We start from the raw sequence: 113,464 nt of genomic DNA, 5'->3' as shown, positions 1-113,464 counted from the left end.
GGCTGGCGGCACGACTGGGCTGAGAGCGGCCGGTTCCCGGTTCTCCGTCCGGAACTTTTTGCCCCGCGACGCCATCCGGCTTCCGCCCTGGGACGTATCCCATGTGAGGCAAGTTCCAGGAGGAAACGACATGGCCATCTTCAGCAGCCTGATGCCGGCGAAGCACCGGGACCGCGACAAGGACACGTCGAGGCACGACAGCTCGCGGCACGGGCACCGTCACGGCCACCGCCATGACCACAGCGGCCACGGCCACCGCCATGACCACGGCGACCGTCACGACCACGACAAGTACTGATCGCGTACGAGGCTGAGCGGACCGGAGGCGGAGGACCCGGTCCGCTCGGCCGATCCCCGAGACGCAACGAGGAACGCATGCCATGGCGCATGTCCTGCGGCGGCTGCTCGCGACGGGCGAGACCTCCGATGCCGTGGTCGCGGCCGCGCCCCCGGTGCCCCCGCGCGAGGTGTTCCGGCGGTTCTGGCCGTACACCCGCGGCGGCCGGCGCTGGCTCGTGCCCGTCGTCCTGTTCAGCCTGACCGGTCCCGCCGTCGACGCCGCCGAACTGTGGCTCTTCAAGATCCTCGTGGACGACGTGCTCGTCCCCCGGGACCTGCACCCCTTCCTGTGGATCGCGCCGGCCTATCTGGGCCTGGTCCTCTGCTCCGGCATCCTCGGCTTCGCCGACGACGTGACCTCCACCTGGGTCGGCGAGCGCTTCCTGCTCGCTCTGCGCTCCGATGTGTTCCGGCACGTCCAGGGTCTGTCGCTCGGCTTCTTCGAGCGCCGCAGGCTCGGGGACGTGCTGTCCCGGGTCACGGGCGACGTCGACGCCGTGGAGACGTTCCTGCTCTCGGGCGTGGCGGACGCCCTCTACCACGTCATCCGTCTCGCCGTCTTCCTCGGCCTGCTGTTCTACCTGCGCTGGGACCTGACCGTGCTCGCCCTGGTCATCGTGCCCCTGTTCTGGGGCGCCGCCCGCCACTTCTCGCGGCTGCTCAAGGAGGCGTCGCGGGAGCGCAGGCGCCGCAGTGGATCGCTCAGTGCGATCGCCGAGGAGTCGCTGGGCAATGTGGTACTGGTGCAGGCGTACAACCGGCAGGGCTGGGAGGAGCGCCGGTTCGAGCGGGAGAGCCTGGGCCGGTTCCGGGCGGCGATGGCCTCGGCTCGCATCCGTGCCGTGTACGGACCCGTCGTGGAGATCATCGAGGTGGCCGGCGGCCTCGCGGTGATGGGCCTGGGCACCTGGAAGCTGGCCCAGGGCCAGCTCACACTCGGCGGACTGCTGGTCTTCCTCGCGCTGATCGGCAAGCTCTACAGCCCGGTCCGCGGCCTGTCCCACCTCGGCACCGCCTTCTACACGGCCTCCGCCTCGGCGGAACGGATCATCGAGCTGCTGGACCAGCGGCCCCAGGTGACCGAGGCCCCGGACGCCCGGCGGACCGGCCGCGCCCGGGGGGACGTGGAGTTCGACGGGGTGTGGTTCCGCTATCCGGGCGGCTCCGACTGGGCGCTGTCGGACGTGTCCTTCCATGTGGCGCCCGGGGAGACGCTGGCGCTGGTCGGTGCCAGCGGGGCGGGCAAGTCGACGATCGCCAAGCTCCAGCTGCGCTTCTACGACCCCGACCGGGGCGCGGTCCGCCTCGACGGGACCGATCTGCGCCGGCTCGGCCTGGCCGACGTGCGGGAGAGCGTGGCGGTGGTGCTCCAGGAGACGCTCGTCTTCCACGGCACCGTCCGGGACAACATCGCCTACGGGCGGCCGGGAGCCACGGACGCGGACATCGTCGCGGCGGCGCGGGCGGCGGACGCGCACGAGTTCATCGAGCTGCTCCCGCAGGGCTACGACACACCGGTCGGCCAGCGCGGCCGGACCCTCTCCGGCGGGCAGTGCCAGCGCCTGGCGATCGCCCGCGCGATGATCCGGGACGCGCCCGTACTGCTCCTGGACGAACCGACGGCCGGGCTCGACGTGCGGTCCGGCCGGCGCATCATGGACCCGCTGCGCCGGCTCATGGCCGGGCGCACGACCGTCGTCGTCTCCCACAACCTGCTGACCGTCCGCGACGCCACGCGCATCGTGGTGCTCGACCACGGCCGGATCGTCGAGCACGGCACGCACGACGACCTGCTCGGGCACGACGGCGCCTACGCCCGGCTGCACCGGCTTCATACGGGAGCGATGCTGTCATGAGCGTCACCGCAGGGGCGGGCGCCCCGCCCCTGGCCCCCGGCACGGAACCGGTCCCGGGCTACCGGGTCCTGGCGGGACTCACGCGCACCGGCTGGCTCGACGTCTACGACGCCTGGAGCGAGGAACGGCACTGCCGGTGTGTGCTCAAGACCGTGCGCCCCGACCGGCGGGGCGAACCGCGGCTGGGCGAGCGGCTGCTGCGCGAGGGACGGTGGCTGCGGGACTTCACCCATCCCCATCTGGTCCGCGCCTACGACGTCTTCAGCGCGCCCGAGCCGCTCGTCGTCCTGGAGACGCTGACCGGTGAGACGCTGTCCCACCTGCTGCACCGGCTGCGGCGCCGGCCGGCCGCCGCCGATGTGGCGCTCCTCGGGGCCCAGCTGTGCTCCGCCGCCCACTATCTGCACGGCCGGGGCCTGCTGCACCTGGACCTCAAGCCGTCGAACGTGGTGGTGGACCGCGGCCTCGCGAAGGTGCTGGACCTCAGCGTCGCGCGGCCTGCGGGGCCCGCCCCGGCGGGAGTGGGCACCTGCTGCTATCTCGCCCCGGAGCAGGCCCGCGGCGGGGTGCTCACGGCCGCCGCCGATGTCTGGGGCATCGGCGTCACCCTGTACGAGGTCGCGTGCGGTGACCTGCCCTTCGAGTGCCGCACGACGGGCGGGACGGGAGACCGGCCCTACGCCGGGGACGATCCGGACGACGGGACCGGCACCGCCGGCCCGGGCGACTGGTATCCGCAGCTGGAGCGCGCGGCGCCGCCGATCGCGTCCCGGCGGCGCCTGCCGGCCGCTCTCGCCGCCGCCGTCGACGGCTGTCTGCGCGCCGATCCGGCGGCCCGGCCCACCGTCGCCGGACTGGCCGCCGCGCTGGAGGCGGAGCTCCCCGTCCCGGGCCTCGGCGGCTGAGCGGACGGTTCACGCCTCCGGGGTCAGGACCTGGCCCTTCCGCAGCTGGGCGGTGGCGAGGACGGTGCCGTCGGGTGACGTCAGACGGGCGCGGGAGTACCGGGTGAGGTCGACGGGGGCCGCCACACCCCAGTTGGCGTGTCCGTCGCGCAGGGCGAAGTCGCCGACGCGGACGCTCGTGCCGTCGGCGCGCTCCAGGAGACAGGTGACCGTTCCGGTGTACCGGGTGCCGGGGCGGGTGAGCGCGACGGACACGAAGATCCAGCCGGGGGTGCCGGGGTGGGCGTAGACCTCGCCGACGGGCTGCCCGCCGCGCCCGGCCAGGGTCATGTCCCCGACCAGCACCGGCTCGGACTCGACGACGGGCGGCGGCGAGGCGGTGACCTGCTCGACGGCGGTGCCGATCGCCCAGCCGGCGAATCCGACGGCGACGGCGCACGTGGCACCGACCGCGGCGACCCGGACCCGGGCCCGCCGGGCGCCCTGGCGCAGGCCTCGGCGCGAGCGGCCGAAGGCGCCTGCCGGCCGCCGCCCCTCGGGCGACGTCGTCCGCTGGGCGAGGCCGCGCGCCACCCGGGTCTCGAAGCCGGGCGGCGGCTCGCGGTCCGGCAGCAGGCCGACCAGCCGGTCGCCGGCCAGGGTCAGTTGCCGGATGTACTCCCGGCAGTCCGCGCACCGGTCCAGATGGGAGACCGCCTCGGCCCGCTCCCGGCCGGGCAGCACGCCCAGCGCCAGCTCGGGGCCGATCGCCCGCAGCTTCTCGCAGTTCGCGTCACTGGACATGGTCGCCTCGTTCCGCAGAAGCGACGGAGGTGCGCAGCCTTGCCATCGCCGTCCTGATCCGCGTCTTGGCGGTACCCAGCGGGATCTGCTCCGCGTCGGCGACCTGCTGGGCCGTCATGCCGTAGATGCCGGCCATCATCAGCGCCCTGGCCTGTTCCCGTGGCAGCCGTGCCAGAGCGGCCCGGACCTGGGCGGAGGCCTCGTCGGCCAGCGCCCACCGCTCGGGTGTCTCGGTGACGGCGTCCAGCAGGTCCTCGAGGTCCTCGGGTGCCAGCGGCTGCGTCCGCCGGGCACGGGCCGCGTCGACGGCCAGGTTGTGCGCGATGGTCGTCAGCCAGGTCATGACCGAGCCGCGGCGCGAGTCGTAGATCTGGGCATGACGCCACGCGCGCTCGAACGTCTGCTGGGCGACGTCCTCGGCGAGCTGCTGGTCCCCGGTGACGGCCATGGCCACACCGAAGACCCGATGCTGGAACCTCCGTACGAAGATGGTGGCCAGCTCCGGATCTCCGGCGGCCAGCCCGGACAGCAGAGCCTCGTCCGGGAGGCGGCCGACGGGAAACCGGTTTCCCGACACACCTCTGTATACGTTCGACGGCCGCCAGCGGATTGCCCAACCCCCTGACCGCTCGCCGCGGAGGATCACACGCCCATTCTGCGTCCGCCGGCCGGGTCCCGCACGCGGTCAGTGCCCGTTCTGGGCCAGCCGCAGCAGATGGTCCGCCAGGGCCTGTCCCCCGCTGGGATCCCGGCTGATCAACAGCAGGGTGTCGTCACCGGCGATCGTCCCCAGGATGTCGTGCAGTTCCGCCTGGTCGATGGCGGAGGCCAGGAACTGCGCGGCCCCCGGAGGAGTCCGCAGGACCACCAGATTCGCCGAGGCCTCAGCGGAGATCAGCAGCTCCTGGGAGAGCCGTCGCATCCGCTCCTCCTTCGCCGACTCCCCCAGCGGAGCGCGCGGCGTACGGAAGCCGCCCTCGCTCGGCACCGCGTAGATCAGGTCGCCGTCGGTGTTGCGGATCTTCACCGCGTTCAGCTCGTCGAGATCCCGGCTGAGCGTCGCCTGCGTGACGTTCAGCCCGTCGTCGGCGAGCAGCTTCGCCAGCTGGCTCTGCGACCGCACCGGCTGCCGGTTGAGGATGTCCACGATCCGGCGGTGCCGTGCGGTGCGGGTCTGCGGCACGGCGGGGCCGGCCCCGTTCGCCGCCTCGTGGTCCTGGGCCTCGCTCATCGTCGTCTCATTCTCCGGATCGTCCGTCCCCGTCCACAGGGCTCGCCGTGTCGAGGATGCCGGGCAGCGCCCGGAGCAGCGCACCCACCTCGTCGTCGCGGAGATTCAGCGGCGGCATGAGCCGTACGACGTCAGGGGCGGGCGCGTTCACCAGGAACCCGGCCTCCTGGGCCGCCTGCTGCACCTGCGCTGCGCGCGGCCCGGTGAGCACGATACCCAGGAGCAGGCCCGCGCCCCGGACATGATCGATCAACGGGTGGTTCAGGGCCTCGACACCGTCCCGCAACCTCTCGCTCTGCCGCTTGACGTTGTCGAGCAGGCCCTCGCCCTCGATGGTGTCGAGTACGGCGAGTCCGGCGGCGCAGGCGACCGGGTTGCCGCCGAAGGTGGTCCCGTGCTGGCCGGGGCGGAGCAGTTCGGCGGCCCGGCCGAAGGCCACGGTCGCGCCGAGCGGCAGCCCGCCGCCGAGTTGCTTGGCGAGGGTGACGACGTCGGGCAGCACGCCCTCGTGGGCCTGGTACTCGAACCATGTGCCGGTCCGCCCGATGCCGGTCTGCACCTCGTCCAGGACGAGGAGTGCCCCCGTGGCGGCGGTGATCGCGCGGGCCGCCTTGAGGTAGCCGGCCGGGGGCACGACGACGCCGTTCTCGCCCTGGACCGGCTCGATGACCACCAGGGCGGTGTCCTCGGTGACCGCGGCGGCCAGCGCCTGCGCGTCGCCGTAGGGGACGTGGGTGACCTCGCCGGGCAGCGGCCGGAAGGGGTCCTGCTTGGCGGGCTGGCCGGTGAGCGCGAGGGCACCCATCGTGCGGCCGTGGAAGCCGCCGTCGGTGGCGACCATGTGGGTGCGCCCGGTGAGCCGGCCGATCTTGAAGGCGGCCTCGTTGGCCTCGGCGCCGGAGTTGCAGAAGAAGACCCGGCCCTCCCGGCCGAACAGCGTGAGCAGCCGTTCGGCGAGGGCGACGGTCGGCTCGGCCATGAAGAAGTTCGAGATGTGGCCGAGGGAGCCGATCTGCCGGCTCACGGCCTCGACGATCGCGGGGTGGGCGTGGCCGAGCGCGTTGGTGGCGATGCCGCCGACGAAGTCGAGGTACTCCCGGCCCTCGGCGTCCCACACCCTGGTGCCCTCGCCGCGGACGAGGGGCAGGCGCGGGGTGCCGTAGTTGTTCATGAGCGCGCCCTGCCAGCGCTGGGTCAGGTCCTGGTTGCCCGTCACTGCGCGTCCCCCTCAAGCTCGTCGGGCACGACCATGGTGCCGATGCCCTCGTCGGTGAAGATCTCCAGCAGGATCGAGTGCTGGACCCGGCCGTCGATGACACGGGCGGTCGTCACGCCGTTGCGTACGGCGTGCAGGCAGCCCTCCATCTTCGGCACCATGCCGGAACTCAGCTCCGGCAGCAGTTTCTCCAGTTGGGAAGCGGTGAGCCTGCTGATCACCTCGTCGGAGTGCGGCCAGTCCTCGTAGAGGCCCTCGACGTCGGTGAGGACCATGAGGGTTTCGGCGCCCAGTGCCGCAGCGAGTGCCGCAGCCGCCGTATCAGCATTGACGTTGTAGACATGTGCGTCGTCCTCGGAGCGGGCGATCGAGGAGACGACCGGGATACGGCCGTCGGCCAGCAGCGCCTCGATCGCGCCCGTGTCGAGGGCGGTGATCTCGCCGACGCGTCCGATGTCGACCGGCTCGCCGTCGATCTCGGGGGTGTGCTTGGTGGCGGTGATGGTGTGCGCGTCCTCGCCGGTCAGTCCCACGGCGAACGGTCCGTGCTGGTTGAGCATGCCGACCAGCTCGCGCTGCACCTGCCCGGCGAGCACCATCCGTACGACGTCCATGGCGTCCTCGGTGGTGACGCGCAGGCCCGCCTTGAACTCGCTGACGATGCCGTGCCTGTCGAGGGCGGCACTGATCTGCGGGCCGCCGCCGTGCACGACGACCGGCTTGAGGCCGGCGTGCCGCAGGAAGACGACGTCCTGGGCGAAGGCGGCCTTCAGCTCCTCGTTCACCATGGCGTTGCCGCCGAACTTGATGACGACGATCTTGCCGTGGTGCCGGGTCAGCCAGGGCAGCGCCTCGATGAGGATCCGGGCTTTCGGCAGTGCCGTGTGTTTCCGCGTCGTGGTCATGAGGAGTAGGCGCTGTTCTCGTGGACGTAGTCGGCGGTCAGGTCGTTGGTCCAGATGGTCGCGGTCTCGGCGCCGGCGGCCAGGTCGGCCACGATGTGGACCTCGCGGTAGCGCATGTCGACCAGCTCGCGGTCCTCGCCGACGCTGCCGTTCTTGCAGACCCAGACGCCGTTGATGGCGACGTTGAGCTGGTCCGGCTCGAAGGCGGCCCTGGTGGTGCCGATCGCGGAGAGCACGCGGCCCCAGTTGGGGTCCTCGCCGTGGATCGCGCACTTGAGGAGGTTGTTGCGGGCGATGGAGCGGCCCACCTCGACGGCGTCCTCCTCGCTCGCCGCGTTGATCACCTCGACCTTGATGTCCTTGCTGGCGCCCTCGGCGTCCCGGACGAGCTGCTGTCCGAGGTCGTCGCAGACCTGCCGTACGGCCTCGGCGAACTCCTCGTACTCCGGGGCGATGCCGGAGGCGCCCGAGGCGAGGAGCAGGACGGTGTCGTTGGTGGACATGCAACCGTCGGAGTCGACGCGGTCGAAGGTGACCTTGGTGGCCGCGCGCAGGGCCTTGTCCAGGGTCTCGTCGTCCAGGTCGGCGTCGGTGGTGAGGACGACGAGCATGGTGGCGAGGCCCGGCGCGAGCATGCCCGCGCCCTTGGCCATGCCGCCGACGGTCCAGCCGTCCTTCGTCACCACCGAGGTCTTGTGGACGGTGTCGGTGGTCTTGATGGCGATGGCGGCCTTCTCTCCGCCGTGCTCGCTCAGGGAGGCGGCGGCGGTCTCCACACCGCTCAGGAGCTTGTCCATGGGGAGCGGCACGCCGATGAGGCCGGTGGAGCAGACGGCGACCTCGATGGCGCCGCGACCGAGCACCTCGGCGACCTTCTCGGCGGTGGCGTGGGTGTCCTGGAAGCCCTGGGGGCCGGTACAGGCGTTGGCGCCGCCGGAGTTGAGGACGACCGCCGAGACCTGGCCGCTGGCCAGGACCTGCTCGGACCAGAGCACCGGCGCGGCCTTGACACGGTTGGAGGTGAAGACGCCCGCGGCGGCACGGCGGGGCCCGTTGTTGACCACGAGGGCCAGGTCGGGGTTGCCGTTCTCCTTGATCCCGGCGGCGATGCCCGCCGCCGTGAATCCCTTGGCTGCCGTGACACTCACGGTGCGACTCCGATCGTGGAAAGCCCGGTGGTCTCGTCGAGACCGAGGGCGATGTTCATGCTCTGGAGGGCACCGCCCGCGGTGCCCTTGGTCAGGTTGTCGATGGCGCTGATCGCGATGATGCGGCCCACGGCGGCGTCGTACGCGACCTGCACCTGAACGGCGTTGGAACCGTGGACGGACGCCGTCGCCGGCCACTGGCCCTCGGGGAGCAGATGGACGAAGGGCTCGTCGGCGTACGCCTTCTCGTAGGCGGCGCGGACGGAGTCCGCCGTCACCCCGCCGACGGCCTTGGCGCTGCATGTGGCGAGGATGCCGCGCGCCATCGGCGCGAGGGTCGGCGTGAAGGAGACCCGCACGGTCTCCCCGGCCACCCCGCTGAGGTTCTGGATCATCTCGGGGGTGTGCCGGTGGCCGCCGCCGACGCCGTACGGCGACATGGACCCCATGACCTCGCTGCCGAGCAGGTGCGGCTTGGGCGCCTTGCCCGCGCCGGAGGTGCCGGACGCGGCGACGATCACCGCCTCGGGCTCGGCGAGTCCGGCCGCGTAGGCCGGGTACAGGGCGAGGGAGACGGCGGTCGGGTAGCAACCGGGCACCGCGATGCGCTTGGAGCCCGTGAGCCGGGTGCGGGCGCCCGGAAGTTCGGGGAGGCCGTAGGGCCAGGTGCCGGCGTGCGGGGAGCCGTAGAACCTCTCCCAGTCGGCCGGGTCCTGGAGGCGGAAGTCGGCTCCCATGTCGATCACGAGGACGTCGGGGCCGAGCTGCTCGGCGACGGCGGCGGACTGCCCGTGCGGCAGCGCGAGGAAGACGACATCATGCCGACGGCCCTGCCCGGCGAGGGCCTCGGGCGTGGTCTCGGTCAGCACGCGGTCGGCCAGCGGCAGCAGATGCGGCTGGAGCGCGCCGAGCCGCTGTCCGGCGTTGGAGTTTGCGGTCAGGGCACCGATCTCGACCTCGGGGTGCGCGAGGAGCAGGCGCAGGACCTCTCCGCCCGCGTATCCGCTCGCTCCGGCCACCGCCGCACGTACTGCCATGTCCATCCTCCTCCTGGATGGCATGACTATACGTATCGCTGCACGTTTATGCAATCGACTTGGGCAGCATCACCCAGCGCGAGACGACGAAGGTGACCGGGATCGCCGCCGCGGAGGCGAGCAGCGGGGCGAAGCGGCTGCCGGCGTGCAGGAGGTCGACGATCACATAGACACCCGCCGTGGTGATCAGGAAATTGGTCACGTTCGTCAGCGGGAACAGCAGGAATTTCCGCCAGGTGGGCCGGGTCCGGTAGGTGAAGCGCGCGTTCAGGAAAAAGGACCCGATCATGCTGAGCAGAAAAGCCAGGATATGCGCGGCCAGATAAGGAAGAGCGGTCAGGAACAACAGGTAAAGACAGTAGTAGGTCGCCGTGTTCACGACGCCGACCGCCGCGAAGGTCATAATCTGCCGCATCAGGGGATGAGATCTTTCGTCCGTTCCACGTTGGTCGCCTTCACCAGGAAGTGCGGGCGCCCCTTCACCTCGTAGTAGATGCGGCCGGTGTACTCCCCGATGACTCCCAGCATGACCATCTGTACGCCCGCCAGGGCGGTGACGGCGGTGATGATGGTCACATAGCCGGGGGTCTGGACGCCGTGGGCGAGCGCGGCGCCCACGATCCAGGCGGTGTAGAGGCCGGCGCACAGCAGCAGCCCCACGCCGAGCCAGAGCGCGGCGCGCAGCGGGCGGTTGTTGAAGGACAGCAGGCCGTCGAGGCCGTAGTTGAGCAGGCCGCGCAGGTTCCAGGAGCTGCGGCCGGCCTCGCGCGCGGCGTTCTGGTACTCGAAGGTGGTGCTCGGGAAGCCCACCCAGGCGAACAGGCCCTTGGAGAAGCGGTTGTACTCGGTGAGGGCCAGCACCGCGTCCACCACCCGGCGCGACAGCAGCCGGAAGTCCCCGACGCCGTCGACGAGTTCGACGTCGACCAGGCGGTTGACGAGCCGGTAGTACAGCCGGGCGGTGAGAGTCCGGGTGAGCCGGTCGCCGGTGCGGGTGCGCTTGGCGATGACCTGGTCGTGGCCCTGTTCGCGCAGCTCGACCATCCGCTTGATCAGCGCCGGCGGGTGCTGGAGGTCGGCGTCCATGACGATCACCGAGTCGCCCGAGGCGTGCCGCAGGCCGGCGAGCAGCGCCGCCTCCTTGCCGAAGTTGCGGCTGAAGGAGACGTACCGCACCCGGGAGTCCAGGTCCGCCAGCTCCTTGAGGACGGCGAGCGTACCGTCCCGGCTGCCGTCGTCCACGTACACGAACTCCATGTCGTGGCCGAGGGGCAGCAGTTCCTCGGCGACCTTCTGGACCTCCACGTGGAAGCGGGCGAGGACGTCTTCCTCGTTGTAGCAGGGCGCGACGATCGATATCAGCATGAGGGGTCCCCCCTGGGCGCGGTCAGAGAGCGGTGGTCACGCGCTCGCGCGGTGATGTGGTCGTGGGCGGCGCCGGGGCGCGCCGGCGCCGGACGGCGGCGACGGCGGCGAGCAGGACGAGGGTCAGCAGCGAGGCGGCGCCCACGGTCAGGCCCAGCCGCAGGCCGGGTGGGTGGAAGGTGCAGGTCAGGCTGGTGGCGGTGCCGTCGAGGGGCACGGCGATCAGGCCGTGGAAGTCATCGGCGGGCCGCTCGGGTCCGTCGCCGGTGGCGCAGCGCCAGCCGGCGATCCGGGGGGCCGCGACGACCGCGATGCCCTTGCTCCCGGCGGGCAGCTGGGCCCGTACCGTGGCGTCGGACACGGTCACCTCGGTGGCGCCGGTCGCCTTCAGGCGGGCGGCGGCGGTGGCCAGCCGGGCCGTGTCCAGGCAGCCGACGGCGCCGGAGGGGATGCCGCCGGGCCGGTCCGGCCGCAGCTCGATGCGCAGCGCCCCTGAGGCGGGGGCGGTGCCGAGCGGCTCCATGGCGGCGCGGTTGCGCGGGAACTCGAACCGGAACCGGGCGGACTGCCCGGCGCCGACGAGCCGCGCGGTGCCGGAGAAGTGCGGGGCCCACAGGTGGACCTGGGTGCCGGCCGGGCACCGGGCGGTGATCGTCGGCCGGGCCAGGGCGTTCCCGGTGCCGACCCGGCGGGACGGGACCGGCCGCCCGCCGTCGTCGCGCACGGTGACGCGGGGCACGGTGTAGACGCGGCTGCCCAGCAGCAGTTCCTGGTTGCGGTACGGCGACGGCCCGAAGGGTTTCCTGTCGGGCGCGGCCCGGACGGTGACCAGGGGCGGTACGTCCCGCCGGGTGACGGTCACCGGGCCGGCGTGCGGGGACAGGTACTTCTGGTGCGGGTCGGGCGGGGAGTGCACCCGGGCGCCGACCGAGAGGACGACGTCCGTGACGGCGTTGTCCAGGCTCTGCACGTTCCGCCCGCGCGAGGTCCAGCCGTCGCCGAGGGCGGTGAGGGTGCGGCTGAGGACGTCCGAGGTCAGGCTGCTGTAGTACTGGGCGCCCTCGCCGCCCACCAGCAGCGGGTCGTTGCCGACGGTCTGCTCGCGGCCGGGGTCGGTGCGGTACCGGGGCCAGTCGTCGGCCCCGGCGATCGCCGCCGCCTGCGTCTCCTGCCGCTGCCCCCAGGGCGCGTAGTCGTCCAGGTGCCCCAGGCGCAGCCGGGTGTCCACGGCCGAGGTGGCGGCCGTCTCGCCCACCTGGGCGCCGAGGAGCAGGACGACGGCCAGCCCGGCGAGCCGGGTGCGCTGCCCGGCGCGGCCGAGCAGGGCCAGGCCGCCGAGGGTGCCCGCGAGGGCGAGCAGCAGCACCGCCCAGGTGTACGGCCGCATCAGCGCGCTGCGGCTCGCGACGGCGACGACCAGCGCGAGCAGCGCGGTCGCCGCGCCGAGGGCGCGCCGGTCGGGCAGGCCGTACGCCACGGCGTGCCAGGCGGCGATGACCAGCAGGCCGCACAGCACGAACGCCTGCCGGTAGGCGCTGCCCTGCGGGGTGGCGAAGGCGTGCCAGACCAGGTGGGTGGGGCCCCACTGGAGGGACAGGGCCACCGCGAGCGCCAGCGCCGTCCAGCCGGTGCGCACCGGGACCGGGACCGCGCGGTGGAAGGGCAGCGCCAGGGCGAGGAGCAGGGCGGTGATGCCGACGTAGAGGGCCGGGGAGCCGAAGCCGTAGGTCGCGGGCAGCAGCCGGGCGGCCACGTCCTCGGTGGGCACGGGGGCGAACTGGCGTACGCGGCCGGGGTAGGCGTGCTTCGTGCCGAAGTAGATGACCGTCACGAGCGGGGCGGCGAGGCCCACACCGAGGGCGGTGGTGACGGCGGCACGGCCGGCCGTGGCGAGCGCCTGCCGGCGCGGCGGGCGGGCGAGCAGCAGGCGCAGCAGCAGGACGAGGGCGGCGCCGAGGGTGGCCATGTAGGCGGTGTAGAAGTTGGCGGTCCAGGCGAGGGCGACGATCAGGACGCCGGTCAGGCGCCGGCGTCCGGTGAGCGCCCACTCGCCCACCAGGCACAGCAGCGGCAGGGCGATCAGGCCGTCGAGCCACATGGGGTTGTAGGAGGCGTCGGCCGTGCTCCAGCCGCACAGCGCGTACGCGGCGCCGAGCAGGCCCGCCGCCCACCAGCGGCCGGGGCGCAGGGTGAGCAGCAGCCAGGCCATGGCCGCGGCGGCGGAGGCGGTCTTCAGGAGGGTGACGGCGTAGACGGCGAGGTCGATCTCGTCGCGCGGGAAGAGGGCGACGAGCAGGGCGTAGGGGCTGCCGAGGTAGGTGCCGAGGTCGGGCAGGAAGCTGGAACCGTAGCCGGACTGCCAGTTGACGAGCAGGCCGCCGTGCGCCCTGCCGTGCAGCAGGTCCCACAGGTGGGCGTGGAAGGGCACGTACTGGTTGCCGAGGTCGTTGACGCTGCGGGTGCGGGGGCCGAAGGGGTAGCCGCGCGCCAGCACGTCACCGGCGCAGAATGCGGTGATCGTGACGGCCGCGGCGAGCAGGGCGGCGGCCTGCCGCGGTCGGGATATCGCTTTCACACCCTGTTCCTGTCCGGGTGTCGCGGCGAGTTCCCGTGCGCGAGGTCACTTTCGCCGGTCGGGTTACTGCGATGCATTTTCGGCGGTCCTCATCAGAATGTGTGCCCCATCGATTCGCCGACTTAGACGGAGCGTGATTCCGGATGGTTGTGCGCTCACCGAAAAGTGAGGCGGCATCCTCCGAATACGGGAAACACCGCGTGAATTTCATGTCCGGCCAGAAAACATTTGCTTTCCGGCAGGTGTTCTCAAGGTGAACCGGCCTTGCGGGCCGCGTAGGCCCGGGCCGCCCGGACCCGGTTGCCGCACTTGGTGGTGCACCAGCGGCGGGCGCCGTGGGAGCGCAGGAACCAGCGGGCGCACCCCTGGGCGGCGCACTCGGTGAGCTGGTCCGCGTCGGCGCCGGTGAGCAGGTCGGTGGCGTCCTCGGCGAGCTGGGAGAGCGCGGCGGCGGCCGGGTTGCCGGAGTCGGGGACGTCGGCGCGGCGGGGACCGTCGGCGGTCCAGGTCAGCCGGGGGGTGGCGGGGGCGGCGGCGAGGGTGGCGTTGAGGGTGTCGAGGGCATCGGCGGGCGGCTGGGTCCCGGCGGCCCGGGCGGCGAAGAGGGCGCGCAGCGCCTCGCGCAGGGCCCGCAGGCGGCCGGACTGCCTGCCGTTCAGGGGCACCCGGTCGGGCAGCAGCGCGTGCCGGACCAGCCACAGGTGCGCGGCCTCGGTGTCGTCGAGCAGGTCGACCTGGCCGTGGCTGACCGTGAACCGCGTGTTGACCAGCGCGAGCGCGGCGTAACGGTCCTCGCCGGGCACGGGGAGCTGATGCAGGTGGACGGGGGCCTCGTGATACACGCCTCTCATGGTAGTCCTTGCGGTTCTCCGTGAGGAAGGCTTAGCGTGCCTCACGGAGAACCAAGCAGGAAACCGTGAGAGGTGGGCCGTCGTGGGCTTCGACGTGGACGCGCTGCGCAAGGACTTCCCGATCCTTCGGCGGACGGTGGCGAGCGGCGCGCCGCTCGTCTATCTGGACTCCGGGGCCACCACCCAGAAGCCGCTCCAGGTCCTGGACGCCGAGCGGGACTTCTACTTCACGCACAACGCGGCCGTACACCGCGGGGCGCACCAGCTGGCGGGCGAGGCGACGGAGGCGTACGAGCAGGCCCGGCACACGGTCGCCCGGTTCATCGGCGCGGCCGACGACGAGGTGGTCTTCACCAAGAACACCACCGAGGGCATCAACCTGGTCGCCTACGCGCTGGGCAACGCCGGCCGGCTCGGCCCCGGCGACCGGATCGTTGTGACCGAGATGGAGCACCACGCGAACCTGGTCCCCTGGCAGCAGCTCGCCGAGCGGACCGGCGCGACCCTGGACTGGTTCGGCCTCACCGACGAGGGCCGCCTCGACCTGTCCCGGGCGGACGAGCTGCTGGACGAGCGCACCAGGGTGCTCGCCGTCACCCACCAGTCCAACGTCCTCGGCACGCTCAACCCGGTGCGCGCGCTCGCCGACCGCGCGCACGCCCACGGCACCCTCGTGGTCGTGGACGGCGCCCAGTCCGTCCCCCACCGCCCGGTCGACGTGGGCGAGCTGGGCGCGGACTTCCTCGCCTTCTCCGGGCACAAGATGCTGGGCCCGAACGGCGTCGGTGTGCTGTGGGGCCGTGCCGAGCTGCTCGCCGGGCTGCCGCCCTTCCTCACCGGCGGCTCGATGATCGAGATCGTGGAGATGGACCGCACCACCTTCCTGCCGCCGCCGCAGCGCTTCGAGGCGGGCGTGCCGATGACCGCGCAGGCGGTGGGGCTCGCGGCGGCGGTGGAGTACCTGGAGCGGCTGGGCATGGCGGAGGTGGCGGCGTACGAGGACACGCTCACCGCCCGCGCCCTTCAGCTGCTCGCCGAGGTGCCCGGGGTCCGGGTGGTCGGCCCCACCGACCTCACCGACCGGGGCTCGGCCGTCTCCTTCACGGTCGACGGCATCCACCCGCACGACGTCGGCCAGGTGCTGGACGAGCGGGGCGTCGCCGTCCGCGTCGGCCACCACTGCGCCCGCCCGGTCGTCCGCCGGTACGGCATCCCGGCGACCACCCGGGCGAGCTTCTACGTCTACAACACCCTGGCCGAGGTGGACGCCCTGGTGGACGGCGTCCGCGCAGCTCAGAAGTACTTCGACGGGTGACGCCCGGCCGGGCTTGACCTGGAGCGCGCTCCAGGTTCTACGGTTCTTGTCATGACCAGCGGACAGCCCCTCCCGGCGGACCGGGAGCCCTCCCTGACCATCGCCCAGGTCGCCGAGCGCACCGGTCTCTCGCACGACACGCTGCGGTACTACGAGAAGGCCGGCCTGATCGAGCGGGTCGGCCGGACCACCGGCAACCAGCGGCGCTATCAGGCGGCGGACCTGGCCTGGCTGGAGTTCCTGCTCCGGCTGCGCGAGACCGGCATGTCCATCGCGGACATGCAGCGCTTCGCCCGGCTGCGGGCAGCGGGGGACGCGACGGTCGCCGACCGGCTGGCGATGCTGCGCGAGCACCGCGCCGACCTGGCCGACCGGATCAGGGCACTGCGGCGCAACGCCGCCGCGCTGGACGACAAGATCGACCACTACGAGCAGCTGCTGCGTGAGCGGCGGCCGGGGACGGACGAGCAGACATGAGCGAGAGCACCACCCGGGACGAGCGTTTCGCCCACGGCCTCGAGGTCCTGCGGAAGGTCGACGGCGAGGCCGGGCAGCGGGTCGTCGACGCGCTCGCCGACATCAGCCCGGAACTGGGGCACCAGGTCGTCGCCTGGGCCTTCGGGGAGATCTACGACCGGCCCGGGCTCGCCCCGCGCGACCGCCAGCTGGTCACCCTGGGCATGCTCACCGCGCTGGGCGGCTGCGAGGCCCAGCTGGACGTGCACGTGAACGCGGCCCTCAACGTCGGGCTCACGCCCGAGGAGATCACGGAGGCGCTGCTGCACTCCGCCGTCTACTGCGGCATGCCGAAGGCGCTCAACGCCACCTTCGCCGCGAAGAAGGTCTTCGCCGAGCGCGGGCTGCTGCCGCTCGGACAGCAGCCCGCACCGGACACCGCTTCGGCGTGATCCGACGCTACTTCTGCTTGATCCTGAGGAAGGTGACGGAGTTCGCCGGGAAGGTGTACGTGAACCGGTCGGCGACTCCGGTGAAGGTGGAGGTCCGCGGGGCGACCGCCGTGGACGTCTCGGTGTTCACCGCGTCCGGCGCGGCGGCGAGGGTCGTCACCTTCGCCTTGGACGCCACTTCGGCGCCGCCGAGGTCGACGGCCGTACGGGCGGCGGCGGACTGGGCGTTGACGACCTTGACGATCAGCTCGCCGGTCTTCGCGTCCCGGGTGACGACCTGGCGGAACGGCTCGGCCGGCTTGTCGTCGGTGAAGCTGCCCCACTCCTCGCCGTCGAGGGAGAGGGTGACCTGGCGTCCGCGCACCTTGATGTCGACGTCGTAGGCACGGCCGGTCTCGACCGACCCGGCCTTGGAGATCAGCGTGGACTTGCCGCCGTCCACGGCCTGCTCGACCGCCGACTGGGTGTTGTTCCAGCCGCCGATGTTCCACCAGTAGTAGTTCCCGGTGTCCTTGACGCCGAAGGCGACGAGGAAGCCTTCCTTGCCGGACTTCTTGGTGGCCTTCACATGCAGGTCGTAGTCGTGCCAGGACGGGTCGCCGGCCTGGACCATGGTGTTCTCGGCGGCGTCGTCCGTCTGGACGTACTGGCCGTCCTGGACGGTCCAGCTGCCCGTGCCGGTGTGGGCCCACCGGGAGGCGTCACCGGAGAAGTCGTCGCTGAGCAGCGTGGTGCCGTCGGCGGCGGTGACCCGTACGTCGTCGTAGGCGGCGCTGGTGTTCCAGGTGGACAGGCCGACCGCGCCCGTGACGGGCCCGCTGAGGCTCGGGGTGCCGGTGGCCGTGCTCGGCACCACCCGGTCGCCCACGTTGGTCATGAACAGCTTCTGGACCTCGTAGTTCGCCGAGCCCCAGGAGGCGTGGTTGTTGAACCACACCATGTCCGGGCTCCACTGGACGTAGTCCTCGTTGGCGAACAGCGGGGCGTAGGAGGCGAGCTCGACGACGTCCGCGTTGCGCTCCAGGCCGGTCATGTACGCCGCCTCGGCGAGGCCGTTCTTGAAGGCGTTGCCCTGGGAGGCGTACTCGCCGAGGAAGACCTTCGGGCCCGAGCGGTCGTAGGAGTCGTAGCGGTCGTTGTTCCGGAGGAACCACTGCGGGCTGTTGTAGTAGTGCTCGTCGACCATGTCGACCTTGGCGTCCCGGTTGAGCTTCCAGGCCGTGTCGAAGGTCGAACCGGCGTCGTCCGGCCCGGAGTTGGAGATCACCTTCATGTACGGGTACTTCGCCTGGACGGCCGCGCGGAACTGCTGGAAGCGGGCGAAGAACTCGTTCGGCAGGTTCTCCTCGTTGCCGACCTCGATGTGGGTGAGGCGGAAGGGCTTGGGGTGGCCCATCTCGGCGCGCTTCTTTCCCCAGGTGGAGGTCACCGGGCCGTTGGCGAACTCGATGAGGTCGAGGGTGTCCTGGATGTGCCGCTTCAGCAGGGCGTCGTCGGTGACGGCCTTGTTCTGGCCGCAGCCGGTGACCAGGGCCGGCACGACGGGCAGCGGCATGGCGCCGACGTCCTCGGCGAACCGGAAGTACTCGTAGTAGCCGAGGCCGTAACTCTGGTTGTAGCCCCAGAAGTTGGCGTTGGTGGTGCGCTGCTCGACCGGGCCGATGGTGTCCTTCCACTGGTAGGAGCGCTTGCGCTGCCAGCCGGAGGCCTCGCTGTAGTCCTGCATGGAGCCGGTGTTCACCAGGCAGCCGCCGGGGAAGCGGACGAAGCCCGGGTGCAGGGCGGCGATCTTCTCGGCGAGGTCCCTGCGCAGCCCGTTGGGCTCGTGCCTGTAGGTGTCGCGCGGGAAGAGGGACACCATGTCGAGGGCGGTGCCGGCGTCGGCGGCCACGGTGAGCCGTCCGGTGCCGCTGGTGCGGGTGGCGGTGAAGGCGGCCCGGTACTGGGCCCAGCCGTTCTTCTTCACGGCGATCCGCCGGGCGGTGGCGAGCGTGCCGCCGGCGTCCTGGAGGGTCACGGTGAGCGTGCCGCCGGCCTCGGCACGGGCCCACACCGAGAAGTCGTACGTCTCGCCGTCCCGCACCGCGATGCCGGTGTTGTAGCCGGCGTTGGTGACCGACGAACCGGCGCCCAGGGAGAGGTAGGCGCGGTTGCGGTCGTTCAGGCGGCCGGAGTCGTTCAGGACCTGCGCGGTGCCGGAGACCGTCCAGGCGGTCAGCGGGGTGTACGCCTTGTTGTCGTCGGTGGAGTACTCGAAGGACCGGTTCTGGACGAGTTCTGCGTACAGGCCGCCGTCGGCGGCGCGGTTGATGTCCTCGAAGAAGACGCCGTACATCGTCCTGCCGATCGCCGGCCCGGTGGCGGAGGGGTCGACGGTGATCGAGTAGTCGGTGACGTCCTCGGCGTGGGCGGGGGCGGGGAGGGCGGCTGTGGCGAGCAGGACGGCGCTGGATCCCAGGCCGAGTCTCCAGCGGGCGGTGCGTGACATGGATACTCCGCGGCTCGTTGTTCGAAATATCAGACACTGGTCAGCACTTCGAACGCACGATAGGGAAGGGGCATGAGCGCGTCAATGGGGCGAGGCGGGGCCGCGTAGGCTCCGAGGCATGCGTGAGTTCTGGCCGGTGCCCGACGTGCTGGCCCATCTGGCCGGGCGCTGGCAAGTCGAGCGCGCCGTGCGGGACCTGGCGAGCGGGGACGAAGGGCACTTCACGGGGACGACCGTCTTCAGCGCGCTGGACGGCGGCGGACTGCTGCACGAGGAGTCCGGCACCTTCACCTGGCAGGGGGTGGCGCGGCCCGCCACCCGCATCCTGCGGTTCCTGCCGGGGCCCGGGCCGGGCCGGGCCGACGTGCGGTTCGCGGACGGGCGGCCCTTCCACGAGCTGGACCTGACCACGGGCCGGTACGTCGCCGACCACCCCTGCGCGGCCGACCTCTACCGGGGCGAGTTCACCGTCCGGGACGCCGACCACTGGCGTACGGTGTGGCGGGTCGGCGGACCGGCGAAGGACCTCCTCCTCATCACCGACTATGTGCGCGGCTCTCTGCGCGAGGCGTGAGCCGGGGTCCCGTCGAAGCGGAGGTTCCAGCGGCCGGCGCGCCCCGTGACCGTGGTCGTGGACAGCGGGCGGACGTCGATGTTCCAGTAGGTCGAGGGAGGCGCCTTCAGGGCGTAGACCAGGGCCGCCCGGATCACGGAGGGCTCGGCCACCGCGACGATCCGGCCGCCGTCGTCCGCCGGCCGGGTGTCCAGCCAGCCGCCGACCCGGGAGATGAACGCCAGCAGGGACTCGCCGCCGTGCGGCGTGGACCGCGGGTCGGCGAGCCAGGAGTCCACCGCCTGCGGCTCCCGGGCCATCGCCTCGCCCAGCGTCAGCCCGCGCCAGCGGCCCATGTCGCAGTCCCGCAGCGCGAGCTGGACCAGCGGGGCGTACCCCAGGGCGTCGCCCGTGGCCCGGCTGCGCGGGGTCGGCGAGCAGTAGCGCAGCTCGGCCGCGGCCAGCGGCAGCAGCTCCCCGGCGACGCGCTGCACCTCGTCCCAGCCGCCCTGGTCAAGCGGCCGGTCGTCCTCGAAGCGCTCCGCGAGCAGCGCGGCACCCCGCGCGGCGGCGACGAACGTCACCCTCAGTGGCATGCGGTGATGGTGAGCCCCGGCGAGCGGCAGGTCAAGAGATGTGTGCGGTCAGACGTCGACCGTCTGCCCGAAGGTGTGCACCATGTACAGCTCGGGACGGTCCAGCGGCCGGAAGCCCAGCTTCTCGTAGACCCCGTGCGCGTCCTGCGTCGCCAGCAGCAGCCGGCGCAGGCCGAGCGGCTCCAGATGCGCGCGGATGCGGGCGACGAACGCCGTGCCGACGCCCTTGCCGCGCACCGACGGGTCGACGTACACGTCGGCGAGCCAGGCGAACAGCGCCTCGTCGGTGACCACGCGCGCGTACGCCACCTGCTCCCCCGAGGCCGTGTCGTACGCCCCGAAGTTCAGCGACGACGCCATCGCCCGCTCGTGCTTCTCGCGCGGGCGGCCGATCGCCCAGTACGCGTCGGACGACAGCCAGCCGTGCACGCGGTCCACGTCGACCCGGGCGGAGTCGGCGGAGAACTCGTATCCCTCGGGGAGGTCAGGTGTATCGCTCATGCGGTGATCCTCACAGGCCCGGCTGCTGGGTGACGAGCGGATTTCGCGCGACCTCGTCGTACGCCGCCCGCAGCCGCCGCACCCCCTCCGCGATCTCCCCGGTGCCGGCGACCGCCGCGAAGCTCAGGCGGAGGTGCGCGGCGGGGGGTTCGGCGCTGAAGTAGGGGCGGCCCGGGGTGACGGCGACGCCCGCGCGGAGGGCCGCCGCGGTCAGCGCGGCCTCTGCCCCGGAGCCGACGGTACCGTCGGGCAGCCGCACCCACAGGTGGTAGCCGCCGGACGGGATGTTCGGCAGGGCGAGGTCGGGCAGATGCCGGGCGAGCGCGCTCGTCATGGCGTCGCGGCGGGTCTTCAGCTCGGCCGACAGCGCCCGCAGATGGCGCGGCCAGGCCGGGGAGCCGACGAGTTCCAGGGCGGCCTCCTGGAGCGGCCGGGGGACGAAGAAGCTGTCCACGACCTGGATGGCGCGCAGCCTTTCCAGCACCGGCCCGTGCGCGGCCAGGGCGCTCACCCGGAAGCTGGGCGAGGTGGCCTTGGTCAGCGAGCCGACGTGGACGACCACGCCGTCCGGGTCGTCGGCGGCAAGCGGCCGGGGCAGCGGGCCCGCGTCGGCGTGCACGAGCCTGCGGACGTAGTCGTCCTCGACGACGAACGCGCCGGCCTCGCGGGCGATGCGCAGCACCTCGGTGCGCCGGGCGGGAGCGAGCACGGCGCCGGTCGGGTTCTGGAACAGCGGCTGGCAGACGAGGACGCGGGCGCGGGTGGCGTGGAAGGCGTCCGCGAGCAGGTCCGGGCGCACCCCGTCGGGGTCGACGGGCACCGGGACGGGCCGCAGTCCGGCCGCGCGGGCGAGGGCCAGCATGCCCGGGTAGGTGGGCGACTCGACCAGCACCGGGGCGCCGGGCGGGGCGAGCGCGCGCAGGGCGGTGGCCAGCGCGGCCTGGCCGCCCGCCGCGATCAGCACCTCGGCCGCGGTGACGGCGCCGCCGATCCCGCGCGCGAACCACTCCCGCAGCTCCGGCAGGCCCTCCAGTGGCGGTCTCCCCCAGGCGCCGGGCCGCCGTCCGGCCCGGGCCAGGGCCGCCGCCATGGCGCGCTCCGGCTGGAGGGAGGGGTGCAGATAGCCGCCGCTCAGTTCCAGGACCCCGGGCGGCGGCGCGGCCAGCGAGACCGTGACGCCCGAGGCGTCCACCGTGCGCGGTACGAGGTCGGCGGCGCCGTCGGCGCTCAGCGCGACCTCCTGCCAGGAGGTGTCCCCGGCGGGGGTCTCGGTGCGGTGCGGCCTGGCCCGGAAGGCGCCCGCACCCGGCCGGGTGACCACCAGGCCCTCGGCGGCGAGCTGGGCGAGCGCCCGGGAGACGGTCACCGGGCTCACCCGGAACCGCTCGACCAGCGCCCGGCTCGACGGGAGCTTTCCACCGGGAGAGTAGCGGTCCAGCTCTCTCCGCAGCTGCTCTGCCAGTTCACCGACGCTGCTACGCTGTTGCATGAGAACACAGAGTAGCGCTACTACCGCGAGTCCGATAGCAGTCAGCGCTCCCCGGGAGTCCCGGGGACTCGGTACCGCCCAGGCCGCCCTCGGCGTGGTCGCCTTCTCGCTGACCTTTCCCTCGACCGCCTGGGGCCTGGAGAGCTTCGGCCCGTGGTCGCTGGTGGCGGTGCGCGGTGTCCTCGCCGCCCTCGTCGCCGGATGCTGTCTGCTCGCTCTGCGCGTGCGGCTTCCGGCCCGGCGGCATCTCGCCGGGCTGGCCGTGGTCGCCGCCGGGGTGGTGCTGGGCTTCCCGATGCTGACCACGCTCGCCCTCCAGACGTCCACCACCGCCCACGCGGCCGTCGTGGTGGGCCTGCTGCCGCTGACCACGGCCGTGTTCTCGGCCCTGCGCACCGGCGCCCGGCCCTCCCGCCGGTTCTGGCTGGCGGCCGTGGCGGGCGCGGCGGCCGTGCTCGCCTTCACCGCCGGTCAGAGCGGCGGCGCGCTCACCACGGCCGACGCCTGTCTGTTCGGGGCGCTGCTGGTGTGCGCGGCCGGGTACACCGAGGGCGGCCGGCTGGCCCGGGTCATGCCGGGCTGGCAGGTCATCGGCTGGGCGCTGGTGCTGTGTCTGCCGCTGACCGTGCCTGCCGCGGCGCTGGCGCTGTCGTACGAGCCGGTGCACCTGAACGTGCACGGCGTCGCGGGCCTGGTGTGGGTGGCGATCGGTTCGCAGTTCCTCGGGCTGCTCGTCTGGTACCGGGGGATGGCGGCCATCGGCATCCCCCGGGCCAGCCAGTTGCAGTTGGCTCAGCCCCTGCTCACACTGGTGTGGTCGGCGGTGCTGCTGGGCGAGCACTTCACGGCGGCGGCTCCCCTGACCGCCGTCGCCGTGCTCGTGTGCATCGTCGTCACTCAGCGGTCGTGAGCGTGAGGAGGGCCTGTAGATGCGCGCATCCAAGGGCGACAAGCTGGTCCAGCACGGCAGGGTGGTGGGCCAGCACGACCACGTCTCCGAAGTCGTAGAAGTGCTCGGGCAGGAGGGCAACCCGCCCTACCGCGTCCGTTTCGAGGACGGGCACGAGGCGATCATGTCCCCCGGACCCGACTGCCAGGTCAAGCACAAGGACGAGCAGCAGCAGTAGTCAGCGCGGTGGTTCCGCCGGCCCCGGGTAGTGGTCGGCGACCACCCGCGCCATCGCCCCGATCGGATCGGCCGCCAGGTCCGCCGCGGCGAAGAACACATGCCCGCGCACCTGCGGGTACCGGGCGGCGAGGGTCAGGTGCCGGGACAGCTCGACCGGGTCGCGCCAGGCCGACGGCTGCCCGGCGGCACCCGCCCGGTACAGGGCCTCGCCGATGTACAGGTGCGTCCTGGTGCCCTTGGCGACCTCCGCCCACCAGGCCACCAGCTGGGCGTAGTCGGCGTCGGTGTACCCGATGTGCCAGTAGAGCTGCGGGACGATGTAGTCGATCCAGTGGTTGCGGACCCAGGCGCGGGTGTCCGCGTACAGATCGTCGTACGTCTCCACGCCCGCCCGGGTGTCGGAGCCGCGGGCGTCGGTGGACGCGTTGCGCCACACCCCGAAGGGGCTGACCCCGAACCGGGTCCCGGGCCGGACCCGCTTGATGTCCGCGGCCATCTCCCGCACCAGTGTGTCGATGTTGTCCCGGCGCCAGGCGGCCCGGCCGGAGAAGGCGCCGCCGTGGCGGTCGTACGCCTCGTCGTCGTCGAAGGTCTGCCCCGCGACCGGATAGGGGTAGAAGTAGTCGTCGAAGTGGACGGCGTCGACCGGGTACCGGGCGACCGCGTCGAGCATCGCCTGCCGCACGAAGGCGCGGACCTGGGGCAGGCCGGGGTTGTAGTAGAGCCGGCCGCCGTACGGCACCACCCAGTCCGGGTGCCTGCGCGCCGGGTGCGAGGCGGCCAGCCGGCCGGGGTCGGTGTGCTGGGCGATCCGGTACGGGTTGAACCAGGCGTGCAGCTCCAGGCCCCGGGCGTGGGCCTCCTCGACGGCCGTGCCGAGCGGGTCCCAGCCCGGGTGCCTGCCCTGGGTGCCGGTGAGGTACTCGGACCAGGGCTCGTACGGCGACGGCCACAGCGCGTCGGCCGTGGGCCGGACCTGGAGGATCACCGTGTTGAGCCGGTCGCGGACCGCCCGGTCGAGGTGGGCGATCAGCTCCTTGCGTTGCGCGCTCGCGCTCAGGCCGGTCCGCGAGGGCCAGTCCCGGTTGACGACGGTCGCGATCCAGACGCCCCGCATCCCGGCGGCCGCGCGCGCGGTGCGGTCGGCGCGGTCCGGGGCCGGGCCGGCCTGGCCCGGTGGCGGGGGGGGGGGGGGGGGGGGGGGGGGGAGAGGGGAGGGGAGGGAGGGGGGGGGGGGGGGGGGGGGGGGGGGGGGGGGGGGGGGGGGGGGGGGGGGTGGGGGGGGGGTGGGTGGGGGGGGAGGGCTGTTCTGCCCCGTTTCGGGTTCTCCCTCCTCCCCCCCCCCCCCCCCCCCCGCCGTCGCCAGCGTGGACAGCGCGGCCAGTGCGAAGGTCCGCCGCGACATGCGCCCCATCGGCACACCCCCATACGCTCCGGATCCGCTCCGTCACGGATCGTTCCGCGCTTCAGGATGCCCCACCCCGGCGATCGATCATCGATACTTGGCGGTAACGTGCACGATCGGAGCAGGCGCCGAACCCGGAGGTCTGCCGAGCGAGCCGGAGAACTCAGCGAAGGGAACGATGTGACCGACATCGAGCGCGTCGGAGTCGTGGGCTGCGGCCAGATGGGCGCGGGCATCGCCGAGGTGTGCGCCCGCGCGGGACTGGACGTGAAGGTCGCCGAGACCACCGGCGAGGCCCTGGAGATCGGCCGTACCCGGCTGTTCCAGTCCCTGGCCAAGGCCGCCGAGCGCGGCAAGATCAGCGAGGAGGAGCGGGACGCCACGCAGGCGCGGCTGAGCTTCACCACCGACCTCGGCGAGTTCGCCGACCGTGACCTGGTGATCGAGGCCGTCGTCGAGAACGAGCAGGTGAAGACCGAGATCTTCCAGGTGCTCGACCAGGTGGTGACCCGGCCGGACGCGATCCTGGCCTCCAACACCTCCTCGATCCCGCTGGTGAAGCTGGCGGTCGCCACCTCCCGCCCGGACCACGTCGTCGGCGTCCACTTCTTCAACCCGGCCCCGGTGCAGAAGCTGGTCGAGCTGATCCCGGCGCTCACCACCTCCGAGGGCACGCTCAGCCGCGCCCAGGTCTTCGCCGAGAAGGTGCTCGGCAAGCACGCCATCCGGGCCCAGGACCGCTCCGGCTTCGTGGTGAACGCGCTGCTCGTGCCGTACCTGCTGTCCGCGATCCGGATGTTCGAGTCGGGCATCGCGAGCCGCGAGGACATCGACAACGGCATGGAGATGGGCTGTGCCCACCCGATGGGCCCGCTGAAGCTGTCCGACCTGATCGGCCTGGACACCATCGTCTCCATCGCCAACTCGATGTACACCGAGTACAAGGAGCCGCTGTACGCCGCTCCCCCGCTGCTCCAGCGCATGGTGGAGGCGGGCCGGCTCGGCCGGAAGACCGGCTCCGGCTTCTACACCTACGGCTGATTACGAAGAGCGACGCCTACGGGCCCGGCACCGGAGTTCGGTGCCGGGCCCATCTGTTTCACACACCGTGTGCGCGCCGGGCACGCATATGCCCTGCGCACACGCTCCCCACGCGCCCACCAGGAGAGTTGACTCTGCATGCGCATGCAAGGGATGCGGAACCACCCATTTCGACTACCGAAAGGAGCGGACCCGTGACCGTCGATCCGGAGCATCCCGTGGTCCATGGAGAACTCGCAGAGTTACGACGCCGCCTCGACGTGGCCTACGCCCGTGTCGAGGGAGGACTGGCGCTGCTGCGTCACCGTACCGAGGAGACCGCCAAGGAGCTGGACGAGCTGAACACCCGGATGGCCTCGCTGGAACACGCACGCTGGCCGCTGCCCTCGCTCGCCGCGCTGACCGCGCTCGGTGCGCTCGTGGTGACGATCTGGCAGGCGCTGGCGGCCCACTGACCGCCGGCTCTCTAGCCTTCGGCGAGCCTGAGGTGGTGCAGCAGGAGTAACGCGGCCGCCATGTTGGCGGCCGGGACCTCCCCACGGGCGATCAGGTCGGGGACGAGTTTGAGGGGAACCCATTCCCGCCGGTCCGACTCGAAGTCGTCCACGGGGTGCCCGACGTACTCGCCCCGGTCGGACCAGTAGACGTGGTGCCGGGCGTCGGTGAGGCCGTTGGACGGCTCCACGCTCATCAGGTGGTGCAGGCGCCCCGGCCGCCAGCCGGTCTCCTCCTCCAGCTCCCTGGCCGCCGCACTCGCGATGTCCTCGCCGTCCTCGACGACGCCCGCGGCCAGCTCCCAGCCCCAGCTGTCGGTGATGAAGCGGTGCCGCCACAGCAGCAGCACCTCGTTCGCCTCGTTGACCACCGTGGCAACGGCCACGGGCCGCAGCCGGATCAGGAAGTGGTCGAGGTGCCGGCCGTCCGGCAGCTCGACATCCGCGAGATTGACGCTGAACCAGCGGTTTTCATACACAGTTTGTTCGCTCTGTTTCGTCCACTGCACGGTTCTGCCACCTTCCGCCGAGTAAGTGGCAATATCGCAGCAGGGACGGTGCACCTACAGTGGGCCTACAGCGGTACGCGCAGTGCCCCGTCGATGAGTTCGGCGGCTTCGGCGGTGCCGGCCGAGCCGCAGCGCACCAGATGCTCGCGTACCGCGCGCAGTCTGTCGCGCAGCCGCTGGGACTCCATTCCCCGTGCCTGCTCCGCCATCTGCACGGCGGTGACCACGGCCTTGTCGGCGTTGCCCTGGCGCAGTTCGATGGTGCTGAGCATGGCCAGCCGGTGCACCCGCCCGCGGTCGTGGGCCGGGTTGTCGACGGCCGCCGCCGCGTGCTCCCGGGCGGCGGCGAGTTCCCCGAGGCTCAGCAGCGCCTCGGCCACCTGCACATTGACCAGCCCCGGCTGCACGTACCCGGTCTCGTCGGGCTCGTAGCCCCGCCGGATGCGCTCGGCCGCCGTCTCCGCCCGCCGGATGCACGACAGCGCGCTGCCGCTGTCCCCGAGGTGCGCGTACGCCTTGGCCTGCATCGCGTACAGGTCGGAGGCGAGCGCCGGGGTGATGTGCCGGCCGGCGGCGCGCAGCGCGGCCTCGGCGAAGGCGACGGCCTGCCGGTACTCCCGCATGAACAGCGACTGGTTGACCAGCAGCGCGATGACGTACGCTCCGAGTCCCCGGTCCCCGCTGGCCTTTGCCAGCCGCAGCGCCTGGTGGAAGTAGCGCTGGGCGAGCCCGTGCGCGTCGGAGTCGTAGGCGCAGATGCCCGCGATCGCCACCAACCCGCCCGTCGCGCGGTGCAGTTGACGGCCGGTGGCGTCGGTGTAGCTGCCGCGCAGCAGCGGGGCGGCCTCGGCGTTGAGGAACCCGACGATCCGCGTCCGGGTCGCGACACCGCCCGCCTTCCGGTACATCTGCTCGTAGTGCGTCCGGGCGGCGCGCAGCATCTCGATGTCGGCCGTGGTGACCCGGTGGCGGCCGCCCCGGGAGACGTCGACGTCCTCGGGCGGGTTCTCCCACTCCCACACCGGCATCACGGCCGGGGTCCCGGTGACGGCCGGGGCGCCCAGCACATGGGGCCGCTGCTGTTCGTCCGAGCGCCACAGGGCGGTGGCCCGCTCCACGAAGCCGCCCAGCGAACCGGCGTGCGGGGTGCTGGGCTCGCCGGGCACGCCGAGCCCGATGTCGTCGAGCGTGACGGGCCGTTGCAGCCGTGCCGCGAGCACCTCGCAGATCAGGTCCGGCACCTGGCCGCGGGGCCGCTGGCCCTTCAACCAGCGTGCCACGGCGGTGTGTTCGTACCGCAGCGCGAGACCGCGGGCACGGCCCGCCTGGTTGACGTGGGCGGCGAGGCCGGCGTGCGAGATCCCCGCCTCGTCCAGGATGGCGTCGAGCAGAGTGTTGGGCTGCATGGGATGCCCCCCGAGTGACCTGGTGCGGTCAGCGTAGTGGTTCCGCGTTCACACGGGGTGTGAACGGAGTGCCCGTATCCGTGGCGTACGCGCGCTGTTGCGGAGCGTGTCGATCCGGTTGACTGAGATGCCTCGCAAGAGGCCGGCCGAGCCGCCGGCTCCCCCTCGAACGACGGCGGCTCGGCCGGGGCCACGGGTGCGGCTAGCGGTGCGTTGTCGGCTGCGGGTGCGTTGTGGCCGGTCGCGCCCGTGCGGCGGAGCCGCCGATGTCACCGCCCCGCGCCCCTGGGCAGGACGGTTTGCTCCTTGTCCGACCGTTCCGCAGGACCAGGACCGCCACGTCGTCCGTCGGTCTGCCGGCCGTGTGGTGCAGGAGGGCCCTGAAGACTGTGCGCAGCACCGTCTGCGGCGACACGGACTGGTCGCCTACGGCGGCGCGCAACGCCGCTGGCAGTGAGAAGAACCGGCCGTGAGCGTCCCGTGCGTCCTCCGCCCCGTCCGTGAAGAGGACCAGCGACTCCTCCGGACGCAGTCGGCCGCAGGACAGCACCTCCAGCTCCGTCGGCAGGGGAAACGGTCCCAGCGGCGGAAGGGGGTCCTCGCAGGTCAGCTGCTCGACCCTCGGACCCCTCACCACGTACGGCCACGGATGGCCGCAGTTGAGGAGGCGCAGTTCGCCGTCCCTGCCGATCTCCAGGAGGAGAACGGTGACGAACTCCTCGGCGACCGGGTGGTCGAGGTCGACGGGGCCGTGCGCGGGATGTTCGGCGCGGGCGCGTTCGCGCAGGTGGCGGGCGAGGGCGCGGTCCAGTCTGCGCAGGACCCGGCCGAGTTCGGGCTCGTCGTGGGCGGCCTCGCGGAAGCTGCCGAGGAGGGCGGCGACGGTGCCGAGGGCGGCCAGACCGTGCCCCCGTACGTCGCCCATCACCACCCGGACCCCGTGTTCGGTGGCGACGGCCTCGTACAGATCGCCGCCGACGCTCGCACCCCGGTCGGCGGAGAGCCGGGCGGCGGCGACGTCGATGCCGTCCAGTCGTGGCGGCAGCGGACGCAGGACGACGTTCTGCGCGGCGTTCGCCGCCCGCCGGGCGAGCCGCAGCTCCCGCAGCAGGGAGCGGCGGACATGGACTATGAGGCCGGTGCCGACGGCGACGAACACGGCACTGGTGACGATGCGGGCCCCGAGCCCGTTCTGCTGGGCGAGCGGGCAGCCGAACTTGTAGCCGACCGCGACGGCTCCCCAGACCGTGGGCAGTACGGCTGCCCGCCCGGTGGGTGCCCGTGCCTTGATGCGGATCATGCCTCTGGTCCCCCATATGGGCCCTGACAGAGGAATCGGACCGACCCCGAAAGGCCGGTCCGATTCTGTCGACGGCATGACCCGGGCGGGGAGGATCACCCTCACTTCCCACCCGAATGAGTGAGAGACCCGGAGTCAACATGCATTTATGCAGGCGACAGGGGGTCAGGCGCCCCTGAGGGGCCGCGGGGAACCGCGCGACCGGCCGCCGAAGACCCGCGGCCGGCCACGCACAGGAACCCCAACGGCGACTAGCCCCTCAGCACCGCACCCGTGCGCTCGCCCGCGAGGGCGACCGCCGCGTCCCGCGCGGCCGAGGCCTCGTCCACGGTCAGCGTGCGATCGGCGGCCCGGAACCGGAGCGCGTAGGCGAGCGACTTCCGGCCCTCCCCCAACTGCTCGGCGTTCTCGTACACGTCGAACAGCCGGATGGACTCCAGCAGTTCGCCCGCACCCTCACGCAGCGCCGCCTCGACCTCCACGGCAGGCACCGGCTTGTCGACGACGAGGGCGACATCCTGCGTGGCGACCGGGAACGTGGAGATGCCCGGTGCCTGCGGGACACCGTCGCCCACCGCCTCCACGGCGTCCAGGTTCAGCTCCATCGCGCACGTGCGCTCGGGCAGACCCAGGGCCTTGAGGACCCGCGGGTGCAGTTCTCCCGCGTGGCCCACGACCTGCTCCGTGCCGTCGGCGACGACCACCAGCTCGGCGCACCGGCCGGGGTGCCACGGACCGTACTGGCCCTTGCGGACGATCAGTTCGGCACCGGCTTCCCGGGCGACCGCACGCCCCGCCTCGACCGCGTCGGCCCAGTCGGCCGGGCGGCCCCTGCCCCACCAGCCCGCCTGCTCCCGGGCACCGGCGAGGACGACGGCCACGTGCCGGGGCTGCTCGGGCAGCGCGGCGTTCAGCGCGGCGATCTCCTCGTCGGTGGGACGCCGGTCGACGGGCAGATGCGTGGCGGCCCGCTGCTCCTCGCGCGGCAGGAAGACCAGCCCGGTCTCGAACAGGGCGAGGTCGTGCGAGCCCCGGCCGTCGTTGCGCCGCAGGGCGCCGAGGAGGCCCGGCAGCAGCGTCGTACGCAGCGCGGGCTCCTCGTCGTTGAGCGGGTTGACCAGCTTCACGACGCGGCGGGCCGGGTCGTCGGCCTCCAGGCCGAGCTGGTCGAAGACCTGCTCGCTGACGAACGGGTAGTTCGGCGCCTCGACGTAGCCCGCGCCGGCCAGCGCCCGGCCGACCCGGCGGTGCAGCCGCTGGCGGTGGGTCAGGCCGCGGCCCGAGGGCAGCTTGGGCAACGTGGAGGGCAGGTTCTCGTAGCCCTCCAGGCGGATGACCTCTTCGGCCAGGTCGTTCGGGTCGACCAGGTCGGGGCGCCAGGACGGGACGGTGACGAGCAGCTCGTCCTGCCCGTACACGTCGCAGCCGACCTGCTGGAGACGGCGTACGACCGTCTCCCGGCCGTAGTCGACGCCCGCGACCGTGTCGGGGTGGCCGGCCGGGAGGGTGATGGTGTGCGGGGCCGAGGGCGCGATGATCTCGGTGACGCCGGCCTCCGCCGTGCCGCCCGCGAGGAGGACCAGCAGGTCCACCGTGCGCTGCGCGGCGGCAGCGGCGGCCTGCGGGTCGACGCCCCGCTCGAAGCGGCGGGACGCCTCGGACAGCAGCTTGTGGCGGCGGGCGGTACGGGCGACGGAGACGGCGTCGAAGTGGGCGGCCTCGATGACGACGTCGGTCGTGCCGTTGACACCGTCCTCGGTGACCTCGTGGTCGGCGATCTCGGTGTTGGCGCCGCCCATCACGCCGGCGAGGCCGATGGGGCCGCGCTCGTCGGTGATGACCAGGTCCTCGGCGTGCAGCTTGCGCTCGACGCCGTCGAGGGTGACGAGCTTCTCGCCCTCCTGCGCGCGGCGCACGCCGATCGTGCCCTGGACCAGGGACCGGTCGTAGGCGTGCAGCGGCTGGCCCAGCTCCATCATCACGTAGTTCGTGACGTCGACGGCGAGCGAGATCGGGCGCATGCCGACCTTCTGGAGCCGGCGCTGGAGCCAGATCGGGGAGCGCGCCTCGGGGCGCAGGCCGGTGACCGTGCGCGCGGTGAAGCGGTCGCAGCCGAACGGGTCGGAGACCTGGACCGGGTAGCCGTAGGCGTTCGGCGCGGGGACGTCGATCAGGGCCGGGTCGCGCAGCGGCAGGCCGTAGGCGATGGCGGTCTCGCGGGCGACACCGCGGATGGACAGGCAGTCGCCGCGGTTGGCGGTGACGGCGATGTCCAGGACCTCGTCGACCAGCTCCAGCAGCTCGATGGCGTCCTTGCCGACCTCGGTCTCCGGCGGCAGCACGATGATGCCGTGGGTGCCGTCGTCGCCCATGCCCAGCTCGTCGCTGGAGCAGATCATGCCGTGGGACGTCCTGCCGTAGGTCTTGCGGGCCGAGATCGAGAAGCCGCCGGGCAGCGTGGCGCCGGGCAGGACCACGACGACCTTGTCGCCGACGGAGAAGTTGCGGGCGCCGCAGACGATCTCCTGGGGCTCACCGGTGCCGTTGGCCTGGCCGACGTCGACGGTGCAGAAGCGGATCGGCTTCTTGAAGCCCTCCAGCTCCTCGATGGTCAGCACCTGTCCGACGACCAGGGGGCCCTTGAGGTCGGCGCCGAGCTGCTCGACCCTCTCGACCTCCAGGCCGGCCGAAATGAGCTTGGCCTGGACGTCGCGCCCGGTCTGAGTCGCCGGCAGGTCGACGTACTCCCGCAGCCAAGAAAGCGGGACCCGCATCAGATCTCCATCCCGAACGGCCGGGTGAACCGGACGTCACCCTCGACCATGTCTCGCATGTCTTCGACGTTGTGGCGGAACATCAGCATCCGCTCGATGCCGAACCCGAAGGCGAAGCCGCTGTACTTCTCCGGGTCGACGCCGCAGGCGGTGAGCACCCGCGGGTTGACCATGCCGCAGCCGCCCAGCTCGATCCAGCCCTCGCTGGAGCAGGTGCGGCAGGGCCGGTCGGGGTTGCCGACGGACTCGCCCTTGCAGACGTAGCAGAGCATGTCCATCTCGGCGCTCGGCTCGGTGAAGGGGAAGAAGTTCGGCCGCAGCCGGGTCTTCATGCCCTCGCCGAACAGCGACTGGACCATGTGGTCCAGGGTGCCCTTGAGGTCGGCCATGGTCAGGCCCTCGTCCACCGCGAGCAGCTCCACCTGGTGGAAGACGGGCGTGTGCGTGGCGTCCAGCTCGTCCGTGCGGTACACGCGGCCCGGGCAGATCACGTAGACCGGCAGCTCACGGTCGAGCAGCGAGCGGATCTGCACCGGCGAGGTGTGGGTGCGCAGCACGACACCGGACTCGGCGCCGCCGTCAGGCGCCCGCACGAAGAAGGTGTCGGCCTCGCCGCGGGCCGGGTGGTCCGGGCCGATGTTGAGGGCGTCGAAGTTGAACCACTCCGCCTCGACCTGCGGACCCTCGGCGACCTCGTAGCCCATGGCCACGAAGATGTCCTCGATGCGGTCCGAGAGCGTGGTCAGGGGGTGGCGGGCGCCCGACGGGACGCGGTCGTACGGCAGCGTGACGTCGACGTCCTCCTCGACCAGCACGCGGGCGTCCCGCTCGGCCTCCAGCTCGGTCTGGCGAGCGGCGAGGGCCTTGTTGACGGCGCCACGGGCCATGCCGACGCGCTTGCCGGCCTCCGCCTTGGCGTGCGGGGGCAGGGCGCCGATCTCGCGGTTGGCGAGGGCCAGCGGGGAGGCGGGGCCGGTGTGGGCGACCTTGGCCTCGTGGAGCGCGTCGAGGGAGTCCGCGGCGGCGAAGGCGGCGAGCGCCTCGTCCCGCATGCGCTCGATCTCTTCCGGTTTCAACGCCTCGACCTCGACAGGGTCGTACGACTTATTGGGTGCCGACATCTCTTCCCGTGCTTCCGATTCGCTGGCGGATGGTCCCCGTGACCGACTTTGCGTACTGCGCTGGCCGTGTGAAGGACACAAAGGTGCCAAAGGCCGAGTCTAACGGGGCGGAGGTGTGCGAAGAGCCCGTGGGGCGCTAGGCGAGATACGCCGGGGCCGCCACGGGCAAGGTAAATCGGAACTCGGCGCCGCCGCTCGCGGCCCGGCCGACCGTGATCGTGCCGCCGTGGGCCTCCACGATGCCCTTGACGATGTACAGCCCGAGGCCCGTGCCGCCGCGCTTGCTGCCCCGCCAGAAACGGGTGAAGACGCGGTTCATGGACTCCTCCGGGATGCCGGGCCCCTCGTCGCTCACCGTGACCGACGTGCCGGTTTCCTCGCCCTCGCGCGGGGACGGCGTGGGCGTGACGTCAATGGTGACGGTTCCCTCGCCGTGCCGCACGGCATTTTCGATGAGGTTGCTGAGCACCTGGTCGATCTTGTCGGGGTCGGCCCACAGGGCGGGCAGCGGCTGTTCGATGCGGAGCAGGAAGCGGTCGGCGGGCTGGCCCGCGGCGACGTAGGCCTGGATGTGCCGGGAGACGGCGGCGCCGATGTCGACGGGCTGGCGGCGCACCTCCAGGCGCCCGGAGTCGATCCGGGAGATGTCCAGCAGCTCGGCGATGAGGCGGGTGACGCGGTCGGCGTCGGCGTCGACGGTCTCCAGCATGAGCCGCTTCTGGTCGTCGGTGAAGCGTTCCCACTTGGCGAGCAGGGTGGCGGTGAAGCCCTTCACGGAGGTCAGCGGGGAGCGCAGCTCGTGGGCGACGGTGGCGATCAGCTCGGCGTGGCTGCGCTCGGTGCGGCGGCGGGCCTCGGTGTCCCGCAGGGAGACGACCACGCTCCGCACCGGCCCCAGCGGCTCTTCGCGCACATAGCGGGCGGAGACGAGGACCTCCCGGCCGCCGGGCAGCAGCAGGTTGCGCTCCGGCTGCCGGACCCGGATGGCGAGCCCGCCGTAGGGGTCGGTGAGCTGCCACCAGCGGCGCCCCTCCAGATCCTCCAGGGGCAGCGCCTTCTCCAGGGACTGCCCGAGGGCATCGGCCGGCCGTACCGCGGTGATCCGCGCGGCGGCGGCGTTGAAGCAGGTCACGCGGCCGTGCTCGTCGGCGACGACGAGGCCGTCGGGCAACTGGTCGGGATCGACGCCGGAGCCGGCGCACCGGGGCGCGGGCGCGCGTCGCGCGTCCCGTCCCTCCGGCGCGGTGCTCGTGCCGGCCACACTCATCCCCGTACCCCACCTCTCAGACGGCGCAGGGCCCCGCGCTGGTCACCCTACTAGCTCTCGGTGACGGAGCGGCACCCTCCGGAGGCGCGCTGTGCACGGGCCGACGCGTAGAGACATACGGCGGCGGCGGTGGCGAGGTTCAGGCTCTCGGCCTTCCCGTGGATGGGGACGCGTACGACGGCGTCAGCGAGGGCGCGGGTCTCCTCGGGCAGCCCCCAGGCCTCGTTCCCGAACACCCAGGCGGTGGGCCCGCCCATGGTGCCCTTGTCCAGCTCCTCGTCCAGGTCACGGTCGCCGGCCCCGTCGGCGGCGAGGATCCGCACCCCGGCCTCCTTCAGTCCGGCCACGGCCCGCTCGACGGGGACGCCGACGGCGACGGGCAAATGGAAGTGCGAGCCGACGGAGGCCCGGACCGCCTTGGGGTTGTACAGGTCCACGGAGGCGTCGGTGAGCACCACGGCCTCGGCACCGGCGGCGTCGGCGCAGCGCAGCACGGTGCCGGCGTTGCCGGGGTCCCGCACATGGGCGAGGACGGCGACGAGCTTGGGCCGGGCGGCGAGGATGTCCTCGAACGGGGTGTCCAGGAACCGGCAGACGCCGACCAGGCCCTGCGGGGTGACGGTGGTGGAGATGTCGGCGACGACCTCTTCGGAGGCGAGGTGGACGCGGGCACCGACGTCGCGGGCGGCGCCGACGATGTCGGCGTACCGCTCCGCGGCCTCGACGGTCGCGAACAGCTCGACGAGGGTCGCCTGCCCCCCGGCCCGGTGCCCGGCGGCCTCCCTGACGGCCTGCGGTCCCTCCGCGAGAAACAGCCGGTCCTTCCCCCGGAAGTTCCGCTTGGCCAGCCGCCGGGCGGCGCTCACGCGGGCGGACCGGGGGGAGATCAGCTCGGGGCTGACGGGGGCCATGCTCTTCTTCGCTTTCAGGAGAGTCTTCTTGTCTCGGCACCAGTGGGTGCGGCGCCCCGAAGGGGCGCGGGGGACTGCGCGATCAGCCACGACGCACCGCAGCCGAAAACGGGCGCGAAGTCCCCCAACAACAGGACCCGCAAGCCATACAGCCTGCGGGTCCTACAGTGAGTGTCGGCCTAGAGCCGGCGCGGCGTCACGCGGCCTTGGGGGCGTTCACGTCCGACGGCAGCGCCTTCTGCGCGACCTCGACGAGCGCCGCGAAGGCGTTCGCGTCGTTCACGGCCAGCTCGGCCAGGATCTTGCGGTCGACCTCGACGTTCGCGGCCTTCAGACCCTGGATGAAGCGGTTGTAGGTGATGCCGTTGGCGCGGGCAGCGGCGTTGATGCGCTGGATCCACAGCTGACGGAAGTCGCCCTTGCGCTTCTTGCGGTCGTTGTAGTTGTAGACCAGCGAGTGGGTGACCTGCTCCTTGGCCTTGCGGTACAGGCGTGAACGCTGACCGCGGTAGCCGGAGGCCTGCTCGAGGATCGCCCGGCGCTTCTTGTGGGCGTTGACTGCCCGCTTGACGCGTGCCACTTGTTAACTCCTTGTAGCGGGGTCGTGGTGGTACTCACACGACCCGGAATCGATTCGGTCCCGGTCCCGACGCACGGCGCTCAAGGCGCCGCCGCGTCACTTGCCGAGAAGCTTCTTGATCTTCGCGGCGTCGCCCGGGGCCATCTCGGCGTTGCCGGTGAGGCGACGCGTGACGCGGGACGACTTGTGCTCGAGCAGGTGGCGCTTGCCGGCGCGCTCACGGAGCACCTTGCCGGAGCCGGTGACCTTGAAGCGCTTGCTGGCACCGCTGTGCGACTTGTTCTTCGGCATAGCGCCGTTATCTCCTCGTCGGTGGCGCTCCGGTGCCCGGTCGTGAAACCGGGCACGGTGGAGCGTCGCTCTCTTCTTTCGGTTACATCCTCGGGGACGTACGGGGACGTACATCCCCCGGGATCACGCCTCGGCAGGCTCCTCGGACGGCGCCTCAGCCTCGGCAGGGTTCTGCGACTTACCGGGGTTCGCCTTCGCTTCGGCCTTGCGGGCCTCCTGCGCCTGGCGGGCCTCGGCCATCGCCTCGGTCTTCTTCTTGTGCGGACCGAGGACCATGATCATGTTTCGGCCGTCCTGCTTCGGGTTCGACTCCACGAAACCGAGGTCCTGGACGTCCTCCGCGAGCCGCTGAAGCAGTCGATAGCCCAGCTCGGGGCGGGACTGCTCGCGACCACGGAACATGATCGTGATCTTGACCTTGTCGCCCTGCTTGAGGAACCGGACGACGTGACCCTTCTTGGTGTCATAGTCGTGCGGGTCGATCTTCGGCCGGAGCTTCATCTCCTTGATGACCGTGTGCGCCTGGTTCTTGCGCGCCTCACGGGCCTTCATGGCCGACTCGTACTTGAACTTCCCGTAGTCCATGAGCTTGCACACGGGCGGACGGGCGTTCGCCGCGACCTCGACCAGGTCCAGGTCGTACTCCTGCGCAAGCTCCAGTGCCTTCGCGAGCGGCACGATGCCGACCTGCTCGCCACTGGGACCGACAAGTCGCACCTCGGGAACGCGAATCCGGTCGTTGATGCGGGGCTCGGCGCTGATGGATCCTCCTCGGTAGCACCACACGGCGGTCTGGCGGACAGCCGCGTAACGTCTCTTTTCGTTAGACCTAACCGCGCCGAAGCACAAAAAATGCCCCGGACGATCACAGGCGGGGCTCCAAGCACAACCGGAGCACCGCCGCGATGCCGCGGGGCGCGCTTTCGGGCGACTCCATCGTCCGTACGGAACGATGGTGGCCGCCTGACCGGATGACCCGCCGTCCCGGAGGGCGGTCAGGTGGGAGATCGGAGCCTCCACTTGTGGGCCGGACACATTCATGTCCAGCCGGTCGTCCTCCAGATTAGCAGGATCGCTTGACAAGGGCGAATTGAGGGGCGCCGGGTGCGACCACCTATGGTGTGGGGCATGAGTGACACCCCTGCTGAGTCCTCCGAGGCTCCCGACTTCGAGGCGATGACCCGGGACATCGCCGAGGTCCCCGCCGTCGAGGTGATCGTGACGGTCGCCGTCAACCTGATGAGCGCCGCCGCCGTGAAGCTCGGACTGAGCGAGGAGGGCGAGAAGTACAAGGACCTGGACGAGGCCCGCAAGCTGATCACCGCCCTCGCCGGTCTGCTGGACGCGGGCGCGACCGAGATCAGCTCCTTCCACGCGGCCCCGCTGCGCGACGGCCTGAAGTCGCTCCAGCTGGCGTTCCGCGAGGCGTCGATCGTCCCGGACGAGCCGGGGCAGGGGCCGGGCGAGAAGTACACCGGCCCCCTCTACAGCTGACCTGTTCCTTCAGCTGACCTGTTCCTTCGTGTACAGGGGCTCGCCCGGAGGCGTGGTCCCGGCCGGCAGCAGTGCCAGGTCGAGGCCGCGCACCAGGCGGGCCCGCAGTGTTTCGTCGGCCGCGAGCCGCTCGGCGACCGCGCGGGCGGCCTCGGCGGGCGGCGCGGCCGGGTCCAGCACGAGGGCGAGGGTGCCGTCGGCCTGCCCGGGGCCGAGGTGGGCGCGCTGCACGGCGGGCTCCGCCGCCACCGCCGCACGGACGGCCCCCACCACGGCGGGGTCGGCGAGCGGGTCGATGCTGGTGCGGCCCTCGGCGAGGGCGAGCAGCGCCGGGCCGGTCAGCTCGAACGGCACCGGTCCGGCGAGGTCGAGCACGACCGTGTCGGCCTTCTCGTGCGCGGCGGCCTGGAGCGCCTGGTGCAGGGGGACGGCGACCGGGCGGGCCGCGGGGTCCCAGCGGGCGAGGGAGTCGATGGAGGTGAAGGCGGGCAGCGCGGTCCGGCCGCCGGCCTTCAGCGTGGGTACGGCCATGTCGCTGGTCTTCTCGCGGCGCAGCCCGTTCTCGTCCTCTTCCACCTCGCCGAGCACGGCGACGACCGGGACCAGCAGACGGGCGCCCCTGAGCGCCTCCAGGACGGGCCCGAGGGCGCTGCGGTCGTCGGCCCAGGCGGCGAGCGCGGCGCTCAGCCGGGGGTCGGCGGAGCCGTCGTCGTCGGAGAAGCCGGGGTCGGGAATGTTCTTGTTCGCCACGGTCCCCGACCCTATAGGGGGGAAGCTGCTGGGCCTGTACGGGGCCGGAAACCCCGGCGTCACCGCCTTCACAGGAATCTCAGCTTTCCCTGACCCGGCTCTAACGCCCGTCCAACGCGGCGCACAGTCGGCGCCCCGAGCATCGCGGGCATGGAGTCCTCCAGAGCCCGCCGTCGCCGCCGCGCGCGCCCGCCCCGGCGCCGCACGCTCCTGTGCGCCGCGCTCGCCGTCGTCGCCGTGGGCGGGGTCACGGCCGGCGGCGCGGTGTTTGTGAAGGGCCGGACGCGCTCCGGGGCCGTGGCCGTGTCGTCGGCGGCGCCCTCGGTCACCGCCTCGGCCGGGGCGGGAGAGGAGGCATCCGTGACGGAGCCCGCGACGGTGGACCGGAAAGCGGCTCTGAGCGCGGCGATGGCGACGGTCGAGGTGCCGCCGGGCGCACGGGTGTCGGCGGCGGTGCTGGCGCCGGAGTCCGGACAGAGCGCCGTGTACGGCGACGCGGCCTTCGACACGGCGAGCGTCGTCAAGGTCGACATCCTGGCCGCGCTGCTGCTCCAGGTGCAGGACACGGGCCGGCGGCTGACGGCTCAGGAGCGGGCGTACGCCACGAAGATGATCGAGAACAGCGACAACGCGTCCGCGACGGCACTGTGGCACACGATCGGGCGGGCGGCCGGGCTGGACGCGGCGAACGAGCGCTTCGGGCTGACGGAGACCTCCGGCGGGGACGGTGAGCTGTGGGGGCTGACCCAGACCACCGCGGCGGACCAACTGCTCCTGCTCCAGCAGGTGTTCGGACAGGAATCGAAGCTGAGCGCGGCCTCGCGGACGTATCTCCAGGGGCTGATGAAGTCCGTCGAGTCCGATCAGCAGTGGGGGGTGTCGGCCGCCGCCGAGGGCAACTCCTGGGCGCTGAAGAACGGATGGCTGGCGCGCAGCACGACGGGGCTGTGGGACGTCAACAGCATCGGCCGGGTGACGGTGGACGGGACCGACTATCTGGTGGCGGTGCTGTCGAACGGCACGGCGAGCCAGGCACAGGGCATCTCCCTGGTGGAGGCGGCGGCGAAGGCGGCGGTGTCGGCGTTCGGCCACGCTGATCCGACGGGGCCGCAAGTGCCTTAGGCTGCGGGGGACTTGACGATGACCAGGCCGGAGCATGGGGTCCTCTTCGCCGATGTCCCGGGTCCGGCCACGGAAGGAGTGCTGTGCCTCCCGTACGCCTCACTCGCCGTTCCCTCATGGCCGGTGGCCTCGGAGCCGTCGCCGCCGCCGTTCCGCTGCCGACGGCCGCGCAGGCCGCGACGGCGACCGCTCTCCGGCTGGCCGGGCCGACCGGGCCAGCGCCGGTGGGCGCGGTGGAACTGCACCTGGTCGACGGGGCGCGGACCGATCCGTGGTCGGGACGGCCGCGTGAGCTGATGGCGACGGTCACCTATCCGGCCGTGGACGTCCGGGACCGCCCGCTGCTGCCGTGGCTGCCGCCGGGTGCCGAACGGGCGCTGAAGGCAGCGTACGGCGGTCTGCTGGACGCCTACGTGCTCCCGTCGACGCACGGCGTCGACCGCGCTCCGGCCCGGCCGGGCCGCCGGCCGGTGCTCCTGTACTCCCCGGGCGCGGCCGAGGACCGCACGTTCAACACCCTGGTGGTCGAGGAACTGGTGTCGTGGGGCTATGCCGTGGTCACGGTCGACCACCCCTACGACTCGGGCGAGGTGGAGTTCCCCGACGGCCGTGTGGTGCTCTCCCGTGGCGCCGAGGGCGAGGACGCCGTCGCCGCCGCGGTCGCGGTGCGCGCCGCCGACCTGCGGTTCGTGCTCGACTCCCTGGCCGTCCTGGACCGGGGCGGCAACCCGGACGCCGAGCGGCGCCGGCTCCCGCGCGGGCTGCGCGGCGCCCTGGACCTCACCCGCGTGGGGGTCTTCGGCCACTCCCGGGGCGGTGCCGCGGCGGCGGCCGTCATGGACCTGGACGAGCGGGTGCGGGCCGGTGCCGACCTGGACGGCACGGTGTCCGGGCCGGTGGTCGGGCGCGGCCTGGACCGGCCGTTCCTGCTGATGGACACGGCGGTGCACGACGGCCTGAACAAGGACCCGCACTGGCCCGAGTTCTGGCGGAACCTGCGCGGCTGGCGCCGCTGTCTGCGGCTCGCGGACGCCGGGCACCACTCCTTCACCGACCTCGTCGCCCTCGCCCCGCAGCTCCCGCCCGGGCTGCCGTTGCAGGTCGGCACGATCCCCGCCGACCGGGCGGTGGCGGCCGTACGGGCCACGGTGCGGGCCTTCTTCGACCTCCAGCTGCGCGGTCGTCCCGACACCGGGCGGCTGCTGTGGGGGGCCGCGCCGCGCTACCCGGAGATCGGGTACATCGCCGGATAGCGGCTCAGGCCGAGTATCTGCGGCTCCGCCACAGAATCACCCCGGCCACCAGCAGGACTCCGCCCGCGCCGCCCGCGAGCGGGGCCGCCCAGTCGGAGGGGCCGCTGGTCGCCCTGGGGGTGTCCGGGCCGGCGCCGAAGTACTTCTCGCCGTACGACGCGGCCTTCAGGCCCCGGGGTTCGACGCGGGCGGCCGCCTTCAGGGCCGCCGCCGGGTCGATCATGCCGAAGCCCCGGGAGTCGTCCCGGCCGCCGACCGGGGCGTCCCGCGCGGTGTCCTCCAGAAGCTGCTTGATCTGGGCCGGGGCCAGGCCGGGGTGGGCGGCCTTGATCAGGGCCGCCGCGCCGGAGACGAAGGCCGAGGCCGCGCTCGTGCCCCAGCCCGCGTAGTACTTGTGGTCGGGGTCGGCGATGACGACGTCGACGCCGGGCGCGCTGACGGCGGCGTACCAGCGGCGGGTGGAGAAGGCGGCGCGGGTGCCGTACTTGTCGACGGCGGTGGCGGCGATGACGCCCGGGTAGGCGGCCGGGTAGGAGACGTGGTCGCCCTTGTCGCCGCCGTTGCCCGCGGAGGCGACGACGACCACGCCCTTCTTCAGGGCGTACTGCACCGCCTCGTCCTCGCCGGGTTCGGGATGGGCCGAGTTCGAGTCGTCGCCGAGGGAGAGGTTGATGACGTCTGCGCCGTGGTCGGCGGCCCAGCGGATGCCGTCGGCGAGGGCGCTGCCGCGGGTGGTACGGGCCTTGGCGCGGGCCGGGTCGCCGTCCTCCAGGATCACCCGGACGGGCAGGATCTTCGCCTCGGGGGCGACGCCCATGACGCCGTCGGTGTCGCCGGGTCCGTGGCCGTGCCCGGCGATGATGCCGGCCATGGCGGTGCCGTGCCGGGCCCAGGTGCGGTCGCCGGGTCCGGAACCGAAGCCGATCATGTCCTTGGCGGGCAGGACGTTGCCGGCGAGGTCCGGATGGTCGGCCTCGACGCCGGTGTCCAGGACGGCGACGGTGACGCCCCGGCCCTTGGTGGTCCGCCAGGCCTCGTCCAGGTGGAGGGCGGTCAGGCCCCACTGCTGGGCGCGGATGCCGTCGGCATGGGCGGCGGTGGACGGCAGCAGGGCGAGGGGGCCGGCGAGCAGCAGGCTCACCACCGCCTTGGCGGCGTGCTTCATGAAGGCTTCTCCGTGGCCGTGCCGACGGTCTTGCGCAGGCGCCGTTCGATGCGGTCGGCCAGGCCCTGGGCCTCGTTGCCGAGGCCGGCCTGGGCCGGTGCCGTGGTGGCGCCGGAGCGGACGGCGTCCGCGGCGGGCTGGGGCGTGTCGACGGTACGGCCGTCGGCCCAGCCGGAGACGGCGTAGGCGACGACGGGGGCGTCGGTGAGGACGGAGATGGTCCACGAGGCCCGCTGCCGGTCGCCGAATCCGGCGGCGGCCGTGCCGTCGGCGGCGTACGGCCGGGGCATCAGGTCGGCACGGGCGTCCAGGTGTTCGTCACGGAAGCGGGCGGCGAGCGCGGACATCGCGGCGGGGTCGGCCTTGGTGAAGAGCAGGCCGACGGTGGTGACGTAGCTCTGGGTGGCGTCGGTGTAGGTGGCACGCAGCAGTCGCTGGCAGCCGACCGGGGCGAGGGCCTTGTGCAGCAGCGGGTCGAAGGCGCGGGCGCAGCCGCTGTCCCGGGCGACGGCGATCCGGGTCCAGGTGCGGTCGGCGCCGCCGGGGCCGGCGCCCGTGCCCTGGACCGTGAGCGGGAACAGTTCGTCCACGGGCACGCTGTGCCAGAGGGTCCGGGCGGTGCCGAACGCGTTCCCGGCGCCGTCCGCCCCGCCGTCCCCGGTGAGCCAACTGCCGGTCGCGGCACCGCCGATGAGCCCGAGCCCGAGCACGAGACAGGCAGCGGCGGCGACGGTGCGCGCCCCCACCCGGGGACGCACCCGCCCCCCGAACCCGTCAGGCTCCCCGAAGGACACGAGCGGCCGCCCCCCGGCACCGGCACCGGCACCGGCACCGGCACCCCAGGAGTGAACGGGGTCGGGCGCGGGACGCGCGGGATGAACGGGCTCGGACCCGGGACGCACGGGGTGAGCCGGGTCGGCCGCGGGACGCACGGGATGAGCCGGGTCCGTGCCGGGACGCACGGGATGAGCGGGAGCCATGGGACTCCATGTCCTGACCCCGGCGTGCCCGGCCCCGCCGGCACCGGACGGGGCGTGGCCAGACCCGCCTACACCGGCCGAGGCCTGACCGGCCCCGCCCACACCGGACGGGGCATGGCCAGACCCGCCCACACCGGACACGGCTTGGCCAGCCCTGCCGGTGCCGGACATGGCTTGACCAGCCCCGTTGGCACCGGACACCGTCGGACCCGAGCCGTCGACACCGGGCACCGGCACGCCACCCACACGGGGGTCCCCCGCCGCCCCCACGGAACCAGCCGCACCGGTGCCGGCGGGCGCTGCTGATGCCGAGCCGGGGGGCCGGGGGCCGGGCGCCGATGAACGCGGGGAATCCGACGGCGGCGAGGACACCGACCTACGCGAGGACGTCGGCGGAGTCGGAGACGCCGGTGGAGGCGAGGTTGCCGGGCGGATCGGGCGTAGCCGTGTCGTCGTCTCCGACGGGCTTTCGGCCGGGGCGCCCTGCCCTCGAGGCTCCCTGCCCGGGCGAAGCCGGGCCGTGCTGGTCTCCACGCCCGTCCCCGCCGGGGTTGCCGTCCCCGTCGCCGTTGTGGAAACCGCCGGCGTTGCCGAAGCCGACGGGGTTGCCGAAGCCCCCGGGGTCGCCGAGGCGGACCGGGTCTCCGAAGTCGACGCGGGTCTCGAAGTCGACGGGGTTGTCGAAGCCGTCGGAGTTGTCGGGGGCCGTGTGCCTGAGGGGCCGGTGGTCGGTGGGGTGTCGGGGAATCGGGCCGAGGCGGGTGGTGGGGGTGGGCTCACGGGGTCGGAGACCTCGGGTACGGCCGACGGGTGCGGCCGGTGGGCGCGCGGGACCGGATCGGGTGTGGGCCGTGCACCGCGCGGGGTGAAGACCGACGGCTCCTCGTCGGGGTCGTCGTCCGCACGAGGCGGCGTGGAGGGCGTCGGCGGGCGCTGGGCCGGGGGCCCCGGGGGAGCCGACGGGCGTCGCGGGATCGGGGCGTGGCGGGCTCCCGTGCTCATGCACCCCCCGTTTCCTCGTGCCCGGGCCGTCTCCTCGTACGCGGGCCGGTCTGCTCCTCGGCCGCGCCCGGTGTGGAAGCTCCTTCCGGGCACGCATACCCGTACGGCCGGACTGGCATCCCGGTTCACGTGGTGGCCGGGCGCGTTCCGCCGTACGTGCGCGTCACTCTACGGGTTGTCCGGGAGAGAAAGAGAACCAGTCCACGAGCCAGGGGCATCTGCCCGGAACGTCCCCCTACCCTGCGGTAATCCTGTCTGGCAGGCTTCCGTCATGACTGCGCGCGCCGCCGACCGGGCCCGTTACGACCGGGCCACCGCCCATCTCGACGCCCCTCTCGCGATCGTGGACCTGGACGCCTTCGACGCCAACGCGGACGACCTGGTCCGCCGCGCCGGAGGCAAGCCCGTGCGGGTCGCCAGCAAGTCGGTTCGCTGCCGGGCCCTGCTGGAACGCGTCCTGGCCAAGGACGGCTTCCGGGGCATCATGTCGTTCACCCTGAACGAGTCGCTGTGGCTCGCGCGTTCGGGCTTCGAGGACATCCTGCTGGCCTATCCGTCGGCGGACCGGGCGGGCTTCGCCGAGCTGGCCGCCGATCCCAAGCTGGCCGGTGCCGTCACCGTGATGGTCGACGACCCGGCGCACCTCGACCTCATCGACGCCGCCCGCGACGGCGGACGCGAAGTCGTGCGGGTCTGCCTGGAGTTGGACACCTCGCTGAAGCTGCTCGGCGGCCGGGTCCGGGTCGGTGCCCGCCGCTCGCCGCTGCACTCCCCCGCCCAACTCGCCGAGCTGGCACGGTCCGTGGCCCAGCGGCCGGGCTTCCGGCTGGTGGGGATCATGGCGTACGAGGGGCACGTCGCCGGGGTCGGGGACGCGGTCGCCGGGCGGCCCCTGCGCTCGCGGGCGATCCGGCTGATGCAGGCCGCCGCCCGGCGGGAGCTGGCGGAGCGGCGGGCCGCGGTCGTCCGGGCGGTCCGGGCGGTCGTCCCGGACCTGGAGTTCGTCAACGGCGGCGGCACCGGCAGTGTGCAGCACACGGCCGCCGAGGACGCGGTGACGGAGATCGCGGCCGGCTCGGGGCTGTACGTGCCGCGCCTGTTCGACAACTACACGTCCTTCACCGGCCGCCCGGCCGCCCTCTTCGCCCAGCCGGTGGTCCGGCGGCCCGGCGTGGGCGTCGTCACCGTGCTCGGCGGCGGCTACCCGGCCTCGGGCGCCGCCGGCCCCGACCGGCTGCCGGTGCCGTATCTGCCTCAGGGGTTGAGGTACGACCCGCAGGAGGGCCCCGGCGAGGTGCAGACCCCGCTGCTCGGCTCGCCCGCCGACGATCTGCTCATCGGCGACAAGGTGTGGTTCCGCCACGCCAAGGCGGGCGAGCTGTGCGAGCGGTTCGACACACTGCACCTGATCGAGGGAGACACGGTGACGGCCACCGTGCCCACCTATCGGGGTGAGGGGCGCACGTTCCTTTGAGTGATCGCGCCTTTGAGTGATCGCGCGACGGCACCGTGCCGCCGCTGGCGGCTGATGGCGCCGCGTGCCTCGAACCTCAGGGTGCCGTCCGCCTGGCGGCCCGCCCCGCTGCCGCGCCGTTGCGGGTCGCGGCGACGAGGCCGGCCGGCGTGCGTCACCCGCTCTGACACCGCCTGACGGGATCGATACAGACGGCGACCCGGCGGTGCCCCCGGGGCTGGGGCGGGCGCGGCCGGGTCCCTACAGCGGCGTGACGTAGGCGCCCGAGATCCCGCCGTCCACCAGGAAGTCGGTGGCGTTGACGAAGGAGGAGTCGTCGCTGGCCAGGAAGGCGACGGCGGCGGCGATCTCCTCCGCCTCGGCGAACCGGCCGACCGGGATGTGGACCAGGCGGCGGGCGGCGCGCTCCGGGTCCTTGGCGAACAGCTCTTGCAGGAGCGGGGTGTTGACGGGGCCGGGGCACAGCGCGTTGACCCGGATGCCCTCCCTCGCGAACTGCACGCCCAGTTCCCGGGACATGGCGAGGACGCCGCCCTTGGAGGCCGTGTAGGAGATCTGGGACGTGGCCGCGCCCATCCGCGCCACGAACGACGCGGTGTTGATGATGGAGCCCTTGCCCTGGCGGCGCATGTAGGGGATGGCCGCCTTGCAGCACAGGTAGACGGAGGTCAGGTTGACCTCCTGGACGCGCTTCCAGGCCTCCAGGCCGGTCTCCAGGATGGAGTCGTCGTCGGGCGGGGAGATGCCGGCGTTGTTGAAGGCGATGTCGACGCTGCCGTAGGTGTCGTACGCCGCCCTGAACAGCGCCTCGACCTGCTCGGGGTCGGTGACGTCGACCTTCACGAAGAGCCCGCCGACTTCGTCGGCGGCGGCCTTGCCGCGCACCTCGTCGACGTCCGCGCAGACGACGTGGGCGCCCTCGGAGGCGAGCCGGCGGGCACTGGCGAGTCCGATGCCGCTGCCGGCTCCGGTCACGACGGCGGTACGGCCGACCAGGCGGCGGCAGACACTGTTGTCGGTCACTGTGCGGGGACCTCCGTGCTGAGGAAGACGTTCTTGGTCTCGGTGAAGGCGGTCAGGGCGTCGGGGCCGAGTTCCCGGCCGAGGCCGGACTGCTTGTAGCCGCCGAACGGGGTCCAGTAGCGGAGGCTGGAATGGGAGTTGACGGACAGGTTGCCCGCGCGGACGGCCTGTGACACGCGCAGGGCGCGGCCCACGTCCCGGGTCCAGACGGAGCCGGAGAGGCCGTAGGGGGTGTCGTTGGCGAGGCGGACCGCGTCCTGCTCGTCGGTGAAGGGCAGCAGGACGGCGACCGGACCGAAGATCTCCTCGCGGGCGGCCGGGCTGTCGTGCCGCTCGCCGGTGAGCACGGTCGGCGGGAACCAGAAGCCGGGGCCGTCGGGGGCCTTGCCGCGCAGGGCCGGGGCGTCGTCGGGGACGTAGGACCGTACGCGCTCCAGCTGCCGACGGGAGATGAGCGGGCCCATCTGGGTCTTCTCGTCGGCCGGGTCGCCCACGGTCACCGCGGCCAGCGCGTCGGCGAGGAAGGCGCGGGCCTCGTCCAGCACCGTCTCCTGGACCAGGACGCGGGTGCGGGCACAGCAGTCCTGGCCGGAGTTGTCCAGGAAGGAGAAGGGGTCGAGGGCGGCCTCCAGGTCGGCGTCGGCGAAGACCACGTTGGGGCTCTTGCCGCCGAGTTCGAGGGTGACCGGTTTGACCAGGCGGGCGCAGCGCTCCATGACCTCGCGGCCGGTGCGGGTGGAACCCGTGAAGACGATCTTGGCGACGTCCGGGTGGTCGACCAGTGCGCGCCCGGCGGTGTCGCCGTAGCCGGGCAGCACCTGGAAGAGGTGCTCGGGCAGACCCGCTTCCAGGGCCAGTTCGGCGAGGCGGAGCGCGGTGAGCGGGGTCGTCTCGGCGGGCTTGAGGAGGACCGCGTTCCCGGCGGCGAGCGCCGGGAAGGAGCCCCAGGCTGCGATCGGCATGGGGAAGTTCCAGGGGGCGATGACGCCGATGACGCCCAGGGGTTCCTGGAAGGTGACGTTCCAGCCGCCGGGGACCGGGATCTGCTTGCCGAGCAGGCGCTCGGCGCCGCCGGCGGCGTAGAGGAGCAGATCGCGGGCGTTGCCGGCCTCCCAGCGGGCGCCCGCGACGGTGTGGCCGGCCTCGCGGACCTCCAGCTGGGCGAGTTCCTCGGTGTGGGCGTCGACCACGTCGGCGAAGCGGCGCAGCAGCCGGGCCCGGTCGGCGGGGGCGAGGGCGGCCCACCGGGTCTGGGCGCGGGCGGCGCGTACGACGGCGGCGTCCACGTCCTCGGCGGTGGCGGCGGGGACGGTGGCGACGACCTCTTCGGTGGCGGGGTTGAGGACGGTCAGCTCGTTCGGGTCGGACACGTGGTGACCTTTCACAGGCGTTCGAAGGAGCGGCGCAGCTCCCAGTCGGTGACCGCGGCGTCGAAGGCCTCCAGCTCGACGCGCGCCATGTTGCGGTAGTGGGCGACGACCTCGTCGCCGAACGCCGACTCGGCGATCGGGCTGTTCTCCCACAGTTCGGCGGCCTCGCGCAGGGTGGTCGGCGCCTGCGCGTAGTCGGCGGTGTAGGCGTTGCCGGGGCAGGGCTCGGGCAGCTCCAGCTTGTGCTCGATGCCGTACAGACCGGCCGCGACGAGCCCCGCGACGGCGAGATGGGGGTTCACGTCCCCGCCGGGGAGGCGGTTCTCGAAGCGCAGGGAGCGGCCGTGGCCGACGACGCGCAGGGCGCAGGTGCGGTTGTCGTGGCCCCAGGCGACGGCGGTGGGGGCGAAGGAGCCCGGCTGGAACCGCTTGTAGGAGTTGATGTTGGGGGCGTACAGCAGGGAGAAGTCGCGGAGGGCGGCGAGCTGTCCGGCGAGGAAGTGCCGCATCACCTCGGACATGCCGTCGGGTCCGGCCATCGCGTTGGTGCCGTCGGCGTCGGCGAGCGAGAGATGGATGTGGCAGGAGTTGCCCTCGCGCTCGTTGTACTTGGCCATGAAGGTGATCGAGACGCCCTCCTGGGCGGCGATCTCCTTGGCGCCGGTCTTGTAGAGGGCGTGCTGGTCGCAGGTGCGCAGGGCCTCGTCGTAGCGGAAGGCGATCTCGTGCTGGCCGGGGTTGCACTCGCCCTTGGCGGACTCGACGGTGAGGCCGGCGCCGGCCATGTCGTTGCGCAGGCGGCGCAGCAGGGGCTCGATGCGGCCGGTGCCGAGGATGGAGTAGTCGATGTTGTACTGGTTGGCCGGGGTCAGGCCCCGGTAGTTCGCGTCCCAGGCCTGCTCGTAGCTGTCCTTGAAGACGATGAACTCCAGCTCGGTGCCGACCTGGGCGGTGTAGCCGTGCTCGGCGAGCCGCTCCAGCTGGCGGCGCAGGATCTGGCGGGGCGCGGCGACGACCGGGGAGCCGTCGTTCCAGGCGAGGTCGGCGATGAGGAGCGCGGTGCCGGGGTGCCAGGGGACGCGGCGCAGGGTGGACAGGTCGGGGTGCATGGCGAAGTCGCCGTAGCCGCGCTCCCAGGAGGACATCGCGTAGCCGTCGACGGTGTTCATCTCGGTGTCCACGGCGAGCAGGTAGTTGCAGCCCTCGGTGCCGTGGTGCAGTACCTCGTCGAGGAAGAAGCGGGCGGCGAACCGCTTGCCCTGGAGGCGCCCTTGCATGTCGGGGAAGGCCAGGACGACAGTGTCGATCTCACCGCTCGCGACGAGGGCGTGCAGTTCCTCGACGCTGAGCGGGGGTGTGCGGTCTGCCACGGGAGAGCCTCCTTCGGCGCCATCGCGCTTTTTCGGCCGGGCCGGGAGCCATAAGGTATTGCCGAGAACCTTTGCTTGGGAAGGGGGTGCGACGGGATGTCGCGGGAGGCGGCGCGGCAGGGGGTGGATGACCGGCTCGCTCCGGTGCTGCGGCCGGTGCGGGCGGGCAACGGCTTCGAGGAGGCGCTGGAGCAGATCCTCCAGGTCGTACGGCTCGGTCTGGTGCCGAGCGGCGAGCGGCTGCCGGCCGAGCGGGAGCTGGCGGAGCGGCTCGGGATCAGCCGGGTGACGCTGCGCGAGGTACTGAAGGTGCTCCAGGACCAGGGCCTGGTGGAGGCGCGGCGCGGGCGGTACGGCGGAACGTTTGTGCTGCCGCGCCCGGACGCGGGCGGCGAGGACGAGCTGCGGCGCCGGATCGCCGAGGTCGACATCGAGGACGTGCTGCGCTTCCGCGAGGTGCTGGAGGTGGGCGCGGCCGGGCTGTGCGCGGCGCACGGGCTGACGAAGGAGCAGGCGGAGCGGCTGCGCGAGGCGCTGGACCGCACGCACGAGGCCCCGCTGACGGACTACCGGCGGGCGGACACCCTGTTGCACCTGACGCTGGCCGAGCTGTGCGGTTCGCCGTCGCTGACCGCGCGGTACGCGGCGGTCCGGGCCACGGTCAACGACCTGCTGGACTGCATCCCGCTGCTGGTGCGCAACCTGGAGCACTCCCAGCGGCAGCACACCGCGCTGGTGGAGGCGGTGCTGGACGGGGACGCGGACGGGGCGCGGGAGATGACCCGCGAGCACTGCGCGGGCACGGCGGCGCTGCTGCGGGGCTTTCTGGCGTGAGCCGGCTCTGAAAAGGTAACCAGATGAACCTTTGACCTTCAGGAGGGCAGCATGACCGCACGGCCGCTGATCGGTGTGAGCACGTATCTGGAGTCCGGCGTGCGCTGGGGGGTGTGGGAGCTGGACGCCGTACTGCTGGCGGCCGGCTATCCCCGGCTGGTGCAGCGGGCCGGCGGGCTGGCCGCGCTGCTGCCGCCGGACGCCCCGGAGCGGGCCGGGGCCGCGGTGGCCCGGCTCGACGGGCTGGTCATCGCGGGCGGCCCGGACGTCGACCCGGCCCGGTACGGCGCCGAGCGCTCGCCGCGCACGGGGCCGCCCGCGCCGGAGCGCGACGCGTGGGAGCTGGCGTTGATCGACGCGGCGCTGGCGGCGGGCGTGCCGCTGCTCGGGGTGTGCCGTGGCATGCAGCTGCTGAACGTCGCCCTCGGGGGCACGCTCGTCCAGCACCTGGACGGGCACGCGGAGGTGGTCGGCGTGTTCGGCGGGCACCCGGTGAAGCCGGTGCCGGGGACGCTGTACGCCGGAATCGTGCCGGAGGAGCTGACGGTGCCGACGTATCACCATCAGGCGGTGGAACGGCTCGGCGAGGGGCTTGTCCCGTCGGCCTACGCGGCGGACGGCACGGTGGAGGCCGTGGAGCTGCCGGCGGACCGGGGGTGGGTGCTGGGGGTGCAGTGGCATCCGGAGATGGGGGAAGACCTGCGGGTGATGGCGGCGCTGGTCGCCGCGGCGGCGTGAGTGCGGGTGAGGTCGCGGCCGTCTGATCGGTGCGGCCGCGCGTGGCTGGTCGCGCAGTTCCCCGCGCCCCTTCGGGACGCTCCCCGGTACCCCTGCTTCAGTCCCGGGGCAGGGAGAGCGCGCTTCAGCCCCGGGTCAGGGACAGCAGTTCCCGGGCCGGGCCCGTGGGGCGGTGGCCTGTCGGCCATACCGCTCTCAGGTCCCGGCGGAGGGAGACGCCCTCCACCGGGATGCTGACCAGGCGCCGCATCGCCAGCTCCTCCCCCACCACGAGTTCGCTGAGGACGGAGGGGCCCGCGCCGCTGACGGCGGAGGCCTTCACCGCCGTCGTGGAGGACAGCTCGATCAGCGGGCGGGCCAGGCCGCCGAGGGCCGTGTCCAGGACCTGACGGGTGCCGGAGCCCCGCTCCCGGAGGATGAGCGGGGTCGCGGCCAGCTCCGCCGCCGTCAGCGGTCGTCGGCGGCGGGCCCACGGGTGGGCGGGCGCGGTGACGACGATCAGCCGGTCGCGGGCGATGACCGTGGAGTCCAGGCCCGTGGGCACGGTCAGACCCTCCACGAAGCCCAGGTCCGCATCGCCGGCCAGCAGGAGTTCCGCGACCTTCGCCGAGTTCCCCGCGAGCAGCGAGACCGCCGTGTCGGGCCGCTCGGCGTGCAGCGCCAGGAGCCAGCCGGGCAGCAGGTACTCGGCGATGGTCATGCTCGCCGCGACCCGGAGCCGTGAGTCCCGCCGGTCCCGCAGCGCCCGCGCGCCCGCGTCGAAGGCCGCCGCCGCCTCCACCACCCGCCGGGCCCAGTCCGTGACCAGGGCACCCGCGTCGGTGAGCCGGGAGCCGCGCGGCGAGCGGTCGACCAGGGCCACGCCCAGCTGCCGTTCCATGGAGCGGATCCGGCTGCTGGCGGCCGGCTGGGTGATGCCGACCTCGCGCGCCGCCGCGCCCAGACTGCCCAGCCGCGCCACCGCGAGCAGCAGTTCCAGCGCGGCGAGGTCCGGCACCCGGTGCGCCAGCGATTCCGTGCGCTGCCCCTCCACCTCACTCATAAGACCAGCTTATGCCCTCATAGACCCGTGGTCCCTGGTCCCGGACGCCCACCGGCCGGATCTTGGAACCATGGCCACCGCAGCCCAGCCCCTGCCTCTCCCCCGCACCGCCCGGCTCCGGCATCTCGGCCCGAACTGGTACGCCTCCGTGATGGGCACCGCGATCGTCGGCTCGGCCGGTGTCGCGCTGCCCGGGCCGGCGCACGGGGCGCGCGGTGTCTTCGCGGCCGTCTGGGCGCTGTCCCTGGTCCTGCTGCTGACCCTGCTGGCCGCCCGGGCCCTGCACTGGAGCCACCACCGCGACCAGGCCCGCGCTCATCTGCTCGACCCGGCCATGGCCCCTTTCTACGGCTGCCTGGCCATGGCGCTGCTCGCGGTGGGCGGCGGCGCCCTGACGGCCGGCCGGGAGCTGATCGGCACGCGTACGGCCGTCGCTCTCGACGCCGTGCTGTTCACGGCCGGTACGGCGATCGGGCTCGGGGCCGCCGTGGCGGTGCCGTACCTGATGGCCGTACGGCATCGCGTGGATTCCGCCCAGGCCTCCCCGGTGTGGCTGCTGCCCCTGGTCGCGCCCATGGTGTCGGCGTCCGCCGGTCCGCCGCTGGTGCCGTATCTGCCGCCGGGGCAGCCCCGGGCGACCCTGCTGCTGGCCTGCTTCGCGCTGTTCGGGCTGAGCCTGCTGGCCGTGCTGCTGATGCTCCCGCTGGTCTTCGCCCGGCTGATCACCGCCGGACCGCTGCCCCTCGCGCTGACCCCGGCTCTGTTCCTGGTCCTCGGCCCGCTCGGGCAGTCCACGACGGCCGTCGGGCTGATCGCGGACCGCGCTCCGGGCGTCGTACCGGCCCCCTACGACCGCGGCCTCGCCGTCTTCGCCGTGCTGTACGGGGTGCCTGTCATGGGGTTCGCGCTGCTGTGGCTGGGGCTCGCGACCGCGCACGTGGTGCGGGCCCGGCGGAGGGGCATGGGCTTCACGCTGACCTGGTGGGCGTTCACCTTTCCGGTGGGCACCTGCGTCACCGGCGCGGCGGCCCTCGCCCGGCACACCGGTCTCGCGGTGTACGACGCCCTGGCGGCCGGTCTGTACGGCGTCCTCGTGGCGGCCTGGCTCGCGGCGGCCCGTGGCACCGTGCGCGGCCTGCTCAGCGGCGCGCTGCTCCCAGCGCTCCCGCCAGCACCCGTGGCGCTTCCGTCAGGGACGGGCCGTACCAGGTCAGATGCCGTCCGCTGACCAGGGCGCAGGGCAGCCCGGGGAACGCCTCCGGGCCGTCGTCGGCGGTGAAGCGGTACGGCTCGTCGGGCAGGACCACCAGGTCGGGCGCCCGCTCGCGCAGCTCGTCCAACGGGATGCGGGGGTAGCGCTCGCGGTGGTGGGCGTACACGTGGTCCACGCCCAGGCGGGCCAGGACGTCACCCGCGAAGGTGTCCCGGCCGAGGACCATCCAGGGGCGCCGCCAGATCGGTACGACCGCCCTCCTGCGCTCCGCCGGCTCGGGCAGGGCCGTCCAGGCCTCCTCCGCCTCGGCCAGCCAGCCGGGACGGCGGGGCGCGCCGCAATCGGTGAGCACCCGGTCCAGCTCACTGAAGGCCTGCGGCACGCTCCGCACCTCGGTGACCAGCACGTCCAGCCCGGCCGCCCGGAGGGCGTCGAGGTCGGGCGCGCGGTTCTCCTCCTCGTTGGCGATCACCAGGTCGGGGGCGAGCCCGATGATCCCGTCCACGTCCGGGTTCTTCGTACCGCCGATCCGGACGACGTCCAGCTCCTCCGGACGACTGCACCAGCCGGTGGCACCGACGAGGACTCCGGGCAGGGTGACGGCCACGGCCTCGGTGAGCGACGGGACGAGGGAGACGACGCGCACTAAACGGCTCCGGCAAGGGCGGCGCCCCGAAGGGGCGCGGGGAACTGCGCGACCGGCCCCGACGGCGCCGCGGACGGCGGACTGACCCGTATCACCCCGTTGCCTCCTCCCGTCGAACTCTCAGCGAGACCTGTCGTGCACCGCCTCGATGTGCTCCGCCACCGCCACCACGATCACCCTCGTGTCCGGCACCGTCGCCCGCCACCGATGCCGTACCCCACCCGTCAGATACAGCGTGTCGCCGCGCCCGAGGCGGTACGCGCGCCCCTCCGCCTCGATCTCCACCGCGCCGTCGGCGACGTACATCAGCTCGTCGTTGCGGTGCTGGAACTCGCGCCCGGCGTCGTGGTCGCCGGTGAACTCGGAGGCGTGCAGCTGGTGGTGGCCGCGCACCAGGGAGCGGGTCCGCGGGTCGAAGTCGCCGTCGGGGACGGCCTCGGCGCGGACGACGTCCACGCTGGCGGCCGGGTCGGCGGCGGCGAGGAGTTCGACGGCCGTGGTGCGCAGGGCGTCGGCCAGCTTCTCCAGGGAGGTGCGGCTCGGGCGGGCCCGGTCGTTCTCGACCTGGCTGAGGAAGGGCACCGAGAGGCCGCTGCGCGCGGCCACGACGGCGAGGGTGAGTTCCAGCGCACGCCGGCGCCGCCGGACGGCCGCGCCCACCCGCACGGGCTGCTGCTCTTTGTGGTCGCCCATCGCTCCGGCTCCCTCCCTCGCTCGTCGCTCTCCGGGTTCCCGCTCCGGGGCACACCTCTTCCGATGACTTCTCTGCACCCTACGCATGTTCGGCAAACCGTTTCACGTGCCTGTCACATCCCTGACACTCCCGTGATCCCGGACCCTCACAGTTCGCGCCAGCGCTCGGGGGCCGGGGAGCGTTCGTGACCCGGTCACCCTGGAGGATGAATATGCCGTCCAGCTGGGCCGGGGGTCCGGGCGCGGGCCATGGCTCCTCACGGTGAGTGATTGGCCTGAACCCTCCCGTAGGCGCGTGGCCGCGCGGGGCGGGCGGAAGACCGCGAGGGGCGGGCGGCACCGGACGCGTGTCGGCGTCCGGCGGCGCCCGCCCCTCGGGAGGCGGTCCGGGGCGGTCAGGTCACCCGGCCGCCTGGCTCGTCGCGTCCTTCTTGGCGACCGGGGCCCACTTGTCGACCAGGCCGGGATGCTGCCGCAGCCAGGTGCGGACGGCGTCCTGCTCCTTGCCCTTGCCGGACTTCTGGATCTGCGCCTCCAGGCCGGTCAGCTGCGCCTCGGTCATCGAGAAGTCCTTCAGCCACTGGCCGGCCTGCGGGTTGTCGGCGGCGAAGCCCTTGCGGGCGAGGGTGTGCACGCCGTCGCCCTTGCCCCAGGCGCCCTTGGGGTCCTTGAGCTTCTTCAGGTCGTAGTCGCTGTACGCCCAGTGCGGCGACCACAGGGTGACGACGACCGGCTGCTTCCTGGCGTAGGCCCGCTTCAGCTCGGCGAGCATGGCCGGCGTGGAGCCGTCGACCACGTCGTAGGTGCCCTCCAGGCCGTACTCCGGCAGCACCTTGCTCTTCAGCAGGCCCATCATGCCCGCGCTGGGCTCGATGCCGATGATCTTTCCGTGGAACTCGGACGCGTGGTCCTTCAGGTCCGCCAGGGAGTTCACGTCCTTGACATAGGACGGGACGGTCAGCTCCAGGGAGGTGGGGCTGTACCACGTGCCGAGGTCGTCGAGCCGCTTGCCGTACTTCGCCCAGTACTCGGCGTGCGTCGTGGGCAGCCAGGAGTCGGTCTGGAAGTCGAGCTGGCCGGTGGCGAGGCCGGTGTAGAGCGGGCCGGCCGCGTACTGGGTGGTGGTCACCTTGAAGCCGCGCTCCTCCAGCAGTTCCTTCCAGAGGAACGTGGAGGCGATGCCCTCGTCCCAGGGGATGTAGCCGATCCGGATCTCCTTGCCCTTGCCGACGTCCGTGCCGGAGGCCTCGGAGGTGCCGGCGGAGGAGCCGAAGATCCCGAGCCCGCCCGCGACCAGGGCGAGTACGACCACGCCGACGACGGCGACGGCCGGGCGCGGACGGTACGACCACGCGCGCGTGCGGGCCTTCGCGGCGGCCCTGCGGCCCAGCGGGGAGAGCTGGGTGCCGAGCGCGCCGGTGACGCGGTCCAGGTAGATGGCGAGGACGACGATGCCGACGCCCGCCTCGAAGCCGTAGCCGATGTCGAGCTGGCCGATCGCCTCGTTGACCGCGCCGCCGAGGCCTCCGGTGCCGACCATGCCCGCGATGACGACCATGGACAGGCCCAGCATGATCACCTGGTTGACGCCGGCCATGATGGTCGGCAGGGCGAGCGGCAGCTGGACGCGCCACAGGATGTCGCGCGGGGTGGTGCCGAACGCCTCGGCGGCCTCGACCAGTTCGGCGTCGACCTGGCGGATGCCCAGCTCGGTCATGCGGACGCCGGGGGCGAGCGCGAAGATCAGCGTGGCGACGACACCGGCGGCGGTGCCCAGGCCGAAGAAGAGCATGGCCGGGATCAGCAGGACCATCGACGGCATGGTCTGGAGCAGGTCAAGGACCGGCCGTACGGCGGAGCTGACCGCCTTGGAGCGGGCGGCCCAGATGCCCAGCGGGATGGAGATCACCAGGGCGATCAGCGTCGCCACGAGGACCAGGGCGAGGGTGGACATCGCCCGGTCCCACAGGTCGAGCGAGTCGACCAGCGCGAACCCGGCGAAGGCGAGGACGCCGGCGAGCAGGCCGCGCAGCCACCAGGCGATCACCGCGAGGATGCCGGCCATCAGCAGCGGCTCGGGGGCGGTGAGCACGGCGTCGATGCCGTCGTACATGCCCTCCATGACCGCCCTGACGGCGTCGAAGAGCCAGGAGAGGTGGTCGACCAGCCAGGTCACACCGGAGTCGACCCAGTCGCCGAGGGGAATCCTAGGCACGGCTGATCACCTTCCCGTCCGGGTTGTCGCAGGGCACCGGACCGGCCGTCTCGTCGCCGAGGAAGCCGACCAGCCGCTGCCTGGGAACGACACCGATGACGTGATTCGCGTCGTCCACGACGGAGACGCGGTGGGACAACCGGGCGCTGATCGCGCACAGCTGGGTGAACGGGGTCCCGCGGGTCGCGGTCTCGCAGCCGCACAGCGGGGCGTCGGCCGTCACCGAGGTGTCCATGAGGGCGCCCGCCGTCAGCACCCGGGAGCGGTCGACGTCCTGGATGAAGGAGGCCACGTAGTCGTTCGCGGGGCGCAGCAGAATGTCCTCGGCGGTGCCGGTCTGGACGATACGTCCGTCGCGCATGACGGCGATGCGGTCGCCGAGCCGCATGGCCTCGTTGAGGTCGTGGGTGATGAAGACGATGGTCTTCTTCAGGGTCTTCTGGAGTTCCAGCAGCTGGTCCTGCATGTCGCGGCGGATCAGCGGGTCAAGGGCGCTGAAGGACTCGTCCATGAGCAGCACGTCGGCGTCGGTGGCGAGGGCGCGGGCGAGGCCGACGCGCTGCTGCATGCCGCCGGACAGCTCGTCGGGCCAGGAGGCCTCCCAGCCGGCCAGGCCGCACAGGGCGAGCGCCTCGTCGGCGCGGCGTTCGCGCTCGGCGCGGGGCGCGCCCTGCACTTCCAGGCCGTAGGCGGCGTTGTCGCGGACGCTGCGGTGCGGGAACAGCGCGAAGTGCTGGAAGACCATGCTGATCTTCTTCGAGCGCAGTCCGCGCAGCGCCCGGTCGGTGAGCGCGGTCAGGTCCTGGCCGTCGAAGCGCACCGTGCCCGCCGTCGGCTCCAGCAGCCCGTTGAGCATGCGCAGCAGGGTGGACTTGCCCGAGCCCGACAGCCCCATCACGACGAAGATCTCGCCGGCCTCGACCCGGAAGGAGGCGTCGATCACGGCGGCGGTCGTACCGTCGGCGCGCAGCTCCGTCCGGTCGGCGCCCTCACGCAGGCGTTCCACTGCTTCGTCCGGTCGTCTGCCGAACACCTTGTACAGGTGCTCCACCTCAAGCCTGGCTGACACGCGAACCTCTCGTCTGGCGGGGACAGGACAGAGGCCGCGCCTCCCCAGGTCGGGCCGGGGCAAACGCGCACGTGGCCGGGTTCACGGCGATGCGCGTGACGCAACGCGTTCCGGGAGCGAGGGCCGCTGTCAGTGCCGTGCGGCATGATGCGTGCGTGACCGGACGACTCATGCTTCTCGACACCGCCTCGCTGTACTTCCGCGCCTACTTCGGCGTCCCGGACTCCGTGAAGGCGCCGGACGGCTCGCCCGTCAACGCGGTGCGCGGGCTGCTGGACTTCATCGACCGGCTGGTCAAGGACCACCGCCCGGAGCACCTGGTGGCCTGCATGGACGCCGACTGGCGCCCGCAGTGGCGGGTGGATCTCATCCCCACCTACAAGGCGCACCGGGTCGCCGAGGAGCACGCGGGCGCGCCGGACGAGGAGGAGGTGCCGGACACCCTCGCCCCGCAGGTGCCGGTGATCGAGGACGTGCTGGACGCGATCGGGATCGCCCGCGTCGGCGTCGCGGGGTACGAGGCGGACGATGTGATCGGCACGTTCACCGCGCGGGCCGGTGGTCCGGTGGACATCGTCACCGGCGACCGCGACCTGTATCAGCTGGTGGACGACCGGCGCGAGATCCGGGTGCTGTATCCGGTGAAGGGCGTCGGCACGCTCCAGCTGACCGACGAGGCGGCGCTGCGCGGGAAGTATGGCGTCGACGGGCGCGGGTACGCGGATCTGGCGCTGCTGCGCGGCGATCCGAGCGACGGCCTGCCGGGCGTGGCCGGCATCGGTGAGAAGACGGCCGCGAAGCTGCTCGCCGAGTTCGGCGACCTGGCCGGGATCATGGCGGCGGTCGACGACCCGCGGGCGAAGCTCACGCCGTCGCAGCGCAAGCGGCTCACCGAGGCCCGGCCGTATCTCGCGGTCGCGCCGAAGGTGGTGCGGGTCGCCGACGACGTGCCGCTGCCGGACGTCGACACGGCCCTGCCGCACACCCCGCTCGACCCGGCGGCACTGGAGGCACTGGCGCACCGGTGGGGGCTCGGCGGCTCCCTCCAGCGGCTGCTGACCACGCTCGCGGAGTGAGGCCGACCGGAATATTCCGGCAAAGGGATCTCATCGAACGCTCACGAGAGAGGTGTTGAATCGGAGCGAGATGCTAACTTAGGTAAACCTAACCAACCCGCAGGAGGCCGTGATGGCAGAGCGTCCGGGACGAAAGCCGCGCAAGCCCCATACCGCCCAGGTGGTGCGCACCGAGCGGCTGACCCCGCACATGCAGCGCGTGGTGCTCGGTGGCGAGGGCCTGGCCGGATTCGCCGCGGAAACCTGCACCGACCACTACGTGAAGCTGCTGTTCGGCGCCGCCGGTGTCACCTACCCGGAGCCCTTCGACCTGGAGCGCATCCGCGCCGAGTTCCCGCGCGAGCAGTGGCCGGTGACCCGGACGTACACCGTGCGCGCCTGGGACCCCGAACAGCGCGAGCTGACCCTGGACTTCGTGATCCACGGCGACGAGGGCCTGGCCGGCCCGTGGGCCCTCCGCGCGCGGCCCGGCGACACCGTGCGCTTCATGGGCCCCGGCGGCGCGTACGCGCCCGACCCCGAGGCCGACTGGCATCTGCTCGCCGGTGACGAGAGCGCGCTGCCCGCCATCGCCCGCGCCCTGCAGACGCTGCCCGCCGGTGCCCGTACGCACGCGTTCATCGAGGTGTCCGGCCCCGAGGAGGAGCAGAAGATCGACACCGAGGTGCCGGTCGTCTGGCTGCACCGCGGGGACCGGCCGGTCGGCGAGGCCCTGCTGGAGGCCGTGCGGGGGCTCACGTTCCCGGAGGGCCGGCCGCAGGCGTTCGTGCACGGCGAGGCGGGCTTCGTGAAGGAGCTGCGCCGGCTGCTGCGGGTCGAGCACCAGATCGCGCGCGAGGACCTGTCGATCTCCGGCTACTGGCGGCTCGGCCACAACGAGGACGGCTGGCAGGCCTCCAAGCGGGAGTGGAACGCCCGGATCGAGGCGGAGCAGGAGGGCGGCACGGCGGCGGCTGCCTGAGCACGGGGAGGCGGCGGCGTCCGGGATGGGCGCCGCCGCTTTCGTACGCCCGGTATCTCTGTCCCCCCAACGCTGGGATCAGTCACCCCGTACGCGCGCGTGCAGGTGCATGTCGTGCCAGCCGTCCTGGTGGAGGTAGGCACTGCGCTTGATGCCCTCCAGGGTGAAGCCGGCCTTCCCGGCGACCCGGCAGGAAGCGGGGTTGGCGGTGGCGTGCATGAGTTCCAGGCGGTGGAAGCCGATCTCCTCGAACGCCCAGTGGGTCACGGCCGCCGCGGCGCGCAGGGCGACACCCCGGCCCCGCGCCCCCGCCACCGTCCAGTACGCGATCTCCGCGACGCCGTCGCCGAGCAGGATCTGGCGCAGCGCGACCCGGCCCAGCAGCGCGTCCGTGCCCTCGTCCACGACGGCCCACTGTGCCTCGCGCTCGTCCGCCCACCCGTTGCGCCACTGTCCGATCCAGTCGGCGGCCTCCTCCTCGGACTCGCAGGACCGGCCGTGCCACTGGCGCAGCACCGGGTCCTGGAAGGCGGCGTGCACGGCGGGCGCGTCCTCGGCCCGCCACGGGCGCAGGAGCATGCCGTCGGCGGCGGGGAGGGTGGGCTGCGGGGCACGGACGAGGGCGCCGGGGGTCAGGACCGGGCTGGTGAGAAACGGCATGATCCATATCCTGCCGAGTGCGGGGCCGGTGGCCCACCTCATGTGACGGCCAACGGGGTGACCGTGCCCCCGTACCCTTGACCCCGATGAGACGCCGTACGCCGCCCCCGCCCGCCCCGCTCCCCCAGCGCGAGGGAGTGGACCCCGTACGGGTACGGCTGCCCGTGGGCGGGGCGTGGGCCACCGTGCGGGAGCATCTGGTGGAGCGGCTGACGGGGGCCCCGCCGGGGGTGGTCGAGTCGATGTTCGCCGCGGGGCTGGTGGTCGGGGCCGACGGGCGGGCGGTGGCGCCGGACGCGCCGTACCGGCCGGGGATGTTCGTCTGGTTCCACCGCGAGCTGCCCGCCGAGGTGCCGGTGCCGTTCCCGGTGGAGGTGGTGTACCGGGACGAGCACATCGTGGTGGCCGACAAGCCGCACTTCCTGGCCACGACCCCGCGCGGCTCGCATGTCGCCGAGACCGCGCTGGCCCGGCTCCGGCGCGAACTGGGCATCCCGACGCTGACGGCGGCGCACCGGCTGGACCGGCTCACCGCCGGGCTGGTGCTGTTCACGGTGCGGCCGGAGGAGCGGGGCGCGTACCAGTCGCTGTTCCGGGACCGGCGGGTGCGCAAGGAGTACGAGGCGGTGGCGCCGTACGATCCCGCGCTCGCCCTGCCCCGGACCGTGCGCAGCAGGATCGTGAAGGAGCGCGGGGTGCCGGCCGCGCGGGAGGTGCCGGGCGAGCCGAACGCGGAGACCCGGGTCGAACTGATCGGTCACCGGTCCGGGCTCGGCCGGTACCGGCTAGTGCCGGCCACCGGGCAGACCCACCAGCTCCGGGTGCACCTGACCGCGCTGGGCGTGCCCATCCTCGGCGACCCGCTGTATCCCGAGGTGACCGCCCCGGTACCGGCCGGCGACTTCCGCCGCCCCCTGCAACTGCTCGCACGCGAGCTGGAGTTCACCGACCCGGTCACCGGCACGGAACACACGTTCACCAGCGCCCGCACACTCCGAGCGTGGACGTCGCACGAGGCCTGGGCGGACCGGACCTGGGCCCGGCGGGGAACCGACGTCACCGCATAGCGAGCCGACCCCGCCGGGAAGGACCGACCCCGCCGGACGGGCACCGGCCCACCGGGACGGGCGCCGGCCCACCGGGACGGGCATCAGCCCACCGGACGGCCGAGGACTTACCGGACAGGCCGACCCGGTCAGAAAAGGCCGATCCCGCCGGACGGCCGAGGACTTACCGGACAGGCCGACCCGGTCAGTACAAGCCGATCCCGCCGAACAGGCCGACCCGGTCAGAAAAAGCCGATCCCACCGGACAGGGCCGCCGCCGAAGGAGGCCTGTCCCTCCCGACGTGTTCGCCGGGGCGAGCCGTCCCGGCGCGACAGAGCCACGCCACGGACGGCCGGGGGCCAGTCGCGGCACCCACCCTCACCGGAGTAGGTGCCGCCGGGGCAGGCGTGCCCGCTGTCACTCTCCGCGCCACCAGTGCAGCAGTCGTCCCCACGGGCCCCGGGGGCGGGGCGGTTCGGGGGCCGGAGGGGTGGGGGCCGGGGCGAAGGAGGGGCGGGCCGGTGCCGGAAGCGGGCCGGCGGTCGGGGCCGGGTCGCTGCTCAGGGTGCCGACCTGCCAGTTGGAGCGCTGCGGCGGGACCGGCATGGCCCGTGGCGGCATGTCGATGTCCTGCTGCGGCTTCGGTTCGAAGCGCACCGGCAGGGCCACCAGATGCCGGGAGGCGATGGACGACCGCCAGCGCAGGTCCTCCTCGGCACAGTCCAGCTGGATGTCGGACAGCCGCGTCAGCAGCGCGTCGACGCCGACGTCGGCGATGGCGCGCCCGATGTCCTGGCCGGGGCACTCGTGCGGGCCGCCGCCGAAGGCGAGATGGGCACGGTTGCCCTGCATGCTCGCGGACAGGTCGGGCCGCACCCGCGGGTCGACGTTGCCCGGTGCGGGCGCGAAGAGCAGCCCGTCGCCCTTGCGGATCTGCTGGCCGCCCAACTCGGTGTCCTGCTTGGCGTAGTAGCCGAAGACCGTGCTGAACGGCGGCTCGTCCCACAGGGACTGCTCGATCGCCTCCGGCACGGTCATCTGGCCGCCGTTGAGCTGGGCCCGGAAGCCCGGCTCGGTGAGGACCATGCGCAGCGCGTTGGCGAGGAGGTTCGCGGTGGCCTCGTAGGCGGCGAAGAGGACGACCCGCAGGTGTTCGCGGACCTCGTCGTCGCCGAGTCCGGCCGGGTGGGTCAGGAGGTGGCTGGTGAAGTCGTCCTCGGGCCGGGCGCGCCGCCGGGTGGTGAGCCGGCTGAGCGCGTCCATGACGTAGGCGTGGCTCTGGATGGCCGTCTCGGTGCCCTTGAGGGCGTCACGGGCGGCCTGCACCATCCGGTCGTTGTACTCCTCCGGCATGCCGAGGATCTCGCACATCACGGCCATCGGCAGATGCTCGGCGAACTGGGAGACCAGCTCGGCCCGGCCCCGCTCGCAGAAGCTGTTGACCAGGATCTGGGTGTAGCGGCCGATGTGCCGGCGCACCCCGCGGTGGTCGATGGTCTCCATGGCCGCGGTGACCGCGCCGCGCAGCCGCTTGTGCTCCTCGCCCTCGGCGTGGGAGCAGATGGGCTGCCAGGCGATGTGCGGCATGAGCGGGTGGTCGGGCTTGACCCGGCCGTCGCGCAGCGGGCCCCAGATCCGGCTGTCGCGGGTGAACTGCGAGGGGTGGCGCACCAGGTGCAGGTTCTCGGCGTGGCCGAGGACCACCCACATCGGTACGTCGTCGTGGAGCAGCACGGGTGCCACGGGGCCGTGCTCCTCCCGCAGGCGCTCGTAGAGGTCGCCGAGGTCCTCCGCGTCGGGGCCGTAGAGCCGGCGCGGTCTGCCGGGGCCGAGGCCGTGCGCGGGGCAGCCCGGCGGCGGACCGGAGAGGGTGTCGGGTGTCCCGGTCGGTGAGGGGGATTCAGGCGTCACAGTGGTCGCTCCGGAACGGAAGGGTCGGGGTCGGTGGGCTGCCGGTCAGGTGAGGGCGCCGGACATGGCGAGGGAGTGCAGGAAGCTCATCAGGGTCATCAGCACGTCCTTGCTGGAGGCCCGGCGGCGCACATCGCACTCGATGATCGGGATGTCCGGGCTCAGATCCAGGGCGGTGCGCAGTTCCTCGATCGGGTAACGGGGCGCGTCCGGGAAGGAGTTGACGGCGACGACGAAGGGCACGCCGCCCTCCTCCAGCCGGCCCATGACGTCGAAGCTGACCTCCAGGCGCCGGGTGTCGACCAGGACGACCGCGCCGAGCGCGCCTTCGAACAGACCGTTCCACAGGAACCAGAAGCGCTCCTGGCCGGGGGTGCCGAAGAGGTAGAGCACCAGTTTCTCGGTGATGCTGATCCGGCCGAAGTCCATGGCCACGGTGGTGGCCGTCTTGGAGTCGGAGCCGTAGTCGTCGTCCACGCCGATGCCGGCCTGGGTCATGGTCTCCTCGGTGGTCAGCGGTCTGATCTCGCTGACCGAACCGACCATGGTGGTCTTGCCGACGCCGAAGCCGCCCACGATCACGATCTTCACCGCGGCCTGCGCGGTGTGCGGCAGGTGGTCCTCGGTGCGCGGGCCGGGGAGGGTGTCAGAGCCTTTGAAGTCCATGCATCACCGCTTCGAGGAGTGAACGGTCGGGGAGCGCCTGGCGGACGATGGGGGCGCGCGCCTGCACCAGTTCGGCCGTGATCAGCTCGGTGAGCAGGGTGGTCATCGTGCTGAACGGCAGTCGGAGGTAGGCCGACAGCTCCGCCACGGACAGGGGGGCTTTGCAGAGCCGGAGCACTGCCGTCTGCTCCGGGGTGGCGGAGACCGGTGGCGCGGAGCGCGCCACGATCAAGGTCACCAGATCCAGTTCGGCGCGGGCGCCGTCGCCGGACCCCGCGACGGAGTACAGCCGTTCCGGGTTCTCGCCCGGCCCCTTGGCCTCCGCTGCCTCCGCCGCCTCCGGCGACGGAGGCAGCGGGGGCTGCGGCGGGCTGGGAGGCTGTGGAGCGGACGGAGGCTGCGGCCGGCGCCGCGTGCGTCGTGGAGGGGTCATACGGTCTGCCCGTTCCGCCGGGGCGGACTGGTGAGGTGGGCGCCGATCCGGACGACGAGGTCACGCATCATGCCGCTCATCCGCCCCGGTTCGCAGGTCACGTCGGAGAGCACGGCGAGGTAGGCGTTGGGGCCGGCGTTCATGAGGTAGAAGTAGCCGCCGTCGATCTCGAAGACGACGGTCTTCATGTCGCCGGCGCCGGGCAGCTCCTGGATGATGGCACCGGCCAGGCTCTGCACGCCCGCGCAGGCGGCGGCGACCCGGTCGGCGGCGTCGGGGTCGCCGCCGTAGCGGGCGATGCGCAGGCCGTCGGCGGAGAGGACCACGATCATCTCGATGCCCGGCACGCCGTCGTTCAGCTGCTTGAGCATCCAGTCCAGGTTGCCTCGCTGCTGGATCACTTGAGGTCCCCCTCGTCGTCGGCCTCGGTGGCGCCCTGGGCGGGGTCGGCCGAATCTTTGAGCAGATGCAGGTACTTGGTGGGGTGGAGCGTGAAGTCGGTCAGCTCGGAGGTGGGGGTGTCCGGGGGCATGCCCTCGCGCAGGCCGTCCCAGAAGGCCTCCATCCACATGCCCGGCGGCCGTTCCATGAGCTTCTTGCGCTCGGGGTCCATCTCGGGCTCGGGTTCCGGCTCCGCCTTCTTCTGGGACCAGATGGTCGGCCGGCCCTCGCGCTCGGCGCGCTCGATGGCGGCCTGTTCGGCGTACCGCTGGCTGAGCGGGGTCTTCACCCGGCTGCGGCGCTGCGGCAGGCCGCCCGCGGTCCACTCGGTGACCTCGGGGATGTCGTCCTCCAGCGAGATGCCGGCGGGGATCTTCGGGCTGGTGGGGCGGCGCTTCTTGGGCGGGCGCTTGGGGCCCTCGACGGCGTCCGCCGTGGGGATCTGGGCGGCGGCGGCCCCGATGCCGTGGGCGGCGCCGACGCCGGGTTCGGTGGTCGTCATGACGCGCGGTACGACGAGGATCGCGCGGACACCGCCGTACGCGGAGGAGCGCAGCGAGACGTCCATGTCGAACCGCTTGCACAGGCGGCCGACGACGGCGAGGCCGAGGCGCGGGTTCTCGCCGAGGTTGTGCGCGTCCTCGCCGTTCTTGGCGTCCTCGATCATCCGCTCGATGCGGGCGCGGGACTCCTCGCTGAGGCTGACGCCGCAGTCCTCGATCTCGATGACGATGCCTGTCTGCACCTCGACGGCGGTGACGTGCACCTTGGTCGACGGCGGCGAGTAGCGCGTGGCGTTGTCGAGGAGTTCGGCGGCGGCGTGGATGACCGGCTCGACCGCGGTGCCCTTGATGTTGATGTTGACGATCGAGGCGAGGTTGATGCGGCGGTACTCCAGGATGCGGGACATCGCGCCGCGCAACACGCTGTAGAGGGAGACCGGCTTGGGCCACTGGCGGCCGGGCCGGCCGCCGCCGAGGACGGAGATGGTGTCGGCGAGCCGGCCGATCAGCGAGGTGCCGTGGTCGATGCGCAGCAGGTCGTCGAAGACCTCGGGGTTGCGGCCGTGGTCCTCCTCCATCTCGCGGAGTTCGTAGGCCTGCTGGTGGACGATGGCCTGGACGCGGCGGGCGACGCTCACGAAGGAGCGCTCGGTGGCGTCGCGCATCGAGATCTCCTGGTCGGCGCCGCGCAGCGCGATGCGGACCAGTTCGCGGTAGCCCTCGGGCAGGCCGCGCAGTTCGGGGTCCGCGTCGAACACGTCGCGTACGACGTCCCGGAGCACCTGGCCGCGGCGCAGCCGGTAGAAACCGGCGGGCAGGACGTCGGTGGCGAAGCGGTCCATCAGATCGTTGTGCGCGGCGATCCGCTGCTCCAGGTACGCGGCGTGGCGGGCGTGTTCGGCGCGCGCCTCGCGGAGCAGTCGGCCGCGCCGGGCGGCCTCCCCGGCCGTGCCGAGGACCAGCAGCACGGCCAGTGCTCCGCACACGCCGACGGCGAGCCGGGCCGTGGGCGGTACCAGGGCGACGGCGGCCCCGGCCGCCGCTGCCATCACTATGGCCGGTGGCAACAGCACGCGCGCATAGGGACGTTCACGGCGACCGGGAGGCTTCTGAACACTCACCATGGATGCCTTCTGAGACGAATCGGCTGGGTGTCGGGGGTGCTTGCGGGGGGAAGGTACAGGGAACTGTCGGGATCTGTTTCACCTTTGGGAACAGACGCACGAATTACCTCAACTCGGTGCGCCGCGGGCGAGCTTAGTCCGACCGGATCATCGCCGTGTCATATTCGGCAAGCACCTGAAATCGCCCCGCGAGGGGAGTACTCTCAACTCCTTTTGCACGCTGGGCTTTTACTCACACACGATGAGTAACAGCGCACGGGCGTACGAGAGTCACTCACCGTGCGGAGTGAAAAGACCACCGGGACCGCACCTCAACGGCCGCGGTCCCCGTTCCCTTCGCCGTGACCGCCATCACCGGTCACGTCGAGCACCGCCTTCCTGGGCACCCGCCGGGCGAGGACGGCCTCGTACGCCTCCCGCGCGCCACATCGCCGAACGAGCTGAACGTGTGCGCCTCCCCGAGAGCGAAGGTCGTCGAGGAATCGCGGGCATGGCCGATCTGGTTCGGTACGCCTGCTGGGCCCGGACCGCCTGGCGAAGACGGCCCGGGCCCTTGTCATGGGGCTGGCGAGGGCCGACCCAAGGGGGCGCGGGGCTGAGTAGACCGACAGGTCACCCCACGGACGAGTAGGCGACCACTCCCCGAAGCAACTGATCAACAGCCTTGCGCGCGGCCTTCGCCACGGTCGAACCCTCCGCGGGAGCCGCCGCCGAGATCTGGCCCAGCACATCGATCACCTGCTTGCACCACCGCACGAAGTCCCCGGCCGGCATGTCCGCCTCCCGCAGCACCTCGTCGAGCCCCTTGCCGGACGCCCACATGTAGGCGGCCCAGGCGAACCCGAGATCCGGCTCGCGCTGCCCGACGCCCTCGGTCTGCCTGATCCGGAAATCCTCCTCCAGCCCGTCGAGCCGGCCCCAGATCCGGACCATCTCGCCGAGCGCGGCCTTGGCCTTGCCGGAGGGCAGCTTCGGCGCCATCGCGTCGTCGCCGACCCGGGCCTCGTACACCAACGCGGAGACGCACGCGGCCAGTTCGGCCGGAGCGAGCCCTTCCCAGACCCGCTCGCGCAGGCACTCGCTGGCCAGCAGGTCCAGTTCGCCGTACAGCCGCGCGAGCCGCTTGCCGTGCTCGGTGACCTCGTCACCGCGCAGATAGTCCAGCTCGGTCAGCAGCGCCACGATCCGGTCGAAGGTCCGCGCGATGGTGTTGGTACGGCCCTCGATGCGCCGCTCCAGCTGCGAGGTGTCGCGCATCAGCCGGTGGTAGCGCTCAGCCCAACGGGCGTGGTCCTCACGGTCGTTGCACCCATGGCACGGATGCGCCCGGATCGCCGTCCGCAGCCGCGCGATCTCGCGGTCGTCGGCGGCCTGGGACCGCTTCTTGCGCGCCCGCTCCGGCGGGATGTGCCCGGCCTTGCTGCGCAGCGCGGAGGCGAGGTCCCGGCGGGACTGCGGCGAGCGCGGGTTGAAGGTCTTCGGGATCCGCATCCGGTCCAGCGGCTCCACCGGCACCGGGAAGTCCATCGACGCCAGCCGCTTGACCTGCCGTTCGGCGGTCAGCACCAGCGGACGCGGCCCGTCGTGGTGGTCGAAGCCGCGGTGGCCGTTGGACCGGCCCGCGGGCAGGCCCGGGTCCAGGACCAGGGCGAGGCCCGCGTACTTGCCCGTGGGCACATGGATGACATCGCCCGGCTTCAGCTTCTCCAGGGCGACGGCTGCCTCGGCCCGGCGCTCGGCGGCGCCCTGCCGGGCCAGCTCGGTCTCCCGGTCCTTCAGCTCCCGGCGCAGTCGCGCGTACTCCTCGAAGTCCCCGAGGTGGCAGGTCATGGAGGCCTTGTAGCCCTCCAGGCCCTCCTCGTTGCGCTGCACCTGACGCGAGATGCCCACGACCGACTTGTCGGCCTGGAACTGCGCGAAGGAGGTCTCCAGCAGCTCGCGCGAGCGGTGCCGGCCGAACTGCTCGACCAGGTTGACCGCCATGTTGTACGACGGCTTGAAGCTGGAGCGCAGCGGGTACGTGCGCGTGCCCGCGAGCCCGGCGAGGTGCTCGGGGCTCATGCCGCGCTGCCACAGCACCACGGCGTGGCCCTCGACGTCGATGCCGCGGCGGCCGGCCCGGCCGGTCAGCTGGGTGTACTCACCGGGCGTGATGTCGGCGTGCTGCTCGCCGTTCCACTTGACGAGCTTCTCCAGCACCACCGAGCGGGCGGGCATGTTGATGCCGAGCGCGAGGGTCTCGGTGGCGAACACGGCCTTGACCAGGCCGCGTACGAACAGTTCCTCCACGACCTCCTTGAAGGTCGGCAGCATGCCCGCGTGGTGGGCGGCGATGCCTCGCTCCAGGCCCTCCAGCCATTCGTAGTAGCCGAGGACGTGCAGGTCCTCCGGCGGGATGGAGGCGGTGCGCTCCTCGACCAGGGCGCGGACCTGCTCCCGCGCCTCCTCGTCGTTGAGCCTCAGTCCCGCGTACAGGCACTGCTGGACGGCGGCCTCACAGGCGGCGCGGCTGAAGATGAAGGTGATGGCCGGGAGCAGGCCCTCGGAGTCGAGCCGCTCGATGACCTCGGGGCGGCCCGGGGTCCACACGCGCGAACGCTGTCTGCGCTCCCGCTCCCGCTCGGCCTCGCGCATCGCCCGGCCGCGCCTGCGGTCCTGGAACGACGGCCGGGTCGCCTCCACGCGGGCCAGCCGGACCAGGTCGGGGTTGACGGCCTTCTTGTGGCCCTCGCCCTCCTCGAACAGGTCGTACATCCGGCGCCCGGCGAGCACGTGCTGGAACAGCGGCACGGGCCGGTGCTCGGAGACGATCACCTCGGTGTCGCCACGGACGGTGTCCAGCCAGTCACCGAACTCCTCCGCGTTGGACACGGTGGCGGAGAGCGAGACCAGGGTCACCGACTCGGGCAGGTGGATGATCACCTCCTCCCAGACGGCGCCACGGAAGCGGTCGGAGAGGTAGTGCACCTCGTCCATGACCACGTAACCGAGGCCGAGGAGGGTCTGCGAGCCGGCGTAGAGCATGTTCCGCAGCACCTCGGTGGTCATCACGACCACCGGGGCGTCCGAGTTCACGCTGTTGTCGCCGGTGAGAAGGCCCACCTTCCCCGTGCCGTAGCGGCGGCACAGGTCGGAGTACTTCTGGTTGGACAGGGCCTTGATGGGTGTCGTGTAGAAGCACTTCTTGCCCTGCTGGAGGGCGAGGTGGACGGCGAACTCGCCCACGATCGTCTTGCCCGAGCCGGTGGGGGCGGCCACCAGAACGCCCTTCCCCGCTTCGAGCGCCTGGCAGGCCTCGATCTGGAAGGGGTCGAGGCCGAAGTCGTACATCTCGCGGAAGGAGGCGAGCGCGGTGGCCTGCTCGGCAGCCCGCCTGCGGGCTGCCGCGTACCGCTCGGCCGGTGAGAGGTCCTCTGTCATCGTACTTTCGAGCGTACCGGGCCCCACTGACAACAGGACGATCATTATCCGGATCACCCTCCGCCCGGCAGCGGGAGGGTAAGAAGACCGGAAGAAAACCGACGGACGGCCGGTGAGACACGGATGCCCCCGTCCTCGGGGGGCGGGGGCATCGCGCGGCGGCTCGGTGAGGGCTCAGGTCACGTCGTCGTATCCGTTGACCCGGTCGGTGCTCGCCTGCTCGGGCAGGGCCCGGGTGGCCGGGACGGGCTCGACGTCGCCGATGTCCTCCGGCGTGAGGTCCAGCTCGGAGGCCTCGTCGTCGGCGGGGCCCGCGGCCTCGCGACGGCGCCGGCGCTTGTCGTTGAGCAGCGAGAAGGCGACCGCGCCGAAGTACAGCACCCAGATCGGCCCGGCGAGGGCCAGCATGGACAGCGGGTCGGTGCTCGGGGTGGCCACGGCCGCGAAGACCGTGATGCCGAGGATCATGGCCCGCCACCAGCCGAGCATGCGCCGGCCGGTCAGCACCCCGGTGAGATTGAGCATGATCAGCAGCAGCGGCAGCTCGAAGGAGAGGCCGAAGACGACCACCATGCGTGTGACCAGCTGGAGCAGGTCGTCGAGCGGCAGGAAGTTCCTGATGGACCCGCTCGGCGTGAAGTCGATCAGCACCTTCGCGGTGGTGGGCAGCACCTTGTACGCGAAGAAGGCACCACCGAAGAACAGCGGGGCGCCGGTGAAGACGAAGGCGTAGGCGTACTTCTTCTCGTGCCGGTGCAGACCCGGCGCGACGAAGGCCCACAGCTGGTACAGCCAGATCGGCGAGGCCAGCACGACACCCGCCATCAGGGAGACCTGGAGGGCCAGTGTGAACGGGGCGAGGAGACCGTTGATCGTGATCTCCGCGCACTGGCGCTTGCCGCTGGCCTTCGCCAGCTCCTCGAAGGTCTCGGGGCAACCGATCGAGTCGAGGATGGGCCTCGTCAGGAAGTTGATGATGTCGTTGTAGAAGAAGGCGGCGACGACCGTCACGACGACGACGGCCAGCATGGCCTTCGCGAGCCGGTTGCGAAGCTCACGAAGGTGATCCGCGAGGGGCATCCGCCCCTCGGGATCCTTCTCCTTGTTGCGGGCAGGCTTGAGCAACCCACGTCCTCATCTCGTGCGGCAGGCCGGGGGTTTCCGGCCGTGCGTCAGCGCTGGGTGGTGTCCGTCGGCTCGTTGACCGGCCGCGAGCTGGTCACGTCACCGGGGGCCGCCTGGATGGTGCGCTGCGCCGGAGGCTGCTCGCCCGAGCTGGGCGCCTGGGCGGAGGCGTTGCCGCCTTCTTCCTTCATCGCCTTGGCCTCGCTCTTGAGGATGCGCGCGGACTTGCCGAGCGAGCGGGCCATGTCCGGAAGCTTCTTCGCGCCGAACAGCAGGATGATGACGACGAGGATGAGAATGATCTCGGGAGCTCCGAGCCTTCCGAACATAAGTCTTTACCTTCTCACCGAGGCGGCTGGGTGGGGTGCTGTCCGACCAGTCGGACATGTGTCCGATGGTCGTGCTGGCAGCGATCGTAACGCTCAGGGGTAAACGTGAGGCAATCCCCGTGCGTACTCCCGGTCCACGGTGCGGGCCTCGTTCTCCACACCGGGACCAGCAGCGTACCTGTCCCACAGGGCAGCATGACAGGGCGAAGTGACGCAAAGCGCTTGCGTCGCCGGTCTCACGGGCACCGCCCGAGGCCGCTCACAGCGCGTCCACAGCGCGGGCCGCGCGCACGGTCGCCCGCTCCAGATCCTCGGCGGCCCTGTCGATACGGCGTGCGGAGTCCGCGACCTGCTCCCCGAGGCGCCGGGCCTCCAGGAACACCCGGACGGCGAGCACCCCCAGGACGGCGATACCCAGGAAACCCATCGCTACCGCGAACATCGGCCAGAACATGAGGCCGAGCCTAGACCGTCCGCCGACGCGGAGCGCAGGCGGCTACACCGTGGAGTGCAGCCGCAGGGTCCTGACCCCGCCCCCGGTGAGCAGCTCGACGACCCGCTCCCCGGCGGGCTTGCGGACGGCGGCGCCGCACTCGGGGCAGGTGAAGGAGTAGAACGTCGTCCGGCTGCTGGCGCCGATGGCGAGGCGCAGCGCGCTCGCGGCGAGTTCGAAGCGGCCTCGGCAGTCGGGGCAGCCGGCCCTGAACATCACCGGGACCGCTCTTCTCATGCCGGCGAAGGCGGTCGCCACCGTCATCTCACCCGCACGCTCGCTCACAGGCCTCGCTCCTCTTCTCTGGTCCGCCGGGCGCGCCGCCGAGAGTGCCACGTGAGCCGTCTCGCGTCTGCGGCGCCGTGGTGGCTGGTCGCGCCGTTCCCGCGCCCCCTTCGGGGCGCTTCACTGCCCGGAGTCCGCCGACCCCGCCGTGTCGTACGCCGCCAGTGCCTCCGTCGCCGCTCTCCGGGCGCTGTCGGCCAGTTCCGGTGGGGAGACGATCCGGCCGTCGCGGCCGAGGCGCAGCGCGAGTCGGCGCAGGGAGGCCGGGTCGGGGGTGCGCAGAGTGATACGCAGCCCGCCGTCGGGAAGCTCATCGGCGCTGTCATGCGGGTAGTACTCGGCGACCCAGCGGCCGCCGGGGCCGACCTCGACCACGACCTCCGGGTCCTCGGCGGCCGGCTGCACCAGCCCCTCGGAGAGGTCGCGCAGTTCTATCTCGGGCGGGGCCGAGGGCGCGTCGAGGATTCTGATCTCGGCGACCCGGTCGAGGCGGAAGGTGCGCCGGGCCTCGGAGCGGCGGCACCAGGCCTCCACATAGGTGTGGCCGACGCTGACCAGCCGGATGGGGTCGATCTCGCGCTCGGTGACCTCGTCCCGGGCCGGGGAGTAGTAGCGGATCCACAGCCGGCGGCGCTCGGAGATCGCCCGGTCGACGTCCGCGAAGACGCCGCCCTCGGACTCGAAGGTCACCGACAGGCGGGAGCTGGCACCGGCGGCCTCGCCGGCCGCGGTCTCCACCTTGGCGGTGGCCCGCAGCAGGGCCTGGCGGTCGCTCTCCCGCAGTCCGGGCAGGGTCGAGACCGCGCGGGCGGCGACCAGCAGCGCGGTGGCCTCGTCGGCGGCGAGGCGGAGCGGTTCGGCCGCCTCCTCGCCGAGCGCGGCCGGGTTGTGCCACCAGATGCGCTCGCCGTCGGTGTCGATGTCCAGCAGGTCGCCGCCGCGGAAGCTGGTGCCGCACATGGGCAGCAGATCGAGGTCGGCGACCAGCTCGTCCTCGGTGATGCCGAAGGCGCGCGCGACATCGGCGATCCGGGCGCCGGGGCGCTCCCTCAGATACGTCACCAGGGAGAGCATCCGCCGCGTCTGGTCGATGGCGTTGACGGTCCTGGCCGGTTTGACTGCCACAGTCCTGCTCCCCCTCAGCCCTTGGCCACGGCACGCAGCCGGTCCACCACGTCGGCCCGCAGCTCGGCCGGCTCCAGGACCACCACGTCCGGTCCGAACTCCACCAGCCAGGCGTCCAGGCCGTGCCCGTACGGAATCTCCAACTCGTCCCAGCCGTCGCCGAGTTCCCGGACCTTGGTGGCCTTCGCCCGAAGGGGGTAACCGCTGCCGGAGCGGAGCCGGATCAGCGCCGAGCGGTCGGCGATCTCACCGGCCCAGCTCGCGACGGTCTCGCGCACGGTGACGACGTCCGGCACGGGTGCGGTGAAGCCCGTACCCCGGGAGCGGACCCTGCCGGTGATCCGGGAGAGCCGGAAGACGCGCTCGGCGCCCCGGTCGCGGTCGAAGCCGGCCAGGTACCAGTGGCCGCGCCAGCACTCCAGCGCCCACGGCTCGACGTGCCGGGGCTCGGGGCGGGCGGCGGAGGCCTTGCGGTACTCGAAGAGCACCGGGCGGCGGTCGCGGCAGGCCAGCATCAGCGGCTCGAAGGCGGCCTCGTGCACCGGGATGCGCGGCTCCAGGGCGCCGTGCGCCTCGTACGGGTCGACGTCCTCGGGGAGCCCGGCGGCGCGCAGCTTCTGGAGGGCGCCGCTGGCGGCCCCGGCCAGCCGGGCCTGCTGCCAGACCTTGGCGGCCAGGCCGAGGGCGGCGGCCTCCTCGGCGTCCAGGGTGATGGGGGGCAGGCGGTTGCTGTCGCGGCGGGCGAGGTAGCCGATCTCGCCGTCGAGGTTCTCGACGGTCTCGATGACCAGGCCCAGTTCCCGCAGGTCGTCCTTGTCCCGCTCGAACATGCGGTTGAAGGAGTCGTCACTGCCCGCTTCCAGGTAGGCCTCGATGGACTCGCGCAGCTCCCGCTTGCTGAGCGGCCGCCGCGTCCCGAGGAGACACAGCGCGAGGTTCATCAGCCGCTCGGCCTTGGCAATGGCCATCGACGCCCTTCGCCTTCCCTATGGTGCTTCCGACCGATGACCGTACCGCTCCGCGGGGCGGTGACAAAAGCCGAGGGCCCATGCCCGAGCAGGCATGGGCCCCAGGTGATCGGTTCCGGTCGGACCCGGCCGGTCGATCGGGTGTGGATCAGACGCCGAGCAGGTCGACCACGAAGATGAGGGTCTCGCCGGGCTTGATCGCCGGGGTCGGGCTCTGGTTGCCGTAGGCGAGGTGGGCGGGGATGGTCAGCTGGCGGCGGCCACCGACCTTCATGCCCTGCACGCCCTGGTCCCAGCCCTTGATGACCCGGCCGGCGCCCAGCGGGAAGCGGAACGGGGTGCCGCGGTTCCAGCTGGCGTCGAACTCCTCGCCGGTGCTGAAGGCGACGCCCACGTAGTGGACGGTGACGTTCTGGCCCGCCTGCGCGACCGGTCCGTCGCCCTCCCAGATGTCCTTGATCTCGAGGTCCGCCGGGGGCTCGCCGCCCGGGAAGTCGATCTCGGGCTTCTCGATGCTCACGTCAAAAGCTCCTGCTTGTGTACGACACGAAACGTGGACAGTCTTTCATCATCGCGGGCCTCCCGCCCGCCCCGGCCGCTACATCGCCGCGAGGATGTCCACCGTGAACACCAGGGTGGCGCCCTTCTTGATGACTCCGCCGCTCGGCGGGTTGTCGCCGTAGCCCAGGTCCGGCGGGACGACGATGAGCACCCGGCTGCCGACCTTCTTGCCGGTCAGGCCCTGGGCGAGGCCCTTGACCGCCTGCTGCATCTGCTCCAGCGAGAACTGGCTGAGCCGGCCGGAGCCGTACGTCCGCTGGAAGGTCTTGCCGCCGTCCCAGACCAGGCCCTGGAACTGGCACAGGACCGTCTGGTCGGCCTTCAGCTCGGGGCCGTCGCCCTCCAGGACGTACTCGGAGACGAGCTTCTTCGGCGGGTCGGTCCTGGGGACGGTGACCTTGGGCACCTGGCCGTCGGTGTTGGTGCCCACCTTCGGCAGTGCGGCGTCGCTCTGCGGCACCGGCGTGCCCTTGGCTGAGCTCTTGGAGTTGAAGGAGTCGATCACGTCGATGACGAAGACCAGGGTGTCGGTGCCCTTGATGCCCGCCTGCGCGTTGCCCTCCTTGCCGTAGCCCCAGGTGGGCGGGACGGCGATCTGGACGCGGCTGCCGGTCTTCTTGCCCGCGAGGGCGTACCGCCAGCCGTCGATGATGCTGCCCTGGGCGAGCTGGAGGACCAGCGGGCGCTTGCGGTCGTAGGAGTTGTCGAAGACCTTGGCCGTGCTCCAGATCTGACCGAGGTAGTTCGCCTGGATGAAGTCGTTCTCCGCGATGGTGCGGCCACTGCCCGCGATCAGCGTCTTCACCGCGAGGTTCTTCGACGGGTCCCCCGGCCCCTTGGCCACGGTCGGCTTCTCGCCGAACTTCGTGCCAGCCGTGACCGCCGGCAGCGGCCCGTCCACGATCTTGGGCGGAGGCACCGAGGACGCCGAGGCCGACGGTGAGGCGCCGGTCTTGCTGGAGTCGGACTTGTCGTCACCGCATCCGGCGAGCGTGACCAGTCCTGCGGGAACGGCGGCGAGGAGGAGTGAGCGTCGGCGCACGGAAGAGCCTCGTAATCGGTCGATCTTGCGGATGGCGTGCGCGCAACTCTACGACTTGAGAAGGGCGCCGTACGGGAAACGTACGGCGCCCGTGTGGCGTTCCGGCATTTCGGAGCCGGAGCGCTTGACTCACTTCCCGGTGACTACATTCCGGCGATGAGCTTCTCCACCCGGTCGTCCACCGAACGGAACGGGTCCTTGCACAACACGGTGCGTTGTGCCTGATCGTTGAGCTTGAGGTGCACCCAGTCGACCGTGAAGTCCCTGCGCTGTTCCTGTGCCCGCCGGATGAAGTCGCCGCGCAGCCGGGCGCGAGTGGTCTGCGGGGGAACCGACTTGCCCTCGAAGATCTTCAAGTCGTTGCAGACGCGGGCGGCTTGGCCCTTCTTCTCCAGCAGGTAGTACAGGCCACGACGGCGGTGGATGTCGTGGTAGGCGAGGTCTATCTGGGCGACCCGAGGGTGCGACATCGTCATGTTGTGCTTGGCCCGGTACCGCTCGATGAGCTTGTACTTCATGACCCAGTCGATCTCGGTCTCGATGCGGTCGAGTTCCTCGTTCTCGATCGCTTCGAGGGTGCGGCCCCACAGGTCCAGGACCTGCGCGACCGTGCCGGTGCGGATGCCCCGGCGGTCGCAGAAGTCCACGGCCTTGTCGAAGTACTCGCGCTGCACCTCCAGCGCGGAGGCCTCCCGGCCGCTGGCCAGGCGCACCTTGCGCCGGCCGGTGATGTCGTGGCTGACCTCGCGGATCGCCCGGATCGGGTTCTCCAGGGTGAGGTCGCGCATCACGGTGCCGGCCTCGATCATGCGCAGCACCAGGTCGGTGGCACCGACCTTGAGCAGCATCGTCGTCTCGGACATGTTCGAGTCGCCGACGATGACGTGCAGCCGGCGGTAGCGCTCGGCGTCCGCGTGGGGTTCGTCGCGGGTGTTGATGATGGGCCGGGAGCGGGTCGTCGCCGAGGAGACGCCCTCCCAGATGTGCTCCGCGCGCTGGCTGACGCAGTAGACGGCGCCGCGCGGGGTCTGGAGCACCTTGCCGGCGCCGCACAGCAGCTGCCGGGTGACGAGGAAGGGGATGAGGATGTCCGCGAGCCGGGAGAACTCCCCGTGCCGGGCCACCAGGTAGTTCTCGTGGCAGCCGTAGGAGTTGCCCGCCGAGTCGGTGTTGTTCTTGAAGAGGTAGACGTCGCCTGCGATTCCCTCCTCGTGCAGGCGTCGTTCCGCGTCCACCAGGAGTCCTTCGAGAATGCGCTCGCCGGCCTTGTCGTGGGTGACCAGTTCGGTCACGTTGTCACATTCGGGGGTCGCGTATTCCGGATGTGAGCCCACGTCGAGATAGAGCCGGGCGCCGTTTCGCAGAAAGACATTGCTGCTGCGGCCCCATGACACGACACGGCGGAAGAGGTACCGCGCCACCTCGTCAGGAGACAGGCGGCGCTGTCCCCTGAACGTGCACGTGACGCCGTACTCGTTCTCCAGCCCGAAAATGCGGCGGTCCATGAGGGAACATTACGCCCGATCCCCCGAGCTGAAACGGGGTTCGGCAGCACGATTTGGATCATTTTCCGATGAAGCCGCAACGATCCCGCCCCGCGCGGGAGCTGCGAGGACCCGTCCGGTGGCGAGCAGGACCAACAGAGACACGGCCCCGGCGGCGCCCGGCAGCGCGAAGCCCCACAGGGTGCCACCGGCCTGGACCACCGGCCCTGCCAGGCCCGTTCCGACCGAGGCGCCCACGGTGAACGTCGTCACGAGCCAGGAGAACGCCTCGGTGACGGTCCCGCTCGGCGCGTGCCGGTCGACGATGATGAACGCGCAGGCGATGCAGGGCGCGAGGAACACACCGGCGAGCACGCTGAGCAGCACCATGCTCACCGCGCCCGGCATCAGCGTCAGCGGCAGGTAACACACCGCCAGAAGGGCCACCAACACTCTGAGTCGCCGTTCGGGTGCGCCGGCCCACGCGCGGGCGCCGTAGGCGGTGCCGCCGGCCAGCGCGCCGAGGCCGAGTCCGGCCATCAGCCAGCCGTAGACCGCGTCGCCGCCGTGACCGTCCGCGTACGACACCGAGGCGACCGTGATGGAGCCCATCGCGATGCCGACGAACAGGAAGGCGGCGAGCAGCGCGAGCAGGCCGGGCGAGCGCAGGGCGCCCAGCCAGTGGGCCTCGCGCGGGGCCGAGCGCCACGCGCGCGAGGGCGGCGAGACGACCACGGAGAGCGCGCCGAGCACGCCCAGGAGGTTGAGCACGAGCAGGGCGGCCCGCTCGTCCCACAGGGACACGCACAGGGTCACCAGCAGCGGGCCGACGGTGAACATGACCTCCTGCGCGATGGCGTCCATGGCGTAGGCGGTGTGCACCTGCTCCTCGCGGCCCAGCACGGACGGCCACAGGGCGCGCAGGCCGCCCTCCAGGGGCGGGGTGAACAGGCCGGCCGCCGCGACGGCCGCGTAGGCGAGCGGCAGCGGTGCGGTGCCGCAGAAGGCGAAGAGGGTCATGGCCAGGGCGGCGAGGACGGCCGCGGGCAGCTGGACGCGCGGCTGGCCGTACAGGTCCACGAGGCGGCCGAGCACGGGCTGGCCGATGGCGTTGGCGACGCCGTACACGGCGGCGAGGGCGCCGGCGAGGCTGTAGGTGCCGCCCTCCGCGCGGACGAAAAGCACCAGGGCGATGGCGGCAGTGGCGTTGGGCAGCCGGCCCACCAGGGTGCCGGTGAGCAGCCGCAGGGCGTGCCTCGCCTTCAGGATGTCCAGATATCCCGTGGCCATGTCCCGCCTTCCTGCTCGCCGGGACGCCGCGACGACCCGAAGTGTTACGTATAACGTCCCTCGCCATACGTACCATGTGCGCTGTTCGCACGTCCAGACGACCGGGAGTCATGTGGTGGCCCGCAGCAGCACGCGCCCGACGAGCCGGGACGTCGCCCAGGCGGCCGGGGTCTCCCAGGCCGCCGTCTCCCTCGTCCTGGGCGACAAATGGCGCGGCCGGGTGTCGCAGACCACCGCCGAGCGGGTCCGCGAGGCCGCGCGCGAGCTGGGCTACCGTCCCAACCTCGCCGCCCGCAACCTCCGCCTGGGCCGCACCCGTACCGTCCTGCTCGTGGTGCCCGCCCTGACGACGGAGTTCTTCGCGGGCGTCTACACCGGCGCCGCGCGCGTGGCGGCCGAGCACGGCTTCGGCGTGGTGCTCTACCCCTCCCCCGAGGGCATCGGCCCGGCCCGCGACCCCTTCGCCTCCGCGCAGGCCGCCCTGGACGGCGTCATCGCCTCCTCGATGGCCGCCGACGCCCTCACCGCGATCCATGGCGACCAGCTGCCCCTGGTCATGCTCGACAGCGACCCGGCGGGCAGCCTGGGCGCCGCGACCGTGAACCTGGACATCGCCGACGGCGTCCGGCAGGTCGCCGGGCATCTGCTGGGTCTGGGCCACCGCCGGGTGCTGCACCTGGCCGCCGACGTGCCCTCCTGGACCTTCGAGGTCCGCGCCAGGGAGCTGGCCGCGCGCATGGCCGCCGTGCCGGGCACCGAGGTCCGCACGGCCCGGGCCCCGATCTCCATCGAGGGCGCGCTGGCCGCCACCGAGGCCGCGCTCGCCGCGCCCGGCCCCCGGCCGACGGCGGTGGTCTGCGACGACGACAAGCTCGCCGCCGGCGCCTACAAGGCGCTGCGCCGCCTCGGGCTGCGCGTCCCCGACGACATGTCCGTCACCGGCCTGGACGACCTGGCCCTGGCCACCGCGATCGACCCCGAGCTGACGACGGTACGGCTGGACGCCGAGCTGTTCGGGGAACGGGGCATGCGGGCCCTGCTGGCCGTCCTGGAGGGCCGGGAGCCGGAGGGCGGGTACATCCCGGTCGAACTGGTCGTCCGGGGCTCCACGGCGCCGCCACGCGCCTTCGCGTAAAGCCGGGTGCCCCGGCCGGAGATCCGGCCGGGGCACCCGGCGACACGTGCGGGAGGCGGGTCACTCCTCGTCGGAGTCCTCGGAGCCGTCCGCGCTCTCCGCCTCCGTGCTCGCGCCGTCCGCCGCCAGCAGGCGGCCGAGCTGGCGGCCGACGATGCGCTTGAACTTGCGCTTCTGCGGGCGCGTGCGGTCCAGTACGGCGACCTCCAGGCGCTCGGCGGGGATCTCCCGCTCGCTGCCGTTGGTGTCCCGGGACAGGGCCTGCACGGCCAGCTTGAGGGCCTCCGCGAGGCTCATGCCGTCGCGGTGGCGCTGGTCCAGGAAGCTGCTGATCTGCTCGGCGTTGCCGCCCACCGCGACCGAGCCGTGCTCGTCCACGATGGAGCCGTCGTGCGGCAGCCGGTAGATCTGGTCGCCCTCGGGGGTCTCCCCCACCTCGGCCACCACCAGCTCCACCTCGTACGGCTTCTCGGCCGCGGAGGAGAAGATCGTGCCCAGCGTCTGGGCGTAGACGTTGGCCAGGCCGCGGGCGGTGACGTCGTCGCGGTCGTAGGTGTAGCCGCGCAGGTCGGCGTAGCGGACACCGCCGATGCGCAGGTTCTCGTACTCGTTGTACTTGCCGGCCGCGGCGAAGCCGATCCGGTCGTAGATCTCGCTGAACTTGTGCAGCGCGCGGGACGGGTTCTCGCCGACGAAGACGATGCCGTCGGCGTATTGCAGCACGACCAGGCTGCGGCCACGGGCGATGCCCTTGCGGGCGTACTCCGCCCGGTCGGCCATGGCCTGCTGGGGTGAGACATAGAACGGCGTCGACACCGGTTATCCGTCCCTTTCTGTCATGGTCACTGGATCACCTTGATAAGAACCGGGCCCGCGCTCAGAGCAGGGCGGCCTTCGGGCCGTCGGGCTCCTCCAGGCGCTTCTGGAGCACCTCGCGGGCGATCTCGGACGCCTCGTCCTCGGTGAGCCGGCGGAAGCCGTCCTCGGTGATCACGGTGATGATCGGGTAGATCCGGCGGGCGACATCGGGACCGCCGGTCGCCGAGTCGTCGTCAGCCGCGTCATAGAGGGCCTGCACCACGAGGGTGGTGGCCTGCTCCTCGGTCAGGTCGCCACGGAACAGCTTCTTCATCGCACCGCGCGCGAAGATCGAGCCGGAGCCCGTCGCCGCGAAGTTGTGCTCCTCGGAACGGCCGCCCGTGACGTCGTAGGAGAAGATGCGCCCCTTCTCGCGGTCCAGGTCGTACCCCGCGAAGAGGGGCACCACGGCCAGGCCCTGCATGGCCATGGCGAGGTTGGAACGGATCATGGTCGACAGCCGGTTCGCCTTGCCCTCCAGGGACAGCTGGGCACCCTCGACCTTCTCGAAGTGCTCCAGCTCCAGCTGGAAGAGCTTGACCATCTCGACGGCCAGGCCGGCGGTGCCGGCGATCCCGACGGCCGAGTACTCGTCGGCCGGGAACACCTTCTCGATGTCCCGCTGCGCGATCACGTTGCCCATCGTGGCCCGGCGGTCACCGGCGAGCACCACGCCGCCGGGGAACGTCACGGCCACGATGGTCGTGCCGTGCGGCGCCTCGAGCACGCCCTTGACGGGCGGCAGCTGCCGGTTGCCGGGCAGCAACTCGGGCTGGTGCTCGGCGAGGAAGTCCATGAACGAAGAGGATCCTGGCGTCAGGAAGGCAGCTGGTAGACGCCCGGTGCCACGAGTATTGGCTTCCACGAGTTTCCTTCCACATAGCGGCAGTCCGGCGGACAAGTCCGGGACGTCTCTTCCCCCACTTGCCGATGGCCGAATTGCGGTTGAAGCACGGTTGTGCCACGGACCTTACCCGGCTGGTGGCGGTGATCCACATGCCCGGCGGGAGCCGTTCGCCGGCGACAAAGACCGCCCGCGGCCCGGACTGCTCCGGCCGCGAGCAGTGCTTCGTCGTCCGCTCATCGGCCACTCACGACTCCCACACCCTCGAACCGCGGGTTCGAAGGCAGGGCGGACTACTGCCCGCCCTTTTGCACGAAGGAACGCACGAAGTCCTCCGCGTTCTCCTCCAGGACGTCGTCGATCTCGTCCAGGACGGAGTCCACGTCGTCGGACAGCTTCTCGTGCCGCTCCTTGAGGTCCTCCGAGGCCTGCGCGTCCTGCGCCTGCTCCTCGACCTCCTCGGTGGACCGGGTGGCCTTCTGCTGACCGCCGCCGGTGTCCTTGGTTGCCATAACCCTCACCCCGCTCAGTTCGCCTGCCGATCGGTGATGATCAGACCCTACAAGCCGGGTCTGACATCGGCCCCGCAGTTTCTCCAACGTACGGGGGCCACCCCGATGATTCCCGGACGGTGGGGTTTCCACCCCGGCCGCCCGGGCGCACCGAGTACCCCCCTGGCTCCGCTCACCCGCCGGACAGGACCCTGACCAGGTCTTCCGCGGTACGGCAGCGGTCCAACAGCTCCTTGACGTGATTTCGCGTTCCGCGTAGCGGTTCCAGGGTTGGAACGCGCTGGAGCGAGTCGCGGCCGGGGAGGTCGAAGATGACCGAGTCCCAGCTCGCCGCGGCGACGTCGTCCGCGTACTGCTCCAGGCAGCGTCCGCGGAAGTACGCGCGCGTGTCCTCCGGCGGCTTCGTACGGGCCCTGTCGACCTCGGACTCGTCCAGGAGCCGCTTCACCCGCCCGCGGGCCACCAGGCGGTTGTACAGGCCCTTCTCGGGGCGCACGTCGGCGTACTGGAGGTCGACCAGGTGCAGCCGGGCCGCGTCCCAGTCCAGGTCGTCGCGGCGGCGGTAGCCCTCCATCAGTTCCCGCTTGGCGACCCAGTCCAGCTCGCCGGCCAGGCTCATCGGGTCGTTCTCCAGCCGGGTGAGGGTGTCCTCCCAGCGGCTGAGGACGTCCTTGGTCTGGTCGTCGGCGTCGGCGCCGAAGCGCTCCTCGACGTACTTGCGGCCCAGCTCGAAGTACTCCATCTGCAACTGGACCGCGGTGAGGGTGCGCCCGCTGCGCAGGGTGACCAGGCGCTTGAGCGACGGGTCGTGCGAGACCTGGTGCAGGGTGCGGACGGGCTGGTCGACGGCGAGGTCGACGGCGATGAAGCCGTCCTCGATCATGGACAGGACCAGGGCGGTCGTGCCCAGCTTGAGGTACGTCGAGATCTCCGAGAGGTTCGCGTCGCCGATGATCACGTGCAGCCGGCGGTACTTCTCGGCGTCCGCGTGCGGCTCGTCGCGGGTGTTGATGATCGGGCGCTTGAGCGTGGTCTCCAGGCCGACCTCGACCTCGAAGTAGTCCGCGCGCTGGCTGAGCTGGAAGCCGTGCTCGTGCCCGTCCTGACCGATGCCGACGCGGCCCGCTCCGGCGAAGACCTGACGGGAGACGAAGAAGGGCGTCAGGTGGCGCACGATGTCCGAGAAGGGGGTCTCCCGCTTCATCAGGTAGTTCTCGTGCGTGCCGTAGGAGGCGCCCTTGTTGTCGGTGTTGTTCTTGTAGAGGTGGATCGGCTGGGCCCCGGGCAGCTGCGCGGCCCGCTCGGCGGCCTCGGCCATGATCCGCTCACCGGCCTTGTCCCAGAGGACGGCGTCGCGCGGGTTGGTGACCTCGGGCGCGCTGTACTCGGGGTGGGCGTGGTCGACGTAGAGGCGCGCACCGTTGGTGAGGATCACGTTGGCGAGGCCGATGTCCTCGTCGGTGAGCTGGCTGGAGTCGGCGGCCTCCCGGGCGAGGTCGAAGCCTCGCGCGTCCCGTAGCGGATTCTCCTCCTCGAAGTCCCAGCGGGCCCGGCGGGCCCGGTGCATCGCCGCCGCGTAGGCGTTGACGATCTGGGACGAGGTGAGCATGGCATTGGCGTTCGGGTGGCCGGGGACGGAGATCCCGTACTCCGTTTCGATGCCCATTACTCGCCGTACGGTCATGCGGCCCTCCTTGCCCGGCGGCACCCTCGGTCGTGGGCGCCGCTCAAGTACCGCCGGCGCTCCGGTGCGTATGCGGTGCCCGTCCCCGCACGGCGCGACTCGGCGACAGGAACGAGCCTAGAACGCCTTTGCGCTGGTGGGGAGATCATTTGCGTCATTGGCTGCTCCGGTCGTGGCCCGAAAAACAGTCGGCTGCGGGTACCCGCCGAGGGCACCCGCAGCCGCCCTGCCGTTACAGGTACTGACCGGTGTTCGCCACCGTGTCGATGGAGCGTCCGGTGTCCGCGCCCTGCTTCCCGGTGATGAGCGTACGGATGTACACGATCCGCTCGCCCTTCTTTCCGGAGATCCGGGCCCAGTCGTCCGGGTTGGTGGTGTTGGGCAGGTCCTCGTTCTCCTTGAACTCGTCCACGCAGGCCTGGAGCAGGTGGGACACGCGGAGGCCCTTCTGGCTCTTCTCCAGGAAGTCCTTGATCGCCATCTTCTTGGCGCGGCCCACGATGTTCTCGATCATGGCGCCGGAGTTGAAGTCCTTGAAGTACAGGACTTCCTTGTCGCCGTTGGCGTAGGTGACCTCCAGGAAGCGGTTCTCCTCGGATTCGGCGTACATGTGCTCGACCGCGGTCTGGATCATGCCCTGGACCGTGGAGCCCTTGTCGCCGCCGTGTTCCGCGAGGTCGTCCGCGTGCAGCGGCAGACGCTCGGTGAGGTACTTGCCGAAGATGTCCTTCGCCGCCTCCGCGTCCGGACGCTCGATCTTGATCTTCACGTCGAGCCGGCCGGGGCGCAGGATGGCGGGGTCGATCATGTCCTCGCGGTTGGAGGCGCCGATCACGACCACGTTCTGGAGGCCCTCCACGCCGTCGATCTCGGCGAGCAGCTGCGGGACGATGGTGTTCTCCACGTCCGAGCTGACACCGGAGCCACGGGTGCGGAAGAGGGACTCCATCTCGTCGAAGAAGACGATCACGGGGGTGCCCTCGCTGGCCTTCTCACGCGCACGCTGGAAGACCAGGCGGATCTGCCGCTCGGTCTCGCCGACGTACTTGTTGAGCAGCTCGGGACCCTTGATGTTCAGGAAGAAGCTCTTGCCCGCGGCCTGGCCGGTGACCTCGGCGACCTTCTTGGCCAGCGAGTTCGCCACGGCCTTGGCGATCAGCGTCTTGCCGCAGCCGGGCGGGCCGTAGAGCAGGACGCCCTTGGGCGGGCGCAGCTCGTGCTCCTTGAACAGGTCCGGGTACAGGTACGGCAGCTCGACCGCGTCGCGGATGGCCTCGATCTGGTTGCCGAGGCCGCCGATCTGCTCGTAGCCGATGTCGGGGACCTCTTCGAGGACCAGCTCCTCGACCTCGCTCTTGGGCACGACCTCGTACACGTAGCCGGAGCGGGGTTCGAGCAGGAGCGCGTCGCCGGCGCGGATGGTGACGTCCAGCAGCGGCTCGGCGAGCCGCACCACCCGTTCCTCGTCGGTGTGCCCCAGTACCAGGGCGCGCTCGCCGTCCTCCAGGATCTCCTTGAGGGTGACGATGTCGCCGACGCGCTCGTACTCCATGGCCTCGACCACGTTGAGCGCCTCGTTGAGCATGACCTCCTGGCCGCGCCGCAGCTCGTCGAGCTCGACGCTCGGGCTGACGTTCACCCGGAGCTTGCGGCCGCCGGTGAAGATGTCGGCGGTGCCGTCCTCGTTCGCCTGAAGGAAGACACCGAAGCCGGCCGGCGGCTGGGCGAGCCGGTCGACCTCCTCCTTGAGGGCCACGATCTGGTCGCGGGCCTCACGGAGGGTGTTGGCCAGTCGTTCGTTCTGGGCGGACACGCCGGCCAGGTTCGTCTGCAGCTCGACGATCCGCTCTTCGAGAATCCTCGTGTGGCGCGGAGAGTCGGCGAGCTTGCGGCGCAGGACGGCGATCTCCTGCTCAAGGTAGGCGATCTGCCCGGCCGGGTCGTCGGACCCGCGTCCCGGGCGGATGCCGCGGTTCATGTCGTCGTCGTGGGCTGCCACGGTCCTCACCTCCTCCAAGGGGAGCTGGACGCTTCCAGACCCTACCTGGGCTGGTGTCGATTGAAACCCCTAGATCACAAAGACTGTCAAGGTGTGTCGTCGGTCACCCGGTGCACACTCCCTCGCACGGAGGGGATACCCACTCAACGTGAAGGGAAAGCAGCTTGTTCCATCCATGGCGTGGTCGAATCCCTTCGCTACTGACCGGAGTTGTCCGTGCCCGACCGATCGGCCCCGGATGCGGGCAGCACGCAGGAAGCCCTTGCGGTCATCACGCAGAGCGACGGCGTCGGCAGGAGGTGTCACCGCGGTGGCGGCCTGAAGTGATCGACCCGGCCGCCGGGGAACCCCTTTCCCGGTCCGGCGCTGGTACCCGAGCGGGCCGGACCGGAAACCCCGGACCGGTCCCACACGGCAACAAACCGGGCGGAGGTAGGGTCGGGGGTGTTCAACAGCCGCTGGAGCGGACCCGGCTGGCCCTCGGGGTGCCGGGACCGCCCGGCGAACCGACGGCAGGAGAGATGACCGTGCAGCAGGAGGCCCCGGGCGGCGAGGCGCTGGAGGTCTGGATCGACCAGGACCTGTGTACCGGCGACGGGATCTGCGCCCAGTACGCCCCGGAGGTGTTCGAGCTGGACATCGACGGGCTGGCCTATGTGAAGGGCGCGGACGACGAGCTGCTCCAGGCCCCCGGGGCGACCACGCCGGTGCCGCTGCCGCTGCTGACCGACGTGGTGGACTCGGCGAAGGAGTGTCCCGGCGAGTGCATCCATGTGCGCCGGGTTTCGGACAAGGCCGAGGTGTACGGGCCCGACGCGGAGTGAGCCCGGTTCAGACGCTCTGGGCCCCGGCCGGGGTGGAGCGGAGGAAGGCGCTGCCGTTCCACCGCCACGAGGCCGGGGTCTTCACGTCGGGGCAGCAACTGGGCACGGCGTCCGAGGAGTAGCCGAGCAGCGTGGCGGAGACCGCACGCGCGCGCAGCGCGAAGTCGGTGACCGTGAGCCGTTCCCTCGGCTCGACGAGGGTGGCGACCACGCGGGGCTTGCCGCCGTGCGCGGAGCTGGTGAGGACGTAGACCCCGTCGGGCGGGGTGCCCATGGGGGCGTCGCAGTGCACCACCGCGACGGTTTCCGGCCTGCCGTCGCCGTCCAGGTCCCCGGTGGCCTTCTTGGCGACCACCGCCTTCACGGGGCCGCAGTCCAGCGGGAACCGCACACCGGCCGTGCTCGGCGGCGCGACGGCCGCGGCGGCGGACTCGCCCCGGGCGGCGGGGGCGGACTGGGCGGCCGTGGCCGATCCGGGCTGGACGACGGAGGAGAGGGCCACGACACCCGCGACGGCCGTGGCGGTGGCGACCCAGTGGATGGGCCGCGTCTGGGTGTGCGCGAGCTCCGGAACGGCGGATTGCTGCACGAGGAGCGTCTCCTGTGAGGGCTGTGCCGGTGGGATGGGCTGCATGGTGCCACACGTCACAGTGCGCGGGAACGGCGGGGTGCGGGATTCCCGGGCGGGTTTCGCGCGGGCCGCACGCGCGCGTGGGCGGCATCGATGCTGGTGCCGTGTCAACGGACGGACGCCGTGCCCGAGTTCCCGGATGCGGTCGGGAACTCGGGCACGGCGCCCTCGCGTTGTATCGGTGCGGCCCGGTCAGCGGGCGGCGCCGCCGTCGGCGTTCGGTCCGGCGTAGTCCTCGCCGTAGGCTCCCTTGGCGGGGCGGCGGCGGCGCATGGGCGGCTCGACGCCGTCCGCGAGGCGGCGGGCGGTGAGCAGGAAGCCGGTGTGGCCGATCATCCGGTGGTCCGGGCGGACGGCCAGGCCCTCGATGTGCCAGTTGCGGATCATGGTCTCCCAGGCGGTCGGCTCGTTGAAGCAGCCGATCTCCCGGATGGACTCCACGGTCCGGGCGAGCTGGGTGGTGGTGGCCACGTAGCAGCACAGGATGCCGCCCGGGACCAGCGCCTTGGAGACCGCCTCCAGGCACTCCCAGGGGGCGAGCATGTCGAGGATGACGCGGTCGACGTCGGTGTCGGACAGGTTGTCCTGGAGGTCGCCGACCGTGAGCTGCCAGGCGGGGTGCGGGCCGCCGAAGTAGCGCTCCACGTTCTGCCGGGCGATGTCGGCGAAGTCCTCGCGGCGCTCGTAGGAGTGCAGCATGCCCTGGTCGCCGATGGCCCGCAGCAGGAAGCTGCTGAGCGAACCGGAGCCGACGCCGGCCTCCACGACGCGGGCGCCGGGGAAGATGTCGGCGAAGGCGAGGATCTGCCCCGCGTCCTTCGGGTAGACGACGGCTGCCCCACGGGGCATGGACAGGACGTAGTCGGGGAGCAGGGGGCGCAGCGCGAGGTAGGCGACGTTGCCGGTGGTCCGGACAACGCTGCCCTCGGGAGCGCCGATCAGTTCGTCGTGCGGGAAGGAACCCTTGTGGGTGTGGAAGTTCTTCCCGGCTTCGAGCGTGAACGTGTAGTGGCGACCCTTGGGGTCGGTCAGCTGTACCTGGTCCCCGACCTTGAAGGGCCCGCGCCTGCGGGCGGCACCGGTCGGTTCGGACATGTGACCAGCCTACCGGTTCCCTGCCGGGGGCTTGACCGCGCGCAGTTCCAGGTACCCCTTGGGGGGCGCCAGGCTCTGGGCGCTGTCAGGCCGGCCTTGCCATGGCCCTCACGAAGGCTCGCTCCACGTCGGCGGCGGACAGGACGCCGTAGATCTCGCCGGTCTCCTCGACCACCAGGTACTCGGTGGCCGGGGTGGCGCGCAGCACGTCCAGCAGTTCTTCGCCGGCCAGCTCGGCGGAGACCCGCATGCCGTCGGTCAGCTCCTGGGCGAGGCCGCTGACGGCCACCCAGGGGCGGCGGTGCTCGGGTACGCCGACGATGGCGGCCTCGCGGACCAGCGACAGCGGGTTGCCGTCGACGTCGACCACGACCAGGGCGCGGGCCCCGGCGGCGTTGGCGCGGCGCAGCGCCTCGGAGAGCGGGGTGTCGTTCTCCACCGGCACGGCCCGCCGGGTGAGGGTACGGGCGCGCAGTTCGGGGAGGTGTTCGCGCAGCCGGGCCATGCGGAGGCTGTTGCCGGCGCCGGTCCAGATGATCGCGGCGAGGATGGCGGCGAGCAGGGCGTCGGTGACGGTGTCCATGCCGCCCACGTCCGCACCGCTGCCGCCGAGGGCGCCGGACTGGTTGAGCAGGGGCAGGCCGATCAGGACGGAGACGGCCAGGGCGCGGCCGACCCAGGCGGCGGCGACCGTGCCGGTCATCGGCTTGCCGCTGATCTTCCAGACGACGGCGCGGAGCATGCGGCCGCCGTCGAGGGGGAGGCCGGGGAGCAGGTTGAAGATCGCCACGATCAGGTTGGAGACCATCAGTCCGGCCAGCAGCACACCGGGCACGGTGCCGGGCTCCACGGGCTTCATGGCGATGTAGAACAGGCCGGCCAGGGCGAGGGAGAGCAGCGGGCCGACGAAGGCCAGCACGAACTCCCGACCCGGGGTCTCGGCCTCCTTCTCGATCTCCGAGACGCCGCCGAAGAACTGGAGCTGGATGCGGCGGACCGGGAGCTTGAAGCGGATCGCGGCGACCGTGTGGGCCAGCTCGTGGACCAGGACGGAGGCGTAGAAGGCGACCGCGAAGAAGAGGGAGACCAGGTAGCGGGCGGCGCCCAGCTCGGGCAGCACGCGGTCGAGCTGTCCGCCGAAGACCCAGGTGATCAGGGCGGCGACGAGGAACCAGCTCGGCGCGACGTAGACGGGCACGCCGAAGGGGCGCCCCATGAGGATGCCGCCGCCGGGCTCCTTGGGCCGCGGCTCGGGCGGCTCACCCTTGGCGATACCGGAGTGGGCGAGGGAACGGTGCTCGTGGGCGGGAGGGTGGTGAGCGGGGGCGGAAGCGGGGTGAGTGGGGGCCGGGGTCTGGGCGGGCCGGGGTGCGTCGCCCGGGACTCGGTGATCCGGCTCGGCCGCACCGGCGGCGCCGGCCGTGGGGGCCGCGCCGGACGTCGGGGCCCCGCCAGACGTCGGGGCCCCGCCAGACGTGGAAGCCCCGCCAGACGTGGAAGCCCCGCCAGACGTCGGGGCCGCGCCGGATGTGGAAGCCGCGCCGGACGTAGGGGTCCCGCCAGACGTGGAAGCCCCACCAGACGTGGAGGCCCCGCCAGACGTGGAGGCCCCGCCAGACGTGGAGGCCCCGCCAGACGTCGGGGCCGCGCCGGACGTCGGGGCCGCGCCGGATGTGGAAGCCGCGCCGGACGTAGGGGTCCCGCCAGACGTGGAAGCCCCACCAGACGTGGAAGCCCCACCGGACGTGGAGGCCCCGCCAGACGTCGGGGCCGCGCCGGACGTCGGGGCCGCGCCGGACGTCGGGGCCGCGCCGGACGTCGGGGCCGCGCCGGACGTCGGGGCCGCGCCGGATGTGGAAGCCGCGCCGGACGTAGGAGTCCCGCCAGACGTCGGGGCCCCGCCAGACGTGGAAGCCCCACCGGACGTGGAAGCCCCGCCAGACGTGGAAGCCGCGCCGGACGTAGGGGTCCCGCCAGACGTGGAGGCCCCACCGGTCGGGTCGGTGGTGTCGGTGGGGCTGTCGTCCGTGCGGTCGTCCGTGCTGTTGCCGCCGCCCGTGCCCGTCTCGCCCGCCGTGGCCTCTTCCGTCGGCCCGGCGGAGCTGCTGTTCCGTCCGGTGGGTGCCGGAGCCGGCTTGTCGGTGTCGTTCTCGGCTCGGTCGGTGGGCCGCGGCGGTTCGGGCTCCGGGCCTGGGGGGTCGGTGGGTCCGGTCGCCGGGGCCGTAGGGTCAGCGGAGTGCTCGGCCGGCTCGTCGTTGCCGGACCGCGGCTGCCCGCTTCCGCCGCTCACGTCCACGGTGTCCCCTCGTTCGAAGCGTCTTCCGCACCTGCCGGACGGAAGGGTCTCCTGTCGATGGTATGCGTCCGTGGTGGCACGTTTCGCCCCGGCACCCCCTGTGTTCGCCCCGAGGTCGCGCGGTCGACGCGGGCGGCGGCTGGGTCACTGTCAGTGGCGGGCCGTAAGGTCTGTGGACATGGACAGCAGCATCGACGAGGCGGCGGCCCAGCCGGGCGGCGCCGTACAGACGCCCCCGGCTGACCCACCCCGGACGCCGGACCCCGCGATGCCCGTGGCCGCGGACGGCACGGGCGAGCAGCGGAGCGCCCTCGCGCCGACCTCCTTGTCGCCCTCCCGGGCCAGTGACTTCATGCAGTGCCCGTTGCTGTACCGGTTCCGGGTGATCGACCGGCTGCCGGAGAAGCCGAGCGAGGCGGCCACGCGGGGCACGCTGGTGCACGCCGTGCTGGAGCGGCTGTTCGACGCGCCCGCCGGGGAGCGGACCGCGCCGCGCGCCAAAGCGCTCGTCCCGGGGCAGTGGGACCGGCTGCGGGAGAGCCGCCCGGAGGTGACCGAGCTGTTCGCCGACGACCCGGAGGGGGAGCGGCTGGCCGGGTGGCTCGCCGAGGCCGAGCGGCTCGTGGAGCGCTGGTTCACGCTGGAGGACCCGACGCGGCTGGAGCCGGCCGAGCGGGAGCTGTTCGTGGAGGCCGAGCTGGATTCGGGGCTGCGGCTGCGCGGGATCATCGACCGGGTGGACGTGGCGCCGACCGGCGAGGTGCGGATCGTCGACTACAAGACGGGCAAGGCGCCCCGCCCCGAGTACGCCGAGGGCGCGCTGTTCCAGATGAAGTTCTACGCCCTGGTGGTGTGGCGGCTGAAGCGGGTGATCCCGCGCCGGCTCCAGCTCGTCTACCTCGGCAGCGGGGACGTGCTGACGTACGACCCCGTCCTCGCCGACCTGGAGCGGGTGGAGCGCAAGCTGCACGCGCTGTGGGAGGCCATCAAGCAGGCCACGGAGACCGGGAACTGGCGGCCCCGGCCCACCAAGCTGTGCGGCTGGTGCGACCACCAGGCGCACTGCCCGGAGTTCGGCGGCACTCCCCCGCCCTACCCGCTGCCGGTCACAGCGCCGGAGTCCGGGACCGTGTGAACCCGGAAACCCGGGCAGGGCAGAATGGGGCCGGACTAGCGAAGGAGTGTCACGTGGCCATCCGCGTCCTACTGGTCGACGACCAGCCCCTGCTGCGTACCGGTTTCCGGATGATCCTGGAGGCCGAGCAGGATCTCGCGGTCGTCGGCGAGGCCGGTGACGGCCTCCAGGCTCTCGACCAGGTGCGCGCACTCCAGCCGGATGTGGTGCTGATGGACATCCGGATGCCGCGGATGGACGGTGTGGAGGCCACCCGGCAGATCACCGGTCCCGGCCGGGACGGCCCGGCCAAGGTGCTGGTGCTGACCACGTTCGACCTGGACGAGTACGTGGTGGAGGCGCTGCGCGCCGGGGCCAGCGGCTTCCTGCTCAAGGACGCGCCCGCCAACGAGCTGGTGCAGGCGATCCGGGTGGTCGCGGCCGGCGAGGCCATGCTCGCGCCGAGCATCACCCGGCGACTGCTCGACAAGTACGCCACGCATCTGCCGTCCGGCGAGGAGCCGGTGCCGGACACCCTCCACACCCTCACCGACCGCGAGGTGGAGGTGCTGAAGCTGGTGGCGCGCGGGCTGTCCAACGCCGAGATCGCGGCGGATCTGTTCGTCAGCGAGACGACCGTGAAGACGCATGTGGGTCATGTGCTCACCAAGCTGGGCCTCAGGGACCGGGTGCAGGCCGCGGTGTACGCGTACGAGAGCGGCCTGGTGCGCCCCGGCGCGCAGTAGGGCCGGGAAGACGGTACGACGGCGAAGGGCGCCCTTCCCCGCGGGGAGGGCGCCCTTGTCGTACCGGACCTCAGCCCTTGGGCCAGGCGTCAGCCCTTGGGCCGGGTGTCAGCCCTTGCTGAGTTCCCAGAACCGGAACACCGTCGAGGCGTCCAGGCAGTACTCCAGGCCGTACACGCCGTCGCGGACGACCGCGTACTGCTTGGCCTGCCAGACCGGCAGGACGGGCAGTTCGTCGGCGACGATGTCCTGGAGCTTCCCGAAATCCTTGTCGGTCGCCGCGCGGTCGCTCTGCGCGGCGGTCGCGGGGATGAGGGACTTGGTGATGGTGCGGTTGCCGTAGTTGTTGCCCAGCACGTTGCCCTTGCCGAAGAACGGGGCGGTGAAGTTGTCGGCGTCCGGGTAGTCCGGCACCCAGCCCTTCACGTACACGCCGTACTTGCCGGCGGCGATGTCCTTCTCGTACTGCTCGTAGGCGACGGACCGCACGTCGGCGTCGAACAGGCCGCTCGCGTTGAGCTGGCCGGCGACGGCCTTCAGCTCCTCGTCGGTGGCGGGGCCGTAACGCGACGGCGTGGACCACAGGGTGAGCTTGACCTTGCCGGTGATCCCGGCGGCGCTCAGCGCGGCGGCGGCCTTGTCCTGGGAGGGCCGGGCGCCGTAGGTGTCGAAGAACGCGGTGTTGTGGCCCGCGATGCCCGCCGGGATGATCGAGTACAGCGGGGTGGCGGTGCCGTCGTAGACGTCCTTCATCAGGGCGTCGCGGTCGAGGAGGTAGGCGATGGCCTTGCGGACGCCGAGCTTGCCGGCCACCGGGTCCTTCATGTTGAAGACCAGGTGCTGGACCTCGGCGCTGGTGCCCTCGATGACGTCGACGCCCTTGCTGTCGGCCCCCTGGTCGAGGTCGGCGATGTCGGACGCGGCCAGGCCTCGGTAGGCGATGTCGACGCCGCCGTCGAGGAGGGCCTTGCGCAGGGCGGTCCGGTCGCCGTGGAAGAACTTGAGGGTGACGCCGGAGTTCTTGACCTCGGCGGTGCCCTTGTAGTTCTCGTTGACCGAGAAGACCGCCTGGTCCTTGTCGAACGAGTCCAGCTTGTAGGGGCCGGAGCCGACGGCCTTGTGGTCGGTGCGCAGGCCGTTCGCGTCGTACTGGCGGTGGTCCACGATGGAGCCGGCGCCCGAGGCGATCTTGCTGGGGAAGGTGGCGTCGGGCACCTTCAGACGGAAGACGGCCGTTCTCGCGTCCGGTGTCTCGACCTTGTCGAGCATGGGGAACATGATGGCGGGACCGGCGGGGTCGTCGATCTTCAGCATGCGGTCGAAGGAGAACTTCACGTCCTCGGAGGTGAGGGCGTCACCGTTGCTGAACTTCAGGCCGTCCTTCAGCTCGCACTTGTAGACCATGGCCCGGGTGTCGGTGAAGCCGCACTGCTTCGCGAGTTCGGGCTGGGGTTCGGTCGCGCCCTTGGGGAAGCCGAGCAGCGACTGGAAGACGTTGTTGAACAACAGCCAGGAGCCGGGGTCATAGCCGGATGCCGGGTCCGTGGCTAGGACGTCGTCGGACATCCCCATCACCACGGAGGAGCCGGTGCCCCCGGAATCACCGGTCTCGGAGCCGCAGCCGGTCAACAGGCCGGAGGCCAGCCCCGCCACGATGGGCAGGACTGGCCACTGGTTGCGCATGTTCACGTGCTCTGTGCCTTGTCGTCGGTTCGTCAGCCCGGGTCCGCCGTCCCTGGTCCCGGGCCCCGGGGCCGCGTCGTGTCCGGCCCCGGGTGCGGAGAGCGTCAGCCGCTCACACCGCGGCCCAGCTCCCACAGCTGAAGCGTCGAGGAGGAGTTGAGGGCGTAGGCCACGCCCGTGATGTCGTCCCGTGCGGCGACGTACTGCTTGCCCTGCCACAGCGGCAGGATCGGGACGTCCTCGGCGACGATGTCCTGGATCTCGTTCAGGCTCTTGGAGGCGCTGAGCCGGTCGGCCTCGCGGCGGGACTGCGGGATCAGCGTCCGCTGGATGGTGCCGTTGTCGTACGGCGAGCCGAGGAAGTTGTCCTTGTCGAGGAAGGGCGCGAGGAAGTTGTCGGCGTCCGGGAAGTCCGGGAACCAGCCCATGCCGTAGACGTCGTACTGGCCCTTCTGCTCGGCGGGCCGGAAGGTCGCCCAGGGGTGGCCCTGGATGGAGGCGTCGAACAGGCCGCTGTCGTTGAGCTGCTTCTTCAGCACCTCGAACTCCTGCTTGGTGGCCGAGCCGTAGTGGTCGGTGGTGTAGTGCAGGGTCAGCTTCACCGGGGTGGTGATGCCGGCCTTGGTGAGCAGCGACTTGGCCTTGTCGACGCTGGGGTTGCCGTACTTGTTGAAGAACGCGTTGGAGTGGCCGGTGACGGTGGCCGGGACCAGCGAGTACAGCGGCTCGGCCTGGGTGCCGTAGACCTTGGAGACCAGCTCGCCGCGGTTGATGAGCTGGGCCATGGCCTGGCGCACGGCCTTGGACTTGACGCTGGAGGCGTCGGTGTTGAAGGCCAGGTAGCGGATCTCCAGGCCGGGCATGTCGACCAGGTCGGCGTTCTCGTCGGTGCCGGCGTCCAGCTTCTGGATCTGCGCGGGCGACATGGTGCGGGTCATGACGTCGATGTCGCCCTTGTCGATCGCGGCGCCCATGGCGTCGGCGTCGGTGAAGGAGCGCAGCTCGACCTTGTCGTTGTTGACCGTCACGCCGCCCTTGTAGGAGGCGTTCTTGGTGAAGGTCGCGTCGACGATCGCGTTGTCCTTGACCTCGGCCTTGAAGGTGTACGGGCCGGAGCCGTCGACCTCGAAGCCGTCCCGGAGCTTGTCCTTCGGGTAGTCCTTCGGGTTGATGATGCCCGCGACCGGCGTGGACAGCTTGTACGGGAAGGTGGCGTCGGCCGTCTTCAGGTGGAAGACGACCTCGCGGTCGCCCTGCGTCTCGATCGTGTCGATGGTGTTCAGCAGGGCGGAGACACCGCTGTCGGCGTTGATGCGCAGCGCGCGCTCGATGGAGTACTTGACGTCCGCGGCGGTCACCGGGTCGCCGCTCGCGAACTTCAGGCCCTCCCGCAGCTTGCAGGCGTAGCGCTCGCTGCCGCTGTCGGTGAAGGAGCAGCTCTCGGCGGCGTCCGGGACGGGGTCGCCCTCGCCCTTGGGCTGGGCCATCAGGGTCTGCACGGACTGGCGCAGGATGTTCCAGGTGCCGACGTCGTAGGCGTAGGCCGGGTCGAGCGGTGCCGGGGCTTCCTTGGTGGCCGTGAACTGGTCCGTGGTACCGACGACGATGGCGTCACCGCTCTTGCTCCCGCTGTCGGATCCGCCGCACGCGGCGAGAACCGGGGTGAGCAGGCCGGCCACCGCCGGCAGCACCAAAGTCTTGCGGTTCATGCGGGAGTTTCTCCAGAGCTGTTCGGGTCCGTGTATCCGGCATGCAGGGGTGGCGCGGCGGATCACGGGGGTTCTCGGCGATGTTCTCGCGATGAGATTAGTCCGCGCCCGCAACGGGCCTCACAGCCGCGTAAGTTACTTTCCATCACGCAGTGGAACCGGCCGCGGACACACCGAAAACCCGACAGCGGCAGGATTAGTGCAGCTTCCCATCAATCGGGACACAAGGTCGCCTGGAAACCGCCCGGTCGCGGCCGGTGAGCACACTCGGCCAACGTTGTCGAGCCCCGTCAGCGTGAGGAACGTCACACCCCCAACTGTGCCGTCAGTCAGCAGAATTCGGCCGCGCGATTCGCGGCGAATTCCCCTCGGTGTACTTCCCCGGAAATGTGTCCAGCGCCCCCAATGGGCTTGACACGCTGGGTGAACGGCTAGCGCACTTCCGTCATCAGGCCCCGCAGAAATGCCAGGTCGACCTCTTCCAGAGAGGAGACGACGGTGCGTCCCGCGGCCGGGCCGATGGGGGCCACGGAGGGTACGGCGACCACCCGGCAGCCCGCTGCCTCGGCGGCGGCGACCCCGGTGGCGGTGTCCTCGACCACCGCGCATCTGGCCGGATCCGCACCGAGCCCGGCGGCGGCGAGCAGATACGGGTCCGGGAAGGGCTTGGTGCGGGAGACCTCGTCTCCGGCGATGGAGAGGCTGAAGTGGTGCGGGCCGAGCACGGACAGCACGCGGTCGATGATGCGCCGGTGGGAGGCGGAGACCAGAGCCGTGGGAACGCTGTGCAGACGCAGCTCGGCGAGCAGCCGGGCGGCGCCCGGCATCAGCGGCAGGGCGCGGTCGATCCGGTCCTCGAAGCCCTCGTTGAGCAGTACGGTGAGTTCCGCCAGGGTGATGTCGGCGCCGGTCACCTCGATGAGGAAGCCGGCGCTGCGGGTCATGGGGCCGCCGACCACGACATGCCGCCAGGACTCGTCGAGGGCGTGGCCGAGGGCGGCGAAGACCTCCACCTCGACGTCCCACCAGAAGCCCTCTGTGTCCACCAGGGTGCCGTCCATGTCGAGCAGCACCGCCTGTAGGGCGGAGCCTTCGGCTGTACGGGTTCCGAGCGCGGGGACCGTACTGGTCATCCGGGCGCACCTCCTCGAGGGACGACCAGGCCGGTTCCCGGGCGGGAACCGGCCTGCAATGGACCGACCAGTCTACGACTTGTCCGATCAGTGTGCTGGGTGAGACACGCCTCACCGTGTGCGGGTGAGACACGCGTCTCGGCATAGGGGTGAGACACCCGTCACCGTGCGTTGAAGTACTTCGCCTCCGGGTGGTGGATCACGATCGCGTCCGTGGACTGCTCGGGGTGGAGCTGGAACTCCTCGGACAGGTGGACGCCGATCCGCTCCGGCTGGAGCAGTTCCGCGATCTTGGCGCGGTCCTCCAGGTCGGGGCAGGCGCCGTAGCCGAGGGAGAAGCGGGCGCCCCGGTACTTCAGGTCGAACATGTCCTCGATGGCGGCCGGGTCCTCGCCGCCGAAGCCGAGTTCGGCGCGGACGCGGGCGTGCCAGTACTCGGCGAGGGCCTCGGCCAACTGGACGGACAGGCCGTGCAGTTCGAGGTAGTCGCGGTAGGCGTTGGACTCGAAGAGCTTCGCCGTCTCCGCGCCGATGCGTGAGCCGACGGTGACGACCTGGAAGCCGACCACGTCCGTCTCGCCCGACTCCTCCGGGCGGAAGAAGTCGGCCAGGCACAGGCGCCGACCACGGCGCTGGCGCGGGAAGGTGAAGCGGGTGCGCTCGTTGCCCTGTTCGTCCAGGATGATCAGGTCGTCGTCCTTGGACACGCAGGGGAAATAGCCGTGGACGACGGCCGCTTCGAGGAGGTTCTCGGTCTGGAGCCGGTCGAGCAGGCCGCGCAGCCGGGGCCGGCCCTCGGTCTCGACCAGTTCCTCGTACGTCGGGCCCTCGCCGGTGCGGGCCTGCTTCAGACCCCACTGGCCCTTGAACAGCGCGCCCTCGTCCAGCCAGCTCGCGTACTCCTTGAGTTGGATGCCCTTGACGACCCGGGTGCCCCAGAACGGCGGCTCGGGAATCGGGTTGTCGGTGGCGACGTCGGATCGGACATGGCCCTCCTCCGGACGCTCCTCGACCTCCACGGCGGCGGCCCGCACCCGGCGCTGCCGCAGCTCGGGCAGCTTCGCCCCGGGCACGCCCCGCTTGACGCCGATGAGGGCGTCCATCAGGCGCAGGCCCTCGAAGGCGTCCCGGGCGTAGCGGACCTCGCCCTCGTAGATCTCGTGCAGGTCCTGCTCGACGTAGGCCCGGGTGAGGGCGGCGCCGCCGAGGATGACCGGGAAGCGGGCGGCGAGGCCGCGCTGGTTCAGCTCCTCCAGGTTCTCCTTCATGATCACCGTGGACTTGACCAGGAGCCCGGACATGCCGATGACGTCGGCCCGGTGCTCCTCGGCCGCCTCCAGGATCGCGGAGACCGGCTGCTTGATGCCCAGGTTGACGACGTTGTAGCCGTTGTTGGACAGGATGATGTCGACCAGGTTCTTGCCGATGTCGTGCACGTCGCCGCGCACGGTCGCGAGCACGATCGTGCCCTTGCCCTCGGCGTCGGACTTCTCCATGTGCGGTTCGAGATAGGCGACGGCCGCCTTCATGACCTCGGCGGACTGGAGGACGAACGGCAGCTGCATCTGGCCGGAGCCGAACAGCTCGCCGACGACCTTCATGCCGTCGAGCAGGGTCTCGTTGACGATGTCGAGCGCCGGGCGGTCCTGGAGGGCCTGGTCCAGGTCCGCCTCCAGGCCGTTGCGCTCGCCGTCGATGATCCGGCGCTTGAGCCGCTCCTCCAAGGGCAGCGCGGCCAGCTCCTCGGCCTTGCCGGCCTTCAGGGACTTCGCCGTGGCGCCCTCGAAGAGCCGCATGAGCTTCTGGAGGGGGTCGTAGCCCTCGCCGCGGCGGTCGTAGATCAGGTCGAGGGCGGTCTGGACCTCTTCCTCGCTGAACCGGGCGATCGGCAGGATCTTGGAGGCGTGCACGATCGCCGAGTCCAGGCCCGCCTTGACGCACTCGTCCAGGAAGACGGAGTTCAGCAGGATGCGGGCGGCCGGGTTGAGGCCGAAGGAGATGTTCGACAGGCCCAGCGTGGTCTGCACCGCCGGGTGGCGCCTCTTCAGCTCGCGGATCGCCTCGATGGTGGCGATGCCGTCCTTGCGGGACTCCTCCTGACCGGTGCAGATGGTGAAGGTCAGGGTGTCGATGAGGATGTCCTCCTCGTGGATGCCCCAGTTCCCGGTCAGGTCGGCGATCAGCCGTTCGGCGATCTCGACCTTCTTCTCCGGGGTGCGGGCCTGGCCCTCCTCGTCGATGGTGAGCGCGATCAGCGCGGCGCCGTGCTCCCGCGCCAGCTGGGTGACCTTCGCGAACCGGGAGTCGGGGCCGTCGCCGTCCTCGTAGTTCACGGAGTTGATCACCGCGCGGCCGCCCAGCTTCTCCAGGCCGGCCTTGATGACGTCGACCTCGGTGGAGTCCAGGACGATGGGCAGGGTCGAGGCGGTGGCGAAGCGGCCGGCCAGTTCCTCCATGTCGGCGACGCCGTCCCGGCCGACGTAGTCCACGCACAGGTCGAGCATGTGCGCGCCCTCGCGGATCTGCTCCCGGGCCATCTCCACACAGTCGTCCCAGCGGCCCTCCAGCATGGCCTCGCGGAACTTCCTGGAGCCGTTGGCGTTGGTGCGCTCGCCGATGGCCAGGTAGGAGGTGTCCTGACGGAACGGCACCGACTGGTACAGGGAGGCGGCGCCCGGCTCGGGGCGCGGGTCGCGCTCGGGCGGGGTGAGACCCTGGACCCGCTCCACGACCTGGCGCAGGTGCTCGGGGGTGGTGCCGCAGCAGCCGCCGATGAGGGAGAGGCCGTAATCGCGTACGAAGTTCTCCTGGGCGTCCGCCAGGCCCTCGGGGCCGAGCGGGAAGTGGGCACCGTCCTTGGTGAGGATCGGCAGGCCTGCGTTCGGCATGCACAGCAGCGGGATGCGCGAGTGCCGGGTGAGGTAGCGCAGGTGCTCGCTCATCTCGGCCGGGCCGGTCGAGCAGTTCAGGCCGATCATGTCGATGCCGAGCGGCTCCAGCGCGGTGAGCGCGGCGCCGATCTCGGAGCCGAGCAGCATGGTGCCGGTGGTCTCGAAGGCCATCGAGCAGAACAGGGGGACGTCGGTGCCGAGGCGCTCCATGGCGCGCCGGGCGCCCAGGACGGACGCCTTGGTCTGGAGCAGGTCCTGGGTGGTCTCGACGATCAGGGCGTCGGCACCGCCCGTGAGCAGGCCCTCCGCGTTCGCCTGGAAGCCGTCCCGGATGGTGGTGAACCCGATATGGCCGAGGGTGGGGAGCTTGGTGCCGGGGCCGATGGAGCCGAGGACCCAGCGGGGCCGGCCGTCGCGGGCGGAGAACGCGTCCGCCGTCTCCCGGGCGATACGGGCGCCGGCCTCGGAGAGTTCGTGGACGCGGTCCGCGATGTCGTACTCCGCCATGGCCGCGTGGTTGGCCCCGAAGGTGTTGGTCTCCACGCAGTCGACGCCCACGGCGAAGTACGCCTCGTGGACGGAGCGGACGATGTCGGGGCGGGTGAGGTTGAGGATCTCGTTGCAGCCCTCGAGGTTCTGGAAGTCCTCGAGGGTGGGCTCCTGCGCCTGGAGCATCGTGCCCATGGCTCCGTCGGCGACCACCACTCGGGTGGCGAGCGCCTCGCGGAGCGCGGACGCACGGGTCCGGCTGTCGGCGGAAGGGGACGTTGGCGACGAGGCCATGTAAGGGCTCCCTGGAGTGCGACGGCTGTCGGCTATGCGGATGCCCGGACCGGCCGGGTTGCCGCACGGCGTCAGAGTAACCGGGAGTCGGCTTGGATGGGCAGCGGCGTCCACGAGGCGGACGCGGGTGGCCCGGGTGCCACGCACAGATCACGTGTGATGTAACAGGTGCCGACCGACCATTAGCGGGAGGTCGACATGGACCGGTAGTGTTCGACATTGCCGAACGGTGATTTCCAAACGGCACCGGGGCAGTCGAAGGGGACGGAGGCAGGACGGCGATGGCACGGAACATCCAGTCGCTCGAACGGGCGGCGGCGATGCTGCGGCTGCTCGCGGGCGGCGAGCGGCGGCTCGGCCTCTCGGACATCGCCTCGTCACTGGGCCTCGCCAAGGGCACCGCCCACGGCATCCTGCGCACCCTCCAGCAGGAGGGGTTCGTGGAGCAGGACGACGCCTCCGGCCGCTACCAGCTGGGCGCGGAGCTGCTGCGCCTCGGCACCACCTATCTCGACGTGCACGAACTGCGCGCGCGGGCACTGGTGTGGACCGACGACCTGGCCCGCTCCAGCGGGGAGAGCGTGTACCTGGGCGTCCTGCACCAGCAGGGCGTCCTGATCGTGCACCACGTCTTCCGGCCCGACGACAGCCGGCAGGTGCTGGAGATCGGGGCCATGCAGCCACTGCACTCCACGGCCCTGGGCAAGGTGCTGTCGGCCTACGACCCGGTGGCGCACAGCGAGGCGCTGGACACGGAGCGAAAGGCCTTCACGGACCGCACGGTGTGCGACCCCGGCGACTTCGAGCACCTCCTCGACGTCACGCGCGCGCGTGGGTACGCCGCCGACGTGGAGGAGACCTGGGAGGGCGTGGCGTCGGTCGCCGCACCCATCCACGACCGCCGCCGCATGCCCGTGGGCGCGGTCGGCATCACCGGCGCCGTGGAGCGACTGTGCCGGGAGGGCGAGCTGCGCCCCGAACTGATCGCGGCGGTGCGCGACTGCGCCCGCGCGGTCTCCCGCGATCTGGGCGCCGGGCGGTTCTGACCGCCGGCCCGAGCGGGGAACGACCGAAGGACGGGACGACCGGGACGCCAGGCGGCGTTCCGGTCGTCGACCTACCCTGAAATCGACAAAAACGGCTAGATCGTACGTCCGTGCACGAACCTTGATAACGCGCAGCGATCAATAACGATCCTATTTTCGATAACAGAACCCTTGACTCACGCGTGACGCCGAAGCAAGACTCCCGTCCATCGGTCGGCATTGTCGAACACCTACCGGCAATACGCGCTAGAGTGTGACAACGCCAAGGGCCGGCATCGCTCTCACCCCCGAGGGCGCCAGAACCCCCGGTGGGACCCGGGGTTCGGCTTTCCCCTGGACGAAGGACAAAGGAGTCGCGGGTGTCCAGCTCCGACATCTTCATCGGCGAGACCATCGGTACCGCCATACTCATCCTGCTCGGCGGCGGCGTCTGCGCCGCCGTCACGCTGAAGGCCTCCAAGGCCCGTAACGCCGGTTGGCTCGCCATCGCCTTCGGGTGGGGCTTCGCCGTCATGACGGCCGTGTACATCTCCGGACCGCTGTCCGGAGCCCACCTCAACCCGGCCGTCACCGTCGCCCTCGCCATCAAGGACGGCGACTGGAGCAACGTCCCGGTCTACTTCGCCGGCCAGCTGCTCGGCGCGATGATCGGCGCGGCCCTGGTGTGGGTCGCCTACTACGGCCAGTTCCAGGCGCACCTGACCGACAAGGAGATCGTCGGCGGTCCGGGCGCGCAGGCCACCACGGCCAAGGCCGTCGAGGCCCAGGAGCAGGGCGCCGGCCCGGTTCTCGGCGTCTTCTCCACCGGTCCCGAGATCCGGAACGTGGCGCAGAACCTCGCCACGGAGATCATCGGCACCGTCGTACTGATCCTCGCGGTCCTCACCCAGGGCCTGAACGACAAGGGCAACGGCCTCGGCATCCTCGGCGGTCTGATCACCGCGCTCGTGGTGGTGTCGATCGGTCTGTCGCTCGGCGGCCCGACGGGCTACGCGATCAACCCGGCCCGTGACCTGGGCCCCCGCATCGTGCACGCCCTGCTGCCGCTGCCCAACAAGGGCGGTTCCGACTGGAGCTACGCCTGGATCCCGGTGGTCGGTCCGCTGATCGGCGGCGCCATCGCCGCAGGCATCTACAACGTCGCCTTTGCTTGAGAAGCCTCTTGAGAAGCCTGACGAAGCACCGAGTCTTCGAGCACGCGCCGTACGTACAGCCCCATCACCACGGATCTTTCAGGAGCACACAGTGACCGACGCCCACACCGCAGGCCCCTTCATCGCGGCGATCGACCAGGGCACGACCTCCTCGCGCTGCATCATCTTCGACCGGGACGGCCGGATCGTCTCCGTCGACCAGAAGGAGCACGAGCAGATCTTCCCGAAGCCGGGCTGGGTCGAGCACAACGCCAACGAGATCTGGACCAACGTCCAGGAAGTCGTCGCCGGTGCCGTCGCCAAGGCCGGCATCACCCGGGACGACATCAAGGCCATCGGCATCACCAACCAGCGCGAGACCACCGTGCTGTGGGACAAGAACACCGGTGAGCCCGTCCACAACGCCATCGTCTGGCAGGACACCCGCACCGACGCGCTCTGCCGGGAGCTGGGCCGCAACGTCGGCCAGGACCGCTTCCGCCGCGAGACGGGCCTGCCGCTGGCCTCCTACTTCGCCGGGCCCAAGGCCCGCTGGCTGCTCGACAACGTCGACGGCCTGAAGGAGCGCGCCGAGGCCGGCGACATCCTCTTCGGCACCATGGACACCTGGGTCATCTGGAACCTGACCGGCGGTGTCAACGGCGGCAAGCACGTCACCGACGTCACCAACGCCTCCCGCACCCTCCTCATGAACCTGCACACGATGCAGTGGGACGAGAAGATCTGCGAGTCCATCGGCGTGCCGCAGCAGATCCTGCCCGAGATCCGCTCCTCCGCCGAGGTCTACGGCGAGATCACGGGCGGCAAGCTCGGCGATCTGCTCGGCGGCATCCCGGTCGCCTCCGCGCTCGGCGACCAGCAGGCGGCCCTGTTCGGCCAGACCTGCTTCTCCGAGGGCGAGACCAAGTCGACCTACGGCACCGGCACCTTCATGGTGATGAACACCGGCAGCAAGATCATCAACTCCTACGCCGGTCTGCTGACCACCGTCGGCTACAAGATCGGCGACCAGCCGACGGTCTACGCCCTGGAGGGCTCGATCGCCGTCACCGGCTCGCTGGTGCAGTGGATGCGCGACCAGATGGGCCTGATCTCCACCGCCGCCGAGATCGAGACGCTCGCGCTCTCGGTCGAGGACAACGGCGGCGCCTACTTCGTGCCGGCCTTCTCCGGTCTGTTCGCCCCGCACTGGCGCTCCGACGCCCGCGGTGTGATCGCCGGCCTGACCCGGTACGTCACCAAGGCGCACCTCGCGCGCGCCGTCCTGGAGGCCACCGCCTGGCAGACCCGGGAGATCGCCGACGCCATGGTCAAGGACTCCGGCGACGAGCTGGTGACCCTGAAGGTCGACGGTGGCATGACCGCCAACAACCTGCTGATGCAGACCCTCTCCGACGTCCTCGACGCACCGGTGGTGCGCCCGATGGTCGCCGAGACCACCTGCCTCGGCGCCGCCTACGCCGCCGGTCTCGCCGTCGGCTTCTGGTCCAGCACCGACGAACTGCGCGCCAACTGGCGCCGGGCCGCCGAGTGGACCCCCCGCATGGACGCGGAGACCCGCGACCGTGAGTACAAGAACTGGCTCAAGGCCGTCGAGCGGACCATGGGCTGGCTCGAAGACGAGAGCTGAGCGGCCCTTCCCGGCTCAGCCATCTCTGACGAGGAGTAAGTACCCGACATGACCAGTCAGTCCACCCTGCAGACCGTGCCTGCCCTGGGAACGCACCCGGCTTCCGGCTCCAACCCGAGCCGGGCCGAAACCAGGGAGCAGCTCGCCAAGGCGTCGTACGACCTTCTTGTGATCGGCGGCGGCATCCTGGGCATCTCCACCGCCTGGCACGCCGCGCAGTCCGGGCTCAGGGTGGCACTGGTCGACGCCGGCGACTTCGCCGGCGCCACCTCTTCCGCCTCTTCCAAGCTGCTCCACGGAGGTCTGCGCTACCTCCAGACCGGCGCGGTGAAGCTGGTGGCGGAGAACCACTTCGAGCGCCGTGCGGTCTCCCGCCAGGTGGCCCCCCACCTGGCGAACCCGCTCACCTTCTACCTCCCCGTGTACAAGGGCGGGCCGCACGGCGCGGCGAAGCTCGGCGCGGGCGTCTTCGCCTACTCCGCGCTCTCCGCGTTCGGCGACGGCGTCGGCCACCTGCTCTCCCCCGCCAAGGCGGCGCAGGACGTGCCCGAGCTGCGAACCGAGAACCTCAAGGCCGTGGCCGTCTACGGCGACGACCAGATGAACGACGCGCGCATGGCGCTGATGACGGTCCGCGCGGCCGTCGAGGCGGGCGCGGTCGTCCTCAACCACGCCGAGGTCACCGGGCTGCGCTTCACCAAGGGCCGGGTCACCGGCGCCGACCTCAGGGACCGGACGTCCGGCGACGAGTTCGGCGTCAACGCCCGGCTCGTCCTGAACGCGACCGGCCCCTGGGTCGACCACCTGCGCAGGATGGAGGACCCGAACGCGGCGCCGTCCATCCGCCTGTCCAAGGGCGCGCACCTGGTCCTGAAGCGGACGTCTCCGTGGAAGGCCGCGCTCGCGACCCCCATCGACAAGTACCGCATCACCTTCGCCCTCCCCTGGGAGGACATGCTGCTGCTCGGCACCACCGACGAGGAGTACGAGGGCGATCCGGCCGATGTCGCGGTCAACGAGAAGGACATAGCCCAGATCCTGGACGAGGCCGCGTTCTCCGTCCGGGACCAGCAGCTCCAGCGCGACCTCATCACCTACGCGTTCGCCGGTCTGCGGGTGCTGCCGGGCGGCCCCGGCGACACCGCCAAGGCCAAGCGCGAGACCGTGGTGACCGAGGGCAGGGGCGGCATGCTGTCCGTCGCGGGCGGCAAGTGGACGACGTTCCGCCACATCGGCCGGACGATCATGAAGAAGCTGGAGGCGCTGCCGGGTCACCCGCTCGGCGACGACTTCGAGCCGATCTCCTCGCTGCCGAAGAAGCTGCCGCTGCCCGGTGTCGCCAACCCGCGCGCGGTCGCCCACCGGCTGCTGGTCGACGGCCCGGCTCCGGGCCCGCGCATGGCCGCCGACACCGCCAAGCACCTGGCCACCCACTACGGCTCCCTGGCCTTCGACATCGCCCGCCTGGCGAACGAGAGCCCGGAGCTGGCCGAGCGCGTCCACCCCGACGCCCCGGAGATCTGGGCGCAGGTCGTCTGGGCCCGTGACCACGAGTGGGCCGAGACGCCGGACGACGTGCTGCGCCGCCGCACCACGCTGACCATCCGGGGCCTGGCCACGGACGAGGTCCGCGCCAAGGTCCAGGATCTGCTGGACAAGAAGTAGGAAGCGGGTGCCCGAGACGTAGGAAGCGGGTGCGCGACACGTGGCGAAGGGGCGGCCCCACGCCGACGGGGCCGCCCCTTCCGCGTGCCCGGCGCCGAAAGACGCTCTTCGGCCCCCGGCCGGCGCCGCATAATGTGCTGAGACATCCGATGTCTGGGGCGACAGGAGGCCGGCCGTGGCAGTCACCGACGAGGCGATCGAGAAGATCAAGGGGATGATCGTCTCCGGTGCGCTGCGCCCGGGCGACCGGCTGCCGAAGGAGAGCGAGCTGGCCGCCGAGCTGGGCCTGTCCCGCAACTCCCTGCGGGAGGCGGTCCGCGCGCTGTCGCTCATCCGTATCCTCGACGTACGGCAGGGCGACGGCACCTATGTCACCAGCCTCGATCCGCAGCTGCTGCTGGAGGCGATGAGCTTCGTCGTGGACTTCCACCGCGACGACACGGTGCTGGAGTTCCTGGCGGTGCGCCGGATCCTGGAGCCCGCCGCGACCGCGCTGGCGGCCCCTCGGATCGACGCCGGGCAACTGGACGCCCTGGAGGCCCAGTTGGACGCGATGGGCGCGGAGCCGTCGGTGGAGCAGCTGGTCGCGGCCGACCTGGAGTTCCACCGGAGCATCGTGCAGAGCGCCGGGAACTCGGTCCTGTGCTCGCTGCTGGACGGGCTGTCGGGGCCCACCACGCGGGCCCGGATCTGGCGGGGGCTCACCCAGGAGGACGCGGTCGGCCGCACGCTGCGCGAGCACCGGGCGATCCTGGGCGCGCTGCGCGACCGGGACGCGGAGGCGGCGCGTTCCTGGGCGACCGTGCACATCGCGAGCGTGGAGCAGTGGCTGCGGTCCACTCTGTGAGTTCGGCTTCTCTCGCGTGTTCCACGGTGGCGAACGGGGCAGTGATCCGTTCACTCCCCCACGCAAGGGGGCTGCGGGCGCCCCCGCCGGACGCCGTAAGGTTGGTGAGTCAAGCGAGGGCACGTCGGAAGGAGGCACTGGGTGATCGAGCTGGAGGGGGTTCCCGAGCTGATCGACCCAGTCATGGTGGCCGCGTTCGAGGGCTGGAACGATGCCGGCGACGCCGCCTCCACGGCGGTCGCGCATCTGGAACGCGAATGGAAGGGCGAGGTCTTCGCCGCGCTGGACGCCGAGGACTACTACGACTTCCAGGTGAACCGTCCCACGGTGTTCATGGACGGCGGTGTGCGCAAGATCACGTGGCCGACGACAAGGTTGTCGGTGGTCCGCGTCGGCGGTGAGAAGCCGCGCGACCTGGTGCTGGTCCGGGGCATCGAACCGTCCATGCGCTGGCGTTCGTTCTGCAACGAGCTGCTGGGCTTCGCGCACGAGCTGGGCGTGGAGCTGGTGGTCATCCTGGGCGCCCTGCTCGGGGACACCCCGCACACGCGTCCGGTGCCGGTCAGCGGGGTCACGTCCGACCCGGACCTGGCCCGCCGGATGGACCTGGAGGAGACCAAGTACGAGGGGCCGACGGGCATCGTCGGCGTCCTCCAGGAGGCGTGCACGCACGCGGGCGTCCCGGCGGTCTCGCTGTGGGCGGCCGTACCGCACTACGTGTCCCAGCCGCCCAACCCGAAGGCGACGCTGGCACTGCTCAACCGCCTGGAGGACCTGCTCGACCTGCGCATCCCGCAGGGGGAGCTGCCCGAGGACGCGCGGGCCTGGCAGGTGGGCGTGGACCAGCTGGCCGCCGAGGACAGCGAGGTCGCCGAGTACGTCCAGACGCTGGAGGAGGCCCGGGACACCGCCGAGCTGCCGGAGGCGTCCGGTGAGGCGATCGCGCGGGAGTTCGAGCGGTATCTGCGGCGCCGGGACGTGGGCCCTCCGGGCGGCAAGCCGAGGCCTCCGGCGGCTGGGAGCGGGTCCAAGGAGGACGACGAGGACAGCCCGGAGGACTGAGGGTACGAAGAAGGGGCGGTTCCCTGGCGGGAAGCGCCCCTTCTTCGTGTTGCCGACGCGTCGTGGGATGCCCCGCGGGGCCGTCGGGCGGCTGCCCGCCCGTCCGTGGCTTGTCGCGCGGTTCCCCGCGCCCCTTTGGGGCGCTTTACAGGGCCACGCCCAGCAGCGCATCCACCGCTCGCGTGACCAGGCCGGGCGCGCCCGTGTCCGTGCCGCCCTCCTGTTCCTGCCGGGCCGCCCAGCGGTCCACCGCGGTCAGGGCGGTGGGGGCGTCCAGGTCGTTCGCCAGGGCGTCGCGGATCTCCTCCACCAGCGCGTCGGCGGAGGGGCCGTCGGGCCGGGAGACGGCCGCACGCCAGCGGGCGAGGCGGGCGACGGCGTCCTGGAGGACCTGGTCGGTCCACTCCCAGTCGGCGCGGTAGTGGTGGGAGAGCAGCGCGAGGCGGATGGCGGCGGGGTCGACGCCGTCGCGGCGCAGCGTGGAGACGAAGACCAGGTTGCCCTTGGACTTCGACATCTTCTCGCCGTCCAGGGCGACCATGCCGGCGTGCACGTACGCGTTGGCCATGGGGAACTCGCCGGTGAGCACCTGGGCGTGCGAGGCGCCCATCTCGTGGTGCGGGAAGGCGAGGTCGGAGCCGCCGCCCTGGACGTCGAAGCCCATGCCGAGGTGGTCGAGGGCGATGGCCACGCACTCGATGTGCCAGCCGGGCCGACCCCGGCCGAGGGAGCCGCCGTCCCAGCTGGGCTCGCCGGGCCGGGCCGCCATCCACAGCATGGGGTCGACCGGGTTCTTCTTGCCCGGGCGGTCCGGGTCGCCACCGCGCTCGGCGGACAGCAGCCGCATGGCGGCGGCGTCCAGGTTCGAGACCTTGCCGAAGTGCGGGTCGGACTCGACGGAGAAGTAGATGTCACCCTCCAGCTCGTAGGCCGCGCCGAGGTCGCGCAGCCGCTCCACGAGCGGGACGATGCCGGGTATCGCCTCGACGGCGCCTATGTAGTGCTGCGGCGGGAGCATCCGCAGGGCGGTCATGTCCTCACGGAAGAGGGCGGTCTCCTTCTCGGCGAGGGCGACCCAGTCGACGCCGTCCCGCTCCGCCCGCTCCAGCAGCGGATCGTCGACGTCGGTGACGTTCTGGACGTAGTGGACCTGCCGCTTGGTGTCGAGCCACACGCGCTGAACCAGGTCGAACGCGTTGTAGGTCGCCGCGTGACCCAGGTGGGTCGCGTCGTACGGCGTGATGCCGCAGACATAGATGCGGGCGACGGGACCGGGGTCGAGGGTGACCAGGCCGCCGGTCGCGGTGTCGTGGATCCTCAGGTCGCGGCCCTGACCAGGCAGGGCGGGGACCTCGGAAGCGGGCCAGGCATGCATGTACATGAGCCTAACCGGCGCCGAGCTGCGGATACGAACGGGATCGGGCTGGATGGCCGGTTCCGCGGTCTTGTACCTCGGCGCCGGATGTGCTCACACGGGCGGCCAGGGGATGGCGGGCCACTCCCCGTTCGGCTCCGGATGCAGGCCCGAGGTGAGCAGCGCGTCGACACGCGCGCGCGTGGCGTCGATCTCCGCCGCCGTGATCAGTGCGGCCAGCCGCCGGCCCAGCTCCCCCTCCAGGCCGTCCCGCAGCCCCTTGAGGACGTCCACGGCCTCCGGGGTGAGGGGTTCCCCGGCCCAGCCCCACAGCAGGGTGCGCAGCTTGTTCTCGACGTTGAAGGTGACGCCGTGGTCGATGCCGTAGAGCCGGCCCTCGGCGGTGGGCAGCAGATGGCCGCCCTTGCGGTCGGCGTTGTTGATCACCGCGTCCAGGACGGCGAGCCGGCGCAGCCGCTCGTCGTCGGCGTGCACCAGCAGGGCCGTGCGGCCCTCGCCGACCTCGGCGAACCCGATCGCCTTCCAGCCAGGCTCCGGCTCCTCGCCGTCGACCAGGGCGAGCAGGTCCGCCTCGGCGTGGACGTCGATCCACAGCTGGCACATGCCCTCGCCGTACGGTCCGTCGCGCAGCACGGTGGGCGGCACGAGCCCCCAGCCGGTGGCCTCCGAGACCTGGTAGGCGGCCACCTCGCGGCCCGCGAGGGTGCCGTCGGGGAAGTCCCACAAAGGGCGCTCCCCGGCCACCGGCTTGTAGACACAGGAGGCTTCCCGGCCGTCCAGGGCCACCGTGCAGAACAGCGCCGCGTTGGACGCCTCGCGGATCCGGCCGCGCACGGTCAGCTCACCCCGCGCGAGCAGCTCGGCGGGGTTCGGATCGGCGGTCACGCTCCGCGGCGGTATCCGTTCTGGCGCGGACATACATGTCCTTCCGGATCGAGCGGGAGGCTGCACAGCGGACACGGTGGCCGCCCGGCGTTGACGATGTCGAGGGCGCGTTTGGCGAAGGCCCGGGCCTGCGCGCCGGTCAGCCGGACCCGCAGCATCGGGGGTCCGTTCTCCTCGTCCTGGAGCAACCGCTCCTCGGCCTCGGCGAGGTCCTCCTCGGTGTCGGCTTCCAGCTCGACGAGGGCCTGTGCCTCGACGATCATGCGCTGTTCCTCGCCGTCCCAGGCCAGGGCCATGGTGCCGACGCGGAACTCCTCCTCGACGGGGGTCTCCAGCGGCGCGGTGTCGGCGATCTCGGAGGGGGCCACGGCGGGGACCGCGGCGCTGCCGCCACTACGGCGTACGACCTCGTCGAGCAGCTCGTCCATGCGCTCGGCGAGCGCGGCGACCTGGGTCTTCTCCAGGACCACGCTGGTCACCCGGGGGCCTGCGGTGGCCTGGAGGAAGAACGTACGGCGCCCGGGCAGTCCGACCGTGCCGGCCACGAAGCGGTCCGGCTGGTCGTAGAGGAACACCTGACGGGACACGTCCTGTCTCCATTGATGTCGTGGTTTCGAGCGTTTCAGCAGTGCGGGCCGTGCGGATACGCGATGGGGTGGGTCGCTTCACCCTACTGCGGCCGACGATCACGGTGCGCCCGCACCACCCCCGACCGGTGCGTCGCCGTCGCCGGGTTCCTCGCGCGGGGCGAGCGAAGCGAAATCCCCGGTGTCGCCGAGGCGGACGAGGAAGGGCCGCAGGCGGGTGTAGCGGATGGCGGTGACGGAACAGGGCTCCACGGAGATCCGCTGGAAGAGATCGAGGTGAAGGCCGAGGGCGTCGGCGACGAGCGACTTGATGATGTCACCGTGGGAGCACATCAGGTAGACGGCGTCGGCGCCGTGCTCGCGCTCCACGCGCGCGTTCCACTCGCGTACGGCCTCGGCGGCGCGGGTCTGCATGGCCCGCATGGACTCCCCGCCGGGGAAGGCGGCGGCGGACGGGTGGGCCTGGACGACCTCCATCAGCGGCTCGTCCTTCAATTCGGCGAGCTTGCGGCCGGACCAGTCGCCGTAGTCGCACTCCCCGATCCGCTCCTCGGTGTGGACGGGCAGGCCGGGGCGGGCCTCCAGCAGGGGCCGTACGGTCTCCTGGCAACGCTGGAGCGGGCTGGTGACGACCGCGGCGAGCGGCAGGCCGGCGAGCCTTGCGGGCAGCGCGGCGGCCTGCGCGGTGCCGCGCTCGTCCAGGGCGACGCCGGGCGTCCACCCGGCGAGCACGCCCGAGGTGTTGGCGGTGGAACGTCCGTGCCTTACGAGGATCAGCGTGGGCATGCGGACCAGGGTAGGCGCATGAAGGAGTGCGTCGGCGGCTGGGCGAAGGGAGAATGCGCAGCGTGATCGTTGACTGCGCCATCTATCGGCACGGGCACCGCACCGAGGGGCCGGAGGACATGTCCGACGCGCTCGCCGAGGCGCGGGCGGCCGGCGGCTTCGTGTGGATCGGGCTGCACGAGCCGTCCGAGCGGGAGTTCGACCTGGTCACCCAGGAGTTCGGGCTGCATCCACTGGCCGTGGAGGACGCCCTCAAGGCGCATCAGCGGCCCAAGCTGGAGGTGTACGACGACTCGCTGTTCATGGTGCTGAAACCGGTCGTGTACGAACCCGAGAGCGACGCGGTCTCCGCCGGCGAGGTGATGGTCTTCGTCGGCGACTGTTTCGTGGTGACCGTCCGGCACGGCGAGTGCTCGCCGCTGGCGGCGGTGCGGCACCGGCTGGAGGAGGAGCCGGAGATGCTCGACAAGGGCCCCACCGCCGTGCTGTACGCCATCGCGGACGCCACCGTCGACCATTATCTGGAGGTGGCGACGGAGTTGCAGACCGACCTGGACGAGCTGGAGGCGGAGGTGTTCCAGCCGGAGACCGGCGGTTCCCGTAACACCGCGTCCCGGATCTACACCTTCAAGCGGCAGGTCCTGGAGTTCCGCCGGGCCACCGGGCCACTGGCGCTGCCGCTGACCCGGCTGGCCGGCAACGGCCCGCTCGGCGGCACCGTGCCCTTCGTGCACGACACGGCGCGGCCCTTCTTCCGGGACGTGGGCGACCACCTCACGCGCGTGAACGAGTCCGTGGAGGCCCTGGACCGGCTGGTGTCGGACATCCTCTCCGCCCACCTGGCGCAGATGAGCGTGCGGCAGAACGACGACATGCGGAAGATCTCCGCGTGGGCGGCGATGGCCGCCGTCCCCACGCTGATCGCGGGCATCTACGGCATGAACTTCGACCACATGCCCGAGCTGCACTGGCTGTGGTCGTATCCGGCGGTGATCCTGGCGATGGCCGCGCTGGAGGCGCTGCTGTACCGGCAGTTCAAGCGGCGCGGCTGGCTGTGAGCGCGGTTCAGGGGAACTCGGAGGCGGGCGCCGCCGGACCGCCCAGGGCGTCGCGGCGCTCGGGCATGGTGAGGGTGACCATGCGATGCCAGCCGGCGAGGCGCTCGTAGGCGTACACGGCGTGGATGCCGGCCGCGAGCAGCGCGGACTTTGCCTTCGGCCAGCCGAGGATGCGGGCCATCTGGGCCATGACGGCGAGACTGACGTCCCGGTGGACGCGGATCTCGGTGAGCGCGCACGCGCGCAGGGTGCGCTGGATCAGCCGGCCGTGCCCGGCGGCGGCGAGGCGCAGCAGTTCCTCGTGGGTGTAGGCGAGGTGGTTGTCCTCGTCGTCGGAGATCATGCGGACGGCCTTGCCGATCTCCGGGTGGTCGGCGAAGTACGTCCTGAGCAGCCCCAGCTGCTCGGCGGCGCGCTGTTCGGTGACCCGGCTGTGCGCGAGGTAGACGATGACGTCCCGCACGGTGAGCGGCTCGTCCCGGCGGAGCTTGTCGTGGGCGAGGCCGATGCCGTACCGCTCCAGGAGCATCGTGTAGTCGGTCTCCGGTGGGACGGGGACGGGGGTGAGGCCGCGCTTCCTCAGCAGGGCGGTGAAGATGCGCCCGTGCTTGTCCTCGTCGGCGCCGTGCCGGGCGATCTTCGGGGCCAGCGCGCGTTCGCTCTCCGGCACCAGCGCGGCGATCCGCCCGTTCTCCCAGCCGCCCTGGGCCTCCCCGCTGGCGGCGATGGAGCAGAAGAGCCGGAAG

The 113,464-nt window shown here is 71.8% G+C and carries 103 protein-coding genes and 1 pseudogene (2 of these 104 cut by a window edge); 33 read left to right on the top strand and 71 right to left on the bottom strand.

The genetic code is table 11. From position 1 onward, the window contains the following. The 4 genes from ACZ4WH_RS03050 to ACZ4WH_RS03035 form a co-directional block, all read left to right on the top strand. Window positions 1-23: the 3' end of an FAD:protein FMN transferase gene (locus tag ACZ4WH_RS03050; RefSeq protein WP_468176013.1), read on the top strand. Its footprint begins 781 nt before the window's first position; 23 of the gene's 804 nt are visible here — the last part of the coding sequence; its start codon lies beyond the left edge, outside the window; the stop codon is at window positions 21-23. A 107-nt stretch (window positions 24-130) separates the two neighbouring features. After that, window positions 131-298 carry a hypothetical protein gene (locus ACZ4WH_RS03045; RefSeq protein ID WP_468176011.1) on the top strand — a complete coding sequence of 56 codons (168 nt, stop codon included), beginning with the start codon at window positions 131-133 and terminating at the stop codon, window positions 296-298. Between the two features lie 82 nt (window positions 299-380). Next, entirely contained in the window at window positions 381-2,195 is a 1,815-nt protein-coding gene (locus ACZ4WH_RS03040; RefSeq protein WP_468176009.1) for an ABC transporter ATP-binding protein, read from the top strand. Next, window positions 2,192-3,100 carry a serine/threonine-protein kinase gene (locus tag ACZ4WH_RS03035; protein ID WP_468176007.1) on the top strand — a complete coding sequence of 303 codons (909 nt, stop codon included), beginning with the start codon at window positions 2,192-2,194 and terminating at the stop codon, window positions 3,098-3,100. The genes ACZ4WH_RS03040 and ACZ4WH_RS03035 overlap by 4 nt, the downstream gene beginning before the upstream one ends. 9 nt (window positions 3,101-3,109) lie before the next feature. Here the strand turns inward: ACZ4WH_RS03035 and ACZ4WH_RS03030 are convergent, their stop codons facing one another. The 11 genes from ACZ4WH_RS03030 to ACZ4WH_RS02980 form a co-directional block, all read right to left on the bottom strand. Then, complete coding sequence (locus ACZ4WH_RS03030) at window positions 3,110-3,883, bottom strand: hypothetical protein (protein ID WP_468176005.1); 774 nt, start codon at window positions 3,881-3,883, stop codon at window positions 3,110-3,112. Beyond that, complete coding sequence (locus tag ACZ4WH_RS03025; protein ID WP_468176003.1) at window positions 3,873-4,460, bottom strand: RNA polymerase sigma factor; 588 nt, start codon at window positions 4,458-4,460, stop codon at window positions 3,873-3,875. Before ACZ4WH_RS03025 ends, ACZ4WH_RS03030 begins: the two co-directional genes overlap by 11 nt. Before the next feature lie 108 nt (window positions 4,461-4,568). Next, complete coding sequence (locus tag ACZ4WH_RS03020; protein ID WP_030654810.1) at window positions 4,569-5,114, bottom strand: arginine repressor; 546 nt, start codon at window positions 5,112-5,114, stop codon at window positions 4,569-4,571. 7 nt (window positions 5,115-5,121) lie between these two features. Beyond that, the gene (locus ACZ4WH_RS03015; RefSeq protein WP_468176001.1) at window positions 5,122-6,330 is read right to left on the bottom strand and encodes an acetylornithine transaminase; all 1,209 of its coding nucleotides are present in this window, start codon (window positions 6,328-6,330) and stop codon (window positions 5,122-5,124) included. Beyond that, on the bottom strand, window positions 6,327-7,235 hold the full coding sequence (gene argB, locus ACZ4WH_RS03010; protein WP_468175999.1) for an acetylglutamate kinase: 909 nt from the start codon (window positions 7,233-7,235) through the stop codon (window positions 6,327-6,329). The genes ACZ4WH_RS03015 and argB overlap by 4 nt, the downstream gene beginning before the upstream one ends. Further along, entirely contained in the window at window positions 7,232-8,383 is a 1,152-nt protein-coding gene (gene argJ, locus ACZ4WH_RS03005; protein ID WP_468175997.1) for a bifunctional glutamate N-acetyltransferase/amino-acid acetyltransferase ArgJ, read from the bottom strand. The genes argB and argJ overlap by 4 nt, the downstream gene beginning before the upstream one ends. After that, window positions 8,380-9,420 carry an N-acetyl-gamma-glutamyl-phosphate reductase gene (argC, locus tag ACZ4WH_RS03000; RefSeq protein WP_468175995.1) on the bottom strand — a complete coding sequence of 347 codons (1,041 nt, stop codon included), beginning with the start codon at window positions 9,418-9,420 and terminating at the stop codon, window positions 8,380-8,382. Before argC ends, argJ begins: the two co-directional genes overlap by 4 nt. Before the next feature lie 46 nt (window positions 9,421-9,466). Then, window positions 9,467-9,835 (bottom strand): GtrA family protein, encoded by a 369-nt coding sequence (locus tag ACZ4WH_RS02995; protein ID WP_468175993.1) that lies wholly within the window; start codon window positions 9,833-9,835, stop codon window positions 9,467-9,469. Next, the gene (locus ACZ4WH_RS02990) at window positions 9,835-10,785 is read right to left on the bottom strand and encodes a glycosyltransferase family 2 protein (RefSeq protein WP_468175990.1); all 951 of its coding nucleotides are present in this window, start codon (window positions 10,783-10,785) and stop codon (window positions 9,835-9,837) included. Before ACZ4WH_RS02990 ends, ACZ4WH_RS02995 begins: the two co-directional genes overlap by 1 nt. Window positions 10,786-10,807: 22 nt before the next feature. Further along, window positions 10,808-13,360, bottom strand: coding sequence for a YfhO family protein (locus tag ACZ4WH_RS02985; RefSeq protein WP_468175988.1), 2,553 nt, complete (start codon window positions 13,358-13,360; stop codon window positions 10,808-10,810). 248 nt (window positions 13,361-13,608) lie between these two features. Beyond that, window positions 13,609-14,211: an ABATE domain-containing protein gene (locus ACZ4WH_RS02980; protein ID WP_468175986.1), complete on the bottom strand. Its 603-nt coding sequence runs from the start codon at window positions 14,209-14,211 to the stop codon at window positions 13,609-13,611. An 82-nt stretch (window positions 14,212-14,293) separates the two neighbouring features. Between ACZ4WH_RS02980 and ACZ4WH_RS02975 the strand changes: the two genes are divergently transcribed. Genes ACZ4WH_RS02975 through ACZ4WH_RS02965 form a run of 3 tightly spaced genes read left to right on the top strand, consistent with a single transcriptional unit; the run spans window position 14,294 to window position 16,434 of the window. Beyond that, a complete protein-coding gene (locus ACZ4WH_RS02975; protein WP_468175984.1) occupies window positions 14,294-15,526 on the top strand; it encodes a cysteine desulfurase in 1,233 nt (410 codons plus the stop codon). A 51-nt stretch (window positions 15,527-15,577) separates the two neighbouring features. Further along, on the top strand, window positions 15,578-16,003 hold the full coding sequence (locus ACZ4WH_RS02970) for a MerR family transcriptional regulator (protein WP_468175982.1): 426 nt from the start codon (window positions 15,578-15,580) through the stop codon (window positions 16,001-16,003). Further along, window positions 16,000-16,434, top strand: a complete 435-nt coding sequence (locus ACZ4WH_RS02965) for a carboxymuconolactone decarboxylase family protein (RefSeq protein WP_468175980.1) — start codon at window positions 16,000-16,002, stop codon at window positions 16,432-16,434. The genes ACZ4WH_RS02970 and ACZ4WH_RS02965 overlap by 4 nt, the downstream gene beginning before the upstream one ends. A 7-nt stretch (window positions 16,435-16,441) precedes the next feature. Here ACZ4WH_RS02965 and ACZ4WH_RS02960 read toward each other — a convergent pair whose 3' ends face one another. Then, a complete protein-coding gene (locus ACZ4WH_RS02960) occupies window positions 16,442-18,922 on the bottom strand; it encodes an alpha-L-arabinofuranosidase C-terminal domain-containing protein (RefSeq protein ID WP_468175978.1) in 2,481 nt (826 codons plus the stop codon). A 118-nt stretch (window positions 18,923-19,040) separates the two neighbouring features. Here ACZ4WH_RS02960 and ACZ4WH_RS02955 point away from each other — a divergent pair, with 118 nt between their 5' ends. Continuing rightward, on the top strand, window positions 19,041-19,496 hold the full coding sequence (locus ACZ4WH_RS02955) for a DUF6314 family protein (protein WP_468175976.1): 456 nt from the start codon (window positions 19,041-19,043) through the stop codon (window positions 19,494-19,496). Here ACZ4WH_RS02955 and ACZ4WH_RS02950 read toward each other — a convergent pair. The 3 genes from ACZ4WH_RS02950 to ACZ4WH_RS02940 are packed head-to-tail and all read right to left on the bottom strand — an operon-like array spanning window position 19,466 to window position 22,061. Next, entirely contained in the window at window positions 19,466-20,071 is a 606-nt protein-coding gene (locus ACZ4WH_RS02950) for a histidine phosphatase family protein (protein WP_468175974.1), read from the bottom strand. The genes ACZ4WH_RS02955 and ACZ4WH_RS02950 overlap by 31 nt on opposite strands. A gap of 48 nt (window positions 20,072-20,119) precedes the next feature. Continuing rightward, a complete protein-coding gene (locus ACZ4WH_RS02945; RefSeq protein WP_468175972.1) occupies window positions 20,120-20,572 on the bottom strand; it encodes a GNAT family N-acetyltransferase in 453 nt (150 codons plus the stop codon). A gap of 10 nt (window positions 20,573-20,582) precedes the next feature. Then, window positions 20,583-22,061, bottom strand: a complete 1,479-nt coding sequence (locus ACZ4WH_RS02940; protein WP_468175969.1) for an aminotransferase-like domain-containing protein — start codon at window positions 22,059-22,061, stop codon at window positions 20,583-20,585. On the opposite strand from ACZ4WH_RS02940, the gene ACZ4WH_RS02935 reads away from it, so the two are divergent. Then, on the top strand, window positions 22,060-22,971 hold the full coding sequence (locus ACZ4WH_RS02935; protein ID WP_468175966.1) for a DMT family transporter: 912 nt from the start codon (window positions 22,060-22,062) through the stop codon (window positions 22,969-22,971). The two genes, ACZ4WH_RS02940 and ACZ4WH_RS02935, sit on opposite strands and share 2 nt — an antisense overlap. Before the next feature lie 19 nt (window positions 22,972-22,990). Next, the gene (locus tag ACZ4WH_RS02930; protein WP_103812437.1) at window positions 22,991-23,188 is read left to right on the top strand and encodes a DUF1918 domain-containing protein; all 198 of its coding nucleotides are present in this window, start codon (window positions 22,991-22,993) and stop codon (window positions 23,186-23,188) included. On the opposite strand, the gene ACZ4WH_RS02925 is transcribed toward ACZ4WH_RS02930, so the two are convergent. After that, window positions 23,189-24,610, bottom strand: coding sequence for a glycoside hydrolase family 10-like protein (locus tag ACZ4WH_RS02925; protein WP_468175962.1), 1,422 nt, complete (start codon window positions 24,608-24,610; stop codon window positions 23,189-23,191). Window positions 24,611-24,775: 165 nt separating this feature from the next. On the opposite strand from ACZ4WH_RS02925, the gene ACZ4WH_RS02920 reads away from it, so the two are divergent. Both ACZ4WH_RS02920 and ACZ4WH_RS02915 read left to right on the top strand, forming a co-directional pair. Then, window positions 24,776-25,636, top strand: coding sequence for a 3-hydroxybutyryl-CoA dehydrogenase (locus ACZ4WH_RS02920; protein ID WP_468175959.1), 861 nt, complete (start codon window positions 24,776-24,778; stop codon window positions 25,634-25,636). Between the two features lie 194 nt (window positions 25,637-25,830). After that, window positions 25,831-26,091 (top strand): hypothetical protein, encoded by a 261-nt coding sequence (locus tag ACZ4WH_RS02915; RefSeq protein WP_468175956.1) that lies wholly within the window; start codon window positions 25,831-25,833, stop codon window positions 26,089-26,091. 11 nt (window positions 26,092-26,102) lie between these two features. On the opposite strand, the gene ACZ4WH_RS02910 is transcribed toward ACZ4WH_RS02915, so the two are convergent. From ACZ4WH_RS02910 to infC, 10 genes are all read right to left on the bottom strand, one after another. Further along, window positions 26,103-26,639, bottom strand: a complete 537-nt coding sequence (locus tag ACZ4WH_RS02910; protein WP_468175953.1) for an NUDIX hydrolase — start codon at window positions 26,637-26,639, stop codon at window positions 26,103-26,105. A 65-nt stretch (window positions 26,640-26,704) separates the two neighbouring features. Next, window positions 26,705-28,045, bottom strand: coding sequence for a transcriptional regulator (locus tag ACZ4WH_RS02905; RefSeq protein ID WP_468175950.1), 1,341 nt, complete (start codon window positions 28,043-28,045; stop codon window positions 26,705-26,707). Between the two features lie 202 nt (window positions 28,046-28,247). After that, window positions 28,248-29,345, bottom strand: coding sequence for a PP2C family protein-serine/threonine phosphatase (locus ACZ4WH_RS02900; RefSeq protein ID WP_468175948.1), 1,098 nt, complete (start codon window positions 29,343-29,345; stop codon window positions 28,248-28,250). A gap of 251 nt (window positions 29,346-29,596) precedes the next feature. Next, the gene (pheT, locus tag ACZ4WH_RS02895; protein ID WP_468175945.1) at window positions 29,597-32,119 is read right to left on the bottom strand and encodes a phenylalanine--tRNA ligase subunit beta; all 2,523 of its coding nucleotides are present in this window, start codon (window positions 32,117-32,119) and stop codon (window positions 29,597-29,599) included. After that, complete coding sequence (gene pheS, locus ACZ4WH_RS02890; protein ID WP_468175942.1) at window positions 32,119-33,240, bottom strand: phenylalanine--tRNA ligase subunit alpha; 1,122 nt, start codon at window positions 33,238-33,240, stop codon at window positions 32,119-32,121. The genes pheT and pheS overlap by 1 nt, the downstream gene beginning before the upstream one ends. 136 nt (window positions 33,241-33,376) lie before the next feature. Then, window positions 33,377-34,507, bottom strand: coding sequence for a sensor histidine kinase (locus ACZ4WH_RS02885; protein ID WP_468175939.1), 1,131 nt, complete (start codon window positions 34,505-34,507; stop codon window positions 33,377-33,379). Between the two features lie 50 nt (window positions 34,508-34,557). Then, entirely contained in the window at window positions 34,558-35,418 is an 861-nt protein-coding gene (locus ACZ4WH_RS02880; RefSeq protein ID WP_468175936.1) for a TrmH family RNA methyltransferase, read from the bottom strand. Window positions 35,419-35,614: 196 nt separating this feature from the next. Beyond that, window positions 35,615-35,998: a 50S ribosomal protein L20 gene (gene rplT / locus ACZ4WH_RS02875; RefSeq protein WP_006141703.1), complete on the bottom strand. Its 384-nt coding sequence runs from the start codon at window positions 35,996-35,998 to the stop codon at window positions 35,615-35,617. A gap of 96 nt (window positions 35,999-36,094) precedes the next feature. Then, window positions 36,095-36,289, bottom strand: coding sequence for a 50S ribosomal protein L35 (gene rpmI / locus ACZ4WH_RS02870; RefSeq protein ID WP_004933563.1), 195 nt, complete (start codon window positions 36,287-36,289; stop codon window positions 36,095-36,097). A 123-nt stretch (window positions 36,290-36,412) separates the two neighbouring features. Beyond that, the gene (gene infC / locus ACZ4WH_RS02865) at window positions 36,413-37,075 is read right to left on the bottom strand and encodes a translation initiation factor IF-3 (protein ID WP_030654735.1); all 663 of its coding nucleotides are present in this window, start codon (window positions 37,073-37,075) and stop codon (window positions 36,413-36,415) included. A 342-nt stretch (window positions 37,076-37,417) separates the two neighbouring features. On the opposite strand from infC, the gene ACZ4WH_RS02860 reads away from it, so the two are divergent. Next, entirely contained in the window at window positions 37,418-37,783 is a 366-nt protein-coding gene (locus tag ACZ4WH_RS02860) for a DUF1844 domain-containing protein (RefSeq protein WP_468175933.1), read from the top strand. Window positions 37,784-37,792: 9 nt separating this feature from the next. Here ACZ4WH_RS02860 and ACZ4WH_RS02855 read toward each other — a convergent pair whose 3' ends face one another. Further along, window positions 37,793-38,533, bottom strand: a complete 741-nt coding sequence (locus ACZ4WH_RS02855; protein WP_468175930.1) for an SseB family protein — start codon at window positions 38,531-38,533, stop codon at window positions 37,793-37,795. 150 nt (window positions 38,534-38,683) lie between these two features. Here ACZ4WH_RS02855 and ACZ4WH_RS02850 point away from each other — a divergent pair, with 150 nt between their 5' ends. Both ACZ4WH_RS02850 and ACZ4WH_RS02845 read left to right on the top strand, forming a co-directional pair. Next, window positions 38,684-39,655 (top strand): serine hydrolase, encoded by a 972-nt coding sequence (locus ACZ4WH_RS02850; RefSeq protein ID WP_468175927.1) that lies wholly within the window; start codon window positions 38,684-38,686, stop codon window positions 39,653-39,655. A gap of 116 nt (window positions 39,656-39,771) precedes the next feature. Continuing rightward, the gene (locus tag ACZ4WH_RS02845) at window positions 39,772-40,908 is read left to right on the top strand and encodes an alpha/beta hydrolase family protein (RefSeq protein ID WP_468175924.1); all 1,137 of its coding nucleotides are present in this window, start codon (window positions 39,772-39,774) and stop codon (window positions 40,906-40,908) included. A 4-nt stretch (window positions 40,909-40,912) separates the two neighbouring features. On the opposite strand, the gene mycP is transcribed toward ACZ4WH_RS02845, so the two are convergent. Both mycP and ACZ4WH_RS02835 read right to left on the bottom strand, forming a co-directional pair. Beyond that, entirely contained in the window at window positions 40,913-42,073 is a 1,161-nt protein-coding gene (gene mycP / locus ACZ4WH_RS02840; protein WP_468175921.1) for a type VII secretion-associated serine protease mycosin, read from the bottom strand. Next, window positions 42,070-42,819, bottom strand: a complete 750-nt coding sequence (locus ACZ4WH_RS02835; protein WP_468175918.1) for a hypothetical protein — start codon at window positions 42,817-42,819, stop codon at window positions 42,070-42,072. Before ACZ4WH_RS02835 ends, mycP begins: the two co-directional genes overlap by 4 nt. 1,507 nt (window positions 42,820-44,326) lie before the next feature. On the opposite strand from ACZ4WH_RS02835, the gene ACZ4WH_RS02830 reads away from it, so the two are divergent. Then, window positions 44,327-45,529: an amino acid deaminase/aldolase gene (locus tag ACZ4WH_RS02830; RefSeq protein WP_468175916.1), complete on the top strand. Its 1,203-nt coding sequence runs from the start codon at window positions 44,327-44,329 to the stop codon at window positions 45,527-45,529. Between the two features lie 240 nt (window positions 45,530-45,769). Here the strand turns inward: ACZ4WH_RS02830 and ACZ4WH_RS02825 are convergent, their stop codons facing one another. From ACZ4WH_RS02825 to ACZ4WH_RS02815, 3 genes are read right to left on the bottom strand one after another with little or no spacing between them, the layout of a single operon-like run. Beyond that, window positions 45,770-46,552, bottom strand: coding sequence for a 3-oxoacyl-ACP reductase (locus ACZ4WH_RS02825; protein ID WP_468175913.1), 783 nt, complete (start codon window positions 46,550-46,552; stop codon window positions 45,770-45,772). Further along, on the bottom strand, window positions 46,549-47,922 hold the full coding sequence (locus ACZ4WH_RS02820; protein WP_468175909.1) for an aldehyde dehydrogenase family protein: 1,374 nt from the start codon (window positions 47,920-47,922) through the stop codon (window positions 46,549-46,551). Before ACZ4WH_RS02820 ends, ACZ4WH_RS02825 begins: the two co-directional genes overlap by 4 nt. An 11-nt stretch (window positions 47,923-47,933) precedes the next feature. Next, on the bottom strand, window positions 47,934-49,292 hold the full coding sequence (locus ACZ4WH_RS02815) for a glutamine synthetase family protein (protein WP_468175906.1): 1,359 nt from the start codon (window positions 49,290-49,292) through the stop codon (window positions 47,934-47,936). A 96-nt stretch (window positions 49,293-49,388) separates the two neighbouring features. Between ACZ4WH_RS02815 and ACZ4WH_RS02810 the strand changes: the two genes are divergently transcribed. Beyond that, entirely contained in the window at window positions 49,389-50,126 is a 738-nt protein-coding gene (locus tag ACZ4WH_RS02810; protein WP_468175903.1) for a FadR/GntR family transcriptional regulator, read from the top strand. A gap of 51 nt (window positions 50,127-50,177) precedes the next feature. Next, complete coding sequence (locus ACZ4WH_RS02805) at window positions 50,178-50,864, top strand: gamma-glutamyl-gamma-aminobutyrate hydrolase family protein (RefSeq protein WP_468175900.1); 687 nt, start codon at window positions 50,178-50,180, stop codon at window positions 50,862-50,864. A gap of 124 nt (window positions 50,865-50,988) precedes the next feature. Here the strand turns inward: ACZ4WH_RS02805 and ACZ4WH_RS02800 are convergent, their stop codons facing one another. Next, complete coding sequence (locus ACZ4WH_RS02800) at window positions 50,989-51,906, bottom strand: LysR family transcriptional regulator (protein WP_468175897.1); 918 nt, start codon at window positions 51,904-51,906, stop codon at window positions 50,989-50,991. Window positions 51,907-51,976: 70 nt separating this feature from the next. Here ACZ4WH_RS02800 and ACZ4WH_RS02795 point away from each other — a divergent pair, with 70 nt between their 5' ends. Continuing rightward, window positions 51,977-53,134: a TDT family transporter gene (locus ACZ4WH_RS02795; protein ID WP_468175895.1), complete on the top strand. Its 1,158-nt coding sequence runs from the start codon at window positions 51,977-51,979 to the stop codon at window positions 53,132-53,134. On the opposite strand, the gene ACZ4WH_RS02790 is transcribed toward ACZ4WH_RS02795, so the two are convergent. The 4 genes from ACZ4WH_RS02790 to ACZ4WH_RS02775 all read right to left on the bottom strand — a co-directional run bounded on the left by ACZ4WH_RS02790 (window position 53,046) and on the right by ACZ4WH_RS02775 (window position 57,742). Further along, a complete protein-coding gene (locus tag ACZ4WH_RS02790) occupies window positions 53,046-53,765 on the bottom strand; it encodes a helical backbone metal receptor (protein ID WP_468175892.1) in 720 nt (239 codons plus the stop codon). The genes ACZ4WH_RS02795 and ACZ4WH_RS02790 overlap by 89 nt on opposite strands. A 120-nt stretch (window positions 53,766-53,885) precedes the next feature. Beyond that, on the bottom strand, window positions 53,886-54,458 hold the full coding sequence (locus ACZ4WH_RS02785) for a helix-turn-helix domain-containing protein (protein WP_468175890.1): 573 nt from the start codon (window positions 54,456-54,458) through the stop codon (window positions 53,886-53,888). Between the two features lie 400 nt (window positions 54,459-54,858). Then, window positions 54,859-56,673, bottom strand: a complete 1,815-nt coding sequence (locus ACZ4WH_RS02780) for an ABC transporter permease/substrate binding protein (RefSeq protein WP_468175887.1) — start codon at window positions 56,671-56,673, stop codon at window positions 54,859-54,861. Beyond that, the gene (locus tag ACZ4WH_RS02775; protein ID WP_468175884.1) at window positions 56,666-57,742 is read right to left on the bottom strand and encodes a quaternary amine ABC transporter ATP-binding protein; all 1,077 of its coding nucleotides are present in this window, start codon (window positions 57,740-57,742) and stop codon (window positions 56,666-56,668) included. The genes ACZ4WH_RS02780 and ACZ4WH_RS02775 overlap by 8 nt, the downstream gene beginning before the upstream one ends. 155 nt (window positions 57,743-57,897) lie before the next feature. On the opposite strand from ACZ4WH_RS02775, the gene ACZ4WH_RS02770 reads away from it, so the two are divergent. Next, entirely contained in the window at window positions 57,898-58,818 is a 921-nt protein-coding gene (locus ACZ4WH_RS02770; protein ID WP_468175881.1) for a 5'-3' exonuclease, read from the top strand. A gap of 112 nt (window positions 58,819-58,930) precedes the next feature. Continuing rightward, a complete protein-coding gene (locus ACZ4WH_RS02765) occupies window positions 58,931-59,779 on the top strand; it encodes a siderophore-interacting protein (RefSeq protein WP_468175878.1) in 849 nt (282 codons plus the stop codon). A 78-nt stretch (window positions 59,780-59,857) separates the two neighbouring features. On the opposite strand, the gene ACZ4WH_RS02760 is transcribed toward ACZ4WH_RS02765, so the two are convergent. After that, window positions 59,858-60,439, bottom strand: a complete 582-nt coding sequence (locus ACZ4WH_RS02760) for a GNAT family N-acetyltransferase (protein WP_468175875.1) — start codon at window positions 60,437-60,439, stop codon at window positions 59,858-59,860. Window positions 60,440-60,525: 86 nt separating this feature from the next. On the opposite strand from ACZ4WH_RS02760, the gene ACZ4WH_RS02755 reads away from it, so the two are divergent. Continuing rightward, window positions 60,526-61,506: an RluA family pseudouridine synthase gene (locus ACZ4WH_RS02755; RefSeq protein WP_468175872.1), complete on the top strand. Its 981-nt coding sequence runs from the start codon at window positions 60,526-60,528 to the stop codon at window positions 61,504-61,506. Window positions 61,507-61,903: 397 nt separating this feature from the next. Here ACZ4WH_RS02755 and ACZ4WH_RS02750 read toward each other — a convergent pair whose 3' ends face one another. The 16 genes from ACZ4WH_RS02750 to ACZ4WH_RS02675 all read right to left on the bottom strand — a co-directional run bounded on the left by ACZ4WH_RS02750 (window position 61,904) and on the right by ACZ4WH_RS02675 (window position 78,686). Continuing rightward, entirely contained in the window at window positions 61,904-63,397 is a 1,494-nt protein-coding gene (locus ACZ4WH_RS02750; RefSeq protein ID WP_468175869.1) for a cytochrome P450, read from the bottom strand. Between the two features lie 45 nt (window positions 63,398-63,442). Then, complete coding sequence (locus ACZ4WH_RS02745) at window positions 63,443-64,063, bottom strand: GTP-binding protein (protein ID WP_468175866.1); 621 nt, start codon at window positions 64,061-64,063, stop codon at window positions 63,443-63,445. Then, window positions 64,044-64,496, bottom strand: coding sequence for a DUF742 domain-containing protein (locus ACZ4WH_RS02740; protein WP_468175863.1), 453 nt, complete (start codon window positions 64,494-64,496; stop codon window positions 64,044-64,046). Before ACZ4WH_RS02740 ends, ACZ4WH_RS02745 begins: the two co-directional genes overlap by 20 nt. Next, entirely contained in the window at window positions 64,493-64,897 is a 405-nt protein-coding gene (locus tag ACZ4WH_RS02735) for a roadblock/LC7 domain-containing protein (RefSeq protein ID WP_030654027.1), read from the bottom strand. Before ACZ4WH_RS02735 ends, ACZ4WH_RS02740 begins: the two co-directional genes overlap by 4 nt. Then, window positions 64,894-66,564 carry a sensor histidine kinase gene (locus tag ACZ4WH_RS02730; protein WP_468175860.1) on the bottom strand — a complete coding sequence of 557 codons (1,671 nt, stop codon included), beginning with the start codon at window positions 66,562-66,564 and terminating at the stop codon, window positions 64,894-64,896. Before ACZ4WH_RS02730 ends, ACZ4WH_RS02735 begins: the two co-directional genes overlap by 4 nt. Before the next feature lie 612 nt (window positions 66,565-67,176). Beyond that, a complete protein-coding gene (locus ACZ4WH_RS02725; RefSeq protein WP_468175857.1) occupies window positions 67,177-70,029 on the bottom strand; it encodes a DEAD/DEAH box helicase in 2,853 nt (950 codons plus the stop codon). A gap of 129 nt (window positions 70,030-70,158) precedes the next feature. After that, window positions 70,159-71,109 (bottom strand): twin-arginine translocase subunit TatC, encoded by a 951-nt coding sequence (tatC, locus tag ACZ4WH_RS02720; RefSeq protein ID WP_468175854.1) that lies wholly within the window; start codon window positions 71,107-71,109, stop codon window positions 70,159-70,161. A 47-nt stretch (window positions 71,110-71,156) separates the two neighbouring features. Then, complete coding sequence (gene tatA, locus ACZ4WH_RS02715; RefSeq protein WP_030654017.1) at window positions 71,157-71,438, bottom strand: Sec-independent protein translocase subunit TatA; 282 nt, start codon at window positions 71,436-71,438, stop codon at window positions 71,157-71,159. A gap of 259 nt (window positions 71,439-71,697) precedes the next feature. Beyond that, window positions 71,698-71,892: a hypothetical protein gene (locus ACZ4WH_RS02710; RefSeq protein ID WP_468175851.1), complete on the bottom strand. Its 195-nt coding sequence runs from the start codon at window positions 71,890-71,892 to the stop codon at window positions 71,698-71,700. A gap of 42 nt (window positions 71,893-71,934) precedes the next feature. Further along, window positions 71,935-72,195: a hypothetical protein gene (locus ACZ4WH_RS02705; RefSeq protein ID WP_468176314.1), complete on the bottom strand. Its 261-nt coding sequence runs from the start codon at window positions 72,193-72,195 to the stop codon at window positions 71,935-71,937. A gap of 141 nt (window positions 72,196-72,336) precedes the next feature. Next, window positions 72,337-73,341: a helix-turn-helix transcriptional regulator gene (locus ACZ4WH_RS02700; RefSeq protein ID WP_468175848.1), complete on the bottom strand. Its 1,005-nt coding sequence runs from the start codon at window positions 73,339-73,341 to the stop codon at window positions 72,337-72,339. A gap of 14 nt (window positions 73,342-73,355) precedes the next feature. Beyond that, a complete protein-coding gene (locus tag ACZ4WH_RS02695) occupies window positions 73,356-74,309 on the bottom strand; it encodes a helix-turn-helix transcriptional regulator (RefSeq protein WP_468175845.1) in 954 nt (317 codons plus the stop codon). A 148-nt stretch (window positions 74,310-74,457) separates the two neighbouring features. Continuing rightward, entirely contained in the window at window positions 74,458-74,829 is a 372-nt protein-coding gene (locus tag ACZ4WH_RS02690; protein WP_030654003.1) for an FKBP-type peptidyl-prolyl cis-trans isomerase, read from the bottom strand. Between the two features lie 78 nt (window positions 74,830-74,907). Beyond that, the gene (locus ACZ4WH_RS02685; RefSeq protein WP_468175842.1) at window positions 74,908-75,912 is read right to left on the bottom strand and encodes an FKBP-type peptidyl-prolyl cis-trans isomerase; all 1,005 of its coding nucleotides are present in this window, start codon (window positions 75,910-75,912) and stop codon (window positions 74,908-74,910) included. 143 nt (window positions 75,913-76,055) lie between these two features. Further along, window positions 76,056-77,417 (bottom strand): Pup--protein ligase, encoded by a 1,362-nt coding sequence (gene pafA / locus ACZ4WH_RS02680; protein ID WP_132786457.1) that lies wholly within the window; start codon window positions 77,415-77,417, stop codon window positions 76,056-76,058. A 9-nt stretch (window positions 77,418-77,426) separates the two neighbouring features. Further along, the gene (locus ACZ4WH_RS02675; RefSeq protein ID WP_468175839.1) at window positions 77,427-78,686 is read right to left on the bottom strand and encodes an MFS transporter; all 1,260 of its coding nucleotides are present in this window, start codon (window positions 78,684-78,686) and stop codon (window positions 77,427-77,429) included. Between the two features lie 115 nt (window positions 78,687-78,801). On the opposite strand from ACZ4WH_RS02675, the gene ACZ4WH_RS02670 reads away from it, so the two are divergent. Next, window positions 78,802-79,821 (top strand): LacI family DNA-binding transcriptional regulator, encoded by a 1,020-nt coding sequence (locus tag ACZ4WH_RS02670; protein ID WP_468175836.1) that lies wholly within the window; start codon window positions 78,802-78,804, stop codon window positions 79,819-79,821. Window positions 79,822-79,881: 60 nt separating this feature from the next. Here ACZ4WH_RS02670 and prcA read toward each other — a convergent pair whose 3' ends face one another. From prcA to arc, 5 genes are all read right to left on the bottom strand, one after another. Then, the gene (gene prcA, locus ACZ4WH_RS02665) at window positions 79,882-80,637 is read right to left on the bottom strand and encodes a proteasome subunit alpha (protein ID WP_468175833.1); all 756 of its coding nucleotides are present in this window, start codon (window positions 80,635-80,637) and stop codon (window positions 79,882-79,884) included. A gap of 61 nt (window positions 80,638-80,698) precedes the next feature. Then, entirely contained in the window at window positions 80,699-81,544 is an 846-nt protein-coding gene (prcB, locus tag ACZ4WH_RS02660; RefSeq protein WP_468175830.1) for a proteasome subunit beta, read from the bottom strand. Window positions 81,545-81,816: 272 nt separating this feature from the next. Next, entirely contained in the window at window positions 81,817-82,035 is a 219-nt protein-coding gene (locus ACZ4WH_RS02655) for a ubiquitin-like protein Pup (protein ID WP_030608326.1), read from the bottom strand. 172 nt (window positions 82,036-82,207) lie between these two features. Next, entirely contained in the window at window positions 82,208-83,719 is a 1,512-nt protein-coding gene (dop, locus tag ACZ4WH_RS02650; RefSeq protein ID WP_468175827.1) for a depupylase/deamidase Dop, read from the bottom strand. 232 nt (window positions 83,720-83,951) lie between these two features. Further along, on the bottom strand, window positions 83,952-85,718 hold the full coding sequence (gene arc, locus ACZ4WH_RS02645) for a proteasome ATPase (RefSeq protein ID WP_468175824.1): 1,767 nt from the start codon (window positions 85,716-85,718) through the stop codon (window positions 83,952-83,954). A 521-nt stretch (window positions 85,719-86,239) separates the two neighbouring features. Here arc and ACZ4WH_RS02640 point away from each other — a divergent pair. Further along, window positions 86,240-86,542: a ferredoxin gene (locus ACZ4WH_RS02640; protein ID WP_468175821.1), complete on the top strand. Its 303-nt coding sequence runs from the start codon at window positions 86,240-86,242 to the stop codon at window positions 86,540-86,542. A 7-nt stretch (window positions 86,543-86,549) separates the two neighbouring features. On the opposite strand, the gene ACZ4WH_RS02635 is transcribed toward ACZ4WH_RS02640, so the two are convergent. The 3 genes and pseudogenes from ACZ4WH_RS02635 to ACZ4WH_RS02625 all read right to left on the bottom strand — a co-directional run. Beyond that, window positions 86,550-87,131 carry a hypothetical protein gene (locus ACZ4WH_RS02635; RefSeq protein WP_468175818.1) on the bottom strand — a complete coding sequence of 194 codons (582 nt, stop codon included), beginning with the start codon at window positions 87,129-87,131 and terminating at the stop codon, window positions 86,550-86,552. Between the two features lie 234 nt (window positions 87,132-87,365). After that, the gene (locus ACZ4WH_RS02630; protein WP_142196364.1) at window positions 87,366-88,268 is read right to left on the bottom strand and encodes a tRNA (adenine-N1)-methyltransferase; all 903 of its coding nucleotides are present in this window, start codon (window positions 88,266-88,268) and stop codon (window positions 87,366-87,368) included. A gap of 85 nt (window positions 88,269-88,353) precedes the next feature. Then, window positions 88,354-89,556 (bottom strand): annotated as a pseudogene (locus ACZ4WH_RS02625) (site-2 protease family protein); the annotation flags it as partial. Between the two features lie 1,186 nt (window positions 89,557-90,742). On the opposite strand from ACZ4WH_RS02625, the gene ACZ4WH_RS02620 reads away from it, so the two are divergent. Next, on the top strand, window positions 90,743-91,699 hold the full coding sequence (locus tag ACZ4WH_RS02620; protein ID WP_468175814.1) for a RecB family exonuclease: 957 nt from the start codon (window positions 90,743-90,745) through the stop codon (window positions 91,697-91,699). Window positions 91,700-91,752: 53 nt separating this feature from the next. Beyond that, window positions 91,753-92,424 carry a response regulator gene (locus ACZ4WH_RS02615; protein ID WP_010045368.1) on the top strand — a complete coding sequence of 224 codons (672 nt, stop codon included), beginning with the start codon at window positions 91,753-91,755 and terminating at the stop codon, window positions 92,422-92,424. Between the two features lie 108 nt (window positions 92,425-92,532). Here the strand turns inward: ACZ4WH_RS02615 and ACZ4WH_RS02610 are convergent, their stop codons facing one another. The 4 genes from ACZ4WH_RS02610 to metH form a co-directional block, all read right to left on the bottom strand. After that, a complete protein-coding gene (locus ACZ4WH_RS02610) occupies window positions 92,533-94,113 on the bottom strand; it encodes an ABC transporter substrate-binding protein (RefSeq protein ID WP_468175811.1) in 1,581 nt (526 codons plus the stop codon). Window positions 94,114-94,211: 98 nt separating this feature from the next. Then, complete coding sequence (locus ACZ4WH_RS02605) at window positions 94,212-95,816, bottom strand: ABC transporter substrate-binding protein (RefSeq protein WP_468175808.1); 1,605 nt, start codon at window positions 95,814-95,816, stop codon at window positions 94,212-94,214. Window positions 95,817-96,247: 431 nt separating this feature from the next. Continuing rightward, the gene (locus ACZ4WH_RS02600; RefSeq protein ID WP_468175805.1) at window positions 96,248-96,949 is read right to left on the bottom strand and encodes an HAD family hydrolase; all 702 of its coding nucleotides are present in this window, start codon (window positions 96,947-96,949) and stop codon (window positions 96,248-96,250) included. Between the two features lie 161 nt (window positions 96,950-97,110). Further along, window positions 97,111-100,623, bottom strand: coding sequence for a methionine synthase (gene metH / locus ACZ4WH_RS02595; protein WP_468175802.1), 3,513 nt, complete (start codon window positions 100,621-100,623; stop codon window positions 97,111-97,113). Between the two features lie 281 nt (window positions 100,624-100,904). Between metH and ACZ4WH_RS02590 the strand changes: the two genes are divergently transcribed. The 6 genes from ACZ4WH_RS02590 (at window position 100,905) to ACZ4WH_RS02565 (ending at window position 108,027) form a co-directional block, all read left to right on the top strand. Then, window positions 100,905-101,669: an IclR family transcriptional regulator gene (locus ACZ4WH_RS02590; protein ID WP_468175799.1), complete on the top strand. Its 765-nt coding sequence runs from the start codon at window positions 100,905-100,907 to the stop codon at window positions 101,667-101,669. A gap of 359 nt (window positions 101,670-102,028) precedes the next feature. Further along, on the top strand, window positions 102,029-102,823 hold the full coding sequence (locus tag ACZ4WH_RS02585) for an MIP/aquaporin family protein (protein WP_468175796.1): 795 nt from the start codon (window positions 102,029-102,031) through the stop codon (window positions 102,821-102,823). A gap of 91 nt (window positions 102,824-102,914) precedes the next feature. Continuing rightward, window positions 102,915-104,453, top strand: coding sequence for a glycerol kinase GlpK (gene glpK / locus ACZ4WH_RS02580; RefSeq protein ID WP_468175793.1), 1,539 nt, complete (start codon window positions 102,915-102,917; stop codon window positions 104,451-104,453). 48 nt (window positions 104,454-104,501) lie between these two features. Then, window positions 104,502-106,118: a glycerol-3-phosphate dehydrogenase/oxidase gene (locus ACZ4WH_RS02575; RefSeq protein WP_468175790.1), complete on the top strand. Its 1,617-nt coding sequence runs from the start codon at window positions 104,502-104,504 to the stop codon at window positions 106,116-106,118. Window positions 106,119-106,293: 175 nt separating this feature from the next. Continuing rightward, entirely contained in the window at window positions 106,294-106,965 is a 672-nt protein-coding gene (locus ACZ4WH_RS02570; RefSeq protein ID WP_468175787.1) for a FadR/GntR family transcriptional regulator, read from the top strand. Window positions 106,966-107,106: 141 nt separating this feature from the next. Then, window positions 107,107-108,027 (top strand): PAC2 family protein, encoded by a 921-nt coding sequence (locus ACZ4WH_RS02565; protein WP_468175784.1) that lies wholly within the window; start codon window positions 107,107-107,109, stop codon window positions 108,025-108,027. Between the two features lie 145 nt (window positions 108,028-108,172). On the opposite strand, the gene mshC is transcribed toward ACZ4WH_RS02565, so the two are convergent. The 4 genes from mshC to ACZ4WH_RS02545 form a co-directional block, all read right to left on the bottom strand. Further along, window positions 108,173-109,402, bottom strand: coding sequence for a cysteine--1-D-myo-inosityl 2-amino-2-deoxy-alpha-D-glucopyranoside ligase (gene mshC / locus ACZ4WH_RS02560; protein WP_468175781.1), 1,230 nt, complete (start codon window positions 109,400-109,402; stop codon window positions 108,173-108,175). Between the two features lie 93 nt (window positions 109,403-109,495). Beyond that, window positions 109,496-110,320, bottom strand: a complete 825-nt coding sequence (locus ACZ4WH_RS02555) for an SCO1664 family protein (RefSeq protein WP_468175778.1) — start codon at window positions 110,318-110,320, stop codon at window positions 109,496-109,498. After that, complete coding sequence (locus ACZ4WH_RS02550) at window positions 110,284-110,874, bottom strand: DUF3090 domain-containing protein (protein ID WP_189814765.1); 591 nt, start codon at window positions 110,872-110,874, stop codon at window positions 110,284-110,286. The genes ACZ4WH_RS02555 and ACZ4WH_RS02550 overlap by 37 nt, the downstream gene beginning before the upstream one ends. Window positions 110,875-110,973: 99 nt before the next feature. Beyond that, complete coding sequence (locus ACZ4WH_RS02545) at window positions 110,974-111,660, bottom strand: histidine phosphatase family protein (RefSeq protein WP_468175775.1); 687 nt, start codon at window positions 111,658-111,660, stop codon at window positions 110,974-110,976. Between the two features lie 62 nt (window positions 111,661-111,722). Here ACZ4WH_RS02545 and corA point away from each other — a divergent pair, with 62 nt between their 5' ends. Then, window positions 111,723-112,718 carry a magnesium/cobalt transporter CorA gene (gene corA / locus ACZ4WH_RS02540; RefSeq protein ID WP_468175772.1) on the top strand — a complete coding sequence of 332 codons (996 nt, stop codon included), beginning with the start codon at window positions 111,723-111,725 and terminating at the stop codon, window positions 112,716-112,718. 7 nt (window positions 112,719-112,725) lie between these two features. Here the strand turns inward: corA and ACZ4WH_RS02535 are convergent, their stop codons facing one another. Further along, a protein-coding gene (locus ACZ4WH_RS02535; RefSeq protein WP_468175769.1) for a ferritin-like domain-containing protein crosses the window boundary here: on the bottom strand, window positions 112,726-113,464 show its 3' portion. Its footprint extends 50 nt past the window's final position; only the last 739 of its 789 coding nucleotides appear in the window; the start codon falls outside the window, past its right edge; it ends in the stop codon at window positions 112,726-112,728.

The sequence above is a fragment of the Streptomyces sp. NPDC029138 genome, assembly GCF_055564375.1.
Note: the sequence above shows the minus strand (reverse complement) of the source record. Positions and strands in the feature narration are given on the sequence as shown.

Coding starts and splice junctions, on each gene's coding strand:
- ACZ4WH_RS03045 (WP_468176011.1), top strand. CDS start 131: ATGGCCATCTTCAGCAGCCTGATGCCGGCGAAGCACCGGGACCGCGAC.
- ACZ4WH_RS03040 (WP_468176009.1), top strand. CDS start 381: ATGGCGCATGTCCTGCGGCGGCTGCTCGCGACGGGCGAGACCTCCGAT.
- ACZ4WH_RS03035 (WP_468176007.1), top strand. CDS start 2,192: ATGAGCGTCACCGCAGGGGCGGGCGCCCCGCCCCTGGCCCCCGGCACG.
- ACZ4WH_RS03030 (WP_468176005.1), bottom strand. CDS start 3,883: ATGTCCAGTGACGCGAACTGCGAGAAGCTGCGGGCGATCGGCCCCGAG.
- ACZ4WH_RS03020 (WP_030654810.1), bottom strand. CDS start 5,114: ATGAGCGAGGCCCAGGACCACGAGGCGGCGAACGGGGCCGGCCCCGCC.
- argB (WP_468175999.1), bottom strand. CDS start 7,235: ATGACCACGACGCGGAAACACACGGCACTGCCGAAAGCCCGGATCCTC.
- argC (WP_468175995.1), bottom strand. CDS start 9,420: ATGGCAGTACGTGCGGCGGTGGCCGGAGCGAGCGGATACGCGGGCGGA.
- ACZ4WH_RS02995 (WP_468175993.1), bottom strand. CDS start 9,835: ATGCGGCAGATTATGACCTTCGCGGCGGTCGGCGTCGTGAACACGGCG.
- ACZ4WH_RS02990 (WP_468175990.1), bottom strand. CDS start 10,785: ATGCTGATATCGATCGTCGCGCCCTGCTACAACGAGGAAGACGTCCTC.
- ACZ4WH_RS02980 (WP_468175986.1), bottom strand. CDS start 14,211: ATGAGAGGCGTGTATCACGAGGCCCCCGTCCACCTGCATCAGCTCCCC.
- ACZ4WH_RS02970 (WP_468175982.1), top strand. CDS start 15,578: ATGACCAGCGGACAGCCCCTCCCGGCGGACCGGGAGCCCTCCCTGACC.
- ACZ4WH_RS02965 (WP_468175980.1), top strand. CDS start 16,000: ATGAGCGAGAGCACCACCCGGGACGAGCGTTTCGCCCACGGCCTCGAG.
- ACZ4WH_RS02960 (WP_468175978.1), bottom strand. CDS start 18,922: ATGTCACGCACCGCCCGCTGGAGACTCGGCCTGGGATCCAGCGCCGTC.
- ACZ4WH_RS02955 (WP_468175976.1), top strand. CDS start 19,041: ATGCGTGAGTTCTGGCCGGTGCCCGACGTGCTGGCCCATCTGGCCGGG.
- ACZ4WH_RS02950 (WP_468175974.1), bottom strand. CDS start 20,071: ATGCCACTGAGGGTGACGTTCGTCGCCGCCGCGCGGGGTGCCGCGCTG.
- ACZ4WH_RS02945 (WP_468175972.1), bottom strand. CDS start 20,572: ATGAGCGATACACCTGACCTCCCCGAGGGATACGAGTTCTCCGCCGAC.
- ACZ4WH_RS02935 (WP_468175966.1), top strand. CDS start 22,060: ATGAGAACACAGAGTAGCGCTACTACCGCGAGTCCGATAGCAGTCAGC.
- ACZ4WH_RS02940 (WP_468175969.1), bottom strand. CDS start 22,061: ATGCAACAGCGTAGCAGCGTCGGTGAACTGGCAGAGCAGCTGCGGAGA.
- ACZ4WH_RS02930 (WP_103812437.1), top strand. CDS start 22,991: ATGCGCGCATCCAAGGGCGACAAGCTGGTCCAGCACGGCAGGGTGGTG.
- ACZ4WH_RS02905 (WP_468175950.1), bottom strand. CDS start 28,045: ATGCAGCCCAACACTCTGCTCGACGCCATCCTGGACGAGGCGGGGATC.
- ACZ4WH_RS02900 (WP_468175948.1), bottom strand. CDS start 29,345: ATGATCCGCATCAAGGCACGGGCACCCACCGGGCGGGCAGCCGTACTG.
- pheT (WP_468175945.1), bottom strand. CDS start 32,119: ATGCGGGTCCCGCTTTCTTGGCTGCGGGAGTACGTCGACCTGCCGGCG.
- pheS (WP_468175942.1), bottom strand. CDS start 33,240: ATGTCGGCACCCAATAAGTCGTACGACCCTGTCGAGGTCGAGGCGTTG.
- ACZ4WH_RS02885 (WP_468175939.1), bottom strand. CDS start 34,507: ATGAGTGTGGCCGGCACGAGCACCGCGCCGGAGGGACGGGACGCGCGA.
- ACZ4WH_RS02880 (WP_468175936.1), bottom strand. CDS start 35,418: ATGGCCCCCGTCAGCCCCGAGCTGATCTCCCCCCGGTCCGCCCGCGTG.
- rpmI (WP_004933563.1), bottom strand. CDS start 36,289: ATGCCGAAGAACAAGTCGCACAGCGGTGCCAGCAAGCGCTTCAAGGTC.
- ACZ4WH_RS02860 (WP_468175933.1), top strand. CDS start 37,418: ATGAGTGACACCCCTGCTGAGTCCTCCGAGGCTCCCGACTTCGAGGCG.
- ACZ4WH_RS02850 (WP_468175927.1), top strand. CDS start 38,684: ATGGAGTCCTCCAGAGCCCGCCGTCGCCGCCGCGCGCGCCCGCCCCGG.
- ACZ4WH_RS02845 (WP_468175924.1), top strand. CDS start 39,772: ATGGCCGGTGGCCTCGGAGCCGTCGCCGCCGCCGTTCCGCTGCCGACG.
- mycP (WP_468175921.1), bottom strand. CDS start 42,073: ATGAAGCACGCCGCCAAGGCGGTGGTGAGCCTGCTGCTCGCCGGCCCC.
- ACZ4WH_RS02830 (WP_468175916.1), top strand. CDS start 44,327: ATGACTGCGCGCGCCGCCGACCGGGCCCGTTACGACCGGGCCACCGCC.
- ACZ4WH_RS02810 (WP_468175903.1), top strand. CDS start 49,389: ATGTCGCGGGAGGCGGCGCGGCAGGGGGTGGATGACCGGCTCGCTCCG.
- ACZ4WH_RS02805 (WP_468175900.1), top strand. CDS start 50,178: ATGACCGCACGGCCGCTGATCGGTGTGAGCACGTATCTGGAGTCCGGC.
- ACZ4WH_RS02800 (WP_468175897.1), bottom strand. CDS start 51,906: ATGAGTGAGGTGGAGGGGCAGCGCACGGAATCGCTGGCGCACCGGGTG.
- ACZ4WH_RS02795 (WP_468175895.1), top strand. CDS start 51,977: ATGGCCACCGCAGCCCAGCCCCTGCCTCTCCCCCGCACCGCCCGGCTC.
- ACZ4WH_RS02785 (WP_468175890.1), bottom strand. CDS start 54,458: ATGGGCGACCACAAAGAGCAGCAGCCCGTGCGGGTGGGCGCGGCCGTC.
- ACZ4WH_RS02765 (WP_468175878.1), top strand. CDS start 58,931: ATGGCAGAGCGTCCGGGACGAAAGCCGCGCAAGCCCCATACCGCCCAG.
- ACZ4WH_RS02760 (WP_468175875.1), bottom strand. CDS start 60,439: ATGCCGTTTCTCACCAGCCCGGTCCTGACCCCCGGCGCCCTCGTCCGT.
- ACZ4WH_RS02755 (WP_468175872.1), top strand. CDS start 60,526: ATGAGACGCCGTACGCCGCCCCCGCCCGCCCCGCTCCCCCAGCGCGAG.
- ACZ4WH_RS02745 (WP_468175866.1), bottom strand. CDS start 64,063: ATGGACTTCAAAGGCTCTGACACCCTCCCCGGCCCGCGCACCGAGGAC.
- ACZ4WH_RS02740 (WP_468175863.1), bottom strand. CDS start 64,496: ATGACCCCTCCACGACGCACGCGGCGCCGGCCGCAGCCTCCGTCCGCT.
- ACZ4WH_RS02730 (WP_468175860.1), bottom strand. CDS start 66,564: ATGGTGAGTGTTCAGAAGCCTCCCGGTCGCCGTGAACGTCCCTATGCG.
- ACZ4WH_RS02725 (WP_468175857.1), bottom strand. CDS start 70,029: ATGATCGTCCTGTTGTCAGTGGGGCCCGGTACGCTCGAAAGTACGATG.
- tatA (WP_030654017.1), bottom strand. CDS start 71,438: ATGTTCGGAAGGCTCGGAGCTCCCGAGATCATTCTCATCCTCGTCGTC.
- ACZ4WH_RS02710 (WP_468175851.1), bottom strand. CDS start 71,892: ATGTTCTGGCCGATGTTCGCGGTAGCGATGGGTTTCCTGGGTATCGCC.
- ACZ4WH_RS02705 (WP_468176314.1), bottom strand. CDS start 72,195: ATGACGGTGGCGACCGCCTTCGCCGGCATGAGAAGAGCGGTCCCGGTG.
- ACZ4WH_RS02695 (WP_468175845.1), bottom strand. CDS start 74,309: ATGGCCATTGCCAAGGCCGAGCGGCTGATGAACCTCGCGCTGTGTCTC.
- pafA (WP_132786457.1), bottom strand. CDS start 77,417: ATGGACCGCCGCATTTTCGGGCTGGAGAACGAGTACGGCGTCACGTGC.
- ACZ4WH_RS02675 (WP_468175839.1), bottom strand. CDS start 78,686: ATGGCCACGGGATATCTGGACATCCTGAAGGCGAGGCACGCCCTGCGG.
- ACZ4WH_RS02655 (WP_030608326.1), bottom strand. CDS start 82,035: ATGGCAACCAAGGACACCGGCGGCGGTCAGCAGAAGGCCACCCGGTCC.
- dop (WP_468175827.1), bottom strand. CDS start 83,719: ATGACCGTACGGCGAGTAATGGGCATCGAAACGGAGTACGGGATCTCC.
- ACZ4WH_RS02640 (WP_468175821.1), top strand. CDS start 86,240: ATGACCGTGCAGCAGGAGGCCCCGGGCGGCGAGGCGCTGGAGGTCTGG.
- ACZ4WH_RS02630 (WP_142196364.1), bottom strand. CDS start 88,268: ATGTCCGAACCGACCGGTGCCGCCCGCAGGCGCGGGCCCTTCAAGGTC.
- ACZ4WH_RS02620 (WP_468175814.1), top strand. CDS start 90,743: ATGGACAGCAGCATCGACGAGGCGGCGGCCCAGCCGGGCGGCGCCGTA.
- ACZ4WH_RS02605 (WP_468175808.1), bottom strand. CDS start 95,816: ATGAACCGCAAGACTTTGGTGCTGCCGGCGGTGGCCGGCCTGCTCACC.
- ACZ4WH_RS02600 (WP_468175805.1), bottom strand. CDS start 96,949: ATGACCAGTACGGTCCCCGCGCTCGGAACCCGTACAGCCGAAGGCTCC.
- metH (WP_468175802.1), bottom strand. CDS start 100,623: ATGGCCTCGTCGCCAACGTCCCCTTCCGCCGACAGCCGGACCCGTGCG.
- ACZ4WH_RS02590 (WP_468175799.1), top strand. CDS start 100,905: ATGGCACGGAACATCCAGTCGCTCGAACGGGCGGCGGCGATGCTGCGG.
- ACZ4WH_RS02575 (WP_468175790.1), top strand. CDS start 104,502: ATGACCAGTCAGTCCACCCTGCAGACCGTGCCTGCCCTGGGAACGCAC.
- mshC (WP_468175781.1), bottom strand. CDS start 109,402: ATGCATGCCTGGCCCGCTTCCGAGGTCCCCGCCCTGCCTGGTCAGGGC.
- ACZ4WH_RS02555 (WP_468175778.1), bottom strand. CDS start 110,320: ATGTCCGCGCCAGAACGGATACCGCCGCGGAGCGTGACCGCCGATCCG.
- ACZ4WH_RS02545 (WP_468175775.1), bottom strand. CDS start 111,660: ATGCCCACGCTGATCCTCGTAAGGCACGGACGTTCCACCGCCAACACC.